The sequence below is a fragment of the Cerasicoccus arenae genome (assembly GCF_014651635.1).
GTDB classification, from domain to species: Bacteria; Verrucomicrobiota; Verrucomicrobiia; order Opitutales; family Cerasicoccaceae; genus Cerasicoccus; species Cerasicoccus arenae.
Genome location: NZ_BMXG01000003.1, coordinates 1 through 115,343, shown reverse-complemented (window position 1 = coordinate 115,343; position 115,343 = coordinate 1). Strand labels below are relative to the sequence as shown.

The following is a 115,343-nucleotide window of genomic DNA, read 5'->3' as shown; positions in this document are numbered from 1 at the left end:
GCTGCGCAAAAAACTCCCTTGAACCTGTGGTTGGGTGTTGCCGATTTTTGAAAGCCTGTTCTGTTGATTGAGTGAACGCTAATCCCTCGATGACGCCCGCCACGTTTCATTCAAACAGCGAAATCCCCGCCGAAACACGCAAGGGGCTCGCCTATTCCCGCGCTGCTGGAGTTGCCGTGGGGCTGTTCTTGATCGCTCTGGTTCCGTTCAACGCCGCGCGCTGGGGAGGGCATCAGCCGCCCGCCGCCCTGCTCAACGCCGAGGCCATTTACTTCTTGGTCTACGGTGTGCTGCTCATTCTGCCGTGGCGCAAAATCACGGGAAAAATGCTCTGGCGCACGCTCTTTACGCTGCTAGCCGTGCTCTCGGCGGGCTTTGCCTTTTTGATGGTGATCGACCTGATGTTTCAGAACCTTTACGCCTCGGAAGCGGGCCTGAAACCAGCTCCGCCAGCCTGCCAAAGCCTGATGATTTTCACGGCGCTCATCCAGGCCCCAACCGTGCTGTTTTTACGTCATCCACACGCACTTCGCTAGAAAATAGCGCGTAAACCATTGCAGGTCAAAGAATTGCAAATAATGTGAACAATAAGTCACAATGAACTTGCGTCCCCGTTAAAATCTGGGAAAATTGCTCAATAATCTACTTTAATAAATAACCAATTACATAACGAACCATGGCCGCAGCAAAGAAAACCACCACGACAAAATTCACCTCTGACAAGCGCGACAACAAGGCGCTCGATTTCGCGATTTCCGCTATCAACAAGCAATTTGGTGACGGGGCCATCATGAAGATGGGTGAGGCGGCCAAGAAGAACATCGAAGTCATTTCCACCGGCTCGGTCGCACTCGACTTGGCGCTCGGCGTAGGCGGTCTGCCCAAGGGGCGTATCTGCGAAATTTATGGCCCAGAGTCTTCAGGTAAAACTACTTTCTGTTTGAGCATCATCGCCCAAGCCCAACGTGAAGGCGGTAATGCGGTGTTTGTAGACGTGGAGCACGCGCTCGACCCCCGTTATGCGAAAATTGTTGGTGTGGATCTCGAAAATCTGATGGTCGCCCAGCCCGAATCCGGCGAAGACGCCCTTAACATCACTGAGACGCTGATCCGCTCCGGCGCAGTCGATATTATCGTGATCGACTCGGTCGCTGCCCTGGTTTCAAAGAACGAGCTCGACGGCCAATTTGGTGATTCAACCGTCGGCCTACAGGCCCGCATGATGAGCCAAGCCATGCGCCGCCTGACCGCCGCCATCAACCGCACGCAATGCATCTGCCTGTTTACCAATCAGATACGCGAAAAGATCGGGGTTATGTTTGGCAGCCCGGAAACCACCCCCGGTGGCCGTGCGCTGAAGTTTTTCTCCTCCGTCCGCATGGACATCCGTCGCATTGGCCAGATCAAGTCGACTGATGGCTCCGTCATCGGCAACCGCACGCGCATGAAGGTCGTGAAGAACAAGGTAGCCCCCCCCTTCACCGAATGCGAATTCGACATCATGTATAATGAAGGCATCTCCCGCACAGGCTCCGTCCTCGACCTCGGCATTGAGCACAAAGTGCTCGAAAAGAAGGGTGCCTGGATCAGCTACAAGGGCGATTTGATCGGCCAAGGCCGTGAAAATGCCAAGGAATACCTCGCCCAACACCCGGAAGCGATGAAGGAAATTACCGAAATCATCCTCGGCAAAGTCGAAGTCCATGGCGGTGACTCAATTGCGAACCTCGACGACGAAGACAGTGCCGACAGCGAAAACGAGAAGAATTAGCCCCCCCCCCCCCGCGCTCATATTTAGCCACGACTCGCGCTATTGAAGTTGATCTCACCGAAAACTGAGTTATATTATCTATAACATGAGCGCCGTCGTCAGTAAGCATCCGTTTCCGATCACGACTCCCCAACGCCGTGACTGGCTTTTGCCAGTCATGCTCGCGCCAAGCCTCTATGTCATGCTCAGCTTCGCGGTTTATTGGGGGTCAGGAAGCGCCATGCTCTGCTCCCCCCCCCTCTTGCTCGTCATCGGGATACTCGCAATCATCTATGGTGCACGGTCCATTTACCGCGAAAATCACGAGTCTCGTCATCGCCAAGTCTGCCAGTACTGTGCGCTCCTGACCCTGATTTACCTACAACTGCTCCTCCCTCGCCTTTGGGGTTGGCCAGCTAATTAATCTTTAAGCGTGAACTTTCCGCAGGCGCTGCTTTAATGCGCCGCCATGCCTATGGGTGATACCATCGTGGCTTCAGCCACACCTTACGGAGAATCTGCGCTCGCTGTCGTGCGCATATCAGGACCACTTTGCCCGCAACTCGCGGCCGATTGCTTGGGCCCTGAATTGTCCGCCAATCCACGAAAAGCCTGCCTGGTTAATTACAAGTCGCTGACTGGCAATATTTTAGACAACTGCCTCGCTGTTTATTTCCCCGAAAAACGCAGCTATACTGGAGAGCCTTGTTTGGAATTATCCCTACACGGGAACCCGCTTATCGTACAAAACGTGACTGAAGACCTCTTGGCCCGCGGCTGCCGCATGGCTGAAGCAGGCGAATTCACACGCACGGCTTTCCTCAACGGCAAGCTGGATCTCAGCCAGGCAGAGGCGGTTGCAGATTTGATATCTGCGCGGAGCGATCAGGCATTACAGGTTGCCCGGCGACAACTTGACGGAGCAATTGGGCGGAAAATGCTGGAGCTGACCGATCGCCTCTTGTCGGTCATCGCAGCAATCGAAGCCTACATTGATTTCCCTGAAGAGGATTTACCACCCGAAGACCAGGCAGGGCCAACGTCCGCACTTGCTGCCCTCTCTTGCGAACTCGGAGAGCTCATCGAAACCAGCCATTACAAAACGTTGCTCCATGAAGGCATCCGCACGGTGATCATGGGGGAGCCCAATGCCGGCAAAAGCAGCCTGCTCAATGCTCTCATGGGCGAAGACCGAGCAATTGTCAGTGCAGAGCCCGGCACAACACGCGATTTTCTTACCGAGCGAATCATGATCGGCAGCTACGGTCTACAATTGGTCGATACCGCCGGCCTGCGTGAGACATCTGCTGACATTGAGCGCCAAGGCATTGCGAAAACACTCCAGCAGGTCCAGGACGCTGACTTCCTGCTCGTTGTTGTCGATCAGTCCTCCCCTGCCCCACACTTCCCCGATGTTGTCGAGAAACGCCTACTGGAGCATCGCGTGCTCGTCGTAGAGAACAAAATCGACCTACCTCCCCACCCCGCCTTCATCGACGTCCTGCCCGGCCATCCGCGTGTGCGCGTGTCTTTGACTGAGGGCGCTGGCCTGAGCGAATTGCGAACGCGCATCCAGCAAACACTGGAAAGTGACCGCATGGCACCCGGCCCAGACGAATTAATGGTCTCCACCCGCCATGCGAACGCCTTACGACAGGCACGCATTGCCATTGACGAGGCCCGCACTGGCTTACGGGATGATTGCCCCGCTGAATTAGCTGCCGCAGGGCTACGTGACGCACTAGCCTGCTTTGGCGAAGTGATTGGCAAGGTCGATAACGAAGACATGCTCGATAAGCTATTTGCTGCATTTTGTATAGGAAAATGAAACCACCGCTCAAATTTGGACCTAATTCACCTTACGAGGTGATCGTTTGTGGCGCAGGCCACGCTGGCTGTGAAGCCGCATTAGCGGCGGCGCGCCGCGGCGCAGATGTGCTCTTACTAACCGGAAACGTCGATACAATCGGCCAAATGAGCTGTAATCCAGCGATTGGCGGCCAGGCCAAAGGCCACATGGTGCGGGAAATCGACGCTCTGGGCGGCGAAATGGGCGTGAATGCCGATACGACTGCCATCCAATTTCGTTTGCTTAATTCATCCAAGGGACCAGCCGTCCAAGCCCCACGGGCACAATGCGACAAAAAGGCCTATCAATTCCGCCTAAAACACACCATCGAGCTACAGTCTGGGCTGACGCTGTTTCAAGCGATGGTCGAAGGCCTGATTTTCGAGGGCGACCGCGTCGTGGGTGTAAAAACGAGTTTTGGCACCGAGTTTTACGGAAAAACGGTCGTCGTGACAACTGGAACCTTCCTCCGAGGGCTAATGCACATCGGCGACAAGAAAAATGAAGGCGGCCGTTTAGGCGACTTTAGCGCCAAAGGGCTATCGGCGAGCTTTTTGGAGGCCGGAATTGAACTTCAACGCCTCAAAACGGGCACACCGCCGCGAATCATTGGTTCGAGCATCAATTTTGAGCAGTGCGAGCGCCAAGACGGTGATGCAGTGCCAACACTGTTCGCATTTTACGATACACGTTTAGGCCGGGAACTGTTCCACGTGGAACAATCGCAAGGTGGGGCAGGGGACATTGCCGAGGAATTGTTCCACGTGGAACAATTTGGCCAACGGAAGGTAGGCTGGCATCCAGGCAGCGATCAAGTTTCCTGCTGGTCCACACGCACGACAGCCCAGACTGCAGAGGTCGTTCGCTCCAATTTACACCGTTCAGCACTCTATGCAGGAGCGATCGAAGGGGTCGGTCCACGCTATTGCCCGAGCATCGAGGACAAATACGTCAAATTTGAGGACAAATTGTCCCACATGGTCTATTTGGAGCCTGAAGGGCGCTGTACGGACGAATGGTATGTAAATGGGGTCAGTACTAGCCTTCCTTTTGACGTTCAACTCGATATGCTTCGCAGTATCGAAGGTTTGGAAAATGTGGTCATGCTACGCCCGGCCTATGCGGTGGAATATGATTTTGCTCCACCCACACAGCTTTTTCCGTCCCTCGAATCGAAGAAAGTGGAAAACCTCTTCTTTGCCGGACAGATCAACGGCACCTCGGGTTACGAAGAAGCTGGGGCCCAAGGCCTAGTTGCTGGCGTTAATGCCGTCGCAAAAATACGTAACGAGGCCCCGCTCATCATTGGACGCGACGAGGCTTACATTGGCGTGCTCATTGATGATCTCGTCACCAAAGGAACCCGCGAGCCGTATCGCATGTTTACCAGCCGTGCCGAGCATCGATTACTTTTTAATCACGGCAGCGCAGAGATTCGCCTCCTAGATCAAGTCCGTGCCTTTGGGCTTGTCGATAATGTGCGTGCTGAGCGAATCGCGGAAAAATCACGGGCAGTACACCATTGGACAGAGGAGCTGGAGCGCATCCGAATCAAAGGCGGCCTGGCCGGTGACTTAGTCCGCAAGACAGACGATCTCGCGACCATCCAGCTACCACCCAACTTCCTGCTCTTAAGTCAGCCGATTCAGGCCGAGGTCATCTATCGCGTAAAATACCGTGGCTACTTGGAGCGTGAATCCAAGCACATTGCCCGGCTCCGAAATTTGGAGAAAATCAAACTTCCGCGTGATTTGGATTTCTTAAAAGTACGTGGCTTGCGCAAGGAAAGCGCGGTCAAGCTGAATGAGGTTCGTCCGCAGACACTAGCTCAGGCTGGCCGTATCAGCGGTGTCAATCCGGCAGACATAAGCCTCTTGCTCATTTCACTTCAAGCGTCAGCAGCAGAGTAGTGGAGGACAAATGCTCTTTTCTTCAATGAAATGTGACGTTGCCGGTGCCGCCGTAACACGAGCGTAACCCGGCCGTAACCGAGATTTTGCTAAACTGTATAATTCAACATAAACAACTTTCAAGCAACGACTTACGGATCGCCGTAACAATGTTTTATCGACAAGTTGTTGATCAGTCTTACTTTAGTAGTTGGCCCAGGTGAATTGATTCGCCTAATTCAGGCCGCATGATGAGCCAGGATGGTGAAAAGCGAATACTTGTAGTCGATGACGAACCCGATGTCACCGAGTTGGTGGAATATAAATTGCGCCAAGCGGGTTTCCGCGTGGCAACGATCAACGACCCGCTGCTCATTATGGGCAGGGCGCGTGAATTTCAGCCAGATTTGATTATCCTCGATATCATGATGCCCGAGTTGAGCGGCATTCAAATTTGCCGGATGCTTCGTGCGGACCCAAGCATGTGCGACATCCCCATCGTCTTTCTGACGGCGCGGGGCGAGGCAGAAGACCGCGTGAAGGGTCTGGAGACAGGCGCAGACGACTACATCGGCAAGCCCTTTGATTCGCGCGAACTATTGCTTCGTGTTTCCGCTGTACTTCGGCGCATGGAGCGGCCCAGCAGCGATGAGCCGGGCAACACCTTGTTGATCTCCAATGTCATGCTTGATGTGGAAAAACATCGACTCACGCTCTCGGGAACACCTGTTGAGCTGACCGCGACTGAATTTAAGCTCCTCCGCCTACTAATGGAGCGTAAGGGCAGGGTGCAGAGCCGCGAGCATCTGCTGGTCAATGTATGGAATTACGAGGCAGACATCGAAACGCGCACAGTTGACACGCACATCCGCCGCCTACGGGAAAAACTAGGTCCGGAAGCAGGAATTATTGAAACGGTCCGTGGTGTTGGCTATCGTGCGGTTGATGGGCATTAGTGCCTGCCGCCAATGACGACTTTCCTGAGCATATTATTTGCTGCGATTGCAGCGTTTTACTACTTCCGCCACCGACGGGTACGACGGCTGTTGCTAACAGTGGTGGACGCCATTGAGGACCGCCGCCCGTATCTATTTGAGGAAGATGGCAACTGGGCGAAGGGCATCGGGCTGGATCGCCTCGCCAAACTGGTTAATGAGCTTCTGGCCGAGCATGAACGCTCCTCGCGACAAGAGATCGGCTACCTGAGGCAAATCGAAACGACACTCAGTAATTTAACCGAGGCCGTACTGATCGTAGATGATCGGAGTGCCTTGGTCATGGCCAACCATGCCGCGCGCGAGCTGCTCGGGCTGGAGCCCAATTGCGAAGGGCGACGCCTTGAGGGCCTGCTCAAAAGCGCAGGCTTCCTAGAGTTCATGGAATTGGCCGAAGCCGGCTCTGCACCTGCTTGGCAGGAGATCGAAATCTCACGGGGTCGTGACAACTTGTTTGTGGAGGTCGCTGGAGCGCGCATTCCAGAGAGTGACTCCGAGGGCCGCCCATTAACCCTCTTCGTGCTCCACGACATTACCCGGCTCAAAAAGCTAGAAAACGTCCGCCGAGAGTTCGTTGCCAACGTCTCCCACGAATTACGCACGCCAGTGACTGTCATCAAGGGATTTACCGACACGCTCATTGAGGACCACGAACAGCTGCGCTCCGATGAGCAGCTGCGCTTCCTGAACAAAATCTCCAAGAACGTCGAGCGCCTGCACCTGCTACTTGAAGACTTGTTGACGCTCTCGCGCTTGGAAGGCGAGGCGATCACGCTCAACCGTCAATCCTGCTCGGTTCGCAAGCTCATCCACGACATTACGGAAAACTTCTTGCCGCGCCTCAATCTTGATGAGCAAACCCTCATCTGCGACCTCGATTCCGAACTCGACGAGGTCATCATCGATCCGATCAAATTCTCTCAGGTGCTACAAAACACCTTGGACAACGCGATGCGCTACGCCAAAGGCTTCTCCCGCATCATTGTCCGTACTGGACGAGACGGGGGCTACTTCCTACTGGAGGTTGAGGACGACGGCTGCGGCATCCCGGATAAGGACATGCCACACATCTTTGAGCGCTTCTACCGGGTCGACAAAGGGCGTTCGCGCGAGCTGGGCGGCACAGGCCTAGGCCTGAGCATCGTCAAGCACGTCATCCAGCTACACGGCGGCACGATTGCCGCGCAAAACGTAACCGGCGGTGGCCTACGCATTACCTGCCGTATTCCAATGAAGCCACCTCATCTCAAGGGCGACCTCAACCTGATGGCAGCAGACTTAATCGATTAAGATTACCTTGCGAAAAATAAAAGTGTAGACGGACTGCCTGTCCACAGCATGCTCGTCGCCCATCACCTAACCTATAATTTTCGCCCTTTAAATTCCCATGTCCGAAGGCTATCTGCAGGCTTTGAAATTGCGCGCCGAACGCGTGGAACGGCTCACGAGCTGGTGCACCGAGCACTTGGCCAGCGCAGAATCACGTGTCCTGGAGATCGGCTGCGGCCACGGCCACTTCCTCACAGCTTACGCCACGGCGAATCCCAAGCAGAACTGCGTGGGCATTGACCTCGTAACCAAACGCATTGAGAAGGCCACCACTAAAGCCGAGAAACGCAACCTCACGCAGTTGAAATTCCTCAAGGCCGAGCTGAGCGAATTCCTCGAAGCCTTGCCGCCGGAAATTCAGTTTGATCGTGTCTTCATGCTCTTTCCCGATCCGTGGCCCAAAAAGCGTCACCACAAAAACCGCATGATCCAACCCGCCTTCCTGCGTCGCCTCACGGAGATTACAACCCCCAAGGCAGACTTCTGTTTTCGCACTGACCACGAGGACCTCTTCGCCTGGACAGTAGAGCATCTAGAGCAAAGCCCAGGCTGGGCCATCAACGCCAATGCCGAATGGCCGCTCGAAGAAACTTCCTTCTTCCAAGAACTGATGGACTCATGGCGCTCGCTGGTGGCGGTGAAGGTGAAGCGATAAGAGCGCAGAGCTGACTTTTCAGATTTGGGAGCTGAGGAAAGGAACATTTACAGACGAAACCGTTCTTCACCTTGCAGCTAAGGCCAAGAAATTCATTGATTGGCTCGCCTCTGCCTCTTTTACTGAAACGTCTTATCCAGCTTATGCGAAATACTTTACTCCTGCTTGCGCTCTTTTCACCTCTGTGGACGATGGCCGATTGGACAGTCGTCGGCTCGGACTTGCTAGCACCCGCGGTGGAGCCGATTGTCGAAGCATTCGCCAAGCACAACAACTTGGAGATCAAGACAGACTTTATTGGCAGTGTGCCCGGGAAAGAGAAACTAAAGAACCAGCAAGCCACTCTCGCCCTGTTGGCTGCACCAGATGACAGCCATCTGCCCATTGGTGACTACCGCTCGATACCCATCGCTTACGAAGTCGCCTTTGTCGTGGTTGATAAGCTCAACCCGCTCACCGAAATATCCATGGATCAATTGGGGGCCATCTACGGCAGCAGTTCGGTAGCAAACTATAGCCGTTGGGGCGAGCTCGGCCTCCAAGGCCCAATTGCTTCGCGCTCAATCCAGCCGCTAGCGATCGATAATGACTCCACGGTTGTATTGGAACTCTTCAAGTTCAAGGTGCTCGACAGCGGCTCGCTCAAGCCCAACGTGATTCGCGTTAACAGTAACCTGCGGTTAATGGAGCTCATCTCCAGTGATTCCGGCTCCATTGCGTTGACGAACAAAGTTATTCTAAAAGACAAAATTCGCCCGCTCGCTGTCTCGGGCGAAGACCAGTTTGCCTTTGGCCCAACCCCGGAAAACGTTCACTATGGTGAATATCCGTTGCGCTTGAGCTATTACATCGTTTTTCCACGTGAGAAACAAGAAGAGCTAAAACCACTTTTGCGCACACTTTTGGGCCAAGATCAAGCGGAAGCCTTTGAAAGAGAAGGCTTTGTGCCACTTCCAGAAAATGTTCGAAAAAGAATGTTGGTAGAGCTTGACAAAGGAGCCTGATCTTCCACTATCTCATTTTCTTTTTTCAAATGCGAGCGTAGCTCAGTTGGTAGAGCACTACCTTGCCAAGGTAGATGTCGAGAGTTCGAACCTCTTCGCTCGCTCCAATTTCTAAGCCTCCGGTGGACTATTCCCCGGAGGCTTCTTTGTGCCCACACAAAACACCTTTGCACAGCCCCCCCGATGAATACACCGCGGTAAAAATAGCTCGAGCACAAGGCGTTGCATAAACACTGCGAACCGCCTCTGCGGACTATCCGCCGAGGATCTTTTTGCGATCGGGGACTAGTGAGGTGAAACCGCTTTGCGGCCTATCGTGCTCTCTAGACTGTTGCGCAACAGCCCGTCACACGCTCGAAAATATCGTCTATCGGCATTTCTGCGATGATGCGCGGCGAGAGGCGGTTTTCGTGAATCGCAGGCAAGCCGGTCAGCGGCGCTGAAAGCGTGAGCTGACGATTCGCGGCGACTTCGTCCACCCGGTCAACCGGCGTGAAGCGTGGTGCGCTGTTGAGAACGTCCGGGTGCTGCTCGATCACGTCCTTGATGCGGATGACGGCGTCAGCAAAGCGGTCCAGTTCGGCCTGGGTATAGCTTTCCGTTGGCTCGATCATTAAACCGAATTGCTCCGGCCAAGCGACTGTCGGCGCGTGGAACCCGAAGTCCAGGAAGAGCTTGCCCACACGGGTAATTGCCATTGCGCGCGGCACACCAGCCGCTTCTAGCCCCTTAAAGTCGTCCTCGCTTAGTGTAAGGATGAACTCGTGCATACGGGGCGCGTCCGGAGCACCAGCGGGCAGGGTAGGGTAGCGTTCGCGCAAGCGGCTGAGCAGGTAGCGGGCGGACAGCACCGACATCGCCGACATCCGGCGGACGCCTTCCTTGCCCAGACGTAGCAGGTAAGTATAGGCCCGCACCTTGTGCGCGAAATTCCCCCAGTGCCGATGGAACGAGCCGATGCTGTGCTTGGGTTTAACCGGCACAAACTCGCCACCTTGCTTCTCGATTTGATAGCCGGGCAAGAAATCGATGAGCGTTTGGCTGACGGCGACCATGGCGTCACCAGGCCCCCCCCCCCCCATGCGGGATGGTCCAGGTTTTGTGCAAATTGTTGTGCACCGCGTCAACGCCTAGCTTGTCGAGGTCGAGCCAGCCGGCGATAGCATTCATGTTGGCACCATCCATATAGACAAGGCCGCCAGCGGCGTGAACCTTGTCCGCGATCAGGCGGAAATCAGTCTCGAACAGGCCGCAGGTGTTGGGGTTGGTGATCATCACCCCGCAGAGGCGGTCGCCAAACTCGGCGAGTTTCTTTTCGAAATCAGCCAGATCGATGCGTCCATCTTCGCCGTCTTCGAGCAGGACAATGCCGCGCATTTTTCCGTCGACTTTGCCTGTGGCCAAGCCCGCCATCGAGGCGGTGGCAAAATTCGTTCCGTGAGCACTGCGCGGGATGAAGACCACATCGCGATGAGCTTCGCCACGTTTGCGGTGGTAGGCCTGGAAAAGCTTCAAACCGACCAGCTCACCTTGCGCACCAGCAACTGGCTGCGTGGTGACCGCCGGCAAACCAGTGATCGCCTTGAACCACTCCTGCACATCGTAAAGCACTTCTAGGCAGCCCTGCATATCGGCGGCAGGCGCTTGCGGGTGTGCGTCAGTGAAGCCGGGAAGGTCCGCCGCCCATTCGTTGAGCGCGGGGTTGTACTTCATCGTACAGGAGCCAAGCGGATAGCAGGCATCGTCCGGGGAAACATTGAGCTCCCCGAGGCGTTGGTAATACGTCTGCAGTTCTGCCTGCGAAAAGGCCGGGATCATCGGTGCCTTACCCCGTAAAAGCTCAATTGGAATCAGGGGCAACGATCCGCCCTTTGCTCCGTCAACGATCGTCGCCAGCTTGGCGACATCTTCCTCGCTCTGACGATCCGAAAAACTGATTTTAACGAGCTGACGGCCGTCTTTTACGCGATCGCTCACGTCCACTCCCGCCCAGAGACCGGCTGTGCGGCCCTTTTCTATAAAGGCCTTAGCGTCGTCCACGACAATCGTAACCTCGTTGAAGCAGGGTGCCTCTGGGAAGGCGAGTTTGGTGGCGCAGGCATCAGCAAATTGCTCGGCCCGTTGGCGTCCAGTCGCGATCATTGAGCCAAGCCCAGCGTCACCGCGGGCCAACAGAGATGCACCCGCCAACGTGGCGATGAAGGCTTGGTTGGAGCAAATGTTAGACGTGGCCTTGTCCTTGCGAATGTGTTGTTCGCGGGTGGACATCACCATTACGCAGCATTCGCGGCCAGCCTCGTCTTTGGCCAACCCAACGAAACGGCCTGGTGTTGCGCGGACGTTGTTCTTCGCCTTTTCATTTTGCCGCACACCAAAAAGGCCTAGGCCCGGCCCGCCAAAATTTGGCCCGATAGCCAAATGCTGCGCCTCGCCCACGAGGATATCTGCGCCCTCAGCGCCAAATTCACTCGGTGGCTTGAGCCCTCCTTCGGCCAACAGGATCGGATCAACAACTGCAATTGCCAGCGTACCAGCAGCATGCACGGCATCTGTCAACGCGTCAACATCTTCCAGCAAGCCGAGGTTGTTGACCTGAGGGAACGCCACCGCGGCGAGCTTGTCGCCAAGTGCAGTGGCGCGGGCTTGGACGACTCCTGCGTCGAGGAGGCCCGTCTTGGGATCCGCATCGATGATTTCCACCTTGATCTCGGTCTCGGCGATCAGGGTTTGCAGCACTTCGAGATCCCCGGGGTAGAGATTGCCCGCGACCAAGGCGGTGTCGGCCTTGCGCGCTAGGCGAATCGAACAGCAGATCGCCTCGAAAAGCGCTGTGGCCCGGTCATAGAGGGAGGAATTGATCGCCTCGAAGCCAGTCAGCTGCGTGAGCGCGCATTGGTAGATCCAGTGCGTGATAAGCGTGCCCTGACTGCGCTCGGGCTGGTACGGCGTGTAAGCTGTGGCAAGATTGCGGATGCCACAGACATAAGGCACAATCGGGTCCACTGAGTAGTCGGGGAGGCCATCACCAATGAAATTTGCCCGGATGATGTTCTTCGCCTCAATGCTCGACATCTTCTCCTGCGTCTCGGTGTAGCCCAATTCGGGGGGGAGCTTTAATTCGCCCTCATGGAAGGAGGGGGGGGGGATGTGTCGATAGAGGTCGCGGAGCGTGTTTAGGCCGAGTTTGGCCAGCATGGCGGCGGTATCGGCGTCCCCAGCAGGAATGTAGTGGCGGGCTGATTCGCGTGGATTATCGCTCAAATATGACATGAAACTACGGCTTTAGAAAATTGTCGGATTGTCTAACAATCTTACAATAACGACTTCAGCGGTATTTCAAGCGTTAACGGAAGTATTGCCTCAAAAAAGCATTTATTCGCGAAATAGAAATTTTCGAAAGATCGGCTTCGTTGCAATGACCTTCTACTCTCTACTCAGCTAGTAATTGACGACCCATCTTTTCTAGATTGCAATTAAGCTCGGGAATAAAAGTCATTAGTGATCATCTTTTAAACCGAAACATGACTATTTCAAAATCCACTATCTTGATTGGGGCCAGCTTGCTGTTGACGAATTTGGCGCACGCGGAACTGAACTTCAATTTCCAGTATGGGAGTAATCTGACGGCCTTACAGTCAACCGACCCTGCGCTCTATGCCAAATACACGGGTGCGATCCAAGAGGCGGCGAATAATTGGTCGGCGCAGTTCAACGATTCAATGACGGTTAATCTGTCCTACGACATCAAGCCTGGGACTAGCTCGCTGGCCTCGACCTACACCAACTACACCACCGCAGCGACGACCAACGTTCGCTATTGGATGCAGCAGGATGAAACCTCGGAACGCGATGCCATTGCGCTGCAAAATTTGCCCATCCAAGCGGGCTTCATGTTTACAAGCAACCTGAACGGCAATTCGGCAGTGCGCGGCCCGGTCAATATGGGCGTCACGGCGATTAATTCCTCAATGCTGGTTTCACGCGCCAATGCAAAGGCATTGGGGATGCTCGCTGGCGATGATGCCGCATCGGATGGGCGAATGGATGTTTCGACTGGGTTTGACTGGGACTTTGATCGCAGCGACGGTATCCAACCCGGCCTTTACGATATTGTGGGCACGCTCATGCACGAAATTGGGCACGCGTTGGGTTTCTTGAGTGGCGTGGTGAACGTGGACAGCGCCGGCGTAGTCGACCCCAGCAAAATTTGGGCTCGGCCCCTCGATTTCTTCCGACAATCACTTGCCAGCATGGCGCTGGCTCAGTCGACATCGGGTGTCTTCAAACCAGTGGCGGACTTCGCTTGGGGCAATCCCGTGGTCAACAATATCCAAAGGGATGTGTTCTTTTCCTATGATGGCGGGGCCACGCAACTTGCCCAGTTTGCTGTGGGGCCGATTCATGGCTTGGGCAGCGCCGATCATTGGTTCACCAGCTCTGAGGTCCGACTCATGAACTCTAATTTAGCCGCGGGCGTTCTAACGAACTTTACCCCCGACGACATCGCAGCCTTTGATGTCATTGGCTTCGACGTCGTTCCCGAGCCTGCGCACTTCGCGCTCCTGGCCGGTGGTCTCGCACTGGGGTTGATGGCTTGGCGTCGCCGCCGAACGAATCTGATTGTCTGACAATCATACGATATTGACTTAGACGAGCTTGTGGGTTCGTTATTAAGGGCACCCTTGATCGTTCATGTCCTTTAAGCCCGCAGCCTTATCCGACCAGCTCTATGCCGAGCTCAAGCGCCGCATTCTCCGCTGCGAGTTGCCGCCGGGCTCGCGCTTGATCGAAAAGGCGCTCTGCGAGGAGCTCGAAGTGTCGCGGACCTCATTGCGCGAGGCGCTCAATCGCTTGTCCGGCGAACGGCTCGTTATGTTAAAAACGAATTGCGGGTTCAGCGTCGCTCCGTTGACCGAGGAAAGCTTTAAAAACATCTGCGAGCTGCGCCGTGTGCTGGAATCCCAAGCCGCCGCCCTTGCCGCCGAGCGCGCCACCGCGCAGGACATCGACGACATGCGCCGCGCCGCCACGGTCAACGCTGAGCTGGATGACCCTGACGGCCATCGGATCTACTGCGAGGCCAATCGCGCCTTTCACGCCGCCGTTGCCGCCAGCATCGACAATTTACTGCTGGAAGAAGCGATCCTGTCAGCTTTGGACAAAGATCAGCAGCCCATCTATTACGGCATCGATCTAGGCATCTGCACCAGCCCGGCCGAAGTCTCCGCCGAGCACTTGGCCATCGTCGCCGCCATTGCTGCTCGCCAGTCTGAAACCGCGCGCCAGCTCATGTGGAACCACATTGGCCTGAAGGAAGACCGCATCCTCGAAGCTCTCCGTGCCGGACGCCAGGAATTGGCGAGTGTTGGGCCATGAGACGTGTAACAAGGTGGATGGGTTTCGTCGTCCTCCTTGCGGTGGTGGGGTATGGCTATGCCTTTTATTACAATTTGCGTCAGATGGATAATATGCCTCCCGAGCATTCCGCAATTCGCCAATTCTTGCTATCGGGCAGTATATATCTGAGCAAGAAAGGGCAATATCCACCAACGTTGGAGGATCTAATTAACTTCAATCCTCGGATATTGGAGAATGAATTGGTGAGAGAATTCATTAACTCCAATCGGCTAATCTACACGCCCTTATCGACTGAATACACGCCCACGAAATACGCCAAAATGCAGATTCCTCTCATCACTGTGCAATGGGATGAAGGCGTCCATTATGGATTCCCTGATGGCTCGGTCGCTTGGTATAGCTGGAAATGAGCACCGCGAGCACCAGCGTTCCCAATCTATCTCACACCTTGGCCAACAGACCGGCGCGTCGCAAGAGGGCGTCGGCATCGGGGTCACGGCCGAGGAAGTCGCGGAATAATTTTTCTGGCGGCTCGCTGTCGCCTTTTTCCAGAATTGCGGTGCGGAAGGCGCGGCCAGTTTCGCCGTTGAGCACGCCTTCTTTCTGGAAGCGGGTAAAGCAATCGGCCTCCAGCACCTCGGCCCACTTATAGGAATAGTATCCGCAGGCGTAGCCTACAGGATCGGAGAACAGGTGCGTGAAGCGGCGTATGATCGAGGGCGGCTTGGTCGCGTATTGGGCGGTGTAGCCGTCGAGGATTTCGTCGATCAAGGCATCGAGATCTTGATCGGCAGCATCCTTGGCGTGCTTGATGTGAAGCTCGAGGTCGAGCTTGCCAAAGGCCAACTGGCGCATGGTGGCAGCGCCCTGCATGTAATTGCGGGCGGCCATCATCTTGTCGTAAAGCTCATCGGGGATCACGTCTCCGTCGGCGTAGTGGCGGGCAAAGAGGTCCAGTGCGTTGCGCTCCCAGCACCAGTTTTCCATGATTTGCGAAGGTAGCTCGACAAAATCCCAGGCGACATTGGTGCCGTTGAGTGAGCGGATTTCCACGCGTCCCAGCAGGTGGTGGAGCAGGTGGCCGAACTCGTGAAAGATGGTTTCGACTTCGCGGTGGGTCATCAGCGCGGGCTTGTTACCCGTAGGCTTGCTCATGTTGCCAGCCATCAGGCCCAAGTGCGGGGCAAAGCCGTTCTTGCGCGGACCGCCGGTGCGCAAGGCGTTCATCCAGGCACCAGCGCGTTTGCTTTCGCGGGGGAACCAGTCGGCGTAAAATGAGCCGAGGTGCGTGCCGTCGTCGTCGAGCAAATCATAGAAACGCACATCGGAGTGCCAAACTTCGACGGGCTCCATGTCACCCGGTTCGTCAGCATGTTGCTCGGCCCCGGTCTCCGGGTTCACATAATAGGTGCTACGTTTGACAATCGTCACACCGAAGAGGCGCTCAGTCAGTGCGAACAAGCCGTCGATTACGTTATGTAGCGGGAAGTAGGGGCGCAGCTCTTCTTCATCAAAATCAAATTCCGCCTGTCGACGCTTCTCTGCCCAGTAAGAGGCATCCCACGGCTGGAGCAAGTCTTCGGCCGAACCGCCCGTGTGCTCAGCCTTAAAGGCTTGAAGCTCGGCGACTTCCTGCTGGAAAGCACCCTTAACCTTGTCATGCAAAGTTTCCACGAATTCCAGCGCGGCGGTTCCACTTTTGACCATGCGCGGGGCCAGCGTCAGCTCGGCGTAGTCCTTACGGTCGAGGAGCTCGGCCTTGCGCTGGCGCAAGCGAAGAATTTTGCCAACGAGCGGCGTGTTGTCGTTGGCCTCGGTCCGACCAATGGTCGTGCTGCCTTCCCACACTTTGCGGCGCAAAGATTCGCAGTCAGCGTATTGCATAACGGGAAACGCGGAGGGCGAGTGCAGCGTAAAACGCCACTTCGGCGCTTCTTCTGTACCATGGCCTTTGGCCAATGCATTTTCGCGCGCGCCTTCACGGGCACTCTCGGGGAGGCCCGCCAACTCGGCCTCGTCGTTGACGATCAGCTCCCAAGCGTTGGTCGAGTCGAGGACGTTCTCGGAATACTTCTGAGTCAGGCTGGAGAGTTCGCAGGAAATCGCTTCAAACTCCGCGCGGCGGTCGGCATGCAAGTCCGCGCCATGATCGACGAAGCTGCGCAAGGTGTCCTCGACTAAGCGCTGATGGATGCCAGTCAGGGCCTTGGTCGCGGGCTGCTCGGCGACGGCCTTAACGACGAGCCAGAGCTTTTCATTAAGATAAATGCGGGTGCTGAATTCCGTGACCTTCGGCAACATGGCGTTAAACGCCGCGCGGATGGCTGGCCCCTCACACACGCTGGTCAAGTGGTCGGCAAATCCCCAAGCGCGATAAAGCTCCTCGGCAGCGTCTTCCAGAGCCAAGATGGTCGTAGCGTAGGTCGCGACGGCGGGATCTTGGTTGGCGATCGCATCGATTCGCTCTTGGGCGTTGGCCAAGGCCAACGTGATGTCCCCCTCAATTGCCGCTGGATCCAAGCTACTCCAGGAAACGTGAAAGGTTGGATCAAGAAAAGGATGTGGCAGTGGCTCTGGCTGGCTCATGCCAATAAGGAGATGCACCCAGCGCCCGAAGTCAATTGTGGAAGCGACAGCGCAATCACGACATCATTGGTCGTTATGGAGACGACAGTAGTTAAACTATGATCGATATACGTCAAAATCTGACTGATTCGTTTGTATCGTGTCGTTGTCCATCGGATATCAGTCAGAAAAAGACCAGCCATCGGTCAGATATGACTATAGACTGAAGGGCGTGTTTAATGTATATTCAGGAGACATACCTGTCACTTGATTAACCCCCCCCTCAACTCAGTTGCATTATGCCTAACAAATTAATTAATCTCGCAGCCTTAGCTGTATTCGCCGTTTCTTTGCCCACAACAGCCTCTGCTGTTAATATCGTATGGAACGGTCTCGCTGGAGACGACCTATATGCCACAGATGGCAATTGGGTTGGTGGCGTTGCTCCTAGTAATAATGACTACGCTGACACCGCAGTGTTTAACTCAACCGCCACGCCGTCCGAGATTACTTACGGCAGTCGTAAAGTCGCCCACCTTCTTTTTGAGACTGCAGGTTGGACCCTAAGTGGTGGTCATTTCAATGGCCTCGGTAGTTTTGAGAGCCATGGAGCTGGTACAAATTCCATCATACAGGGTGCTTCGGGCAGTGCATTCACTGTTAACCAGAATTATAATCCCACTTGGACCATTGGAGATGGCAATACCCTCTTCGTGAGCGGCTATTATCAAAACAGCAAGATTGTAACTTTAACGGGGGGCGGCACACTTTCACTTGGTTCCGCCGTTAGTGGCTTTGGTTCGTTAGGTTTCATTCTCGAGGACGTGACTGTCCGCACCAGTGTTTCTCAGATTTTTTCAGCGAGCGGTGGTACGACTACGCTCACTAACATTGCGTCGGCCGTGCAATTGCAGACCACTATAGCCGCCGCAGAAGCAATGATTGGCTCGAAGATATTGGATGGCTTGGGCAACGGACTGGAAGTAACTGATATTGGTGGTGGTTATGTAGAGGTTTCTCCAACTTCAATCCCTGAGCCTAGCATGATAGCCCTAATGTTCGGTGTCACTGTCCTCGGCGTCACGCTAACACGTCGTCGGCTCTCTTGCCGACGCTAATCCGCCCTTGGCCAAACGGCGTTACGTTTATTGCTGCCTGAGCATTGCTTATTAAGATCCGGGGGCGGAATTTCACCTTTGCCAAGAGCCTATGTATGGCTTGGTTTGGATAGATGAAAATTTCGGCCCTGCGATATCATGAGCACGGCAACCCGTCCGACGTGCTCCGCCTGGATAACCTCGAACTGGCCAATCCTGGGCCGGGAGAGGCGCTTGTCGCGTTACGCGCGGCGGTGCTGCACCCGTCCGACCTAGGGCTAGTTGGCGGTACCTATGGAAATCTCCGCACCCTGCCTGCTGTAGCCGGACGTGAAGGTGTAGGCGAAGTGCTTGCAGTGGGTCCCGGCGTGAAGCGTCTAGCCTTGGGTGATCGTGTGCGATTACCCGAGGAAATCGTATTGGCCGACGCCTGTTTGGCCGACGCCGACTCTCTGGAGAAAGCTCCAGCTGATCTGCCTCTGGACCAAGCGGCGATGGCGTTCCTCAACCCGCCGACTGCCTATCGCCTACTACAAGATTTTGGCGAATTACAGCCCGGCGATTGGATTATCCAAAACGCGGCGAACTCTGCTGTTGGCCAATGTGTGATCGGCTTGGCAAAGCACCGCGGCCTCCACACGATCAACCTCGCCCGCGACGTGGCAAAATGGACTGACCCGCTCAAGGCGATGGGAGCCGATGCCGTGCTCGCCGATGGCGACGACTTCTTCAAGGTCGTTGACGAAATCACTGGAGGTCAAAAAGCATCCCTCGGCCTTAACTCCGTGGGCGGCGATAGCGTTATCAAGATGATTCGCTCGATGGCTGAAAGCGGAGTGGTGGTTACCTTTGGCGGAATGGTTGGCGACAAGGTACGGTTCCCCACCCGTAACCTGATTTTTGACGACATAGTATTGCGCGGTTTCTGGATGGACCGCTGGTCGCGTCAGGCGGATGCATCAGCACGTGGTTTCATGCAGCACGCGGTTAACGATCTGATCCGTCAGGGTGTCTTCAACATGAGTGTTTCAGAGCATTTCGCCCTCAAGGATGGGATCGCGGCATTTGAAGCAGCACAATCGGGTGGACGCGATGGCAAGGTGATTGTCACGGGCGACTTTTCCCTTTAACTTTGCACTGCAAAGCTAATCCATGGACGGACCCAACCTGCAAAGCATTAAAATCTCACCTGATGGTCAGCTGCTTCGTTGGCGTTTGCTGCTCCCACCAAATCTGCCCCAGTGTGCGCCGAAAGACCGCATTCCGGTGAAGTTGGAGGCGGAGACGGGCAACGAAATTTTTCCGCCAGAGCGTTTACCTGCTAAAGAATATTGGCTGGAACCTCCACACTTGTTTGCCGCGCTTTTGGTGGAGAATTGGAACGGTGGAAAAGCGCCTGGCATGATGCAGCTTACGCGCGATCAGTTGAGCCAACTGCTACTGCCATTGACGAATGAGACGGCGGTCTTTTCCTTTCGCTCGCCAAAGAACCCGATGACTTGGGTCGATGGCAAGTTGCCCGACATTCACACGCACCTAGCGGTAGCGAAGCCCGCACCAGCACCCGTTGTTTCAGCGCCATCACCGAGCAAAGAACAGGAGAAAAAGCGCGCAGACGAAAAAGGCCTCACACGAATGGTGGTAGACGGGTCCACGCATTTTCTAGCCATCAGCTTGCCTTCGCGCGAAAGCATTGTTTACGAGGAAGCACTTGAGTTGCTTAAAAGTCATAGCTTCAAACTCGAACCTTCGAATCGTCAATGGTGGCTGCGGGATCGACACAAGGCGCTGCAATTTTTGGCCGAGCATTGGGACCGACTAAAAACTCATTACCGCGCAAAGTTTACACCGAGTTTCATCAAGCGAACCAAAAAATTACGCTCCCTCGAAGCGCACGTGCGAGTGCGTGCAGATGGCGACGATTTTATTGCCGAGGCCGAGCTCTCGGCACCCGGAATTGATTCGGCTCAGGTCGCACAGGCTCTGACTAAAGGACAACCTTACTTGGAGACGCACAAGGGCGTATTCCTGCTAGATGCCGCGAAGTTGAAGGGATTGGAGGAGGCTCAACGTCGATTGACGGGCAAGGCAGATCGCTTACTAACTACTCGCGTGACGCAACGGATGTCCCGCGCTGAAGCCGCCTCGATTAGCACGCAGATGGAAGCGCTCGACTTGGCCATCGAAGCCCCCGAAGAATGGAAGCGTCGGAGCAATGCTTTGCATGACTTAACTGCACTTACGCCCCCACCAGCTTCCAAGGAATTGCTCAACATGCTGCGTCCTTATCAAACCATTGGGGCGGCTTGGCTTTGGCACCTATATTGCAACAAGCTGGGTGGTATCTTGGCCGACGAAATGGGTTTGGGCAAAACCGTCCAGGCGCTCACATTGTTGTCCGCCGTACATGCGCAGACAAAAAAGCCCTGCCTCGTCGTTTGCCCGGCCGGACTCGTTGAGAATTGGAAACGCGAAGCCCGTAAATTTACCCCGAGTTTGAGAGTGTTCGCACATCACCGTGAACACCGTTTAAATGACACCGAGCATGCAGCGGAATTCGGCATCATTGTAACGTCTTATAACACATTAGCGAGAGATTCGGATCTGTTCCATGCAGCGTCATTTGCAGTCGTGATTGGTGATGAAGCTCAACACGTGAAAAATCGGCAGACGCAAAATGCAAAGGCATTGCGAGGACTGATGACCCAGAGACGCTTTTTATTAACGGGCACGCCCGTGGAAAACTCACTCGACGACCTCGCTGCGCTGTTTGAATTCGTTTTACCTGGCTACGTGCAGCCACCACCCACGGGAGTTTCTCGCGAAGAACGAGATTGGCACGCACAGCGACTGCGAGACCGTGCGGCACCATATATTTTGCGCCGTTCCAAACGCGAAGTCGCACCAGAATTGCCGGAGAAAATTGAACAAGTATTCTACTGCGAATTCGATCCGACTCAAGAAGCTTTGTATCGCAAAGTTGAAGAGAAGGCACGACGCGAAGTATTCGAACTGGAGATGGCCAACGCTTCCGAAGGCCGCCTGCGCGTGGCTACTTTCCAGCAACTGCTTCGCTTGCGGCAGGCTTGTATTGATCCTCGTTTGATCGACGAAGAGGCGGCAGACGCCGTCGCTTCAGCCAAGCTGGATGCATTCCGTGAACTACTCGAGGAATCGCTTGATGGCGGGCATCGCATGTTGGTCTTTTCTCAATTCACCAAAGCATTGGCGTTACTTAAGGAAGAGCTGGAGTCGCAGGGCTTGCCGTATTACTACCTAGATGGTCAGACACCGAACCGCGCTTCGCTCTGCGAGCGGTTTAATGAAGATGATTCCATTCCTGTGTTTCTGATCTCGCTGAAGGCTGGCGGCACTGGCCTCAACTTGACCGGTGCCGATACTGTGGTGCATTACGACCCATGGTGGAACCCCGCCGTCGAAGCTCAAGCCACCGACCGAGCGCACCGTATTGGTCAGACACGTACGGTGACGAGCTATAAGCTGATTGTGAGCAACTCAGTGGAAGAACGCGTGCTCAGCATGCAGCGAGAAAAAGCGTCATTGCTCAAGGATTTATTCGAAGCAAGTGAAGCAGCAAATGCTAAGATCGGCTTCGCCGATATGAAGGCATTGCTAGACGAATAAAAGCAGACCTTGTTCAGATCCGACGTCTTTGAATGTTGGCAACTAACTCTAGTTTGGGCCATCTTGGCCCATGAAAGTAAGTGTTTCTGCGACGTAATTGAGAGCCCTACGGGCTTCAGTGAAGCGAGCTGCGAGGGCCTGATAGCAATCGGATAGGCAATACTCTTGCGCAAGATGATGCCCGCCTGCGGCGCGGTAATGTGCTTGCCCGATATTTTCGTAATAACGGAGGTTCGGCGCTCCACGATAAGTAGCGCGGTAATCCAAGTGTGGACGAAATAGTCCCGTTACGACCAAGGATTTTTCGGCAAGACAAACCGTTAGATAAAAACGCTCGCAGAAACCTGCTGATTGAATGCGCGACATGTCGTCGATTGCGTAGAATGGTGCTTGCCGGGCATTGCCTTGGCCAGTGTCGAATACGCGGGAAGTTGCCATAGAATTGGCCATGAGCGACGCCACATAATCGGCCAACTCTCGGTCTTCGAGACCAGATTCCACAAAACGATGCCGCACGAGCACAAAGAAATACAGCCGTGGAGAAATGGTAATTGGCAGTGGTTGCTCAAGAACAGCCTGAAAAACCTCAGGGAGATCCAGTAGCTCATCGCGCATGGCTGGATCAGCAATTAAAGTAAGAAGTGCCTCGGCGGCTGAGCCGTCGGGCGTCAAGACAGACTGCAAAAACGCAAGGTCTGCGTTTGTCAGCCCATCGCGACATATTGGTTGCACGAGCTTCATGGCCTTTGTTCCAGAGCATAGCTTATGCCAAGGATTAGCGCTTAGCAAGTGCGTATATTAAAACCGGTTGGGCCTTCTGACAGTTCTCACTCTAACTTCAACAAATAATCAGCTTGAATCTACTGAGCTTTCTTTGCCGCAGTCTTCTTCTTGACCGTTTTTTTAGCTACTTTCTTAACCGTTCTTTTAGTGGCTTTCTTTTTTACCGTAACCTTCTTGGCGGCTCGCTTGACTGCTTTCTTCACTATTTTTTTTGCAGCCTTCTTAGTGGCAATCTTCTTTTTAGGTGCAGCTTTCTTTGCCGTAGATTTTTTTCTTCCAACTTTTTTAGCGACCGGGATTGCTGGCTCCACGACGTCGGCTTTCTTGGCCTTTGCCTTACTTTTACCTTTCTTAACTTTGTTCTTTTTCGATTTTTTAGGTTGAGCGGCGGCATCAGCCTCAGCGGCAGCTTCTTCGGAGAACACAGTTTCGTGGATCCGGCTAAGGTTCTCCTCAATCGTTTCCACTACTGGCGAGGAAAGCTCATAAGCGGTATTGAAGATTCCCGTCAACGCGTCACATGTCTTTGACAATAAGTCCTCGTGGTAATCGCGGGTCTTCACCTTTTGATCACGGAGATACTTCTTTAACTTGCGTGCGAGCTGACCTTTTTTGAGCTTCTTCATAACCTTGCCTAGTAGAGATTTAGAAAATGGTAATTCCTAATTTTCGCTTTGGCAAGACTAAGCCTGCCATCTATTCGATTCATTCTAATAAGAAAAATCGAAACTTAATACTGGACCGTTCGGCCAAGGTAACTGATCAGCCAATGTTCTTTCCACAGGCGGTAACGCCCTTCAAAGGAGAGCCGACCATGCTCTTCCTGAAACTCACGTTTGAGTAAGTAGCCAGACTCCATGTTAGCGATTTCCAAATTCGTCTGCTGACGGTTTAGGTCATCCAGCGGCGCATCATCTTCCCACACTTGCACATTGACTCCTTCGCGGAGCAGACGACGTCGGTGGAATCGCAACAACTTATCAAGCGACCTCATGAGTGGCTTACGCACGATAAACCACTTGTCGGGATAATATCCGCCGAAAGGCATATTGAGATTCGACGTTATTACGCGCTCCCCCTCCTGCGTTTTCGTAATGAGCACGTAGTTGACCTCGTGTGAGCTCACGCCTTGCGGGAAAAAAATAACCTGCAAGCGAACCAGCCCTTGCTCATCCTGATAAATGCTCGAGCGAATAACGTAATCACTAATTAAATCTGCCTTCAGCGATTCCAGTTTTTTAAAACCGGTGCTACGAAGCCAATCACGGAGGAGAATGAAACGCTTATCAGCAGGCCATTCATCACCCTCAAAATTCTGTCGAAACCGAGGAAACAATGGAATCGGCCCACGACTCACGGCGCAAACCTTAAGCCAATTATAAAGCGTCTCGAATAAGAACCAACCGAGGAACGCGACCCCTGCCAGCACCCAGAACGGACGCTCAGATAACTCAAATTCACGGGCCGCGGCCGATATTGTAAACGCAAATAAAAGCCACCGTAGCCAACGGTTTAAAATAAACAGAAGAGGACTTTGAAAATGGCTGTTGGCGTAGCTGATCCCCAGAGAGAAGATTAACAAGCCAAGAACAATCTGAATGGCAATGGACATCAAAGGCTATAGACGTCGAAGATGGGTATTAAGTTCCATCACTCGACAACCGTACATATTCCTTAGTTCAGCCGAAGCGGCATGATAACGCACAGGAAACTGTCCAAGGTCTTAAAGACACCTGGGCTAAGCTCGTCCTTAAATTCAAAGTAAACTTCGTCCTGAGCCAGTGCCTTGAGCGGATCAAGGAGAAACTGTGGATTGAAGGCTACCGTGACTTCAGCCGCCTCATAGCTAATGGCCATTGATTCGTGTGAGTCGCCATATTCTGGCGAGGAACCCGTGATCTCCAGAAGATTATTTGTCAGCTTAAGTTTGACGGAGTTATTTTTATCGCTGGTGACAAGAGCGGCGCGTTGGACACATTCGGCCAAAAGCTCGCGTTCGATCTTGATGCGATTTTCCGTCTCCTTCGGGATGACCTGCTTATAGTCAGGATACTTACCTTCGACAATTTTCGAGACTAAGTAAATCGAGTCAACCAAGCCACTGTCGTCGTCCTTAGCGATTTGGATTTCGAAGGCAACTTGGCGGTCACTAAAGGTGATCTTCACCGTGTCGCCTTGGCCAAGCAGACGCTGGAGCTCATCCACGGTTTTTGCCGGTAAAATTAAATCACCCGCGTTACCTTCCGCAACTTCGACTTCCTTGCTGCAAAGAGCGAGGCGTCGACCATCGGTGGCGACCAAGGTTAGCTGGTTTTCTTTGAATTGGAAGAACACGCCGTTGAGGATGTAGCGGTTCTCGTCCTTGCTCTGGGCATAGGACACATTCTTGAGCATGCCAACGATCTCGTCCTGCTGAAGATTGAAAATATGTTGATCGGCGAAGGAGGGGAGGGGGGGGAACTCGTCCTCGCTGATACCCATCATGCGGAAGAGCGATCCACCGCTGGTGATCTTAGCCTGATTGCCGGAGGATGCGTCAAACTCGACCTCTGCGTTTGGCAGGGCACGAACGATGGTGGCCAGCTTACGGACAGGCAGCGTAATGCCGCCCGGCACCTCGACATCCGCTTGGATACGACAGCGGATTCCCAGGTCGAGATTCGTAGTGGTGAGAGAGAGTTGGTTCCCCTCGGCTTGAATCAGCACATTGCTCAGAATTGGCATTGTGGCCCGAGAGCCCACCACGTTGAGCACCTGCTGCAGGCCGGTGGCGAAATGATCACGGTGAATCTTGAACTTCATTGGGTAGCAAAAGTGGGTATTTTCGGACTTACTGGCAACGTTAGATTAATATGAATTTATTTTATAAATAACACTATTCCCTATTATAGGCGGTGAATGAGCGTAACAAGCTTGTAACTCCCTTGGGACTAACAGCTTGCGGGTCAATTTGACTGCGGATAACTCTGAGTGCAAGAAAGAACAAGAATCAACATGTCGGTAAGTAGTTGGTTATTCACGCTTATGCCCACAGTTACCAGCAAGTTGTTCCGAGGGTGTTTCGGACGTGTTTCCAGAAGATTTCTGTGGTGCTTTCAATCAATTTTCCAGCGTGCAAAATCGTGTGATTGAATGCTACGTATACCGCTTCAATCCGCAATACTGGAGTTGAGGCTACCATAAAGAGTACCGCAAAAAGGCGATTTGTTGGATGTTTTCCGGTTAGCGCGGTATCTGACTTGTGGCAAAAGCGTGTTCTTGCTCAGCTGCCTTTGTGTAGAGAAGCAGATATCGAGCGCCCAGCGCGATGCCGAGAAACCCGGAAACGAGCATCTGTGTTTGCCCTAAATCCCAGTTTGTAATCGAGCACCAACTGATGGTGAATCCGAGCGACAGGAAGATCAAAGCTTTGGCAAAGCACGTTGTGTCAGCTGATTCTTCGGTCTGTATGGAGCCCTTCATGATGGCATAGACTATAGCGGAATCTGAGCCAGATTGACAAGTTTTTGGCCGCCCTATTATCGTTCATGCAAAGGATAGACGGTTCTGTAAACAAGCTTAGTAGAACACCTTAGAAGCTTGCAGTTTATTAACCCACCATCAGCACTGACTACAGGCAGTTACTCGACGTCTCTACGGGCCTTTACGTAATATGGATCACTGGCAATCGGCTCTTTGTAAGGGCTTGCCTATCAGTTTTTCGAGCCACATGCTAATATTTCATCTTGCGTCCTCACACAATTTTTTCAGCTATACTTTAAACCCTATCTAAACTCTATTATGGAAATTGTTGCACTCGTATTCTTTCTAGTCGGATTTGTCATTGCGCTAATATACGGCATTAAGCTGCTTATTTTGGCTTTCCAGACGTCACTGCTCTGGGGCTTGGGCTACATATTTATCCCATTTGTGGCGCTGATTTTCGTAATTGTACATTGGGAAGACGCCAAGTCACCGTTCCTACGCGGTTTGTTGGCGATCCCTTTTTACATCATAGGGGCAGTGTTGATGCCGCAAAGTTCTGGAATGTACGCTAGCTAATCTAGAATGTGGTATCTTAGCTCTTGGCCGTGACGATCGATGCGGCCAAGAATGATACGGCAAGCATCAACAGCAGGCCGTAGTTCAGGTAAATTTGATCTGAACGGCGGCGGCTCTTTCTTAAAATGGGCAATATCGCGCCCACCCAGAAGGCTGTGCAAGCAATGACCACGACTGTATTCAGATAGCCGCCATCAAGGATGAACAAAGAGACGAAAACAAGAATCAGTGTGGCCCAAAGGCTTTGGCGGATTTCGTGGCGGTAAATGTGCTTAGGGCCACTGTTCATCGCTTAGGATATCCCTTTAACGGAAGAGCATCACGGGGATTTTGCAGCGGCGTATAAGATCCGTGGTCGTGCTGCCGATCAAAAGCTCGCGGATACGGCTGTGGCCGTAGGCACCCATGATGAGTAAATCAATGTCGTTACCTTCCACAAACTTCGCAATCTCGTCTTCGGTATCACCCGTGAGTAAATGAGCTTCCGCTGAAATACCAGCGTCTTCCAGACGGCCTTCTGCTACGCGCAGGGAGTGAGCAGATTCATTGTCGCCGTGGCCATCGCTGACAGTCACAACACTCAAGGCAATGTCGCGCAATGCGGTTTCGGCAATCAGCCAATCGACGGCCTTTTGAGCGCTGGCGCTGCCATCATAGGCCAAGGCGGCCTTTTTAATTTCCCGATATTCGAGGTTGGTGACGAGACAGGGTTGCCGTGCGGCGCGAACAACGCGTTCCAAGTTACCGCCCAAGTGGTCTTTCGCCTGTTCAGCACCTTCTCCGCGTTTGCCAAGCACTACCATGTCGACGGGGGAATCGCCGGTTTCGTAGGCGTCAACAGCGTCGACCAAAAGTCCGGTTTCATGCTGAATCGCAAGCTTATCCATTTCGACACCGGCATCGGCCATTTCGCGCCTGACTGCCTGCTCGACGAGTTTGGCCTTTTTGTTTTCAATTTCTTCCAGGGCATCGGTCATGCCATGATATGGGGAGGCACCGATACTGCCGCCCAAATCGAGCAGGAAAGGCAGCTCAAACTCCCATAGATTGGAAACATAGAGCGCGTCAACGCTAGCTCCGGTGAGTCCAGCTAGCCAGCCAGTGTAGCGGCAAACGGTGCGAGCGTAATCTGAAGCGTCGGTGCAGGCGAGTATCTTTTTCATGGGGTTGTCCTTTGTTTCGATACAGACTACGCCGCTTCCCGCGTAAAAACAAGCGGAACCGCCGAGAAAATGGTGAAATGGCTTGGGCGGTTAAGTTTGTAAGTTCCTTAGACTGACTAGGCTTACAACTTTGAACCAACTAATTTCCCCGTCGGGCCGCTTCGTTGTCGTCCGCTTCTTGATTGTTCGCATCGCTGTCTTCTTCGGGGATGTCCACCTTGGGAAATGGCGCTTGATCAGACTGCCAAAGTGAGGGCCCTGAGGAGGGGTGGTCAATGCTGGGAGGTGCGGGAAATGGCGCGTCGGCCGATTGCCAAAGATCTTCCGCGCTCCGGGTTTCTTCGACGGGAATAGGTTTCGCCGTAATAGGCGGTTCGGAAGCGATGGTCGGTGGCGTTATTGGCAATGGTGGGATCTGCACCTGCGCTTTATTCTCAGCGCTTTTTTCGGCCTTAATCGGCAGCGATACTGCGATGCCTGCCAAAATGACACCGAGGCCATAGAAACCGATATGACCGAGCCAACACAAATTGGAGATACTCCCAAGACTATCCGGCCAATCAAGATCTGGCAGAATGAAAATCTGCAGGAACCACTCCAGCACGCCACAAACCAGGCCGAACAGACCGAAAATTGCAGCAATAACGCCAAGAGTGGAACGAGTGGTCATAATGTGCGCTTAGCGCCTCAGGATTTTGCCCAGGAGTCTTCCTGACGCTTGAGATACTCAGAGTAAACGGCAAGCAAGGCGAGCAGCTTGACTGCGGTGGCGATAGCGCCCAGCACAATCAGCGGCCCGAGCAAGTTGTTGAACTCAAATGGTGGATACATAAGACTTAGTAAAAAGATTAACGCTCAAAGATTAAAGTAAAAAGAATCTGCTACGTGTGGATCAATTGGCCTTCATTATTCGACAAAATCAACGCCTTTGGCCGTGATTTTGCCCATTGAGTAACCACGGGGACAATCGGTGGTTACTCAGCGTAGGACGATACGATGGCTATGGCCGAACTTTCGTACCGCTCGGCACTACGCCGCTTTTCATGACCAAAATGATGCCGTCACGAACGTAGAGATCGCCTTCGCTCCAACCGTCGGGCTTACCTTCGGGAGATAGCTCAACATCATCGCCAATACGGGCGTTTTTATCAATAATGGCGCGGTTGATTTTGCAGTTTTTACCAACCCCTATGTTGGGTCGCTGGAGCTCGGCGTTTTCCTTGCGGTCTTCCGGCATTTCATATTCGTCGCCGCCCATCATCACCACATCCGTCAATTCCGAACCATCGCCGACAATACTGCGCACGCCGATGATGCAGTGCTTGATTTTTGCATGGGAGATAATGCTGCCGCCGCCGAAGAGGGCACGTTCGACTTGGGCACCGTTGACCTTGGTGGCCGGCAAATAGCGGGCGCGGGTGTAGATCGGTGCGCTGTCAAAGAAGTTGAATGGCGGTATGTCGTCGGTCAGGGCCAGATTTGCGTCGAAGAACGCCGCTACGGTTCCAATATCTTCCCAATAATCGTCAAAAATGTAGCTGTTGAGGCTGATTTTGCCGAGGAGACCGGGGATGATTTCCTTGCCGAAGTCGGTCTCGTCGCCGGAAAGGGCATCGATCATCACCTGAGCGGAGAAGACATAAATACCCATGGAGGCCAAAACGACGTCTTCCGGGTTGCCATCAAGAGTGGCGCGAAGCTTGTCGCCGATTACGAGACTGTCGATAACAGCTTGATCGGTCGGTTTTTCCACGAATTCTTGGATCGAATAGTCATCATCCACGCGCATCACGCCGAGGCCTTCGACTTCAGACTTGTGCATGGCCTTGGCTGCAATGGTCACATCGGAGCCAAGGGAGTTGTGGTGATCAATGATCTTCCGGAAGTCCATGCGGTAAAGCTGGTCACCAGAGAGAATCAGGAAGAGATCGTTCTTACCGAAATTAAAGTGGTGCAGGTTTTGCCGGACGGCATCCGCTGTGCCTTGATACCAGCCCTCGCCCTTATCGGTCTGCTCGGCCGACATGATGTCCACATAACCACCGCCAAAGGGGTCAAATTGATAGGTGGACTGAATGTGATTGTGCAGCGAAGCTGTGTTAAACTGCGAGAGCAGGTGAATACGGTTAATACCGGAATTGAGGCAATTACTGATCGGAATATCGACCAAGCGGTATTTGCCAGCCAGTGGCACTGCCGGCTTGCAACGTTCTTTAGTAAGCGGGTAAAGGCGCGTGCCGCGCCCGCCGCCCATGATGACACTGATAACGTTTTGATTCATGGCAGTAAGGGTAAGAGGTTTTACCCACGGTGGGCAATGCCCGTCGAAAAATCCAGACTCTTTTATGAGAAAGCGCCAGATTTGACGTGGTTGTCATTTTTGAAAACACGGACTTGCCCAAATTAAGGGAATACGGCACGCTTCGACTTCATGGAATTGAAAGTCATTCGTGCAGACGACGAAGTATCCCACATTGCGCTCATTGGCCGTATGGACCACAACGGTGTTTCAGTCGTTGAGCTCAAGTTTCTCGCCAGCACTGCCAGTCGGCATAAGCCCACAATCGTCGATATGAGCGAAGTGACCTTCGTGGTCTCGCTGGGCATTCGCATGCTTCTGGGCGCAGCCAAGAGCCTTCAGGCCCAAGGCTGTAAGATTGCCCTGGTCAAAACCCAGCCCCTCGTTGCGGAGACGCTTCGTTTGGCCAAGTTGGATCAGATCTTTGTCCTGGCTGACACCGAAGAAGAAGCGCTGGAAAAAATTTTGGCGAAGTAACCCCTTAGCGGGTGATTTAGGACAAGCTTTCCGGGAATAAATTAAGGGTACTATACTCCTATTCTGACGCATGACGTCTGCCACCCAGTAGACGGCTTATTAGCCACGAGCGACGTTGACTTTTAAACTGCTACGCGGACTGCATGCCAGTGCCCCGATTTTTCCCATTATAACCTATTGTAGAAAATTATGATGAAGCTTTTTTATCAAAAAACGGCCCGGACGTTTGCCGGATTATTTATCTTCCCGTTGCTTGCAGGCAGTCTGAGTGTCGCGCAAGCGGCAGAACTTGCTGGGACACTTGAATTAGGCGGTGCGACGAGCAGCCGTCTCATCTCAAACGTCAATGTAACGCTCTACGAAGCGACGGAGGCAGCCCCAATCAAGCGCGGGAGTGCGAAGACCAACGGCTCCGGGCAGTTTCTCATTGAGACGGACGTTGATGCGACCGACAGCATTTTCTTTGTGACGGCAGATCTGCGGCCACGTGTTAGATTCGTTACGGTTTTGGGCCCGGAATTACCCGCTGAAACGACCATCAACGAGCTGACCACCGTGGCTTCGTCTTATTCGATGGCTCAATTTTATCGGTCAGGCCAAATTTCCGGCGACCCCTTTGCCCTGACGATTGCCGCCATGATGAATGATAACATCGTGACGCCAGCAACGGGGGAATCTTCGCCCGTGCTGCTGAATTCTCCGAATGCCGATCAGACCAATTCGCTTCGCATGACGCGCTCCTTGGCGAGCCTGCTGCACCGTTGTGCGATCAATCCCTACATTGCTGCGTCGTTGATACGCTCGACTAAGGAATACGGCAAGCCTTCGCCCGCAAACACCGCGGTCGCCTTGGCCAATCTCGCCCGTGATCCCGGCAAGAATGTCTCTCATCTATATCGCTTATCCAAATTTCGTCCCGCCTTCACTCCAGCATTGGAAAAAATGCCTGACGCCTGGACGGTAACAGTGAAGGTTAACCACTCGGGTAATGACGACACTATGCAGTTCGGCGGCCCGGCTAATGTTGCCTTTGACGCCTGGGGTTACGCTTGGATTCCCAACAATGTGCCTCAGGGTTCGCCGAATTCCGGTGACTACCTCATCGTGCTGCAGCCCAATGGCCAACCGGCTGATGGGACCAACGGCAGCCCGGTCTCTCCGATTACTGGTGGTGGTATTTACGGCGGCGGCTGGGGCGTGGCGATTGATGCGCAAGACCAAGTATGGGTCGCTAATTTTGGCTGGGGCGGACCCGATTATTACCCGTCTCAAACCCCCGATAGCCCAATTGGCAACGGCACAGGGAGTGTTTCCCTCGTTAAGGCAGAGGACGGCGAAGTCCTTTCCAATCCAGATGGATTTTTCGGCGGCGTTTGGCGGGCACAGGCCATCGAGATAGACGCCGACGGCAATGTCTGGGTCTCCAGTTTCGAGAACGACAGTGTTGTGGTCTTTAAAGACGGCGATCCGGATAATGCCGTGAGCCTCAAGCAATACAATGGCAGCCGGCCCTTTGGCCTGTCGATTAACCCTGACGGCAGCGCATGGGTTGCCGATTCCGGCGGGTTGGACGGCCAGTTTACCAGCAGCTTGGCCAAAGTTAAACTGAATGCCTTTGGCGAACTGGAGCAAACGATTTTGTTACCAATTGGTGACACGCTGAAGGTTGTTGTCTCTGACTCTCAAGGTAACGCCTGGTTGGCCTCTCAAGGCAATGATACTGTTTATTGCATCAGCCCCGAAGGCGTTGTGCTAGGCGCTTTCTCGGGCGGCGGAATTAATGGCCCATGGGGATTGGCTATTGACGGCGAAGACAATGTCTGGATCTCGAATTTTGGCCCGCTCGAAAGCGGAAGCAACTTTACCGACGGTGGTATTAGCAAGATTTGTGGGGCCAATCCAGATTCTTGGCCACGCCGTAAAACGCTAGGTGATCCTTTGTCGCCTGACACCGGGTTCACCGTGCCTTCCGCGGGTGACCAAGTGTTACTAGCCAACAATGAACCACTTTATGGCCCCGATGGCCCACCCAGCTTCTCGCCGCTCATGCGCCAGACGAGCCTCCAGATTGACGCCGCGGGCAACATCTGGACGGTCAACAACTGGAAGCCCGACTTCGACATCGACAACGCAGGTGACAATCCAGGCGGAGATGGCATCGTGATTTTCGTTGGCCTAGCCCCCCCCCCTCCGGTGCTTTTCTAACGAAAAACGCCCAATTGCTTTATGCGTTTCTCCGCATCAGGCGATTGGCTCCAGCGAGGAGGAACACGAAGAACACCAAGGCGGCAAAAGCACCCAGGTTGGTCCAGAATTGGCCAAACTGTTGGCGATGCCCGGAAAAGCTGATCAGCAAATCGGCTTGATCGTCGACCTGCAAGGAGCGAAGAAAGCGAGCCGATTTACCTTGTTCGGGAATGGTGGTCAGTAGCGCCTGTGGTCGGATGAGGGCGGCTTCCTGCTGTTGCAGCAGTTCCTGAGCGACTTCGCGCAGAGCCGCGTTGTCATCAATGCTGTTGGCTTGGAGCAGTTGTTGGGCGTCTTTCTGGCGATAGTTCATGATGTCCACTTTGCTTTGTGCGGCGCTTTGCGACTCCATCTGACTGTCGGACCAGACATTGCGCCGTTGGGAAAGACCAACCACGGCCTGTTGCTCGCGCAGGGTTTGCAACTGGACGCGGGCGTCTTCGTTGAAGGCGGCGTCGTTGCTGGATAGCTTATAGGCACCCTCAAAGGCGCGGCGGGCGTCTTCTTGGCGACCCGATTCCAGCAACACGTTGCCGGCGGCGAGCATGGACTTGGCTTCCTCGGTTTTCTCGTCCGTGGATTTGCGGCTTCTTTCGGTGTAGGAGATCAGAGAAAATAGTTCGCTGCTGGGCGTCTCTGTTGCCTCTTGGGTCATGTTACCCGCCCATTCATTAACGCTCCAGGAGTCTGGATAATAGACTTCCCATTCGATGGCCTCCATCGGCAAGTCGACGCGCGGCCCGACGAGATTTTGGTTCAAGCGTCTCCCTGAAACTGGAAGCTTGCTGGAATAGAAAAACTCGACTTGCGAGGATTCGGGGTCCACGGCACTGGCCTCCAACTGCAAGATCAGGTCGTCGCCCTCACGCCAAGGCCAAGCGCTCTGATGATTCACAAATGCGTACCAGAATTCGCTTTGAGGCGGGAGCTTCAGCCGCAGCAAACGCTTGGAACCGGGGTCGAGATTGATCCGCATCCGTGTAAGCGCCGCGCCGCTGTCGCTGATCACGGTGAGCAGCTGTGCGCCATGGACTTGGGCGGGAAGGGTGTCGGCGGATTCGCGGCGAATGAGCTCTACTGGTAACGAAAAATCGGGACTGAGCACGCGGAAGACCTGTGCGACCCCTTGCTCGCTGACTGGGAACCGTAACTTGGCTGGAATCATCTGGCTCTCAGCATCTTGCAGGGACTCTGGAATCTGGGGGATTTTTAATTCCAGCCGCCCCTGGGCTGTGAGCGACAGGGCACCGGACTGTTGATCAATGCCCATCAGTTGGAAACCAGTGATGGTCTCATTCTCTGGTTGTTGAGGGGTGGAGCGTTGATACTCGACGTTGATCATGAATTTGCCGATTCGCTTGCGATCGAGATAGACGGCCCACTGCCCAGCCTGGCCTTCCACGGGCTCGAAGCGATCCACGGCTTCACCATTGAAGCGCACGCCGAGGCTGTCGGTGGGCATTTTAACGGTTAACTTACGGACGCCCGCGTTCTCCACGGAGAGCTCGATGCGCACATGATTCTCGATCATGCCCGAACGAAAAGACACAGCCTGATGTTGCGATGCCTCGATCCATGGCGGGATGACATCGACTTTAAATTGCAGCTCGGACTTCTCGCTCAAGTAGCGGAAAAACTGCGCCTGGGCGTCGCGGACGCCATAGTCCTTAGGGTCGAGTTGAGTCACCATGCTACGCACGGTGGGCGTCAGGCGATACCCTAGCTCAGTGGAAAACAGCACCGTGCCGGATTGGCGATTGGCCTCCCGCAATAGGATTCGTGGTGCAGTAACTTCGCTTTGGCCAGCCAAGCCGGGGCCGGAAAGCGTGATTGTGCATTGGGTGTTGCCGAGGAGTTTTTGTTTGAGCTGCATCGTGACGACTCGTCCGGCATCTTCGCTTGTGCTTTCGCTCCAGTGGCTAAGGAAGGGGCTGCTGATCGATTCGATATCAAAGTTTTCCGGCACATCAAAGCTGAGCTGGAACACGCCCGCACGATTCACTTCGATGTTGAGCACGGCGTTTAACAGCGTGCGGTCTTCGCCATAGGAGATGCGGCTCTCGCTCTTGACGCGGGTGTCGGGCTTAACCGCCAGTGCTTCAAATTTCAATTGCGATTCTGCCCCCCCCCCCCAGCGGTAGGCCCGGCGGATCACCGGCGTATTGCCGGGGTGCTTTAGCAGTTCCAAGGCGCTGAGCGGGAAGTCTTCCAGATTGATTGCGGAATTCTGCTTCAGGTTGATTTCTCCGATGTGGACTTCCGAGTCCGTGGCCAGTGCGACGAGTGAAATCTGACTGCTTGCCTCAGGCAAGGAAAGTGGTCGCACAGCTTGTTGGTAGGGTAGGGACTGGCTGGTGTACTGCGAGCGAATGGCGACATTGAAGTTAGACGAATGCCCGGGCTGAAAGAACAATTCCACCACTTGCTTTTCCGGGTCAAAGCGCCAGTTGTTGAGGTTCTTGCTGTCGACGGAGGTAATGGTTAGCGCATCGGGCGTGGCAATGGTCAACTGCTCGATCACACCTTGAGCGGGGCGCACTTCGATCTGGTGGGAGCCCTCGACGATCCCCGCCATGGGCTGATAAACTTCGTAGCTCTCGGCAAAGTAAACCCGCTCTTCCTTGCTCACATCCCGGGTTTCCGGCGACCAGCGCAGCGTAACTTTGGGCGATGGACGGAAAACCAGCTTGGTCTGCGTTTGGTCGCCCTGTGTGTCCGTAGTAAAGGAGACCGCCTCCTTGCATTCGACCACAACATTTTTTCCAGGAAAGGAGAAGGTGCCGCGACTCGTCAGCGCTGGGGTCAATGGCAGCTCGATGTATCGCTCGTTGCCTTGTTGGATGACGGGGACTCTGTATGACAAAATTAATGTGTAGCGCCCGGCCTTGTTGGCAAAAAGCTCCGCATTGTTTGCCTTATCGAGACGCAGCTCAATGTTTGCTGGCAGGTCGATATCTTGCAGGACAGCTGGGTGTGATAGCAGCGGAATCGTGGCATCGTCAGCGGCGTCCCATACAAGCGTGGCGCTGACGTTGGCTACATCGTTTTCCACTGCGATGCGCTGGCTTGCTTCCGCGACAACCGTTAGCTCGACGGGCGGCGCAATACTTTTGGCTTCAATCGTTTGTGGCGAGGCAAAGCCCAAAAGCGCGAGCGTAATGATAGTCACGGCAGCCGTCGCTCTGGACATGGAGCGCGCCGGAACATACAGGTAGCGAACCATGACGGCGAGGATGACCAGTCCAAAGAAAATCGGTGAGGCGCTTAGATGCAGCGCGCTCCAAAGCATGAGCAGCCAAGCCCCAATTTCGAGTAGCGGAATCGCCGACTCGGCGCGGTTGCGCCAAGTACAGAATCCGAGTGCGAGCACGCTGATTCCGAGGCCGATCCAGCCAATTGGATTACCACCGTGATCGTCTACGGGCCGATTGCTGATGCTGATCGTCATCGGAGTACTTGATTGCTCCAGCGGTGTTGTAAAGTCCAGCGTGGACACATGTGTAACCTCTCCCGAATACGTCATCAAGAGAATTACCCCCCCCACTATTGCCATCACAATCGCGAGTGTTGCGCAAAACTTGAGTAGCAGCGTTCGCTTATTGTGTTGCTTGAATCTGGTCAGGCAAATGACGCCCGTGATGAGGAACATGACACACGCTAGAGCGCCAATTTTGACCAGCCAAGAATCGCCGAACAGAATATCGCGAAACCATGACCACGCGCCGGTTGGCTGGATGACTTGGCTGGGTTGAAGATCGCCACCCTCAAAGCGCAAACTGAAACCAGGATCTACACTGACTGACCAGTTTACCATGAGAGCGGGAGTGGTTAGGTTGGGTGCCACGAGTTTTAGATACTGGGGATCGGCGGCGCGGGATGCCCATTGCAAGCGAACGGGAATCGGAGTGTCGGCTTCTCGCCCGGCTGGTAGTGGAATCAGAATCGCCTCGCCATCAGCGGCGGGGGTGACTTTTTGATCGGCCACGGTGACATTCCACAATTTTGAGTTGGCTGGTAGCGTCATTCGGAAATGCGGATGTCCCTTGGACTTTAGTTGATAAACCGCGGTGGTTAGCAGTTCGCCGTCGCCGGAAACTTGAGTGCTCAGCTCAGTGTAGTCGACGACTTGGTTGACCGTTTGGCCTTGTTGGAAAGGTGCCACTTCGAAGCTCAATGTAAAAGGCCGGCGGGTGTACTGATATGCGGCGAGGACTTGCGATTCGTAAAGCAGCCGGAACTCCGCCGGGATTTCGTTGGGTTCCAACATGAGCAAGCCGGTTGATTGTTCAATCGACGAGATGTCGAAGGGGAAATCGCTGGTAACCACCACATAGCCTTGTTCGGATTCTACGCCGAGCGGCTCTACGCCACCAAAACTCAACCGTGCGCCTTGCGGGGTGAACTTGGATTCGAAGGTGACGAGGAGCGTGTAGGGCCCGGTTTGGGCGCGTTGCAGGTCGATGAGATACTCGTTGTTTTCCAGCACTTTCCACGACCGGACATTTGGCCCAGAGAAATTTATGTTTTGATATTCGGCGGGAATACGGATGCGAAAGGACTCCACTGGGGCATCACCAATGGCGTAGTTGATAACCGTGCTGCCGTAGAGCGCGCCCTCTGCCAACGTGATCAAGTGCAGGGATTCTGCTTGCACGCTTTGGCTGAGTTTTTCGATGCCGAGTTGGCCGGACCAATCTGGCTGCCGCAAGCGTAAGGCGAGCCGCAGGTCGTTAATGCGTTGCGGGAAATAAGTGGTCACTTGTTCGGCAAGGCCCGTCAAGTTATCGACTGACAGGCGTAAGCCGGGTCCCGCCGCCACGCCGATGTGACCCCGCACACTCTTGACGCCCAAGGGTGCGAGATAGGGCAACGCCCAGCCTGTTTCCGGTAGTGGATCATTACGCTCAAGCTGTAGGCGGATGACACGTTTTCCCTCAAGCGGTTGACTGAAAACGAGGCGCAGTTCGCTCTGGCCTTGCACTTCGTCCGCCACGAAATAATCGGCTAAGGCTGGAGCGTCGACTTGCGCCAGCGAGTAGCCAGCTGGCAGTGAAATATGGAAATCGCGCACGGGTGCCCGGCGAATGTCGCACTCGAACTCGGCGCTGATGCTTTGGTCGTTTTCTTCCAGTCGATAAAGCAGTATTTCTGACACGGCGATTTCTGGAAGGATATTGTCCACGAGCAAACCCAAGCTGTATTGGTTACCGGCAAAACGATAGGCGAGGACCTGTTTGGCAGATTCTCGCTGGGGGGAGGGGGGGAGGAATTCCGGGGCGATCTGGGCGAGGTTCTGCACCGACTGAGGTGACAGCTCGACGGCACCAGCGTTGCGCAAACTCCAGAAACCGCCGGTGCGTATCGCTTCGTCGACGGTCAACCGGGCTGGGGCCACGGTAAATGGAAACTCGCCCAAGGCAGTTTGCAGGGCGACTTCAACTTGCGTTGTTTCGGTTTGCGGACGGTTGAAGCGAATGGTGATGGCGCGTTGCCCGGAATGCTGTGGCTCGGGCTGCCCGATCTCCCAGTTTAATACCGCTGGCCCGGTGACGCTGGTTATCTCGCCATCGCCATCGAGCCATAGCTTGAGGGACGACATCGCGCCCTGCAGGACGTTGATTTTAACCGTTTGCGATTGGCGTAGAAGCCCAACGCTCAAGACGGTGTCGATCACGTTTTCTGCGGTGAAAAATAACTTGGCCTGATCTGCTGGATCGTCCTGCCAGGCGGGGTCAGTCCATTGGAGATTGAATGCCCCCGTAGGTGGCAGATAGCCGAGGTAGGCATTGTCCTTGGCCTCAACGGGCGCGCTGCCGAGTTCGACGCGCTGAGGCGATGCGGGCATGTCAAGCAGTCGAACGGGCCGCAAGGCGCTGGATGCTAGGCCAAACTTCACGGATCGCTTGCCGGGTTGTTTGTTTACACTGGCCACGAAGTTGCTATCGATGGGGAAACGTCCAGCCTTCTTTGAGACGAATCGGTACGCGCCATTGCGATAAACAATTTCGGTGGCATCAATATTGGGTAACTTGGTAAAGGCGGCATCGCCGGATAGCAGCAGCAGATCGGCACCATCGGGATCGTCGACGACTATTTCTCCAGTCAGCTTGAACTCAATAGCGTTTGGCTGCCACTGTCCCGTGAGTTGAAAATCAATGAGGCGGCTTGGCGAATTCGTGGGCGGTGCCACGGTGAATGTTAGCGAATACGTTTGGCCATCAGTGATAAAGTCCCGCCCTTGCTCGGGCTTTTCCGAATTTGAATCGATAGTTTTGAGGCCAGAGCTTTGCCAGTCGCGGAGGCTGACGTTTGCACTGGGCTTCACGCTTAGTTGCCCATGCAGGAGACCAGGGTCGGCTAGGTTAAAGGCAATCGGTGACGCTGTAGCCGGAAGCTTTTCCCAGCGCTGCTCATGGGTGACCTTGAAGGGAATTCCGCCAGACTTCATTGGCTCCTTGAGCTTGATGACGAGTTGCCTGCTTGAGCTGTTGGCTAACTGGCGCTGGCTCCAGCTTTCGATTCCATCACCGGTCACATCGAGAAGCTCGGCGTTGCCCGCCACGTCGATGACGAGTTCTTCGAGCTTGCCGCTTTTTACGTCGGCGCGGAACTCCGTGATCTGCGTAAGCCGATCAGCTTCGACGGTGACGTTGGAGTCCATCGAAAAGGTGTAAATAATTGGCTGCTTATCTTCGCTACCGGGGGGGGGGAGTAAGCGTGCGATGAACTGCAAGACGCCTTGTCCGTCTTTGGCTTCACCATTGATTGCCATGGACTCGATGGGGAAGTCATTCGCCTGCGCGGCGTGAGCGATATTAACGTTAATTATTAAGTATATTAATGAAAATATACGATAAACGAGTGTGCGTGTTCTCATGGCAGGTCTTTGGCTCTAGTTGTTTATTCCGAAAGGATTTGACGGGCTTGGCGTATCATTGTGCGCAGCCGCTGGGTTACGTTGTTCTGACTGTAGCTGGGTGGCAGATTGGCAGTTAAGGCTTCGACTTCGCGTAGCTCGTAGGCTTCAGCGTTCGGCGTTTGGGCAAGTTTGTCCGCGAGCAGGGCACCCGCTGTGGCCAAACGATGTGAGGCCGATGCGGTTTCCAGCGCGGTGATATTTGCGGGGTATTCGAGCGGCCAGGCAAGCTCCTCATACTGGCCGGAATGCGGGTCCAAATAGCGAACGCGTAGCGTGCCAAGGCCGCCAATAGCGTCGGGTCGCAGCTGCACGACATAGAGCGCTTGGCCTGCTTCGGCGGCGGAAAGCTCAGCGGCGTCGACCGCATTATTGCGAAAATCTTCCGTCTTGAGCTGATGCTTTTCGTAGCCGAGTTGCCGATAGCTGATCACGCGGCTTGGGTTCCATTCGATCTGCACCTTGACGTCAGCGGCGGCAAGATTGAGCGCGCCGACGAGCTTGTTCGCAAATTCTTCCCCTGCGGATTCCGGGGAATTCAGAAACGCGTAACGCCCGTTGCTGTTGCGGGTGAGCGCTTCGAGTAGGGTGTCGTTGTAGCCATCCCAACCGATGCCAAAGGCGTCCAAGGCAATGTCGCGTTGGCGGTTGGTTGTGACGAGTTTGTTGAGGGCGTTGGCGTTGACTTCTCCTAGGTTGGCCGCGCCATCCGTTAGCAGCACCACGCGGTTGATCCCGCCAGCGACCTGATTCCGCTGAGCCAGTGCGTAAGCTTCTTGTAAGGCCAATTCCAGATTGGTGCCGCCTTCGGGGCGCTGCGTCAGGATGCGGTTAATGACATCGGCCACCGCCGCTCCATTGGTGCCATCTGCAACCACTCGAGCGGTGCTCGCAAAAACCACGGCGCTGAGCCGGTCCTGTGGCCCCAGTTTCTCCGCGAGTGCTGACAAGGAATCGCGCAATATCTCCTGTCGGTCAGTGCGCTGCATCGAGCCGGAGCAATCCACGACGAGCACGAGGTTTGCGGGCTGCGATGGCAGGCGCCCCGTGGAGGCCGCTTGCACCGCGAAGCGCAGCAACTGTCGGTTATGGGCAAAAGGATAGTCCGACAGTTCCCAGTCAAAGCGAACATCCTGAGCAGCAGCGGTGGTAGGCATCTCGGGAGGAAGCGCATTGATGAATTCCTCCGCACGAATTTCGCTGGCAGATGGCAAGGTGTGTCTTTCCAGCGCTGCTTCTGCGAGGCGGAAGGATACATCGCTGACGTTCAGCGAGAAGGTAGAGAAGGGGGCATCGACAGCAGTTTTCTCCGGCAGAGGTACCCCCGTTTGTACGCTGGTGCGGCTTGGAATGACTCTATTGCGCCGTTTAGTGTTTTCGAGAAGTTTCATTGCCTCACCAGCGACTAGTATCGATTGGTCAGCACCGATTTTTTGCTTCTTAGGTTCCGATTCTTCCAGAACGAGCGTTCCCGTGAGCACCGGCGCTGGTATTGTTCGTGGAGCTGCTGGCGCTGTGGTAACGGTTGGTGCGCTTGCCATATCGTTGAGCGTGGAAGCGGAACTGGAATCCTTAGGGGAATAATAGTCGTAACCATCGCGCTTTTTTTCGGTAGAATCTGCGTACAATCCATAGGTGGATTCTTTGGCTAATGCTAACCCGCTGGAGACATGTGCATCTTTTTCGGCCAATTTTTCGCCACTCCAACCCCGTGCGGGTTGTTCGGCAGGCTTGGCTTCAGAAATTAGGTAATCCTGATTGCCCGCTATTAAAGCATCACCATCAGTCCGGTCCCCGAAAAACACGCCGTTCAGCGATTTATCATCTGCTATGTAGCCTAACTCGATTTCCGCAGACGGTGAAAGCTTATCAGTAACGAGGCCTTTGCTACGATATACATATTCCGTTTCATAATCGAATCTACCAGATCTGTTAAGGTTACCGATAAAGCCATCGCGCACCTCAGAAGCACTGGACGCGACGGACTGACCTTGACCTTCAGGTTTGAAACCACCGATAGCTGAAGCTTCTGTTTCTTTGCCTGCCAACTGACGTGTAGGCCCCGACTGTGGCGTTACAATCTCATCGTTTTGGAATAGGGCGTTGTAGTCCTTGAATTGATTTAAGGCCCCGCCTGGCTTGTTATCCTCTCGAGGGGATGGCGGTGTTGAAGCCTTAGGCGGCATTCTCAAAGCCGGGGCAGACGGACGCTCAGTTTCGGAATCCATCGAAAAGTAAATTTGTTCCGCTTCTTCCGCAGCTCGATGGGCTGATTTACGGGCACCGCCAACAGTGGGAATGAGGATAGCCGCGAGAATCCCGATCAAGACGATCAAGACAGCGGCGTGAGTCAGCAAACGTCGCGCGTTCCATTCTTCTCGAACAATCGGTGAATGGAATCGAAGGCTGCGTCTCTTTTTGCTTTCTGCTGGTTCATTTTCCGAAATCAAAGCGTGTACATGCGCCCGGCGTTCTTTGCTTAGACGGCTCGGTGCATTAGCCTCATTTTCGTCTGACAGTTCAAAAAATTCCGCTTCCTCGCCAATGCTTCCAATCAGGCTGCGCATACGTTCGCGAAACTGTTGAAGTTCGGTATCGTGGGCGACAACTGCCTCCAGTTCCTCGCTTTCAGCGGAGGTAAGCTCACCGCTGAGCTGGGCGATGATCCGGCTTTCGAGTTCCTCGCGTAACGGTTTTTGGTCGCTCATGATGCGATGCCCTCCTGGCGCAGTTCGATTTCCAACGACTTCAGCGCGTGATGCAGCGAGTAACCGACATTACTCACGGTTATGCCCATTTGCTGAGCGATTTCCCGATAAGAACAATTTTGATGATACTTGAGCTGAATCAGCACCCGCTCGCGCTCTGGCAGGCGTTTCAGACAAACGCGGATCTGCCCCATGCGCTCACGTTGTTCGAGAACATCGATGGGAAGCAGTTGGGAGTCAGGGGTGGTGGTATCCTCGCCGCCAACAGTACTTTGCAGGGAGACGACCTTGCTTTGGCCCCTGAGTTGGTTCATTGCCAAATTGTGCACCGTTGTGTAAAGCCAGGCGCGGGGTTTCTTCACTTCGGTCTGGTGGGGAACCAAGCGAATAAAGGCTTCCTGGACCAGATCCTGTGCGTTTTCGGCATTCATCACGAGTTTATAGGCGAAGCGCAATAAAGGCGCTTCGAGTTGATCGAAGAGGTCCCCTAAGTTCAGCCTTGGCTCTGGCTCACTGGCGAGGTCGCGTTTCATTCAGGTGGGTAAAGCGTGGGCGTTAGAGGATCATATAAGATTGGTTTAAATTACTCCTTTTAAATTAAGACACTCTCGCGAAGACATCCTTAGAAATATCACCAAAAAAACTTTCGCGCCGGGCCGTTAACTTGGATTTTGGCGCGATTATACATTATACCACAGGAGGGATTGTCATGAACCTGTCAGGATATTGTCAGGCTTTGAGGCAATGCATGAAAAACAATGCTAGCCAACTTTCAGGCGTGATTCACGGTCTACTTTGAGCGTAACCAGACGCCTTCTTCAGCTTAAGACTGTGGTGGCAACGACGTCTGATTGGCTTTAAAAAAGAACCGTCACACGGAAGCTAAGGGCCCAGGCGTCGCTGTAGCTGGGGGAGGCACCGGGATCTTTAATGTAGGTGACGACCGGCTGGACGAATAAGTTGTCGAACACCTGCGCCTGATAATAGGTCTGGAGCATGAGTTCGTGGTCGCGCTGGAAGTTGTTTGGGTTGAGCCAACCGTAAGCTGCCCCGACGCCGATCGTGTCGTTCGGGCGGCTTGGAATGACGCCAAAGGCTGTGGCCCCTGCGCCCATAAAGCCGTTAAAAGGCATGGTTTCGGAGTCGTTAATACCCCACTGGAAAAAGCCGATAATGCCTTGGCCAGACTCATCGGCATGACCTGTCTCTTGCCAAATGGTCTGCGCGGCGAAGCCGTAAAATCCGTAAGTGCCGTCTTCAGTGATTGTGCCGTTCGTAAGGTTGCCTGTTTGCTGCCAGCCACCGAAGCCCGCGCGGCCTAGGAGTTCGTCCTCGCCCAATTTCCATGTGCCCCCCATTTCAGCAATCATGAAGTAGGTGCCATTGAAGTGCGGAAACGCGTGGTCACCCGTCGTGAAGCCCGACGCAAGCGAGCCGTCATATATGCCCCAGTTGACATAAAATTGTTCGATGGGCGTGATGTTTAAAGTGACGCCCCAAGCGCTGTCGTAGTAGCCCGGCATAGCACCTTCAGTGGTTGGGTTGACAAAGGCCGGGGTGTAAATCAGCCCGCTTAGCGAGGGCACGGGAAATGGTTCGTTTTCCACTGGGATCGGGGCCAGTACATTAGTGAAGTCGATCGTGGGCACACTCTTGCCCACGCGAATGGTAAGCCTGTCGTCCAGCAGCGCCTGTCGCCACCAGAGTTGGTAAAGCTCAGTGCGACCGAGGGGGGGGGAGGCCTCTAGGCTGTTATAACCGAGCACGGAGCCGGCCTGGCCATTTACATCGTAGCCCTTGTAGAGCAGAAACTGCGAACCGACCTCCGCGCCCGGAAGGCCGATGGTTTTATCCAAGTCGACATTACCACCAAGGATGAAGAGGAAATTCCAGCCAGTTTTGCCCGGCTCTTTGCCGCCCGTAACCAACCAATTGAAGTCCGCCAAGAGGACACCGCCGAGGCGAAAACCAGTGTCGGGCGTCAGGCCGATTAATTCACCGAGCTGCCCCGTGCCAGCGTCGATATTGACTGCCGCGGGGTTACCGCTAACGACATTGATCGCGGGCGTCTGCTCCGGTGTATCTTCGGTTTGGGCGAACGTCGGCCCAGCAGCCAGCATGAGTAAGGCGAGTAAGTGACGCATGGCGTTTATTTACCTCGGGGGTCGACCATAAGTTTGGCTGGAGAAAAGAGCGCTCGTAAGCGCCAGAATAAAGTAGAGTCTGAGAGAAAATCTTACTGCTGGGTAAGTCAGTCGCACGTTGACTATGATTACGGTTTCTTTTATACCTACAATTGCAAATTTGTCCGATGAAACATTTATCAAGCCTCACTTTTTTCCTGCTCCTGTTCATCAGTCCTATCGCAGTAAATGCGCAAAGCGGCTTTAACGGCTATTGGGTGACGAACACCTTTTCGCCGGTTACGATCAACGGGCGGACTCAGCATCAGAAGATGCTCATGTTCATCCAGCCTCTAGACGGGAGCAACACCACTTACCGCCTTTTCTACTACCTATGGAACAAGGATTTTAACCCCGTCGTTGGTCCGCAGTTTGAAAACGGTTTCTTGGACCGCGAAACGGGCTGGATCTACCTCGGATCTAGTGGCAGAGGCAAAGGCCGCGACGTGATCAAGCTAGAGAATGGCCGGCTGTTTTATTTTCTTTCTAACAACGCTGCGGCGGCTGGTGCCAAGACAACCATTCTGAATTTGACGAAAGTGGACGATCAGACGGGGCTGCAGCTACAGGCTATTCTTAAGAAAAAGCAGAAGCCGTAGAGTCTTGCTCAGCGCTTTTCATTTCACGAAGTCATTCAAGAACTGTTGCTCAGTTAACTTGTCTGCATACGCGCCCAGATTCAGCGCTCACGTTTAAGGATACTACTTCGGTTGTCCGATTTCGCGCAGTGGTTTGCCAGCATAGATGTTGGCCTCGATTTCTTCCAGCGGCACACCTTTGGTCTCTGGGAGAAATTTCACTGCGAGTGCTAACCCCAAGAGCGTAAAGCCCGCGTAGATAAGGCAGGTCGTGGGCATGCCCAAGCCGTCTTTCATGACGGGAAATAGTTGGCTGACGAAGTAGTCGACCAGCCAGTTTGCCGCCACGGCAATCGACATACCAATGCCGCGGAATTTAATCGGAAACACCTCGGATATCATGAGCCAGCAGAGTGGGCCGGCGCTGATCGCAAAGAATATAATGTAGAGCAGAATCGAGCCAAAGATGAGGTAGGTCGTTGTCGAAGTTCCATGAGTGACGGCTTGGCTCTGGTCGGTAGCCACATCACGTGCGTCAGCAATCGATTCGTGCGCCACGGAGACACCGGCATTAGGGAGCACATGGCGTTGGTTGGATGGATCACTGATGATATGGCTTGTCGATGATTGGGTGATGGCTGCTTTGGCCGCGACTTCGTTGTTGTAGCGATGGAATAGAAAGGACTGCACACCGAGCATGACGACGATGCCGGATACACCGATGAACATCAGCTTTCGGCGGCCAAGTTTATCGACCATGAAGATCGAAGCGATTGTCGCAATGAGGTTCGTCAGCCCCATACCGACTTGAGCCCACATGCTCGCGGTTTTGCTGAACCCGCCTTCACGAAATATTTCCGGCCCAAAATACATGTCGGCATTGATGCCGGTGGACTGCTGGAAAAACTGTAAAAAGAAACCCAGTGCAATGACCGGGAGGATTGTTTTCCCGAAAATCGCTGACAGCCCAACATCGGTTTTGCGAGATGCCGCGGTTTCGATTTCCTTCATCGTCTCATCGGCCTTTTTACTACCAACCATACGGTGGAGAATCTGTCGTGCTTCGTCGTGCCGGTTTTGCTCAACCAGCCAGCGTGGGCTGCGTGGCATGTTGAGCATGCCAATGAAAAACAGGGCCGCCGGTACTAGGCCGCATGCGATCATGACCCGCCAACTCATATCGGTATCCTTGATAAGCGCGTCCACCGTCACCCCGACAAGGAAGCTGACGAGGATGCCGATCACGATCGAAAGTTGGTAAAGAAAAAGAATGCGACCACGAGATTCCGGCGGTGCCACCTCAGCCATATACATGGGCGTAATCACGGCGCTATTACCAATAGCTAGCCCCATGAGCAGGCGGGAAAAGACATACACCGTAAAGCTTGGTGAAAGGAAGCTTAGGACAATTCCGACAATGAACAATGTGGCATTAAACAGTAAACCGTTGCGCCGGCCAAAGCGGCTGGAAACAAAACCACCGAACAATGCACCAAATAAGGCACCCAAGGGCACAGCTCCGACCCAGAGACCCTGCAGAAAAGGCTGTTCGGTGAGTCCGAAGTGCACGTTTACCGCACTACCGACTGATGCGGCAATGGATGCGTCGAAGCCAAAAAGAACGCCGGAGAGCGCAGCAACGCCGCCCACAAAAGCGGCATTCAATGGTTTCGCGGAAGTAGGAGGGGGGGAGGGGGTTTCACGACTCATAGTGGGGTTGTTTAACCATAAGAATGTCAGCGATTTGCCAATGTTCCAAGTAAATTTAGAGCGTCCGAAAATAAAGCTCAGTATCCTACCCCGTCATTGCTTGTCTTGCTCTAACGTGACGAATCGCTCCGGTGGGAGCACCGCACTTCGCCTTTCCCCCCCCTCTAGTCGCGGATGAGTTCTTTGCGGTTGAGTTCGGCGGCGTAGAAGGCGTGGCGGATTTCGTCGACCTCGTCGAATTGGATTAGCGCGGGCTCACCGTAAAGGTGGACTGTGCGGCCGTCTTTCCAGGCCCATTCGCCGCGTTTGCATTTCTCGGCCTTCACGAAGCCGTTGATGTACAGGCGGCGGTCGAGATATTTTGTCGTGTTGAAGCCGCCGCCGTGGACGGTGTAAGCGCTCCACAGACCAACGTCGCCGGGTTCGAGGACCATGTCTTTGATGCGGTTGTCGTTGGCGTATTGGGTGGCCTGCCAGGAGGACTTGTCGTCCGGGTCGTGTGGGATGTCTTTGTGGCTGCCAGGGACGAGCTGCATTGCGCCGTTGTCCTTCATGTGCGGGTCAATTCCGATACCGGTCTGTACCCAGGATTCGTAGAGGTCGAAAAAATCGCTGCTGGGTTGGCGCGAACGCACGTCGCGGTGGAGCGGCCAACTGGTGCGTGAGCCGGGGCGCTTCCAGTGTACTTGGTTGATGATCTGCTTGATGTTGTTGCCGATGAGTGGCTCGATGAGCATGAGCATGCGCGGATCGGTGCGGTATTTATCCATCACGGCATCGTGATAGGATGGCCATTGCATGCCGCGTACGGTGGTGCCGACATCTTGGTCTTCATCTACCCAGATGACGGTGTTTTGCTTACGCCAAGTGCGGCCCAGGAGGTCGCCCATGAATTTCCAGTGGTCACACGCGGTTCGCATTTGGTTGAGCTCGGCTTCGTTAAAGACGCCCTTCACAATGGTGTAACCTTCTTCCCAGTATTGGCGGATATGCGCCTCGGTCATCAGGTCGTTGGCTTTGGATTCAGTCGCGGTGATCATGGGTTTTCCTCTTTGATGGTGGATTCAATGCGTTGAACGGATTCGAGTAAAATGGGGGCCAGTTCGGCTATGCGTTTTAGGCTGAGTTCGTTGGCCTGAGCTGAAGCGCCGAGGGCGGCAAAGACTTTGCCATCTTGGTTGTGAATGGGGACGGCGAAGCTGTTCATATTCGCCCCGCTTTCCAGGTTGTTAATGCTGTAACCTCGCGCCCGGATCTGTGGTAATTCGGCTTTCAAGCTCTCAGCGTTGCGGTGGGCATTTGGTCCGCCGCCGCTGTAGTCCAATTGAGCGAGCACTTCGCCCACTTCGTCCTCGGGCAGATAAGCCAGGAAAAGTTTGCCGCTGGCTGAGGCATGTGCGCTGAGCACTGAGCCGAGTGATTCCATTGAGCCGCGCAGATTGCCGTCAGGCGTGATGTGGGCAATGGATATCGCTTCGTGTCCGAATGGCGCAGCAAGGGACAGGGCGGCTTTTACTTCACCGACGAGCTGCATCATTTCCGGTAGTGCCATCCGGCGGACTGGGATATTGCGCAAGAGCTCGCGTCCAAGGCGCAGCGCGCCTACGCTGATGCTGTAACGGCTCTGGTGATCCTTTTCCAGATAGCGTGCTTCAACCAACGACTGTAGCAGGCGGTGCACGTGGCTTTTGGGCAGTTCTGCCATATTTGCCAGCTCCGTCACCCCGTGGGCCCGTCCGGTGTTCGCCACCAGCGATAAGAGTCCCAAGCCATTGGTTAACGTGTTGTTCATGCCTCAATGTTCTAGCATGTAGAACGAATTGGTCAAGTGTTTATGTTCTATATACTAGAACATTGAGGCGATCCGTGTTGAAAGGCCTTGATTGGACAGCGCGAAAAAGCCCGGTCGCAATAACGGGGCCGGGCTAGGGCCTGTTCAGGTAAAATGGTGCAGCCATTGAGGCGATCTATAGGTATTGCTGTAATTGCTTCACTTCGTATGTGGCACAAATTAGCAGATTTCGGCGTCACCAGAAAGTAGCCCCAGGAATCGAAGAAAGCTGAAACGGTCCAGAATCTGAAACTCCGTAGCCTCGTCACTCAGACCGAACAAGCGTTGAAGCACCAGAACCTTGAACATCAAAACAGGGCACAAAGGAAGTCGAACACGGCAGTCGGTCTAGGCTCGTGGGACGAGAGGACGAGGCTTCCGCGTGAGATATGTTCTCTGATCACTGTCAGTCTTTACGTCACAGAAAGTGATCAGCACAGCAAGGTTAATCGAAGTCGCCTTATGTGATTGATTGTGCGAACTGAGCTGGGCTGAGCAAGCTCAGAGAACGGTGCGGTCTGATGTTGTTATAAAAGTTCATCCATTCCTTAAAGATGAACCGTGCCTCCGAGAGCGTGTAGATGAGTTCCCGGTTGAACGCCCTTGGGACGATAGTGATAAGTCGATCGGTGCATGCTCAGCCAACGGCAAACGGCTCTCCCGAAACACCGAAGCGCAGCAACCACCTTAGCGGCAGTGCTGCGCTGGCGATCCGGGCTCAGACGTTTTTTTCCAAAGCAATCTCCAAGGTCCTAGCCTTCAAAAGTTGATCTGCAAGCAGCTTCTTCAACTCGGCGTTCTCCTTCTCCAACTCACGCAGGCGTTGGGCTTCCTTCACGCTCATACCGCCAAACTGCTTCTTGTAGCGATTAAATGTTGCTTGGCTAATGCCGTGCTTGCGGCAAGCTTCATCAACGCTCAAGCCTTCGCTGTCGCGTAAAATACGGATGATGTCTTCGGTTTTTCGGCGTCCTCGTTTCATGATATCTGTCCTTTCATAAAGGCCAAATACAGTCAGTTCAAGTGGTCGCGTTCAAAGGGGCCCAAGCACGTCAGTCGGTTGTTACACTTAGCCGATAGAAACGTGTCTCGGTCCCCTGCGTGAGTGGGCTAATGGATACTTCAATTGGATCATCCCCGGATTCTTGGAGGTTGAACGGTGCCGAGTTGACGAGCTCGCTGGGCGCGCCGTCGACACTGCGTGTGATGACGACCCAGCTGTCTTCAGCCAGTGTCGTGCTCATTTCAATTTCGTAGGTCAGATCCACTCGGGATGGGTCGCGAGAAAAACTAAACATCAACTCGTCGTCGACATTTTGTATGTGTCCACCGCGTTGGCTTGGCGTATTGCCAAAGCCGTATTCCAACAAGTTTACCCAGCCATTGCCATCGGGGTCGGCGTCGTTGCCACTGATCGACAAATCAGCAAGCTCCTGCTGTGTGAACCGCGCCTCACGCCAGGTTTGGTATGTATTCTTGGGAGTGACCGGTATTTCGTCAAACGTATCGGAAATATTGATGTCATCGAAGCCATAAACCGCATCGAATGAGGTATCAACACGCACGCGAAAATCATTAATGACCAGCGCGTTTCCAGTCGTGCGCGGCGAGTCGTTGATTGCGAGCGTATTTCCAATCCACACGTCATTGGAGAGATTTGCGAGAGTTTGAGACTGGCCGTCCAGGCCGGTATAGCTAGTCGCTGATCCGCTGTTGTTTACATACCAAGTGATGGTCTGATACGAGCCGTCAGCGGGAAGGGGGGAGGAGGCTGCACCTCCGACATTGATGATCCAGCCACTTGATCCCGAGCCTTTCACCTGAAGGCGTTCGAAGAGGTTAGCGTAGCTGCCCCCATCGTTGTAATCACTGATGGAAGTCCACTTGCCTAATTCAATCGCATAGAGCGTTGACCACGTCGTCGACATTTCATCGATGGACAAATTCAAGGTGACTTTGACGAAGTCTGGGTCAGTGACGATGTCTGTGATTCTTGCAAAACCCGCTCCATTGTTGGCGCTTGAAGACCCGGTGCGGTCGAGTACCAGTGCGCCTGAAGTAATGCTCCACGTACCACCATCGGCTTCGGTACTGATGTCATCAAAGATATTGGCAGCGGGTGCTGCGTTGGCATAATCACTGACAAGGTCTGAGGATGAGAAATCCTGACTGAACAACGTGCCGCCTGATGGCGGTTCGATGACGCCGTTGACGGTGACATTCACCGTGGCGGTGTTTTCATCGGTTCCATCGCTGATGGTATAGGTGAAGGAGTCATTGCCAAAGTAGCCACTGCCCGGGGTGTAGAGGATTTCTCCGTTAAGGATCTGAGCGGTCCCGTTTGAAGGGGTGCTCACGCCTGTAATGGAAAGCGGTTGTGGGCTGGCATCTGCATCACTGTCATTTGCGAGCACGTCGATACTCACGTCAACGTCTTCATCGGTGATGGCGGTGTCGTTGATGGCTAGTGGCGGAATATTGCCACTACCCCCACTCGAAATTCTGGTGACTTCGATCATACCTAAGTGAGCTTGTGGAGATCCAGAATCAGGGACGACGCTGGTCGAAATGCTTATCTCGCCGTCGGAATTAGCGACGACGTTCGGAAACAAAGCCGTGCTGGACACGTTGTTTCTCGCATTGAGGTCCAGGCTAATGCCGTTGATCGAGTAGCGACTCCAGTAGCTGCTGGCACCATTTTCACGGGACGCAAACAGCTTAATCCGGTAATTCCCGTTAGGAGTTAGACCGGCTAATTTGACTACCGCGGTGCTGCCAGCGTTAACATACCATGTGTCGCGAGCGGCATCATTTGCGTATAAAGCGGTGGAATGAACGCCGGAAGCAGCTGCGTTCGTGAATCCTTGAGGTATACTCAATTCCATATCAATGCGCTCTCCATCCGTGGTTACAAAACCACCGGAAATTGAGAAGTCAGGCGTGCTGATAAATGTGTCCCGGAGTTCGGGGCTGTTGTAATAGCGTCCAGAGCTATCGGGAGTTGTGACCATTGTGTAGGTCTCCCCGAGGTCAATCAGGACGGTCTTGCCCAACGAAAGGGGCTGCTTATGCACCGGGCTGGCATTGTCATGTGCCCAGAGCCAGTCATAGAAGCCTGTAGTCGAATCGTAGGCGGGATCGCCACCTTCATAGAAGCCCGTATAAGCCGGCTCATCATTATAAATATGGTTCCAACCACCATGCCCCATGCCCGGGATCAGAGTAAGTCTTGGAGTTCCGCCAGCATCGACGATCTGGTTATAGAGTCCATCCGATATGCCCTTAAAACTGTCGCTGTTACCACACATCAACCAAGTTGGAGTTGAGACCATGGCGGCTGGATCGCTTGATCCGTTGGCACCGGACAGTGGTGCTGCTGCGGCATACAAACCGGGCGAATCGGTGATGCACTTAATGGCCTGGCCGCCTCCAGCGGAAAGCCCGGTGATATAGATTTTCGTCGGATCAATATGATAGCGGCGCATCATGGCGTAGATCATTGCTTCAATTACGTCTGCTTCAGCATCACCACCGTACCATTCCTGAGGGCAGAGGAGGTAGGCATTGTGTAGTGACGTATCTAGCTCACTGATGAGGTCCTGAATATGATATTTGACCTGCAGCGTATTGACCGTTCCATCTCGCTGAAGCTCTGTTCCCGTTCTCTCACCTTGACCGTGGAGAAAGATCACTAGCGGCTTGGGACTACTCGCTGTTGCCTCGCTTGCCTCAAAAATCCGGTAATACATGGATTTCACTTCCCCGTTCGCAGCAAATCCAGAAAAGAAACCCGGGACGGAATCCGCAACAGGGTCAGCTCTAAGTTTAGGGCAAGCCACCGAGAAAATGGAAAAAGCGATGAGCGAGGCAAACAGACAAGTTCGTCTTTGGAGCATTGAGCTGGGAATCACTATATTACGCATAGCTAGGGAGTTTTTGTGTGTTGTATTCAAGGGCGTATGTGGATGCAAATCAGGTGACCACCTGTTAAGGTGATCACCCAATTTGAATTTATCTTCTGGCTAGTCTCCAGGAGGGAGAAGTAGCCATCGATTCGTTACTGTGGATGGACTATTTTCCATAGAGTACTACTTCGGAAAAGTTTGCTTGGCCGTCGGCTCGCGTGAATCGCAAATAGCGTGTGTCGAGATCGACGACATGCATTTTCCAACTCTCGAAACGCTCGAGCTCGTCGACTTTCAAGACTGTCCAGCTGCCTGGTGTACCTGTGGATATTGTAAGATCTCCAATGCCATTCATGTCTCGTATGAAGATTCGGTCTAGTGACTTCACGGAACCCAGATCAATATAAGCGCTAGCAGTTCCGCTGCCTGGAGCCCAAATGGTCGTGGGAGAGCCAGCTCCACCCTCTTCTCGTGGGTCGCCGGCGAGAGTCTGCTCGTCCACAAGCATCTCCGCATCACCGTATCCAGACTCGTTGGTAACCATTGCTGTTGTAAGCGTCAGCTTTTCAGTTAGTTCGAAGTCTGGGTCTGTGTGATCCAGAAGCACAAACACCGGGCGCTCGCTAACATCTATAGACACTGTATCTCCGGTTATAGTAAGTCCGCTCTTTACTCCATCAGGATCTCCGTCGGTTAGTGTGACGAGTGAGGCGGTTGATATGCCACTTGGCACCGCTAGTGAGTAGCTGGAGACAGTCGTTTCGTCACTCGTAGGGCACCAGACTGCATACGCTTTCACCTCGTCTTGGTCGTCCTGGAAACGGTAGATTTTGACATCGGAGTTTCCGGATGCTTGCTCGGATTCAAATCGTAGCCCCTTCAACCGATTCTTAAGTGAATAGAGATACCACCAGCTTATTTTGGTCTCATAATTATCGGCCTTTCTCTTGAGCATGCCGGATGTGGTGTACAAACCCGAGCTAGATCCGAAGTCGACTAAATGATAGGCGAAAGCCCGATCAACGCCTGCTGCGGCTAGCTCCAGATAGCTACGTACCAGCCACTGAGCTTGTACTTCTTCTGCACTGAACGCTCCAATTATCGGGGCATGTTGTGATGAGCCTGGATTGGTATCATATCCAAATTCTGAAATCCATACTTCGACACCAGGGAGGTATTGATCGCGGTACTCGCGGATAAGCTCCATATGCTCGCGCAAATTACCCTCTTCTGGACTGATGCCCGATCCGCCACTGAATTGGCCGCCGCCATCGTTGCAGTAGTGATGGACATTGATCACATCCCAAGGGAAATCACCAGCGCGGTTATAGTCGCACCAAAATTTCATGGCCTTGATATAGTCGACGCTGGGACTCGTGATGCCAGCCATCACAAGTAATGCTCCAGGGTCTGCATTCCGAATACCCACGGTGCTGCCCATGGTACCCATGTGTCCATCAGCGTCTGCACTAGACATAGCTGCATACTCATAAGGGGTGAAATAGCCGTCTCTGCCTTTCCACCACTTGTCTGGTTCATTCCAGTTCTCGTAGTAGTCGAGTAGGCCCAAACCTGACAGCCGCTCATTGTCCGAGCGTAGCTTGAGAAGGGAATCACTAACAGAGACCATGCCGTATCGTGCTACATGCTGGAACAGGTGATCTGCGTGCTCAATGTAGGATGCAGGATCGACCGGGTCGCGGCCTGAACCAATCGGGATGGGCTTGTTGTTCAAGAGGGAACCATCGTTTCCAGTAAGCCAAAGCACGTTCCCTTGGATGTCTGGGCAAACGGTTAGACCCAAGAATGCGAGATCTGAGTAAAACTTGTCATTCTTATTACCTGTCCATGCAGGGTCGAAGCCGTTTTCATTGTCAGGATAGCCTGGGTAGGTTGTTTGAGTATGGCCTTCATCCCATGCCCAGTCGTGATATTCGCGGAGGCATCCGAAGGCTTCCTGACGGTGCAGGGGCTCTCCGTAAAACGTATTAACGCCCATGAACTTATCAATCTCGGGACGCACGTGTGACGTCGGCGTAGGTGCTGGATCTGGGTAATCGAGTGGATATCCGTAGATGACCAGCTCATTTGGAGCCGCGGCACTGGATGCGATGCTCACCTGTAAATAGCGAGTCACGACCGACACAGAGTGCAACTTCCATTGATTAAAGGAGGACTGTGGGTCCGTAAATAATACATCCCAATCGAAGGGTGTCCCTGCCGAAACAGTCACATCGGAAATGCCATTGCTGTCATGCAATGCAATATCGGTTATGACGTGTGGTGCCCCTAGATCAATGACGGTATTGAGCGGATACTTCCATGCGGCGGATGCACCGAGTGGCGGGGCGAATTTGGTTACCGGTAAACCGCCAGGAGGCGAGTTAAGCGGATCGCCGGCAAGGGTTTGTTCGTCAAATAGCAATCCAGCGTCCCCTGATGCTAGCTCGTTCAGAAGCATATCCGGTGTGATAACCAGTTTGGCAGACGTTGTTGGTAATGTCGGCGGTAAGGTATCTTTGATTACTAGGTTATCAAAGAACCAAGTTCCCGATTCACCGGTAGAAAAGCGAACTCGGAAATCGCTGAGTGTCGAATTGGCCCCATTGTTCGCAGTGAGGTTATCGTGCACGCAGGTAGTTCCCACCCAGAATGCATACTTACTATCGTCGAGAGTTTTTACTGTGCCGTCAGGCCCTGTATAGGTAGTAGAACTCCCGGATTTGTTGAGGAAAAACTCAAGATGATAGAGTGAACCATCGGATGCGTAGGTCGAACTACTGACGGAGTTTGACTCGAATCGCATCAAATCAGAACCAGCACCATCTACATTGAACTGTAGAAAAATGTCGTTCGATGTGGGCCAGTTATTGTAGTCGCTGAAAGCGGTGAATTTACCGATTTCGATAGAGAGAGAATTGTTCTGATAGCTGTCGAGCGTAGCGCCAAAGTCAACTGCGACATGCAGTTTGCTAGGTGCTCCGTCAAGATCTGTCCAACGCATGAATCCTGCGCCATTGGTGGACGCGTAGCTGCCAGCGCGATCGATCTTTAATTGTCCATAAGTGATGGACCAATTACCGCCGTCAGCCTCGGCGCTAATGTCGTTGAATTCACCGGAATTTGGGGCCGTAATGTGAACGTATGAGCCGACTGATGTAAAAGTACTGAAGTCTTGTTGTAAGACAATACTTGCGTGCATTGCATTCGTCCCGAGTAGGGCGAGTGCGCACGTGAATAGATGCTTATGCATGATACTCTTTTTGGGGTTGGGGTTGGACTTTCGGTAACAGAGGGTCAATGCGCCGAAACTAGAAGGCGTATGCCCCTCGCGGGACTTGAAATTGTTAGAATGGATCCGATGCCTTGTCAATGGGAATGTTCCCATTTAATTGTGGTCAAGTTCTTATCTGATCTAAGATATGGAGCTATGGTTGGTTGCGATGGATGTGGTTTTGTTTGTTCGATGAAGATGGAGTTTATTTGGATTTACAGAGTTTTTATAAGTCCTTGATGTGTATAAGTGTTTGATAATCAATAGATATATTGAATTGATGGAGGGCTGGATTGATTGAGGCTAGGCGTGGCTAAGTTTTTGATTGAAAGATTGTCGTGTATGACTAATTTGGAGGTATGTTGGAAATATTCCCATTTTTGTTAGGTCCAAATTTGTGCGTTGTGGCTTTATTGGCGCAATTGTGTGGTTTTAAGTTAGATAGGGCTGCTTCTGGCCGAGATGTAATGGCTTGCACAAACTTGAAAATATTTGCCCTGCTTCGGACTTTTTCAGCACAGTATTTTAATGCCTAGCGTTCTGGTCGTTTTATATGATTTTAGTGATGTTAAATGTTTAAATTCGGAATCTTCATACCAGTTAGAAAACGCTGGGTTTTGATAAGGTTTGCGCGGATAGGTATTTCAGATATTCTTTATGTTTAGTTTTTTTTATTAAACTTGCACTTTGCTTGCCCCAGATATGTTTCATAATAACAACCGTTGGTTTGATCGTGCCCCGAAAAAAAGGGGCTCGTCACATCAATTCCGTGAAGGCTTTGCGCTCGTTGTAGCATTGAGCTTGATGGCTCTGATCGTACTGTTGTTGCTGAGTTTATCTACAACAATCAAGTTGCAGCTATCAACGGTGAGTCATCAGCGGGACAAGGTTCAAGCTCGTCAAAATGCTCTGCTTGGTCTGTCTGTAGCTTTGGGCCAATTGCAAAAGCAAATGGGTCCTGATCAACGCGTTTCAGCCTCGGCGATTTTTATTCGCGAAAATGGTGATCCGCAGATTTCAGCAATAGCTGCTGATGATCCCCGTCGTTTTTGGCAGGGCGTATGGGACTCATCAAGTAAGGGATTGAATCCCGGAGAGGCCACGCCCAATCAGTCAGCTCTTGGCTGGGTGCGTGATCCGAATGTCGAGCATCTGGGTTGGCTAGTGTCTGGTGTTGAAACCATGCAGGGTGACTTGTCTGGTACCGATTTTACTCCAGAGCCAAATGGGGAAGCGCCCACAGGTTTTGTTCGCTTGGTTGCTGGGGATTCTGTGGGTGATACCAACATAACGGATTTCGTTTATGCTCCAAAAGTTGATGTTGAAAATGGGACATCTACGACGCTTGGTAAATACGCCTATTGGATTTCGGATGAGTCGCAAAAAGCGCCTGTTAATCTGGTCGATGGCCGTTATTTGGGGGCAGCAACGAGTCTACAAGAGCAGGAGTTCCGCAAAGAATATTCCAGTAGTCGCTACAGCTTAATGGCTCCAGAGAAGGTGGGGCTTCAGGTATTAAATGGTTTGGCGAGTTACGATCTGGAGCAAGAGTCACTCGCAAGCGCCTTGGAGCGTATTAGCCTTTTCTCAGATATTGTTCTTGCCGACCCTCAGGTCGATCAGTGGAAAACTATATTGCCTCAATACTATCACGATTTGGGCATTAAGACAAATATGCTTCAGGTAGACGTATCCAACGGCGGACTGAAGAAAGATTTAAGCCTGCTTTTTGAGCTTTCAGATGAAGACTTCAGCAATAGCCCATTTGCTGGAAATCCTAGGACCGATCGCTCGGATAACCCACCTTATGACGATGTTTCGGTTTATCGAGATGAGTTTACTGAGGGCCCTGTCAGTTATCTATATAAATACAACATACCGGAAATTAGCAATGAGGCCTATTTGCGAGGGCCGTCGTGGGATTACTTGCGGGATTACTATCAGCTTTATAAGCACTACTCGGTCGGTGAGTCCTATCGTGCAAGACCATATCGCCCCAATACTGTCGATCATAACAATACTGGTGATAGCAAGCTTCAAGGGATCAAGCGGACCTTCGTCAGCATGTTTGAGACAAAGGGCGGTAATGTGGGCATTAACAATAACACGGTTAGTACAAAATCAAAACTCGGGGATGAATACTTAAATGGTGGTCAGCAGGTTCAAATTCCTCGGCTGACTCGCCATCAGGTTGCTCCTGTAGTTGTCCGTTTTTACTACATCTTCAGCCTCGCTCAGGTCACCCCTTCAGAAGGATTGGGGAAAATTGCACGCGATGATTCGGGTGCCCCGATCAAGATTGAAGGTAATGACTGGAATTACGTAATTGAAAATTTTGGGCAAACGACAGCCATGACCATGATGGTTCAGCCAGTAGCTGTTTTATGGAATCCGTATAATGTTCCGATTGAATTTAGCGGGTACAAAATAGCCTTAGAAAAGCCAGAAATTACATTTGGTCTTTCTTGGAGTGAAATGTCAGGAGGGGTCGCTGTTGATCGAGGATACGAAGCAAGTCTGGGCAATTTATTGAATGACGCTAGTCCAGCAAAAGATTCGAATGGGAATACTCTTGGCTCCTTCAGAGATAATCTAGAATTTGTAATTGGCAATCCACCAGATGGTGATGAACCCATCGTTCTGAAGCCAGGAGAATTGCAGTTGTTCAGCATGCAGCAGGCAGATCCAATACAAGTCGGAGACATCATAATCCACGAGGAAACGCTTTTTCTAGAGCCGGGCTGGAGCACTACAGGCGGGTTGGTTTTTTATAGAGCACTGGACTCGGTGCATCGTTCAAATGTTAAGGTCAATGGTGTAAATGTGCCTATCGTAACGGATAACATCCCTATTGGTAGCGCTGTCACTATTCATGACATTTATTGGGGCAAGCCAAATGCCGCCGATAATAGCGGTGTCTTTAGTTTTAAGTGGTACGATTTTTTGCTGGATGACTCCTTGCTCGGTTTTGATAGCATTGAGCACGGAGGCGACATCAACACTGAGGATTTCCTGCTTAGAGGGCAAGCTGGCACTTATAAAAGACCATCCGGCCTTAGCCCTCAGGGTGAGTTTAATTCAATTCGAGGCCAAGTCATTAGCCCGATTCAGGTCACGGGTTCTTTTAGCAAAAAATATCCATTCATGGCGTTGGAAATTCGTCTTAACCCCGCCTACTCAACGCCATCAAGCAGCGTGGATGATGGCATCCCGCTGGAGATGCTGGGAAGTATGAATCCGTTTGGTCTTTTGGGCACAACCGAGCATAGTGGCAACACTGTCCCGGGCCGCTACCAACTATTTGTGCATCCCCTGAATGGAGAGCCTAGTCTCAATTTTCTGAAGCCGGAACTTTCAGTTGGGACTGATGCCAATACCTTGTTCGGGTATAGTTACTCCAATAGTTCTGTCGGAGGAAATCCAGGATCTAATACCGTTGTACTGCAGGAGGTGCCCACTGCGCCTTTGTGGTCGTTAGGCTCCCTTCAGCATGCCAATACTTCGTTGAGCAGCTATGAGCCAAGGAATGCGATTGCTAACTCCCAAGCATCTCTTTTTGTGGCCAATAATGATTTTGATCTTAGCGAGACATGGAGCGAAGGAAGTTGGTCGAACCATGCTACTATTGCAGATGTTTCCTTTTTGAGCAATCATGCGCTATTTGACACGTATTTCTTCTCCAGCTTGGCACCGGGTCCAAGTGAAACATCCGTTGGGGATCGCATTGATGGTCTGGCTGCTGCCGCGATAGTTGATGGAAAACCAAGCCTGCCAAACAAGCGCTTTGATTACATGGGTGATAGTGACATGAATGCATTGGCAGAGGAGCTCAAGGCGGAGGACGGCTACTTGAAGACGGCAGCGAACTGGTCAGTTGAAGGTGGTTTCAACGTTAATTCAACTTCAGTGGATGCTTGGAAGGCTTTTCTGGCTTCCAATCTTGGCCGTGACTTTCAATACATTGATGAAGAAGGTTTAGAGCAAGCGAGCACCAATGGTACGTTGTTCTCTCGGTTTGGCATTCCCAACTCGACAGTGCGTGATGAGAATAATCCTCGTGATGACTGGTATGCTCCCCATGCGTTGACTGTTAACCAGATTAGCCGTTTAGCTGAAGAGATTGTGGAGCAGGTCAAGGAACGTGGGCCTTTCCTGAGTTTAGCAGACTTTGTGAATCGCCGCCCGGGATCTCTTGAGGAAGATCATCGCAAGCAAGGTGCGCTTGCCGCAGCTATCGAAGCATCCGGTATAAACGATAGGATCCGCAGTCGTGGGACTGATGCGTATGGCGATTATGTAGACTCAGGATTGTACCAGGAGAATACCTTGGACACAACTTCAGCGGGTGCCCCGGGCTGGTTAACCCAAGCTGATGTGCTGACCCCGTTGGCCCCATACTTGTCTGCACGATCTGATACCTTTATTATTCGTGCCTATGGCGAATCCGGGGGAGGTTTTGATGGTGTCCCAAGTGCGGGAGTCTGGTGCGAGGCAATTGTTCAACGTCTACCTGATTATATCGGACCTGAGGATAATGACGCTTGGGACGAGATTAACGGCCTATCCAGTACTAACCAAAAATTTGGACGCCGCTTTGTTGTTGTTGGCTTTCATTGGCTTAGTGAGGATGAAATATAGTTCAAGTATGCTTCGTGTCTTCATTATTGCCCTGTGCCTGCAAGGAATCTTTGCAGCAAAATTATTTGCACAGCCAACACCTGAAACTATTCGTGTGACATTCAGCTGCATCAGTTGGAATAAGCCTATCGGAGGCAATCTCTACGTAAATGCTGGTGAAGGAATGGAGCCTGTTAGTATCCATACAATGCAACGCTCCAAGCCAATTGAATATGAGGGGCCAAATCCGATTGTTTTTTATCGAGAGCCCAGTGATAAGGCCGATGGAATGGCTTACGTGCCAGTCGCTCGGGTAACGGTGAAGCCAGGGATTCACGAACCACTTTTCCTGTTCTTCGGCTCAGGTGATGAGTATAAGATTTTCGAAATCGAAGATAGTTTTGATACGTTTCCCGTGGGCAGTTATCGTTTTCTTAATCTCACGAATAGGAATATGTTAGCCCAGTTAGGCTCAAATAAGCTTGAGCTGAATTCGCGAAGTTTGGAAAAACTGATGAATCCATTTGAAAGCACGCATGAGTATCAGGTCGCATTTATTGTGCGCGAGAAGGACGAGTTAACTCCAGCCTATTACAATCGCTGGATGCACTTCGACAACTATCGATATCTGATTCTAATTTCCGAGTCTAAGTCTCAGGATGCCGGACCGATGGAGTTTAGGATCTTATCTGACATGAATCTTAATCAGTAATGGCCGGAAAGCGAAGTCAACGCATACAAGACATTAAAGAAGAACTAGTTGAGCGCGTTAAAACTGGTCGTCGCCGCCCTGGTAATTGGTTTTTTTCCAATCGTGAGCTGGCGGGCCAATACCAAATTAGCTACCAGACAGCACATCGATTGATTACCGAGCTTTGTCAGGAGGGTTATATTCATCGGACTCCAGCTTCTGGAACTTACGTTGCATCGGAGCAACGACCACCAGAGGGCGTCACGCTATATTTGCATCCAGAGTCAACTGAGGAGAAAAGCTACGGCGGCATCCTCAAGCAAAGGATGATTGATCGGTTAGAACAGGAGAACATCTCCTATGATATTCGCATAAGCAGCAGCTTTACGGAATATATGCCGAATCGATTCGCCATAATCTGGGCCAATCGTTTTGATTTAAGAAAATTTTATTCTGACCTGCATTACAGCCTGCTAATTGACCAAGTAGCTGACTCGGGCTTATGCTCCGTTTTTACTGACAGTTTGAGACTCGATTTTGTATCGGCAGGCCGGACAGCCGGTGAGCTGATGAACTTACGTAAAGACATTAGCAAACCACTTATTCTATGCGGTCCATTGTCCTGCGATAGCATGCGTAGTATCCTAGAGGGGTTTCAGGGCGTCTGCCCGGAGTGTCAGGTTTTCCAGTTGGATTCGTGGGATCGCTTTGATCATGTTAAGGCTTTGGATGAAATTCGTAAGCTGGACTTTGACGGCATCTTTTCCACGCACAATACAGCTACCATCGTTATGGGAAGGGAATTAGGTGAGCACCTACCGCACATTGGTTTTTGTTATACAACAGAGTCCCTGGATTCGAATACGACTAATTTAGTTTATCCTTGGGATCATCTTATCGACGAAGCAATCCGCATATACCGTAAGCGTAGTATGGGTGACGCCTCAGTTGCCACACAGCATATGCTGAATGTTTATCTAACCGGAGTGCGTAGTTGGCTAAATGAATCACCTGCTTAGCTCTAATTGGGCATGGTTGTCTGCGACTCATGCTCATACCAGTTTGACCTTCGAACGGTTGGTGAGCCTTGATTTGTGTCGAGCTGACCATCTATAAATAATCTTTCGGCTAGCCGTCCGAGTGGACGCGTGTGCTGCCTAAATAAACCAAATGCAGATCATTCATGAGGTATATAAAACTACGGTTATTAGCATTTAATTTAATTTCGATTGCGTCGGTGTCTATTGGATATGGGTCTCAGGCTGTTTTTCTCAGTGGGCTTAATCAGAAAAACGACATCAAAATATCTGCCTGGCAGATTAACCATATACAGGCGATTACCTCGGCTGGGAGGTATCGGGATTATGAGGGTGACGTCTTGCAACTGACGGGGCAGGCGAATTGTAAGGGGGCGAAGGGTGATTTATCCGTACGTGCAGCTTTGCCTGAAAGCCTGATGGCTCTTAGCTTTTATGCCAATGCGCAGGAGAATGTTAATCGGATAGGCGTGCAGGTTGTGGACTCCGAGGGCGAGTCTTTGTCATCGACGATACCTTACACAGATAGTGGTTGGAAGGAACTGCGATTCGATTTTGCGGAAGCTGAGTTCATTCAGGCTTATAAACAGGGCGATAAAAATGGTGAAATGGATTTTCCGCTTAAGCGCGTCAATGTTGTGTGGTTTACCAATGGGCCAGGGGAGACTGCATTGCAGATCAATTCGCTCATCGGCTGGGTAGATCAAGCGCAGGTAACTAATCCATTGCAATTTAGTCTCGCTATTTCCCCGGCCATTGAATCCGGGGAGAGGTCACTGGGGAATGTTGTGGTGACTAATTATACGTCAGAACCGCAAAATCTCACCCTGAATTATCTACTACAACTCGACAGTCAATTAGTTGCGCCGCCTTCGCCAACCGCTCTCGGCACCGACGAAGCTAGGGACAAATTATCTTGGACAGAGCGAAACGGCGAGGAAGTAGGAGTCGGGACATTAACCGACGGAAATGACGCAACCTGCTACCGCTTCAATTGGGGGACCAATGTCGATGAGGCTAAGCAGTACATTGATTTTGGAGAAATCATTGAACTCAGGCTGCTTCGAGTAAAAGCGAGTGACGCCAATTGGGTGTACAAAGTAGATATTGAAGCATCACTTGACGGCTCAACATATGAGGCTGTGCCCGGACTGACCAATCTCGATTGGAATGGAAAATGGGGAGAGTTCTTTGTACCAGTAGAGATTCCTACTAAGGCGCGTCGGATACGTTTGCGCTATCACAACAATGGCGATTCAATGAAAGCATTAAAATTGCCGAATGAGATTTCGGTGTATGATGGTGCTTCTGACGAGCCACTTGAATTTCCCGTAACTGGGCAGAGTGTCGATGCTGGTTTGCTGAACGTAACGATACCGGCCAACAGTTATAAGGTCATCCCGTTTTCCACGAAGGAGGCGCTTGATACTGGTTGCTACCTCTTCTCGATCATGAACGAGAGCAAAAACCCTAATATGGGTTGGATTAGTTGGAGCACGTTGCTAGTTCTGCCGCCTCGAGATATTTCAATTTCACCGGATTCACACTTCGGTATGAACGCCTCATGGACGGAATTGGCGGCGATGAATGGCCTGTTGGGTGTTGGTTGGATTCGTTTTGAGAACCTCAAGTGGCCAATGATGTCTCCCAAGCCAGGCGAATTCAACTTCACGGGAGAAGTTGCTCCGTGGCGAGTGAATGTTGATGAATACGTGGAAACTTACCATGATCTTGGCATTTCGGTTTTACCCTATTTATTTGAGACGCCAGAGTTTGAGTCCATCGGACCAGAGGATGCGGGAAATATGATTTTTCATTACCCGCCCCGAAATTATGAAGACTATGCTGAGTTCGTTTTTCAAACAGTTGCCCGATATGGCAGCCAAACGCATCCGGCCGATGTTCTGATGACGGAAGACAAGGTTTCCGGGCTCAACTTGATGACGACCTACGAACTCTGGAATGAACCCAATTTGGATGCGCCGTCATGGGGGCATTGGATCGGTCCCTATGATGAGTATTTAAAAATGTTTAGGTTGGGTGCTATTGCCGTGAAGCGTGCTGATCCGACCGCGCAGGTTTCTAATGGAGGATTGGCCGGAACTGAACTTAGTCTTGTAGACCGCTTTCGCACCTACGTCTATGAGGATGGCACAACACCTTTGGACTACATTGATGTACTAAGCGTGCATCATTATACGGGGCCGATCGCACCGGAGATTGCTACTGTTAATACCAATATTGAGCGGAATGGTGGTTCAGCAGGTCAGATGTCTTTTGAAGATAACTTGACCGAACTGATTGAGTGGAAGCAGCGCTATAAGCCGGAGATGAAGGTATGGATGACGGAAACTGGCTTTGATACTGGCGGTCGCATGGCCGTAGGCTATCGTGAACATGCTGCCTATACTCCGCGCAATATCCTGACAATCTTGGGGCATGGAGTGGACAAGGTATTTGTTTACCGCGAAAAAGGATCGACGCCAACGCAGCATTCCTCAAGCGGAATGTTGGACAACGATTTGCAGCCTCGCCCGGCTTTCCTGACTTACGCGACCTTAATTCGAGTGATGGACGGTGTGGAGCACTTTTTCCAAGTGCCGCATGCTGACGAGAATGTGCGTGTCTATGGGGCTGTTAAGAATGGTCAACTAATTCTTGCGGCTTGGGCAATTGAAGATACTGCTCCATTGGGGATTAATTTGGGCGAGGGGCAAGTCACCGACTCATTTGGCCACACCGGTATGAAGCAAGTTGGTACAAGCTTTCCATTGAATATTTTCCCGACCTACTTCAGTGATTTCAATGGAGATGTAGCGTCAAAAATTCTTTCTGAGGCTCACGACGGAGCTGCGGAGTGAGCACGCGTAAGGATGGCCACCCAGTTAGAGATTTGCTGTGTCGGTCATCCTGATTCTTCAGGGCTAGGGAAGCGATAATGTCAGCTTTTGAGCGAATGGGGCGTTCTTACTGCCCGTAATTAGTGTCCATTACTGAGTCAGAATTCTCATTCATTTTGGGATTAATACCAAATTATTTCTTTGGGAAATTATTGTAGCGATTTTTCAGTATGTTGATGGGCGGAGTTGGCTTATTGTCGTAAGAAATCGGGCTATTCTGGCTGGAGATGATGAAGCATTAATGGTCATTCTAATATCTTGATTCGTTAAAAAATCTATTGACTTTGAGCATTAATTTGTAGATTTTTGGAACTGTTCTCATTTAGATGGAGCCACAGGCGGTAGACGCTCAAGGCAATAATTCAACCCCAAACTCATTCAACCTCATGACGGTAAAATTATTAATACTTAGTTCATCGCTTGCATTCGCAGCATCAGTCAGTGCGCAGCAGGTCTTTACGCCAGCTGATTATGGCACAGCAACCGGTGGTGCTGCATACAACTTTCTGGGTGCATTTGATGATCAACCAGTTATCGGCGACCTTGTTGCCCCCATTAGCACGGTTCCTGGAAGCGAACTAGGTGCGAATATCGACAGTTTTGCCGGTCCTCGCCAAGCCTATATCGATTTCGGCGCGGACTACAGCACAATACAGATTGAGGAACTTTGGACCGCGTATCGATTTTTCTCAAATATTTCGACTCCTACTCCTTTTGAGGAGCTATGGTGGTCAGATACTCCTAACAATCTCCGTGGCGGTGTTGGTACTTTTACGGATATCGATTCAAATGATTTTAATTTTGGAACGACAGCAGTCGCTAGCACCGGCTCTGTTTCGTGGCATCAGGACTTTGACTTTTCAACGTCTGTCACCCCTGCACATCGTTATTTGATTCTTACAATGGGCTCTAATGGCTTTGCTGCTGGACGTGCAACTGAATTGGCAATTGTTACCACTACGATTCCGGAGCCTTCAATTTATGCAATGGCTTTAGGGTCGCTGGCTCTCGGATTGCTTTGCCTGCGTCGTAAGCGAAATGCGTAATTGAACAGCATTTCTGCATAGTTTGGGCCGAGATGCATTCCCGTTCCTTGAAATTGACGGTCAACTAATTTGACGGCAAAGGTAGAGCTTTACCCAAGGGGCTCTACCTTTTATTTATGAGGATTTTATCACACTGAAACGCGATTCTTTGCTTGGAGTTGGGCTGACTCTTATTCATCTTCTTCTCAGTTTTAATGCCTAAATCTACAAAGTCCGAATTATCTAATGCTCGACATCTTGCCCCCCATGTCCAGCGGCCGACGATCACTGATTTGGAAAGCCTCACCGGCTTTTCCAGAAGCACTATATCTCGCGCATTCAATCCCAAAGCATCGGTCAAAAAGGGTACGCGTGATAAGATAATTAAGGCGGCCGGCGAAATCGGTTTTTCACCACACCCTGGCGCGCGTATGATACGCTCGCAAAGGAGCTTTCGATGGGGGCTCTTATTGCCTCACCTAGAAAATTCCGAGTACGCACAATTAGTTGAGACCCTTGACGCTGAAGCTCATCGGCAAGGTACTAATTTTGTATTGGGCCTGACGCACTACGATGCGAAGGTTGAATCTTCGTTTCTCCGCCATTGGGCTGCTGGAGAGGCTGATGGCGTTATTTGCGATGCTGTATCCTGGACTGAAAACGGAGATCTGTATCGACAGCTGGTCGATCGTGGCTATCCATTCATGGCCCTCTACTATGCACCTGATGGATATTCACAGGCCAGAAGAGATGACTACGAATCCTTTTGCATTGGACTTCGCAACTTGATCGGCATGGGACATCGACGCATTGCTTATGTGGGAGTGGATCATCCACAGGCCAAATTTACTAATTCATTTTGCGCCTATAAGGAGGTCCTGAAGTCGCATAAGATTGAGTATGATGAGTCCTTGGTGATCATGAATGCCAATAACCGTGAGTCGGGGGTTAAGGCTTGGCAGTTGATTAGGGAAATGTCCAATGCTCCTACAGCCGTCATGGCCTTTAATGACACTTTGGCCAGTGGTATTTGGATTGGTGTTCATGCTGATGGTCTTTCCGTGCCAAAAGATTTGTCCATTATCGGAAGTGACGATATTCCAGAGTCTCGACTCATGGGCCTGACAACTATTCGATATGATCGCGCAGAATTGGCGCGCCGGGTCCTGAATACCTTAGAAAAAATGCGCATTGAACCTATGGGGCCACAGATTGTTACGATGGACACATATGTGGTTATGGGCAACTCGGTATCCCCCCCCAGAAATCAGAGCAAGAACGGAAATCGCAAAAACCGAAACAATTAGCATATCAGTTTTGCTATGGTTGAGGAGTGGAGGCCTTAACTGGCATTGTGTGCGTCAAGAGGTTTCGCTTTAAAAGAATGCTCACGTAAAAACTCCCACTATTATTCTGCTCAAACTAAGGGATATATAATGCGCTTAGTCTTGATATGCAGATAGCGATTCTATTCAGAGCAACACTATATGAAGCCCCTCGAACTTGTTAATGTTCTTCAAGGAACGGATTCGACTTACGACTATTCGCGAGGTAACACATTGCCAATCGCATCAGTGCCTTGGGGCATGCATCATTGGACTCTACAGACTGCGCGTGGGCCTTGGTATTTCAACCCCAAGCACCCAAAATTGCAGGGCATACGATTAACGCATCAACCAAGCCCATGGATTGGAGACTATGCGAGTATGCTAATAACTCCATTTCACGGGAATTCATTGGGGAGTATTGAGCAACTTTCTTCCTGTTGGAGCGTGAGTCAATCAACGCTCAAGCCGAACCATATTAAAACGGAGCTTTTGCGCTATGGTATCGAGCTTGATGTTGTCCCATCGCGGCGCGGTGCTCGTTTTAAGGTAAAACGGAAGAGCGGGGAGCCTATTAAAATTCGATTTTGGCTCGATCGCGATCATGATCTCAGTTTGACGAAATCTTCGAGCGGGGGAACGCTTAACATGGAAATTAACGAATCCCACGAAACGTTGCCGCAGAATTATACCCTCTATATTCACGGGCAGTTTGACCCAAGCCCTGTGGAATTCAACCGTCTTGGTGATGGTGGTTATTTAGTCTTTGGCGGCGAGGTGGAGAGTGTGGAGTTTTCTCTAGCTGGTTCATTTATTGATCACAACCAGGCTGCGATTACCCATGAAAGAGAAGTGGCACATCGCTCCATGGATGCCTTGGCGCAGGAATGTGCGCAGGAGTGGAATAATCTACTGAGTCGAATTGAGATTGATCCGATTGACGAGCGTCAGGCAGTTACTTTCTACTCCTGTCTGTATCGTGCTTTGCTTTTTCCTCGTATGCTTGATGAATACGATAAGCATAATGCACGCGTGCATTTCAGCCCCTTCAGTGGCAACGTTGGCAACGGACCACTGTGCACTGATAGCGGATTTTGGGATGTCTTCCGTACCGTTTATCCGCTTCTAGCTCTTGTCTACCCGGATATACTGTCTGACATACTTGAAGGGTGGCTAACTATTTGCCGGGATACTAAATGGGCTCCACGGTGGCCAACATATCGGCTCCGGGATTGCATGATCGGGACGCATTTTGACGCCGTAGTTGCCGATGCGGTGTGCAAGGGCGTGACTAATTGGTCTGTCGAAGAAGCTTTCGACTACATATGGAAAGACGCTAGCACTGAGAGTGACTCAGGCCTTTATGGGCGGAAGGGATTGCGAGATTACGAACGGTTGGGGTACTTGCCAGCCGATAGATACCCTCACTCAGTCGCTAGCACATTAGATTTTTGCTATAATGATTTTTGCGTTTTGCAGGTTGCTAAGCATCTCAAACAGCAATCCATAGTTGAGAAACTGCTTCCGCGGACTCAATTTTATAAAAACGTCTTTGATTCCTCAGTCGGATTTATGCGAGGTCGCAATACTGATGGTTCGTGGGACCCAGCGTTTAATGAACGCCTTTGGGGGGGGGGCTATGTCGAGGGTGGACCGTGGCAATGGTCATTTCATGTGCCCCATGATCCATCGGGGTTGGCAGATTTATTTGGTGGACCGAAGGCACTTTGCGCGAAGTTGGATACTATGTTGAGCACAGATCCCGATTTCCTGGTTGGCACATATGAATCTGAAATTCACGAAATGACGGAAATGGCCATGGCGGGATTTGGCCAATATGCCCAATCGAACCAGCCGGTACACGCTTATCTCTATTTGTATGCGCTCATGGGCAGGCCAGAAAAATCTAGGTACTGGGTGCAGCGCGTTGCCACTGAGCTTTATGGCCCTGATTGCTTTCCGGGCGATGAGGATAACGGAGAGATGGCGTCTTGGTATATACTTTCCAGCCTAGGACTCTTTCCACATTGCCCGGGAAGGGCTGAATATATACAGATTAAGCCATTGGTAAAAAGCGCAAAGATTCATATTCCAAATGTTGAGAATTCAATACTTCTAGAGAATGATCATCAGTACGGCGATGAATGCATAATTCAGCATGAAGCATTGACCCGCTCCCAATCTTCATGCCATAGGCAGTGCTAGGATTTTCCGCTTCGATTGGGTTGTTGTTGTCTTGGCTACAGCTTGCTGGGCGTATTCGGCCGGAGGCCGATAGCCCAGCGAGCTGTGTGGTCTATAGGTATTATAATCGAGGCGGTATTCTTCAAGCTTTTCCCTGGCCTCCGGTATTCGGTGACTGATTCAGTTGTTGGCTCGAAGCCTCCCTCAAAATAAAGCGTCTCTCCTTGTTGGTTCTCTGAATATAGCAGGATCTGTCCCTCCGGCGAAAGGCCTAGCTGAAATTGGCGCTGTTCCCTATCGGCATAGTCAAAATGCGCCACCGTTTTTGCTTTCAAAAGTGTTCCTGACTGCGCCATTTGTACCACATCATCCTTCCATTCGACCGAAACTCGAAGTGAATGAGATTTCATTGCTTCAACCTCCGTAATCCACTGATTCAACTCGGTTTCAATGCTACTTAGAAAACTCTCTACCCGCTTGATTAATGCATCAAGATTTTCTGGCAATTGTGGTGAATCCATATCAACAATTGGCTTTCTCATATCACTCAGTGGAACTCCCGGAAAAATTAGCCTCGAATCTTCTTTTTGCTTTTGAGCTCTCTTTGAAAGTCTTTGCATTGACATTCCAGTTAAGGAGTAACCCCTCGATGCGCTCAAAACAGCGCCGAGCTCCAAGTCGGGATTTAATTCTCGGACACTTGCTAACTTGATCAGTCGCCAGTTGTCATTGGAAAGTTGCGCCATACGGCTTAATTCGATTGGGAGCGAATCACCACCATGAGTCGTTCGTTTGACGAGAGTGACCTTCAATGGATCTTTTAACTCAGACAATCCAGGATTCAAATCATTGCCTCTAACTAACTGCATCACTCGCCTGGCGGCTTCGATTCGACGAAGATCGACACTACGTGCATCTGCCAAAAAAAGTTCTGTTTTCGCCTCACAAAATAAATCTTCTTTAGCCGTTAGCGCGCCACGCAACTGATAGTTGAGAGTTGGGCGATTGCTCTCATCATACACAATCTTAGTGGTCACTGTCCCTTGAAACTCCATGTAGGATGGAATTACCTGCTGAATGATTTCCTCGTCAGAGGGAATTTCAAAATTCTGATTGGGATAAGCGGCAAGAATAATCAAAAGCACGATGATCCACACCAATACGATGTAAATTCGCTCTGAACGTGCGTATGGCTTGGATTCCATGAGCAGTGGGTGTGCCAGCTAAAAAAGTGCCAGAATGCCCATTCTTAAGAATTAAAATCATTACAATGTGAATAATGTGAAATAAGAATGTAATATCAATCGAGCGAATGGGATTATATGAATCCTCATTTCCTTTTTCATTAACAGATTGAATTTGTTCTTCGCCCCATAAACATTAGGTGCTTATAACTCTATGGCGCAGCGTTGGGGTGGTCGGAGAATCGTAACTTTCCACCGATACCTCTCTTTGAACTTTCTCTGTAGTTGGCGTTAATCAGGGCAACGTTTGGTCGCTGGCTACGGCTTCGGCGGTGTAGGGGTATCAAGTCGATCTAAATGACCGTAACAGTAAGCAGGTATCCGCCAGTTTACCTGCAATAATAGCTGGATTGGATTCCGAGGCGGCCTTTTTGGCCTGCATGAGCTATTAAAGGCTATCCAATCAATCAATATTATGCTAATTTTGAGTTATAGAATGAAAGGTTATAGCTCATGAAATGGAATTGGCAGCAGGTTGATTGGCCGAATTTCACCTACCGGACCAAGGTATTGGAGACACTGGAGAAACAGTTCCTCCAGGAATCCGGTGTTGTAATTGGCGCGTTCAAGCATTTGCGGGATGATGACAAAGATACGCTAAAAATCGATTTGCTCAGCACCGAGGCACTGAAAACCTCCGAGATTGAAGGGGAACTGCTCAACCGCGAAAGTGTGCAGTCCTCCATCCGTCGTCAATTTGGCCTGCAAGCGGACGGCAGGAAAGTGCCGGCAGCTGAGCAGGGGATTGCGGAGATGATGGTTCACTTATATCGCAGCTTCGATAAACACCTGTCACATGATATGCTGTTTGAGTGGCATCGGCAACTAACTAACGGACGACGCGACCTGAAGGAAATTGGCTGTTATCGCACTCATGCTGACCCAATGCAGGTAGTCTCCGGTTCTATGCATGATCCCAAGGTGCACTACGAAGCACCGCCCTCCAAGCAGATGCAGAAGGAAATGAACGCTTTCATCAAGTGGTTCAATGCGACTGCTCCCGGATCAAAGAACGCATTGCCCGCGCTCGTCCGCAGCGGAATTGCCCATTTGTATTTCGTGAGTATTCACCCTTTTGAGGATGGGAATGGGCGAATTGGGCGGGCAATTTCAGAAAAGGCGATTGCTCAAAGTATTGGGCAACCGTCGCTAACGGCGCTGGCCCATCAGATTGAGCGTGGTCGAAAGAATTATTATGACCAGCTCGCGTCGGCTAGTCGTGATAACGAGCTAACAGACTGGCTGACGTACTTTGCTAACTTAGTCTTATCGGCACAGAAGAGGACAGAGGTTCATATTCAATTTCTGATTGATAAAACGAAACTCTACGACAGGTTGCGTGATCAAATAAACGCGCGCCAGGAAAAGGCACTGGAACGGATGTTCCGTGAAGGCCCGGATGGGTTTATCGGAGGTCTCAGCGCCGAAAACTATATTGCCATTGCCAAGACATCGAGGGCTACCGCTACCCGTGACTTGGCTGAATTGGTGGAACTTAGTGCGCTCAAAAAAACCGGCAAACTACGCCACACCCGCTATTGGCTGCACCTGCCAGCATACGACTAAAGTGATGTTCACGCCAATGCGATTTAGATTTCCTCTGAACGCGTATTTGCCTTGGATTTCTTGTCCTTCTGGTTCCTGAAGTTATCCACAAGCGACAAAATCTTCGCTACACAGCCGTCACACGGCCTGCTACACTAAGATCAGTAATTCGGCTCATAGCTCTAGGCTAAGCTACTGATTTCACTGGATTTCCTTCAACGGCGTCGAATCCTCCCGGGTGCGCCATGATTGTCGAAATTCCCTTTGAAATCAACGGATTAGCCAGTTGGAGCCGGTAGCAACATAAAAGTTGCTACACATAACGGTTAATAATGCTACACAAGGGAGTTGCCTATGCGCTTGGCCAGCTATGTTCAAAAACGTTCATCCGGGTACTATTATAGACAGCGCGTGCCTGCTGCGCTAAAACCCCTACTCGGTCAAACCGAGCTCTGTCTTTCGCTGAAAACGAGACGGATCGCCAGCGCCAATCGACGTGCCGCATTGGTCATGGCATCCGTAAATCAAATGCTTGAGGATGTATATCGCTTAATGGATCAGTTTGGACACGCCGAAGCCAAAGCTCTGGCTGAAAATTGGAAACGACAGGCGCTTAATCAGGACTTTGAGAATCGCCTGGCAGGAACCGTTACTCCACCCGATGACTCTCCTGAAACCTTACGGCAATCACTTGCGCAAATGGACTTTCGCTCACGGAAAGATTTCATAAACTCAGTGACTCGGGAACGTGCGCCATTTTTAGAACCCGAGACTCAATCGTGGCGACGCGCTGGCTACTATCTTCTCCAAGCCCGATTGGAATACCTAGAAGAAATAATGCGACGATCATCAGGTGATAATCAGCACCTTGAGTATTTGGAAGAACCCGCCCACTCCATATCCAACGTTCACGCTTCGACATCTCCTAGCGTCAATCGAATCAGTGAGATGCTTATCAAGTGGGAGCGTGATGGACAGCGCCCTGACATAACCATTCAAGAATGGAGATTGGCTATACGGCGATTCATTGATCTCAAGGGTGACAAGACAGTCGAGACCATCACTCCTGCCGATATTAGGGAGTTTAAAGAAGCCCTTTTGCAAGTTCCCAAGCGCGTTGCGCGCAATGATCGTTCATTACCCATGCCTCAATTAATCGCAAAATATCGCAAGAATAATTGTGCGCGACTACACCCAGCCTCCATTAACAAAATCCTCGCTGCAGTCCGTTCTGTGCTTAGTTGGTGCATCAAAAATGGCTACATTGATCGGAACCCGGCCTTAGGCATCGCTGCTCCCTTGCCCAAAGTATCCGCGAAATCTCGATTGCCATTCGATAGTGAGGACCTAAAGGCTATATTCGAAAAGTCCCCAGTATATTTAGGACAAGCGCGACATCCAAAGTGTGGAATAGCAACCGCATATTGGCTTCCGCTAATGGCTCTATACACCGGTGCGAGACTCGAGGAATTGGGCCAACTACGGCTAACCGACGTTAAACAGCAGGATGACCTTTGGTATTTGGACATCAATGTTGATGGCGAAGGCAAATCATTGAAAACATCGGGTAGCATGCGCCAAATCCCCCTTCACCCAAAGTTGCTGGAATTGGGATTTATCAGCTACATCGCCTCAATCCAAAGACTAAAGCACACCCACTTGTTTCCTCATCTCAATCACCATCAGGAAAAGTGTACGCGTCAGTTCTCCAAGTGGATCAATAAATACATCTCACAGGACTGTGGGGTCGAAGACACCCGTAAAGTATTCCATAGCTTCCGGCATACATTCAAAGACGCTTGCCGTAACGCGGGAATACCCCGGGATAAGCATGATGCACTCACCGGGCACGCCGATTCAGCGGTGAGTTCACGCTACGGTGTTGGATTTCAAATTACAGTTCTCTACGAGGAGATCAAAAATATCGACTATCCAATATCGGTTACACCTTGGACGACACCTGCAAATTCAACGATAAGATTAGCTAAACAAAAGCTGCGATAAGAGCCCACTCACAAGAACCGAAAAACTGCCTAATTCTTGCAAAATAAATTTTGCTACGAGTTTATCATTCTTTCGTTGTCAAAATTCTCCGCGTATTCTCGCTCTTAAAAACCACCACGACCTTTTGCGAAGCCCGGGTAATTGCCACGAAGACACGCTTAGTATTCTTTCGCACGAGTTCTTCGCGATCTATTTCATCCATGCCGAGCGCTTTTTCCTGCTCGAACAATCGATCCAGGCCGATGATCACCACAATCGGTGATTCAATGCCCGTGCAAGCGTTGATCGTGCTGACGCGCATTTGGCTCCGGTTCTTAGCGTCAGCAGCCGAGACAATCTTATCGCCAAAGTGTATCCCCAGGTGATCCAGTTCGCTTTGCTCACTGTATCCTGACGCATCGATCAGTAGGACATTACCTGGGTTGAGCCCGCTATCGAAGAGCTGCTTCAATTGTTCCACCAAGACATTCTGCATCGATCGGCTGCCCGCGTTGACCAAGTTAGCTGCCTCGCCACTGGGCATCGATTCGATGTAGGCCTGATCTGGCAGATTCACTTCGTCCTCCTCGCTGCGGATACGGCTCACGTAGAATCGCTTAGCCAATGCCATGATCTCACGGGTATTCCGATAGGGTTTAGTTAGGCGCTGCGAACGCCCGCGCATGTCGCCACCCAAGACTTGCACCCAGGACTGTCCACTGCGTAAAAAGCCTTGGGTTGGGTCCGCCGCCATAAAGAGCCGACCATATTCGGGGTGAAGCGCAGCCTTCACGCACTCAAACCAGATCGGTGCAAAAAACTGGGCTTCATCGATGTAAATGGTGTGGTAAGTCTTTCCCGCAATTGCGCCATCGCGCAGCTTCTTGAGAAAAAGTCGGGGAGCCACTGGCCAATCAACTTGGTCCTGCGAATCGAGCATCTTCCGGTATAGGGAGTATAGCTGGTAGACGCCTTGGCGCTGCGTGGGTTGCAGGGCTCGCTTGCGGCCGGTCCGCGCGCTTTCCAGATACCAGTCGAGTGACGGGCTATCCAGAGCGTTATCCGAAATCCATTCAAACTCATCCAGCAGGAACTCGCGTGTGAACTGCCCTTCAAGCTCTTCGTCTTTCAATGCTTGGTTGATAAACGCATTGCGGGTCGCTGGCTCGATCATGTTAAACTTCATCATCGAATGTAGCCAACTGAAGAACGTTCGCCATTCCACGTTGCGCGACATACCCAGCTCCTTCGCCCGCGTCTGTAGATCCGCCCGCAGCGGTTTGTTGTGCATCAGCACGAGCACACGCTGATTATCATTCAGTGTGGCGGAGAGACGCGCGCGGAAAAGCAGGATCAACGTTTTGCCGCAGCCCGCCGTGCCCGTCACGAGGCGCACATGCCCCGAGCTGGCCGCCTTAAATGCTTCACTGGACAACTCCAAGTCACGCTTCATGGCCGCCTCCTGGTCATAATCCAGGAGGAAGTCCATTTGTTTGGGAGCTTCCTTAGTCGACAATCGCTCGGCGCGCGTCACCCAGCTTGCGGGAATCGCCGCCTCTGGCGCAAAACGCCCGACGATCAAGTTCAATACCTGTTGGTCCAGCTCAAGGTCCGCCGCCGCTTGAAAATGCCGCAGCAACGATTCCTCGCGACACTCCTGTTTGCCGAGGAACAATCGTGGCGCACCCTGCCAACTGCGCGCGAGTCGTTCCACCGATTCATCGGATGCCTTGGGAAAGAGCACCCAATGCTGCAAGCTCAGATCCGCGCCAGCACCCAGTTCTTCAAGCACCACTTGGGTGAAGGCACTTAGGCTATGCGCCTGCTTCAGGTCCTCAGGCGCTTCGCCATCGCCGTCCAGCAATTCGCATTGGAAATATCGATCCACAGCCTCCGTATCTGCGCTATTCACGGCCAGCAAGAACGCGGCGCGGTTGCGGTAGATCACCAGAAAATCTGGGTGATTTGGATTGGCGATCTGGTAACTGATACGGCAAACTAGATCATCGTCATCGATCGCACGCAGTTGCCGCCACACCTTCACCAAGTGGTCGGGCAGCTTTTGCGGCAAGCGATCTGGAAGCATGCGGGCCATGGCTATACGTCAACGACGTGACTTGCCTCCCTCAAGCTTCGCCAGTGCTCAATCGCTTCCCGCACTTCATCCATCGCGCTCACTGTTTGCAAAAAATTCTCCGCCGCTAGCACGATAACCTTCACTTTAGCGCGACTCACGATCACATTCAGGCGCGACGGAAAATATACAAATTCCTCGACGGCGCTGAGAAACCGCCGATCCGCCGCCGCCGTGCTCAGGATGATCACGCTGCGTTCCTGACCCTGCATACGCTCTACGGTGTCTACGACGACGCCCTGCAAATCCGCTCGATCCCAGGTGCGATTCTGGCGCAATCGTTGGCGGATCACTCGCGCTTGCCGACGAAAGGGGGTAATCACACCCACGTCGCTCAGGGGATGCCCCCGCCGATGCAACTCAGCTATTAGTTGGTTCACGAGGTCAGCTTCCTCCATCGAGTAGTGCCGGGTATTTTCAACCTGCGTGGGTATCCACACCAGACTATGCTCACTACTCAGGGCTTCGTTGAGCCAGGGTTGGCTCGCCTCGCCGCTCAGTGGCAGCACATTATCCCTGCACCCTTCATGCGGCTCCAGTTCACCCGAGTAAAATTCCGAGCTCACCCAGCGGCATATTTCATGATTCATGCGGTAGGTCGTCGTCAGCATTTCACGCTCCGCAACATGACGCAGACGTTGAAACAGCCCAAAATTTTTAGCCTCAAAGGCACACTTGGAAAGCAAGACTGGCGGCAACTGCTTTTCGTCGCCAATGACCACATAGCAATCTGCGCTGAGCATCGCCATGATCGCCAAGGGCAAGGTCATCTGGCTGGCCTCATCGATAATCACGCAGTCAAACTCTGCCCGATTCAACCGACTGCTGAACGCAGTGAAGGGCGTCGCGCCGATCACGTAGCCCTCGGTGCTCTCGTCGAAACCACACTCGGCATAGTTATCGTAAACCGGGACTTCCAAACTCTGATCAATGCTATAAACCCCTACTTTAGCCACGCGCTCCAGCTCCGGATTTAGTCCATGGATTTTATTCAGCGCTTCATGAATCGCCCGGTGCGTGCACGCCGTTACCAAAATGCGTTCGCCACAAGCCAAACGCTGCCGAACGATTTGCGCTAGCACTCGTGTTTTACCCGTTCCTGGAGGTCCTTGAATCAGGGCGCACCAGTCAGTCGTGCTGCCAATGGCGACCCCGTCTTGTTGCGAATCGTTAAAGTTGTTGGTTGCTGCTTCGGTCGCTGCGTTGTCGTATTCTTCAGGATCAACGCCATCCGTTTGCACTTTGCCTTCGATCAGCGGCAAGATACGCGACTGCCCACGCTTCGACGCTCCCATTTCGTCCAAAGCTCGATTGAGCTGCGGCGCTGGATCAAAGATGCCAGCGTCGATCATCAAGGAGTCACCACAGGCGGCAATCGCCTGGGTACCTACATCAGAGACGGCAATCTCGACAAACTCTCGTCCGCTGAAGGTTTCACCATCACGCACCCAGTTGCCATAGCTTACCGGCTCAAAGGGATTTCCTGTGTGCAGGACGATCGGGTCGCCTTCACGAAACTCGGATAGATTCTCATCACACTCAAAGCGCAGCACGTTGTTGTCCTGCTTCTGCCGATAGGTAACCCGCTCCAAACATTTCCCTTGAAACACCCGCTTGCCCACTGGCATGCGCAGCAGTTTCTCGTGGCTGGCTTGCAAGGCTCGGGACTCTTCGGCCACGAGCTGCTTGAGCTCCTGGTAGAGGGCTAGCTGGTTATTCGTCGGCATCGGAGCGCTTGACTTCCTTCAGCGTTTGGCCGGATTTGTTTTTCCATTCGATCCAGCCATTGGAATGTCTGGCGCGTACGATTGCTGCTGCGCCACTGGGCGACTTGAATGGGTAGTCTTCAGTGAATAGGTAGCCGCCATCTTTCTCGATCAGGATTCCATCTTGAATCATGCGCTCTCGCCGTTTGTCAAAGAAGCTGTTTTCCGCACTACGAGACATCTTTAATCTAGCAATCGATCCCTTGTGCACGACGATGCCATCAGTTGTAAAGGTTGCAGTCGCACTAACACCAGTCGCATTGATATGCCACAAGTCCTGCTCTTTTTGCCTCATTGAAAGCCGCTCGATCAGTGGGTCAAATAGTGGAAAACTCAAGCTTTCCAGCAGCAGTGACGCTGTCTCAAAGATCTCCTCCAAGTCCGCGCGAATAGGCTCCGTCACGAATGGCTCCGAACCGGCATTGCCATTATCCAGGCGAAAACGCTTTGCTTCATTTGCCAATCGAATAGAATGCCACTCCAGCCATCGGATGTGGGCTTGGGTGAAGGAGTGGGTTCGCGAAATGACAATGATTGCCAGATTCCAAAACTCCTTATTGCTGTCATGATTCTTTAGACGCTGTTTCAAGTCTTCCGTTTGCCCGATATAGGCGATCGGTTTGGTCGACTCGTCGTCACCACCAAATAAGTAATAAACGCCAATATGCCTGGATTCCGCTCGCTCAAAAAACTCTTTCAGGCGAGTGCGAGGAACCGCGACGGCTTGCACAATGCGTGTTGTCAACTCTGCCACACGTATGCCGGCTGCATCTCCTTCAGGTAGAAATATTTGGAGGGTTTTAGGGCTCGTTTTCATGGTTTCAAGAGGCTGACTTCAGCAGGATTTCTTTACGGTGGTAGTCGAGGAAATGTTTTTGGTCGGTGTTAAATTGGCCAACATGGATCACTTCATCGGTTGCGACACCCATCTGCTTCAGCGATGCTTTGTCGGCGATTGGAGAGGCGATCAGTTCTCCGTCATCAGCGAAGGAGATGAACCCACGATCAAACAGGTGGTCGATGGAAGGCGTGAGGAGTAGGCCATTGCCAGCAGAGAGACGCTCTTCGTCGTCCGACTCACGCCAGGGTTTAATGTGGCTGGCTATCAGGTGCGTTGGATTATCTACCTTGGTAATTCGGCAAGCACGTTCGAAGCGACCAACGCGTTGCTTGAAGAGCCCCTGGCCGATTCGAGATTGTATCAGTGCCTCACGGGTAGTTAGCGGTAGTTCATTCCTAGCAGCAATAATTTGCTGCTGTCGGTCTTCCCACTCTTGCAAAGAGGGTAGCGCAATCTCGATTAAATTCTCTCGTTCGCCCACGCTTGTTAATCCCATGGCCAGCATAGGGTCGGCTAGCTCAGCGACTTTCATTGCCATTGCTTCGGGGACCATCGCAAAATAAGCCACCTGGTTGCCGAAGCCATCGGCACGTATCGGCGAATACTTGTTGGGCAGCAATGGTGCAATTTCACTGGCGTAATCGGCCGTCCGCAGCGGATTGGAAAATGCTTGGAATTCGACATCCACTCGCCAGCCGCGCGTGTTCCAGACGTCGCCCACTTTGCCGAAGTCATCGGGCTTCGGACAAGAGTAGCAATGCGTCCGAGCAAAGCCAAATCCCTGCACCGCCGCATAGGCATATGAAAATAATAAATCGCCTGGCTGTACCTCGCGCATCGACTCATAGTAATGGCTTTGCTGTCCGTTCGACTTCAGCTTTGGGCACCAAACATACTTCCCGCTAAATTCTTGGCGAAATGTTTGCTTATGGTTTACCCACCAGTAGTTCATCGCGCCTGATACTTCTTAAAATTCTCCGCCTGCTCGAAGATCTCCTTGTAAACCTCATCCCTATCCACCGGTGGATAACCGTTCTCCGCCAGCAGGATGATCAGATCCACTTTCAGCTCGGCCTTGATGTCGGCGCGTTGGCTCCAGTCTGTGTATTTCGCTTTATCATCCACCACCGTCTTCACCTCCTTGGCCAGCTTGATCAGCTTGTCCTCGGGATACTCGAAATCGTACTTATGGGCGAGTGTCTTGAGGATGTCGTAAAATGACTTCTCCTCCAGATCGATCCCCATCTCGCCGAAGGATTCCTTCTCCTTCTGCAGCGCTTGGATCAGGGCGATCATTTCATCGGAGAATCCCTCCAGCACCTCGCTGCGCAGGATATCCTTCTCATCCCGCTCGTTGTATTTGTTCACCAGCGCCTGGAACTGCTTAGTGAAATCCACCCCCTTGACCTTGTTGACCTTCTTGAAGTCATCGATCGCCCGCTTGAGCAATTGCTGCAGCAGCTTGATCTTCGTATTCGGCAGTTTGATCTTCTCGATCTTGGCGAGGTAGTCGTCGCCGAAGATATCGATCTCCTTCGCTCCGTCTTCGCCCAGCTTGAAGATCTCCTCGATCCCGTCACTCTGCAGCGCATCTGAGATCATTTTCCGCACCTTCGCATTCATCTGCGCGCTGTCGGGTGCTTCGCCCTTGGTCAGCTTCGCCACGATAGCCCGCACCGCCAGATAGAAGTGGATGTGGTCGCGCTCAGTTTCCGTGAAGGCATCGCTCCCGCTGCAGATGTCGTAGGCGGCTTTCAACCGCTTCACCAGGAACATCACCCGCTTCTCGATCTTCTCCGTGAGCTGCACGAACTCCGCCGCCAGATTCAGGCAGTGCAGCTGCTCCATCGGCAATCCGCTGAAATAGGGCTTCGTATCGAACTGGTGGAAGATCCGTCCCAGCAGATCCAGATGATCCTTCACCACGGTGATCGATGCCGCGATCTCCTCGATGTTGCTGCTGTCCGCCTTGGAGTAATGCGCCAGCGCCAAGTTCATCTGCTTTTTGATGCCGATGTAGTCCACCACCAGCCCCTTCTGCTTGTTCTCGAATCTCCGGTTCACCCGCGAGATCGTCTGGATCAGGTTGTGGCGCTGCACCGGCTTGTCGATGTAGATGATATCGAGGAAAGGCACGTCGAATCCCGTCAGCCACATGTCCACCACGATGGCGATCTTGAAATTGGATTCCGCCTTCTTGAACTGGGTATCGAACTTCTTCCGCTCGTCCTTGTTGCCGAGCAGATCGTAGAGCGCCTTCTCATCATCCTGCCCCCGTGTCATCACCATCTTGATGTATTCCATCGGCAGAATCTCCTTCCTCTGCTTCTCGCTCAGCTCCACGCCTTCCGCACAGATCCGCACCTCACCCCACTGCGGGCGCAGCGCGATCACCTGCTTGTAGAAATCATAGGCAATCTGCCGGCTGCTGCTCACGAAGATCGCCTTCCCCGCCACCGTCGAGCCCTCGCTCACGCGCTTCTCGTAGTGCGCCACGAAATCCTCCGCCAGCGCCGCGATGCGTTTCGGATCGCCCAGGATCGCGCCCATGTTCGCCATCGTCTTCTTGCTATCCTCTATCGCGTAATCGCTCGCCCCCGCCTCGGCGCACTCGTCGTAGTATTTCTCGATCTCCTCCAGCTTGCTGTTGTCCAGGATCACCTTGGCCGCCCGGCCTTCGTAAACGATGGGCACCGTGATCTCGTCCGCCACCGATTCCGTCATCGTGTAGGCATCCACCACCTCGCCGAAGACATCCAGCGTCGCATCGATGGGCGTTCCGGTGAATCCCACATAGGTCGCGTTCGGCAGGGAGTCGTGCAGATACTTGGCGAAGCCATACGTCCGCTTCACCCCGTCTTCCGTGATCCTGAGCTTCTGGTCGAGGTTCACCTGGCTGCGGTGCGCCTCATCCGAGATGACAATCACGTTCGTGCGATCCGTCAGCAGCTCCGTATCCTCGGTGAACTTGTGGATCGTCGTGAGAAAGACTCCCCCGCTGTTCCGCCCTTTCAGTTGCCTGCGCAGGTCAGCGCGGCTCTCCACGCTGATCACAGCTTCATCGCCGATGTAGCCCTTGCCGTTGGTGAAAAGTCCCGAGAGCTGGTCATCCAGATCCGTGCGGTCGGTGATCAGGACAATGGTCGGGCTCGCGAGATCCACGCTCTTCATCAGCAGCCGCGCCAGGAAGAGCATCGTGTAGCTCTTGCCGCAACCCGTCGCGCCGAAGTAGGTGCCGCCCTTGCCATCGCCCGTGAAGCCGCCTTCACCGTCGGGACGCTTCATGTGCTCCAGGATGTTCCGGTAGAGCTTCGTCGCCGCGTAGTATTGCGGATAGCGGCAGAGGATCTTCTCTTCCTTGCGGGAAACGTCCGGCAGGTAAACGAAGTTCCGTATCACATCGATCAACCGCCTCTGCTGGAACATCCCCTTGATCATCGAGTAGAGCGAGTTGATCCCATCCACCTCTACCAACTCACTGCCATCCGTCTTCCGCCACGCGTAGTAGAACTCATAGGGCGCGAAGAACGAACCCGCCTTGTTGTTCACCCCGTCGCTGATCACGCAGAACGCATTGTATTTGAAAAGCTCCGGGATATCCCGCTTGTAGCGCACCGTCAGTTGTTCGTAGGCGTTGTGAATCCCGACCTCCTCGCGTATCGCGCTCTTGAACTCAAACACCACCAAGGGCAGCCCGTTGATGTAGAGAATCCCATCCGGGATGCGCTTCTCGTAGCCGATAATCTCCTGTTGGTTGACGATCTTGAAAATGTTCCCACCCGTTTGATAGACAGGCTCCTCCTCCGCCAGAATCGACGGCACCTCGCCCGCCTTCGGTTCGCGGAAAGCCACCAGCTCCGAGTAATCAATCAACTGGATATACAGATCCTTCTGGGATCGATCCTCCCGTTTCAGCAGAAAGCCATCCGAGACCAGCTTCATGATCTGCTTGTTGCTCTCGTAGAGATCCGCCGCGGAGTAGGCTTCGAGCTGCTTGATCACCGCCTCGATTTCCTGCGGCGTGATGAAATCCGCCGCATACTGAGTTGCCAGGAAATGCCGCAGATCTTCCTTGATCAGCACCTCCTGCGGAGACCGCAGTATCGTCTCCCCCAGCACATGCGGGTAGCCCTCCGCTGATAGGAGTTCAATGATCGCTGATTCGAGTTGGGCTTCGGTGAATTTCATTCGGTATCTTAAAACGGAATGTCGTCATCATCCGATGTGTCTGACTCGGCGCAGGCGCTTAGTTCAGCTACCTCAAGGCTAGCATTATACGCTTCCGTAATGTTCTTTATCGTCGCTAATACCAACGAGGTCTTTTCGTCACTTTCTTCAGCGGGCATCTCGAGGGTTAATGGTTCCCCCTTATCGATCAGTTTGGCCAAACTCAATACTAGTTCAGTGAAATCGATGTCGCTTTCGCATCCTATTGTCAGATCCTCTGACGAAAGACCTGATATCGAAATCTCCTCAGCAGTCGAATCAACAACTATTTTACAGGTTCTATTTTTCTCGCTCATGTTCTCTTAGGATTCTCTCAATGTTGTATTTCTTAGATCTCTTGTCGAAGATGTATTCGCCCCCATCGAGAATCTTGCAGATCACTTTTTGTGAAGACTTATCCTCGATGACCACTTGTGAGTATGTGACAATACCGTTTTCATTCGTAGCGATAATGATATTTTCGGCATCACCATGTACAACAATAGACGGGTTGTGGGTCACCAAAAATACCTGCTTCTGAAACTTAATCTCTCGAATCAGTTCAACCAAACGCTCGGCTATAAATGCATTTCCTAAATTGTCTTCCGGTTGATCGATGACGATCAACTCCGTCTCAGCACTTCTTAAGACGATTTCTAGATACTTCTCAGAATTGTAGCCGGGACTTTTGCTCTTAGATGTTTCGCCGTCCGCATAATTGAGATGATCGCTCGGGCTATTGAGATGATCGTATATTGGCTCTAACTGCGATAGAATCTTCTTTTCCAGCGATTCAGCACTATTGCCTCCGTGATGTTTGATCAGGCAGTTTCCCGCCAAAACATCCAGAAGAACAAGGAACAGGGATTTCGAGTTATCCGCATCCTTGATGCCATCTGTTATCAAACTTTGAACAGTAGTGCCGGGAATTGGCTCCACCTCAAGAACTAGATTTATACCGTTATTAAGGCCTATTTCCTCCGCTTTGCTGTAATTGAACGATGAAACTTCGCGAGAGGTAGAATTTAGATCACTAAGATTCTGAAAGCGTTCCGCAACTCTGCTCTTTAGCTCCCGAACCTCTATCCGTGCTTCGGCTTTCAATCTAGCTCCTTCGTCGAGCTCAGCGTTTCTAGAAGAAACAATTTGGTCGACACTTTGGAGAAACACCAAAGTGCTGGCATTATCACTCGACACCTTCTCCAGCCCAGTCTTCTTTCGCTCGACGAGCTCGATGAAGGATTGGATCAGATCTTCCTCTTGACTAGTGAAACCAAACAGCGGGTCATCTCTAAACGCTTCAGTCTGAATCAATAAATCAGAAATATTCTCTCCCGCATCATTAATGGGATCAGTAAAATCACATTTCTCCCGAACCTTCTCATCATCCCATGTGAATGTGAAGCTATCTCCAAATAGATGATCTAAAGTTGACTTGTGCAGGATGAACTTTTCACCAGAGAGCAAAGTACTCTTTTTGTATGCACTAAGCAGATCTTCAACCTTGGAGTCCAAGTCTTGCCTGTGTTCGGCAAACGCTTTTTTTGAAGTTTCATAATCGGAACTTGCTCCGGTCGAATTGGCAAGTCGACTGAGATTGCCATGCTCGAAATAATTGACGATCTCTCCCTGTCCAATGTATGTTAATCGTCTCGCTTCAATTGATGTCTGTAAAGTCAGCCCCCCGTCCTGGACTGCTCTAATTTTCACACGATCCGTTTTGATTGGGTAATTCGTGTTTGCCCTGTTCTGGATTGAATCAATCTTCTGGCCAAGCATGGAAAGGAAAAGGCTTTTTCCGCTCGATCTACCGCCAATGACAACATTTAGGTGAGGACTAAAGGTGACTGTTTGACCCGCTAAAATTCCATGGGGATCAATCTCTAGAGCTTGAAGATGCCGCTGTGAGGGGCGGATTGAACTAAACTGCTGACTAGACCTTATTCTGGATTGGGGATCAATGAACGCTTGCCTCAAGGTTTCAAAACTCTTTCTGCCCTTGAGATAGTAGAAGGAATGCTCTACCGCGTCTTCACCTAGACCCGTACAAGGATACGCTTCGATGCAGTGGTTGTCAGAAAACTCAATATAAGCGTGGTCATTTCGATTCTTGAACGCTTCAGTCAGAATATCGTTAAATCTTAGATTGTATTCGTGGCGTCGTTGCTCCTTAACCTTTTCCATAGCGCTCTGCATTAGAATAATCATTTGCTGAGCTGCCCGGATATTTTCTCGGTAAGGCGTAATGATACTCTTATTGCTTCCTGCGTGAGGGATAAAGAAGAAGTCATCATCTGGAAAGATTTCGATGACTTCGGTCATCGTCAGGACGCGTTCTGTGGCCTCTAATCCTCTTTCCGAGTATTTCTGCTCGAGTGCATCATGCACGCGTTGTGCTCCATCTGCTGAACACAAATTGAAGATTATCAGGGTGTGATACGTCACCGTAGAGCTGGATTCTAAGATGATGTCGAGTTCAACACCAACAAGAAGCAAAGGGTTTTGCTCCTCTGAGTACGCTGAGTAGTATTCTTTGTAAGCATCAATGTTTATGATGTTGTGGTCAGTAAGGGAGAATACCGCGACCTGATTTCCGGTAAGCTTTTCGTGTAACTTCGCAACAGTAAACGTCCCGTTGTAGTCGCCAATTTTGGTCTTCTTGCTCCAGTCAGTGTGAATATGTAGGTCGACGCGGAACCAGTTTGAATATGAAGTGCTCATGCTGTTAGTTCGTAGGCTTTGACTGCTGTATCGGAAAGGCGCAACTCTCCGGAGATAAGTTTCGGGAGGAGAGTGTCGCGTAGGTTGATGAGCGTTACATTTTCTTCGCTGAGCAGCTTGATGCGTTCATACAGTCGAGTGACCGCTTCGGAAAATTGTAAGTTGACCGAATCACGAGCTTTCAAGAATGGAATGCTGTTCATGTTTTTCTGGTTGATTTTCAGTTGAACAGCCCCAGTGACGTAACCCGCTAAATTCTGTGACTGCATGAATAACATCAGGTGCTCTGTCGATATCCCGTCCTTCCCTTGCAGAACATGTGCGTGGTTATTCACCCATGATTTCCCCCAGATGTATTGCACGAATGGCGTTCCGTCATCTTTAATGACAGATCCATCTTCACCGATCAGAAGATAGGTATCATCAAAGATCCACTCGTTCACGTAATCCATTATCGAGGTAGCTCCGTAGTAAGGAATCTTTCCGGGCTTTTTCACTTCGCGTTGCGGCTTTGAAAGAGGAATTCTTTTTCTGTCGAAACAGGTTGAGACTTCCCCGAAACAACTGATTTCCCACCCCTCCGGGATCCAGCCCATGGATTCGGTTTGTTGGAAGGCGGCGGGGAAGGGTTTGGCGGCTTCGCGGTTGGCGGTGCCGTTGGCGAGGGCTTGGCGGCGGACTTCGGCGCGGTCGGCGAGTTCGTCGGGGATGGGATTGCCGGCGGCGAGGGCATTGTCGATCACCGGGTCAAAGTCCACAAACCAGCTTTTGAAGAGCGCCTGCGCCATCCCTTCCAGCGTCGCATTCATCCGCCGATTTAACTCAATCTTGTCATCCAAACTACCCAAGATGTGAGAAATCGCTCTTTGTTCGGGGAGGGGCGGGTGGCAAATATGAAAGGCTTTTACCTCTGGAAAGTAAATCGTCTGGTGGGTTGTGCCGCTGGCGAAGCGAAGGAAACTCCGGTTCTCTGAAAGCAGGATGTATTTCAGAAACTGATGATCCAGTTCTTCGGAGCATACCCAGTTCACAAAATCCTGACTGGTCGCCATCTCCTTTCCCATGACGATCACGTAGCCAACCGAAGCAGTCCTGGAAAGGCAGACAGTGTTCTTCGGCAACAACCTTGCGGAGGAGTTTTTTATCCCCAGTTCTGAAGCGTGTTGGTTCGTGTCGTAGATGGTTTGGCCGTGATTTGCGGTCGCATCACGAATCCCGACCCAGCAAACCCCGCCGTCCCAGTATTCATGATACTTGCGACTTGGTGTGTGGCCGGATTCCAAACGAGCGAGATCAGTTAGCTTAGACCATTTCCAGCCTTTGGGTGGCGGCGTTGCTGGCATCCCGACTGCCAGTGAATAGTCGCCGGGAATAAAACCGGTTGATGCCTCACGCCCACCAGTTTTTGTTTCTGCTCTCTCACCCACCATACCCCAAGCCCTCTAAGTTTTTCCGGATCACCTCATCCAGCTTTGCCGACTCCTCCATCTGAGCGTAAAGCGTCTGGCTCATCTCGGACATCTTGGTTTCGAAGGGTATGCCGTCGTCTTCGATATCGGCCGCGCCGACGTAACGCCCAGGGGTGAGCACGTAGTCATGCTTGCGGATGTCTTCGAGGGTGGCGGATTTGCAGTAGCCGGGCGTATCCAAATAGATGGATGAACTATCGCGATCAACCAGCACGATGGAACCGTCTTCACGCATCCCTCCCCCATCATCCAAACGCCAGTTGTGATAGGTGGCGGCGATTTTTGCGATGTCCTCAGGTAGCAGCTCCTTTTGCGTGCGGCTGATCATGGAACCCATCTTGCGGGCATCGATGAAGAGGGTCTCGCCCTCGCGGTTGCGGTAGCCGCGTTCACTGTCGGCCTTTTTGTTTTTCGTCAGGAACCAGAGACAGACGGGGATCTGGGTGGTGTAGAAGAGTTGGCCGGGCAGGGCGATCATGCAGTCCACGAGGTCGTTCTCGACCATCTTCTGGCGGATCGCGCCTTCGCCGCTGGTGTTGGTGGACATGGAGCCGTTGGCGAGGACGAAGCCGGCTACGCCGTTTTCCGAAAGCTTGGAGACCATGTGGAGAATCCAGGCGTAGTTGGCATTTCCCGTGGGCGGGGTGTCGTAGCCGTTCCAGCGTCCGTCGTGGACGAGCTCGTCAGGGCCGCGCCAGTCCTTCAGGTTGAAGGGCGGATTGGCCATGATGTAGTCGGCCTTGAGGTCGGGGTGCTGGTCCTTGAAGAAGGTATCGGCGGGGACTTCGCCGAGGTTGGCCGAGAGCCCCCGCACGGCGAGGTTCATCTTGGCCAGCTTGTAGGTCGTGGCGGTCATTTCCTGCCCGTACACGGAGATGTCCTTGGTATTGCCATGGTGGCTTTCCACGAACTTGAGCGACTGGACGAACATGCCGCCCGAGCCGCAGCAGGGATCGTAGATCTTGCCCTTGTAAGGCTCGATCATCTCAGCGATGAGATTGACCACGCACTTGGGCGTGTAGAACTCGCCCCCCAGCTTGCCCTCGGAGGCGGCGAATTTCCCCAGGAAGTATTCATAGACACGCCCGACGGTGTCCTCCTCCTTGTCGCCGACAGTGTCGATGTTGTTGATGGCATCGATGAGTGCGGAGAGCTTGCTGCCATCCAGCCCGAGGCGGGAGAAGTAGTTGTCCGGCAAGGCGCCCTTGAGCGAGGCATTGCTCTTCTCGACGGCGGTGAGGGCGGAGTCGATCTTGATCGCGATGTCGCCCTGCTTGGCATGCTGCTGGATATAAGACCAGCGGGAGGTCTCCGGCAGGTAGAAGACATTCCGCATAGTGTAGAACTCCACCATATCCGCATAGTCCCCCTTCCCCTCCGCAACCAGCTCCGCCCGGCGCTCCTCGAACTTGTCCGAGACGAACTTGAGGAAGATCAGCGACAGCACGACGTGCTTGTATTCCGAGGACTCAACGCTCCCCCGCAGCTTGGTCGCGGTTTCCCAGAGGGATTCCTCGAAGGATTTCGTGGTCTTCGGGGCGGAGGGTAATTTCTTGGCGGGGCGTGAATTCGTTTTAGGCATACAGCTTAATGGACTGTAGGTATTATTGCCTACTTGAGAAGCCTCAATTCATATCAACTTAAAAATGCATTCTTCCCGTACTGTATATTCATGACAGCAGGTTGCTTAGGTTCGTGTAGAAGCAACGAGATCCTCAGGATCACGGCAAGTATCAGATCATCAAAAGTAGATAGATGAGCTTAACGGCTTGATTCCCTGAACCTCTATCGATAGGCCACTCTCATTATGGCAAAAAAGAAGACCGCTAAACGCGCCACTAAAAAGGGCGCAAAGAAAACATCACCAGCTCGCGCAACCGGGAAGACGCAAATATCCATAAGTCTTCCGGAGGATTTAGTGGAGAAGATTGATCGGATGGCTGCCTTGGAGAACCGCAATCGCTCGAACTATATTGCAACTGCTTTGGAAAATCTGGCGGAATAGAGTTACTGAGACATCTTGCGCTTGGTCTCTTCCAAAAACTCGCGAAAATCCCCGGAGTAATATTGCGACACCTCTTTCCAATTTGTTTGGAAGCGAGGTAGCGAGGTAAAATCGCCAATGTCCTTTTGCAGACTTGGCCATGAGGTTCTTGGCAGGAAACGGCTACGCCATCCCAAGTGTATCAATTTGATCTGATTAATCCATAGCTGAAAATATCGCTTCTCCTTGGAAGCGTCGGCGATTTGCTCTCCGTCCAATACTTTGCGAAGATCAGGGTCGTCCAGTGCCCGGCCAATGAGATCACGGTTAATGTCGTAAATGTGTAGGACGGCATTGAAGCGCAGTTGGCGCAGTAACATCCCAATTTGCCATAGCAGCACAAGCAATGTCGCTAAACTCGCGACTCCCTCAAGTGCCGAAAACCATTCCAATATCATAAAAAAACCTCCCGTAGGCATGTATAGCGCCATCGGGAGGATTTGTAAACGTGCGCAGACAATGATGTGCGCTAGAGGTGAGCAGTTAGCTTCTCGAATATCTCACGGGGAATGGATACGAAGTCCTCGTGGGCCGGAGCAGTGAGCTTGGCTTTCTCAGATTCTGACAATATCGCGCCTTGAATCAGCACACGGTTATCGTCCGTAAAGAGAAAGGCCGGACAGCCGCCGTTCGCGCAAAAACCGGTTTGAGGGCCTTGCTCGCCAATGATTTGTTGTATTTTCATGATCTCGAATATTTGAGTTTTCGGTGAATGAGGAAGAAGAACACCGCCCCGCCAAAGATGAGGGCGTAGGTGGACGGCTCTGGCACAATCGTAAATGATGTTGCCGAAAGATGGATGTCGGTGAATCCATCCCCCACATTGCCACTGTAGAGCGTGAGTTGCATTTGATCGACATCTCCCAAAATGGACGGCGAGAAATCTTCAAAATTCCAGTTGATGGCGGAAATGTTGGTATTTGCTATAGTCTTCACCGATTCCTCGTTAATGATCGGCCCTCCGGTGGGATATGACCAAAGGGTCAAACCAATACGGACCTCGCCCGTTACTGCGCCGGTGGCCGTAAACTCCCCTACGTCGAGATTGAAATAACCGGCACTGAGAGCCTGTCCGCCTAAGAAGGCTATGAGGTCAAGGTTGAGTCCAGTCGTAAAACCCGTCGAACCATAGCGAATGGCCGCCGAAGAATGATATGTATCATTGGCCAAGGTTTCCTTGGAAACACTGAGTTGGAGTCCAGGATTGGCTCCATAACCCAGCACCGCCGCACTACTGGCCATATCACCGAGATACCCACCTGACCCCGTTACTGTGCTGACTCGCAGATTGCGAATGCCCCCAATCGCCGCCGTTGTTGATTGATCAACCAGCTCTGCATTAGAAATGCCATTGGCGGAAATATTGTCAGACGCTGCATAAGGCATGAATGGCTCATTCAAATCGACAGCGGACGGAACGCCATCGACCAAGTAGTTATCAATTTGAATGAGGCCGAAGGTGGTAGGTGCGAGTGTGGCAGTTAAGGCAATGACCGAGAATTGGCCTGCCCGACGAATGCGTAAAAATTGCATATGAATGTATGTGTTGGTTAGTATGATTTTGAAGGAAGGCCCCAAAATTACCAATTCTGGGGCATGGAAAGCCCATGGATTATGCCCCTAATGCGATGTCCGTTGTCGATCGCTGCGGTCGGCGCAAGTATCTCACAGTCAATGAGCTCTTGCGTTTTACAAACGCAGCTCTGCAAGAGCCACCAGAGCGACGCATGTTTGCGCTCATGCTGGTTTTAACGGGTTGCCGTATCTCGGAGGCACTGGCGTTGACAACCGACAGCTTTGATCTGGAAGCGGGTTTTGTGATCTTCCGTACGCTGAAGCAGAGGCGACAAAATAAGGCTAATTTTGCCCCTACACTTCTACAAACACTTGGGAATTGGCTCAGCTTAACAAGGCCGCCTCCAAAAGTGGGCAAGCCGGTCTATCGATATCGTTCAGTTCGCCTGACCGATCACTTTATGGAGTCTCTGCATTTATACTTTAACCTCCTCCAATCAGGTGCTTCATCGGCTCCGCCTCGCCGATTGTGGCCCATCAACCGTAAAACAGCCTACCGCTGGATTAAGGAAATCATGGCAAATGCAAAAATACAAGGTCCCCATGCAACTCCCCATGGACTTCGCCATACCTTTGGGATGAACCATGCCGACGACCACACCCCAAATCCATTAGTTCAACGCCTGATGGGGCATGCAGACTCCAAAACCACTGAAATCTATCAGCAGTTTTATGGTGAGGAGGAACTGAAATACATGGAGACCATGTGGAAAAAACTAAAAATCGATAAGCAGCGAAATTTTCACTTGTGATAATGCCCCAGAATTGGTAATTTTGGGGCATATTGTGATTCTATCGAGATGAAGGGTGACGGCAATAAAAATCCGCACTCATTATGGGTGATAGAACTTCTGGCCAGGAGCAGAATTAATTTTTGATCCGAGACTATCGACGAAATCTCGTGAGTATGGTCTAATGCCTTAGAATGATAGCCCAGTCAGAAGATAAACACGCGTAGATCGCATAACAAACGGGGACGAAGACATGAACGAAACGATTGCTGCGCGCACTGGAAATGTAGACCAGCGGCTAGGTAGAAAATTGCGAACCTTGCGGCTATCGAAACATTACACGCAGGAGCAGATGGCTCAAATTTTGGGCGTAACTTTCCAGCAAATTCAAAAATATGAAAAGGGAGCTAATCGAATCTCCGCAGGAAGCCTTTTTCTGGTGTGCGAGCACTTCAAAATTTCATCCGCCTACTTCTTTGAAGATCCACCTTGGGCAAATGACATTTCACTAACTGATCGTGAACTTTCCGTTGTGATCGCCTTAGCCCAAATCTCACCCAACTTACGTTCGGCCATTGAGCAATGTATTAGCGCTGCCGCCAAGATAACCAAAGAGGCAGCATAATTTCAGAAAGCCGACCCAATCAGTTCAACTTTCTACGACTGGGAAATGTCGTTTGATCTCAATAATAAACTTATCAGCAATCTTCTCGAAGCCGCCCTTAGTAGGGTGAATTTCATCGCCCCATTCATTATCTGCCAAGGTTCCCGGCGTATCGATCAGGTGAAAATGGGGATATTCTCCGGCAATTTTTTTGAGGACTTCACGGTGCTGGCCAATTAACCACCGCGCAAAAGACCGCTGCCCCGCACTGTCGATCAATCCACGCGCTGCTAAAGCCGGATAAATCCACGGCCCCAATAGCCCCTGATTCAAACATTTAACTTTGCCGTTCACGTTGGGAATCGGGTAGTCATAGCAATGGGTAATGATGTCGCATTCAGGGCGTAGGTCGTCCCTAATCTGAATCAAATCTCGGTAATAAAATTCAATAAGGGTGAACGCAGCGTGCATTGCTTCTTTGTTGATGACCGCCTCCCAAGGATCATTGGAAGACACGGTGTTTAGCAGCGGAAAAAGCCGGTCCCCAACGATGTCATTTCCTCCTCCGCTAAATAGCAATAAATTGAAATCCCATTTGCCCAAATAGTACTGCAAGCGGCGACGTTGTTTTCCCGATAGCATCGCGCTGAGTTCGTCCCCATTGGTCTCCAATCGCATCAAAATCATATCCAGTTTCCGGTCCAGAATATCCATAGTGCTTGGACGTAATTCTTTGGGGAAAGCAAACCAAGAATCACCTTCGGACAGCACGAGAGGGCGGCCTTTTCCATCACGTTTTTCCCGGCGGAGTTTTTCCAAAAAACGCTGATAACGCGTTTTAGGCTTAGGTCTTTTTCGGGATGATGGCATGGCAGTGTTTTTTGAGATGTAAGCGTATCGCTAAGAACAGAGATTTATCTCAATCAAAGCCTCCAACGATTGTCAATATTCATCACATGTAATGTTCAAATATTTCAGATCAATGTCTTAGATAAATACCCTCACCAATAAGTCGTCCCAGTCCCCAATCGACTTGTCCCCATGCTGTTATCGGCCACCATCTTTCCCTAAGGAGAGACGTCTGCGGATAAATCTGATCGGGGTAATGGCAACACATCGGAGTTCAGTTGGGATACTGATGGGAACAAAATGGGGACATGGGTGCAGCAAGCTAATAACTGAATACGGGAATGCTGTGGGAACAAATCGGGGACAATGGTAATGCTAGATCATGGCTAGAACTTGGGAACCTTGCGCTTGCAAGAGCGATTCAAGGCGGGTGCATACTTCACTCTTTTACAGGTACATTGCGCGCGGGAGAACCACTCTCATCCGACGGTCAATCGGCAAAAAGAAACCCGGATCACTCCGGGCTTTTTGATGTGGAATTAAACTCTGCCAAAGTTTTTTTAAATTGTAGTTTAAGCTTCCGATCTGGCATACCCGCTTTCACCTACGGCTGACGATCGTTTCAATGAGGCCATATAAGCTCTTAATCACTACGATTCCTACCACCTACCGCCGCCCCAAAGTTCGCTACATATGACCGCAAAGAAATGGCGAGCGAGATAAGTCTTTATATCAACTGATCCTGGGATCACTAACTCTCCAGCGTATTCATGGTATTCAAGAATTTCCTCATAATGGTCGTCGAAAAAATGCTGCGCTGCATCGACTTCGGCTAATTGCTCAATAATGATAGTTCCGTCCTGATTAACGCCATTGTAAGTCACGCTCTTGCAGACTTTCATGGGATCAAATTGTTGAAGTAGTATTTCGGCAACTGCTCGACGCAGTTTTGATTCTTCTTCGTTCTCATAAATGGCACCACGCAGTCCATCGCAGAATTCTTTAAGATTCTGGCTGTATACAGCATGGCTTTCGGCGCGCTCGGCGGGGGCCTCATCATGCAGGTATTGTGACTCCGACTTATCCGATTGATTGTTCCAGATACGCTTGAGTTTTAGCTTGAACATAATTGTCATCCTTTCACTCGGTTGGGTTATCGATCCTCAGGTTACATCCTCAATAAGGGAAGAGGGTTCACCTGTGCGTGAACCCTTGCCCTTCGGCGAGAACGGGGTGGCAAGGCGCAATTAGCCTATGGGGGTATCTCCCGGCTTTGTCCCGCTATTCGACATCATTGAATGCCGCTTGAACACATTGAGCAAAGCGGGAGAAAGTTGGGGGAGGCTGGTTGCGCCGCGCCAGGGGCAGCGCCCCTTAGTTTTAAACATGGATTCCAACCGCAGCGACGGGGACAACTCTAGCGCCTAGAACTAAATTCCGCTAAAAGCATCGCCCCCCGGATAAACGGCTCAGCGCGACCGTATTTCTCAGTGAAAGGATAATGCAATGCTTAGAATTACTGTAAGCGACTCAGAGGCGGGCGCGAAAAAATACTTCCAAGAAGCCCTGACCCGGGGCGACTACTATCTGGACGGGCAGGAAGCCGCTGGCCAGTGGGGCGGCAAGGGCGCGGCGATGCTCGATCTTAAAGGCGGCGTAACCAAGGAAGCCTTCATGAGGCTACTGTCCAATCGCCAACCGGATGGTTCCCGGTTAACGCCACGCGACGCTCTTAATCGCCGCCCCGGTTACGACTTCACTTTCGACGTGCCTAAATCGGTATCCATTCTTCAAGCTTATTTCACGGATGAGGCGATCACAGCGGCCCTGCACCGGGCGGTTGACGAAACCATGATGGAAATCGAGCAAGACATGCATACGCGGGTGCGGCGAGACGGTGCTTTCGAAGACCGCCCGACTGGCAATATGATCTGGGGAACTTTCACTCACTACACCTCTCGTCCAGCCCCAGCTATGCATGGACTAGCCGAAGGATTACCGGACCCGCACCTGCACGTACACGCCTACTGCGTTAACGCCACCTATGACCCGGTCGAGAATCGATTCAAAGCGGGTGAATTCATGCGAATTAAACGAGATGCACACTACTATCAAGCCGCTTTCCACACGCGCTTAGCTGGCGAGCTCCAGAAACTTGGTTATGAGATCGCCCCCACGAAGCACGCCTTCGAAATAAAAGGTATTCCCGCTACATCGATAAAGCGCTTCTCGCGTCGCACAAAACAGATCGAAGATTTCGCGGAAGAGCACGATATTCACGACCCAGAACGACGGGGACAACTCGGAGCAAAACTGCGAAGCGGCAAAGATAAAGACCTAACCATGACTGAACTACGGACGGCATGGACTCAAGCCATGGAGGGAACCGAAATGCACGAATTAGAGGCCGCTCAGATCAGCGCACAGGAATCACCCGACAAAGACGTAGTCATTGACTCCCACGCCACGCAGGACGCCATGTCATTTAGTTTGCTCCATGAACTCGAGCGTGTGTCCGAAGTGGGCGAAAAGCGCTTACTCGGGACTGCACTGCAAAGCGCCATAGGACGCACGGACATCGCGACGATGGTTGGCTCATACAGCGCCCATCCCGATATCATTCGTGGCGCTTACGGCGATGAAACCCGCGTAACTACATTGGCGATTCTAGAAGAAGAGCAGCGAATGATAGACTTAGCGCTGGCAGGACGCGGCCAATTCCGTCCTCTGGTAGAAGAACCTTATCAGTTCAAGGAACCCCTCTTGCGTGATCCTCAGCGGGACACAGACGAGCAACAGCGGGCAGCTCGGCATATCCTCTATAGCTGCGACTGGATAACGGGCGTCGTCGGCAAAGCTGGCGCGGGCAAAACAACTCTGCTCAAGGAAATCCGTGCTGGTGCGCGAGAAACAGGTTATGACATGGTCGTTGTCGCCCCAACTGCCGAAGCTTCTCGCGAGGTCCTCAGAGCCGAAGGATTCCATCACGCTGATACGGTTAAGCGATTGCTCGCAGACGAGCAAATGCAAGCAGGCTTGCGTGATAAAGTCTTGCTCGTGGATGAAGCGGGCATGGTTGGTACCAAGGACATGCTAGCGCTTCTGGAAACGGCGCGTAAGCAGGGCGCGGTGAAAGTGGTCCTTTCGGGTGACCCCAAACAAATTCGCTCAGTGCCGCGCGGTGATGCCCTGCGAACTTTACAAGCGTTCGGGGGCGTGGACTTGGCTCATCTCGGCAAGATTCAGCGGCAGCGTGACCCCGCGCTCAAGCAGGCCGTGGAGGCCATTGCCGAAGGACGAGTCGCCAAAGGATTCCGCCTACTGGAGGATCACGGAGGGATCATTGCCAAAGATAGTGAAGACCGCATGCGAGCACTGGCGCAATCCTACGTCGAAACCGTCCAGGAAAAGCGTGGTCGCTTCCAGAAAACTGCTTTGGTCATTTCGCCGACACACCGCGAAGGCGAACAGGTCACCCGGCATATTCGCGAGCAGCTCAAGGAAGCCGGTCAAATCTCAGGTCAGGAGCGAACCTTTTCGCGGCTTGTTCCCTTGGCGACAACTGAAGCAGAACGTGCTGCACCAGAGACCTACCAGCCGGACATGTTGGTGCGATTTGGTCAACAGTGGGGTGACTTTAAGAAGGGACAGATCGCCGCAGTGGATATGAATGACCAAGGTAAGGCGCATTTGCGCTCCCCAGGTGGGTTTCTCTCGCCACTGCCGCTCAAGGCCGCCACTCACCTTGAACTCTACCGAAGAGATACAATTCGACTGGCCGCTGGCGATAAAGTCCGCGTCACCGCCGGGGCCAAGCTGGACCGGGGACCGGGGTTGCGGCCACTCGAAATGGCTCGTGGTGGGACCTACCAGATCGCTGATTTCGACTGGGCGGGTAATATTGTGCTCACCAACGGCGCGACCCTTTCACAGGATTTCGGGCATATCGCTCATGGTTACTGTATCACGGCGGATTCTGCTCAGGCCAAAACTGTCGACCGGGTATTCGCTTCTATCGGCGAAAACTCTCTCAGCGCAACGGATCTGCGCCGTTTTTATGTGGCAATCAGCCGAGCTAGAGAAGAAGCGCGCGTCTTCACCCATGATCGGCAAGAGCTGATGGAGGCGGTTATGCGCGATGCGCCACGGCGCAGCGCAATCGAATTGGCTGGAATCGACCGGCGTGAATCATTCACACGAGAGCAAGCCATTCGCCTCGCTCACGATCAATATCGTGATCGTGAGAATCATCGCACACGAGAACGCAATAACCGTAGCCGAGAAAGGGACATCGATGAATGATCGCCGCCATCTACTAGACCGAGACATTGAGCGCGAACGCCTGCGCAGGGCCGAATCCCGTGAATCTCGCAGCCCAGCGACCGGATGCTACGAAGAGGTCGGCGCAGACAGTCGCACGGTAATTCGCTTGGTCCTCAATCTTAAGAACGGGCTACAAGTCTCTTATCCCTATGCGAATATGAGCCTAGTCGAATTAATCAGTGCTGGTCGTCTGGCAATCCATGGAACTTGCCCTATCGTCGAGCGCATTGAGATTGAAGGTAAGAACCTCGAGCCGCTCGCCCGTCTGCTCGCACTCCAGCGTCTCTCTTCCGTATCTGTGCGCTCGCGGACCGCATTTTCCACGGATTATACGCAAATTACATGCATCCGCATTATTAAGGACTAAAGCGACTAACTTTTCCACAGCGGGGTCAAAATCGCCGGGTGCAACTATAGATTAGTAATCAAGGTTTGGCTACAACCCATGCCCATGGAATTAGCAACTTATCTCATCGAGAACCATCTCACCCCGGTTGAATTCGCTCGAGCTATCGGCGTCAAGAGCCGGTCCACTATTCCCCGTTACCTCTCAGGCGAACGCATGCCCACGGGCGCAATTGTGCGGCGTATTGAGACTGCTACCGGCGGCAAAGTCACTGCTCGCGACCTTCGTCACACCTATCTGGAAAGGCAGAATAGGCCACGCTTTACGCGGGAAATAGAAGATCCAACACCCTTTCCTTGGTCGCGGCACGAGTGGGAAGAGGACGAGGAGGCTGAAGCAGCACTGCGCACAATGATTGCCGAGGCGCGCGAGGGAGACTGCGCAAGTCCCCCGCTCCAACTAGCGATTGATGAGTTGGGAGATGCGGTGACCACCGACATTGAACAGCGTCACTTCCAATTGCATGGTCGACTCTCCGATGCCCAGAGTCTCGTTCAGTTCGCGAATGACGCACGCACAAAGCGCGGAGAACCGCCCATTGACTATCCAGGTGTCCGGCCAATTTACGTGAACAAGAAAAAGGACCGCCCGTATGGTTACGGGCGGCAAGTGGTTCAGGAGGATAGCTGATTAGACGGAGTCCGCTGTATCATGAACATTTTCGTCCTTAGGCTTTGGCGGTAGTAATACCAGACGGTCACCGAGTGGTTGCGCATCCAGCAAAACGGTAAAGCCTTTGCCTTCCTTGTTAGCGAACGCCACGCCCAGTCGGAACCAATTCGTCCGTCCCTGCTTCTCCGTCACTGAGTGCACTTCGAAGTCTGGGGCATTTTTGGTTTCAGTTGATTGAGTCATAAAAGAGTCTCCTTTTGTTGGTTCGGGCTCGCGACCATCGCGGCCTTCATGCCTGTCTTATCGGGCAGTAGGAATAGAGCCGACCTGTCAACCGAAACCCGGAAGGTTCACGCATGCGTGAAAGCCGGGTTGGCAGGTTGCGGGGTGGGTCGCCTCTGCCAGACAGGCGCATGACCAAGGCCGCAAGATCGCCGAGACTACCCATTAAAAGGGGCAAAGTTGACTCGAAAATGAAAACGCTCCGTTCTGTAAACTGGGGATGCACACATCGAGCCTATTGACCTGGATGGCCAAATGTTCTATAGTAAATGTAATGACATTTTGAGAAAGGGGATTGTCATGCTTCATCCTAATGAAGTTGTTACACTCAGTCATGAGGGACGGATCAAAGCTATCCTAGATATTTACGGAACTGAGCTTGATGGCATGATTCACGCCGCTCGCTTATGGGGGCTGCATCTGGATAGTCCTAAAATCGACAAGCACGGTATGTTCGTTAACGCCGAGACACTTCTGCATGTGGAGTGCGAAGGCGCAACGGCTTCCATCACCGTGGCCGAAGGCCAATTTCAACATTGGGCCATGAATTGGATGCTTACCTTTGACGGCGCTGAGCATACTGCAGTCGCACCGTCAATCTGGAATCCAGTGATGTATACCTCTCGCCCCAATGCGTACGCGATAGCACTGGGTGTCATTACAGAACGCCTGTACTTTCGCTACGGAGAACGTAAACAAGGAACCCTCAGTCAACAGGCTGCTGCTAGCGTGTTGTTGGATAAGCTTGGCGGATTGAACCCTGTAGCGCGAGACAATGCCCGCTATAACGCGAACGAACAACTCATTCAAGAGGAACCCCGGTTGGCCATTTATCGGCAGGTCGCTTAAATTTCCATTTCCGGTCCATCTCGATCACGCTCATCATCCCGATCTTGCTCAAAGGGTGGACGCAAATGTTCCCGGAGATGATCAGGACAATCCAAGTAACTGTAATCCCTTTCTTCTTGGCTAAGGGAGACGGTTTTTGCTTCACCCTCCCGCTTCAAGTGTGCGTGTCGCTCAGGTTTTGAAAAGCCTGACTCCCGTTCCTGGTCCGTCATCTTTAATTCGTGAATGGCGTCGGGATACTTTTCTGCATAGGCTTTCAGTCGGTCATCATCACGCAGCTTTTCACTCGCCAGAAAAACTTTGCCGAGCTTGTGGTCAGGCAGTTGGTCCGGCGTAATCGCGTAGGCGTAACTAAATTCCCCTCGGCCCAGCATTGCCTCTTTGGCTCCCATGTTCACGTCCGTGGTATCTGGAACCATACCATCCACCCTACTAATTTCATTTTGCCGAAACTCCACCCGGTCGAGACGATGATCTCTTCCTCCCGAAAGATAACTGTACGAGCTCGTGTTGCGCACATGCGTTGAATCCCGGTCAATACGCAACTGTTCGCCTTTGGCCACTGTAAGAGATTGTCGCTCGAATATTTCGAAAGAATCCGCACGATCCAGTGGCAACTCTCCGATAGTCTGATCTTCGCCCCGCAACAAGACGTCTTTTCCGTTACCCTCAACCTTAGGGGCGGGACCGATGATTTGCGCCCGTTCGCCTTCACGGAATTTATCAACATCCCGGGTGAACCGAACTTCCATACGCTTATCAACATCAGAGTACATTTCGGGATTGGATTTCTCGGCTGGGGTCCAAAGTTTCCGCTCATCCCAAGTTACCGTTTTTTCCTTGGTGTCCAAACCGCCGAGCATTTGCAGGTGCTCACGAACCTTCTCATTGATCTTCTTCGCCTCTTCGGCGTTTTCCACCACGATAGATCCTTTATTCGTTCGGCGGCCAATATCATTCTTCTGCTCTAAATACTCGGCCAATTCTCGAACCATTCGAGCCTCCGCCTTTTCCATAGCAGCTGGTTCCTCCGCATAATGACGGTAATCACGCTGCCCCCATCGTGACGCTGCCTCTTCGCCACGTTCCTCCTCTCGATCTTGATCACTTGCGCTCATCAAGCTTTCGATAATGGTTTTAGCCTGTCTCAGGCGGTTTTCCTGCTCAGGGTCATAATATGGATCATTCATATTATTAATTACGTGTAGTGAAAAGAAAATTTCCGGCCCAGACAAAAAAAGCCGGGATCCAACGATCCCGGCAGACATGAGAAGAAGTATAGTCTATCGTTCTCTGGCTGGAAAGGCGACCAATTGACCGTCGAATTTACGAATCGGAAGTGCATCGAGTTTAATACTCAACCCGTTCCCATTAACGTGATTCCAAGCAGCGCCTAGCTGAATTAAGCGGGTCTTATCCGGCGCGAGTTCTTCACTCTGATAAATATAATAGTCGGGTTGACGCCCATTGCCGTTTTTATCTGGGGCGGTGGTTTTGTCGGTCGTTTTAGGAGTGGATTTCTTGGCAGGCATAGTGCGTTCCTTTCGTTTCAAGTGAAACCTAGCCTATAGCCGGTTTTACTGGGGACAGAAACCTCTCCCATACTATCGTCATCCAATAAAAGCCCGGCCACCGAAGCGGGTGACCGGGCGTAGTGACTAATTTATGGATTCCGCACCGGTAATCATGGCGGCAGCCTTGCTGGCCTGTGCGGCGGCAATAACCACCAGACGGGAATCAGACTTAATCGCCCGCGTCCATCCCTCCAGATAAGCGGCTTGGTTCTCGATAACACTGTTATCGATTCCACACTCGGCGCAGAGAAACGCTGAGGCCATTTCAGCCACCAACTCCTCACGCCCATATGACTGTGAACCAAAGAAACCGGTCAAATCCCGATTAAGCCGCTTTTGAATGCCAGTCGCATGCCCCAGTTCATGGAACAAAGTGGAGTAATATTCCTCAGCACCATGAAAGGACTCCGGACGCGGCATGGTCACCCGGTCACTGGTTGGGCAATATGCAGCGGCTCGAAATCCATGTTCGATGGCCGGGCCGGTTCGCCATCCTTCAATAATGGCAGTCGCCTTTTCAATCGGCGAGAATTCCACTGACTCAGGAATTGCCTGTGCCGGAAATTCTATCCCGTCAATTTGTCGGGCATTAAAGACCGTGTAGGAACGCAAAAAGCGAATGCGCTTGGTCTCTGCATCGGGGTCATTTTCGTTCTCCATCTGCTTCTGTCCCCAATAGACAACTGGCAAGCCCTTTTCGCCTTTCTTGACGGTTCCCCCCAATTCCTTGGACTGTTTGAAGGTCAAGAAATACGGGCTTTCAAAGGCCATAGCCTCTAGTAGAAACAGATTGATGCCGCGATACTCGTTGCGACTCAGAAAATTCTGAGCCCTGAGGCAACTCCGGTTCCAGGGGCGTTTCCATGGGCAAACGCCCTCTTCCATTAGTTTAAGAATGCGTTCAGTCACTTTTTCATAAGGTGTCGATTTCATCATTTCTCGCTTGTTGGGTTTGGTTCTGCGGTCCTCCCCCCTCAGTTTGAGGAGGGTTCGCCGCTGCGAACCTTGCCCTTCGGCGAGAACGGGGAGGCAAGATGCCAGGGAGGGGGATCACCCGGCTTGCACAAGCGGGAGTGAAACGGAAGCGCGGAAAGTTGGGGACACCCTTGCATCGCGCTAGGGGCAGCGCCCCTTAGTCGAATCCCTTCTACTCGCTATAGTATTCACCCATTGCAGTCCCCGAATGATCCCGCTATAAATGGCGGGTGAAGCACCCGATCAATAAGCCACTGCTATCCCTACGTACCGAAGCCGCCTTTGAGCGGCTATTCCCTGATGTATCGACTAGGAATCCCCGAGTATGCCTCTACTGGGCCGCCGCCGCAATGCATGCGCTCCATGACGCTGGCCTAAATCCTACGCTTCAAGCCGGAACGCTGAATTGGCCCATCACGCCAACTCACCTTGACGATGGTATCAGCCCCACCCATTTTTCCTACGAATTTGAGCCCGAACACCCGCTGAGCTTATTAGCCATGGCAACGGGAAACCTCCCCGAAATGCATGTATGGGTAAAGCTCCAGGACACGGGCGAAACCATCGATTTCACTACTCGATTTCTGAAAGAGCAATTTTCCCAGATGACTTGTGGCCTCAAATGGCGCACTCCCGAGCCACCAAATACACTCTGGAGCAAGAAGCTACCTCTCAACGTATTTTACCGCCCTGATCCACGCGCCATTGAGATTGCTCATCAGGCACTTAAATTGATGAAGATTTCCTTACCCCAACATCCCAGAATCCAGACCAGTCGATCCCGGTAACCAATTACTCGAAATCCATTCGGATTATTCCAAGGCGACATACGTAGTTGATAGTGAAACAGATGCATTAAGTTGCTCACTTGAGCAATGCGGAATTGCATCACGGCCAACAAAACATCATCATCAATCCAAACGCTTAACTCACATGATTTCCCACGTTTACAAACCCAAACGCAAGAAGAACGGCAAAACAATTGTCAGCCGCAACTACCGGGGGCGCTACCGACTCGATGGCGACTTCGCCGTCACCGAAATCGCTCTCAGGACAACTGATAAGCAGGTCGCCGAAAAGAGGCTCGCCGAGATCATCAAAGAATTGGAACAAGAGCGCGTCGGCATCATTGCGCCCAAACTCCAGCGTGATTCAGCCGAGAAATCATTAGAATCCCACGTTAAAGATTTCCTAGCCGATTTGCGGGCCATTGGGCGAACCGATAAGCACATCGACTTACTTCGGCGGCGTTTTAAACGCTTAATCAGCGACGAAGGATGGACAAGGCTCAGCGATGTCACTGCTAATAACTTCACGCAATGGCGTAGCGCCCAAGCCGATTTAAAGCCCAAAACACTCAACGACTACCTGAGCGCCGCTCATTCGCTGATGAATTGGCTGAAGGATCAAGGCCGCATCACCGACAATCCCCTCGATACGATCAAGAAAGTCGATACACGGGGGAAACAGGCCAAGCGCCGCGCCTTTACCGACGATGAGTTACAGAAGCTTTTGGCCATAGCGGGCAGCAACCGTCTCCTCTACTTGACAGCCGCTTACACCGGACTCCGTTTAGGGGAACTGCGTCAAGTGTTACGCGCCGATGTGGTCTTTGATCGCGAGCGCCCCCACATCAAGGCCAGAGCGATCACGACCAAAAACCGCAAGGACGCCTTGGTCCCCCTCCATCCCTTACTCGTCGAGGAATTCAATAAAGTCTGGCCAAAAAATCCCCAGATGGATGAACCGGTCTTTACCATTATCAAGCAGCCAGACGCGCAATTTCGCCGTCATCTAGAGAGGGCCGGAATCGCCCGCATCGACGCGTTGGGACGTAAAGTTGATTTCCACGCTTTGCGCTACACCTTCGCCACCAAGCTCGCAAAAAGTCAGGTGTCTCAACGATTGGCTCAAGAACTCATGCGCCACAGTGACCCCAAGCTGACTGCCATGATCTATACAGATGCCACGCAACTGCCCACTTTTGATGCGGTTGCCTCGATTGGCTGGCACCAAAACGATTGCAAACCAACCGTGGAAGATGACCCACAAATAGACCCACAAAACACAGACTTTTGGGGTCTTTCTCTGTCACAGTTTGACAAAGAATACGAGGACATTTCAATTCCTGAAATCCTTGTTTATCATCCACTTAGTCCCGCTTTGGCACCTGTTGGCACGGGGGGACAAATGGTACTCAGGGCGGGAGTCGAACCCGCACACCCGAAGGCACTGCCACCTGAAGACAGCGTGTCTGCCAATTCCACCACCTGAGCAAGAGTGAAGAGATGTATTCAAAGCCACGAATGGGCCGTGTCAAGTGCGGTTTCGTAAATATCGTAGCCTTACAAGGGGGGGGGGGGCGAATTGGACTCAGGGAGAAATCTAGCAATGTCGACTAAATGCCGCTCGCGCTGACCACTGGGTAAACGAACAAACCAAGGGTCCAATGGGCGTGTCAAATCAATGGTTTCTTCAGGTAAATCATCTTCGTCAAAATCGATTAGGTCAACTGGGTCAATATCGTCATCAAAAGCCAGTGAAAGGCGGCGGGGCTGGGGCTCAAGGATCAAGGCTGGGTTGGCAACTCGGCCTTTTTTTACGAGTTCAAAAAGACAAGGAAAGCGTTCCTGTTCGTAGGCAAGGCGGAAGTCGCTGAGCCACTTATTGGGCACATCAAGCCGGCGATTGAGTAATACCGCATCGGAGAAATGAATGCATGCCCGATGCCAGAGTTCGAGCTTCGGGTTCGCGGAAACAAGCATACAATGGACCACCGTAACAATACGCGCCAGCGTGTGACCAGTGCGGCTCAACCACTCGCTAAAGTCCTCCACTGCATCAATTGGGTTACCGCGACCGGGGGCGATGAGAAAGGCCGTCTCCGCATCTTCAGGAATGCTGGACTGCGCAAGCGTGGCGTAGGCAAAGATCCGGTTGGTGGCGCGGGCAGCCAATTGTTCATCGGCGGGGGAATCCGGTTCCGTTTCACAGTGGCCCACGGCGACGATTTCGTCATCCGCGAACCCACCTTCAATTAAATCGCGTACGACTTCACGGCGACCAGCACCTTCCGCCCCGAGAATTAAATAAACGTCGGCCATGGAATTACTTTTAAGCGAGGTGCTGAATTTACCAAGAATTATTCGCGTGGTTCGCTGTAGAATTTCCTAAATTGAGCGGCCACATCCGTATTTATTTTATGCGAAGGAAAAAGTGCCACATTGCGCTTCCTGGCGCATCCAGTGATCGACGAGGACCAGCGCAGTCATGGACTCGACAATCGGCACTGCACGCGGGACAACGCAAGGATCATGTCGCCCGCGGCCCATTAGTTCGGTTTCTTGGCCTTGCAGATCAACCGTTGCCTGATTTTGGATAATCGTAGCGGTCGGCTTGAAGGCGATGCGGAAATAAAGTTCCTCGCCATTGCTGATGCCGCCTTGGACGCCACCAGAGCGATTAGTTTCCGTGTGAATCTCCCCTCCCCGATTGATAAATCGATCGTTGTGCTCACGGCCAGTCAAACCGACGCTGCCAAAGCCGCTACCAACCTCGAAGCCTTTCGTCGCTGGGAGCGAGAGCATTGCCTTAGCCAAATCTGCCTCCAGGCGGTCGAAAACCGGGACGCCCAGACCGGGGGGGAGTCCTCGCACGCGACAGCAAATAACGCCGCCAACACTGTCGCCTTCGTTACGTGCTTCCTTAATGCGTGCGATCATTTTTTCCGCCGTATCAGAGTCGGGGCAACGCACAGCAGTGGCCTCGACTTCTTCTAGTGTCGGAAATGCCAAATTAGGACCGTTGGGGCCGTCTTGGCCGGGAATGGTAATGTTGTGGACGCGCTCAATGTAAGCGCAAATCTCAACCGGGCTTTTCGATCCAAGCCGAAGGATTTTCTTGGCGATTGCTCCTGCAGCGACGCGACCAATGGTCTCTCGAGCAGAAGAGCGGCCACCGCCTTCGTGGTTACGAATGCCGTATTTTGACTGATAGGTGTAATCCGCGTGGGAGGGGCGGAACTTCGACTTCATCTCGGCGTAAGCCTCTGGGCGATGGTCGGCATTTGGCACGGTGATCGCAATTGGGGTGCCTAAGGTGAGGCCTTCGTAGACGCCAGACACGATGGTCGCGGTATCCGTTTCCTTACGTGGCGTGGTAATATCACTCTGGCCGGGGCGACGACGATCCAGTTCGAACTGGATATCTGCCTCACTAAGAGGCAGCCGGGGGGGGCATCCGTCGACAACGACGCCAATGCCGCCGCCGTGGCTTTCGCCCCAAGTCGCAATGCGGAAGAGAGAGCCGAAGACGCTTCCCATTAGTCTATCACTTTCGCTTGGTCCGCGTCGCCGGTTTCGGAGAAATCCATACCAAAGCCGTCGTTGACCGACGTCGTCGTGGATTCACACCCGACTAGCATGCTAGCGAGTAAAATAAGAAGAACTGCCAATGGCTTCATAGGCCAATTGGATTGCAGAATGTCCACGTAATCAAGCGCTTATTGCGTCTTGATGCTGCGTTGGAGCATCTTGTAGTCGATCGTTCCAGCGCCAGGCTCAGGCATGCTCTTAGGAACTGGTGCCGACTTAGTCGCGGGGACAGATGTCGATCCAGGCTTGGCGACTGGCTCTGGTGCGGTGTATTCTACCATGCTCTCAACCTTGGCTGGATCGGGCTCTGGATCGGCTACCGTCTTACAAGGCGGGTAGAACGGAACTTCGCCATTGGCCATTTCTTCCGTTGGGTACCAAGTTTCACCAGCATTCAGGCCCATGTCCTTCTGGACATGATCATGGAACTGGATGCCGTCGTTCACAAAGAACTGATTGGTGTTGTATAGAAAACGCTGCATCGCGTCCGTCTTGTTCACGTCACCATTCCATGTGGCATCAAGATGCTCATCTGGTCGGAGGATACCCCGATCATTCATGGCGCAACCTGATAAAAGCACAACGCCAGCTATGGCGCCGGCAACAATCTTATAGTTTCCCAGCATAGTGTGTAATATACAAAAGCGAGTCGCGACACGGCGCAAGCTAATATTCAGCCTGTCATCAGGTGAAGAAAAGTGTTGAAATTGGGGCGCTGCTACCGTGGTCTTGTCGATGGCCGGGTCCTGTGCAACGTCGAACCGGTGAATCCCCCCAGATCCGGAAGGAAGCAAGGGCAGCTAGGATTCACGTGTGCCGCAGGGTGCCTGGCCACTTTTTATTTTCCTCTTCCCACTGCTAGTGGGAAGAACCTCCCGTCCAATGAGTTTACAAATTGTCCTAGTCGGATCCGAATCCTGGCTTAGCAGCTTACGGCGTTGCGGGAATTTTTTTCGGGTCCGCATTGGTCGAAGAAAGCACAATCAAGCCCTGACAATAGAGATTAATTTGTTGCGAGGCGTGTTTTTCGCGGGGTTTGCATTTCTGGCTCTCTATTTTTTGGGCGGGCTGGGGCTGTATCTCTGGCGGTCGAAGATGCCTCATAATCAAATCACTTATGCGGATATCCTTCTGGCACCGGTCGACATGCGGGGTCTCGTCAAAAAGCAAGGAAAGACGCAAATCCTACAGGCCCGCGACAATTTGAAGAATGGTCAGGTCATGGATGCCTTCTATAAATACCGTTCAGGTATAAGGCGCCTGCCCGACGATCTCCAAGCACGCTTGGAGCTTTCGCAATTCTTCGTGGCCGCTGGTTTTATGGTCGAGGCCACTGACTTGCTGGTTGAAGGGCTGGATTACGGGTTCCCCAATGATCCGAATTACATCAACCAGTTACTAGCGTTAACCCAGCATACGGATAACAACCCAGCCTTGCTGAAGGCCATTCCCACAATTTTAAGGTACCCTGAAGTTGCTAGCAATAAAGCTTCACGGGTGGCTTTGATGAATTTGCTCCTCCGTGCTCAAATCGTCGAGCGAGACTACGCCGGGGTCATTGAAACGTCTGAGCGGCTCAACGAAGAAGAGCTCAGCCAGCAGTATCATGACTCGATCCTCTTCGCCTACTTGAGGATGGGTTCTTACGACGACGCCACTCAATATATGGAAAGCCTACCGGAAGAGGTAGCGGCAGCGCCCAATTTGGTCCTTATCAAAGGCTACTTACTACAAGCTCAAGATGATGATGCCGGTGCCCGACGTATCTTTCATCGCTTATTCCGCGACCACCCCAACGCCTGGCGCTCTCATTTGGACGCAGTTATGCTGCTCCTGAATCAAGGTGATGAAGCGGCAGCAGATTCCCTGATCGACCTTTACTTGGCAGTTCATCGACGCAACGGCTCGGCCCTCACAGGCCTAGCGGGCCAGCTGACGGATCTGCCGGACTCTACCCGAGTAATGCGGGTGATTGGTAGCGCCCGCACGGATGCGCCTGAGCTAGTAGGCTCCATCTGGTTCTATTACGTCCAGGCACTGATGACCGAAGGCAAATTTGCAAAGGCCAAAGCTGAGATGGATAAGCTAAGCCCTGCGGCACCGAAAGATCCTGCTGCCGCGAGCATCTTTAAAGCCTATGACCACATACTCAATGCAGCCATTGCGCGCAGCGCTGGTGAATACGCCACCTTGGTCAAATACCTTGAAACGAACCGATTGAATATGGAAATCTATTGGGAAGCTGGGGAAGCGATGCGTAAGATTGGTGCTTACGACACAGCGGAATTGGCCCTCAATGCGGGACTCACCGAATTTCCCTTCAGCCAATCACTCTCCGAGCTGCGTAAAACGGTCCTCAAGGAACAATCGGAATCCGACATGCATTCTCGCCAAACAATTGCATCAGTTAAATCTGACGGATACCAAAATCAGCGTATTCATAGCGATCCGCTGCAAAGTCGCCTAGTTGGCGACAAGCCTGAGACCAATGACCTCCAAAGTCTGATCGGTGACGAAAAACTTCAGGGCATCAAATTGACCGACGAAGATCTGCGTAAATCAGACCGCTAACGAACGGCTTTCAACGGTAGGGCGAGGAGTGCGCCATCGGTCAAATTGCACAAACTGAAAAGATGAGCCAATTGTGGTTTACACCACCACCCGGGGGGGGGGGGCGTTAGGTGCATAGAGTAGCTTACTGCTGGATTTAGATTCGCTTTGCACGGAGGCAAGATGATGCTTACACCAACCTATTTCAGTCTGATTGATTCACTGACATCACGTATATCGCCATGCTCCGCTATCTCATCGGCCATCTCCTACTGATCACGCTGACCGCCCCATGGATATTTCTCGCCGTTGGCCAGGAAACCATGGTTGCCGGGCTGCCGCTGTGGGTCATTTACAGCGTGGCTGCATCGGTGGTTTACGCAATCTTCGTCGCCATCAGCTACGGACGGTTATGGAATCGAGCGGGTGGCCAGGAGGGCGTTGAATGACGTACCTCGCCATAACCACTGAGGCTGACTCCCCCTTTGGCGCGGGCGGCATTATCGTGGTCGCAATTTACTTGGGCCTCATGATTGCCTTTGGTCTGGCCGGACGCTTTGCGCGCAAGGAAAATTCCCTCGGAGACTTCTTCCTCGGCGGGCGCAGCCTTGGTTTTTTCGTTTTGCTGATGACTCTCTATGCGACTCAATACAGCGGTAACACCCTAATCGGCTACGCAGGAAAAGCCTATCGATCCGGCTTCGAAGTCCTCGTGAGCCTGCCCTTCATGATGGCGGGCATCGGCTTCTACCTGCTCTATGCGCCCAAGCTGCAACGCCTTTCCCGTGAGGGGGATTTCATCACGCTGGGTGACTACATCCAGCGGCGCTACAATCACCGATGGCTGACCAGCCTGATCGCGCTTTCGGGAATCGTCGCGCTGGGCAATTTCATGATCACCAACCTCAAGGCCATGGGGGAAATGACGGCCGTCGTGGCGGGCGATTACCTGACGCCAACGCAAGGCATCCTAATTCTAGTGGTGATCATTCTGATTTACGAAACACTGGGCGGCTTACGCAGTGTCGCCTGGACGGATGTCTTGCAGGGGCTACTGTTGCTGATCGGTTGCACGATCATCTTCACCGCCACGTTATCAAACCTTGGTGGAGTGTCCGGCGCGGCGGATAAATTACACGACGTGCGACCTGATTTCTGGGAACCGCTTTCCACGATGAGCTGTGTTGGCTGGGTCTCGTCGGCGCTGATCATTTCTTTGGGATTCTCACTTTATCCGCAGGCGATCCAACGCATCTACGCGGCGAAAAGCCCCAAGGTACTGCGACGTTCCTTGCAGGTCATGGTCTTCATGCCGCTCGTCACCACGTTGCTTATGGTCACGATTGGCGTGCTGGGCAACATCGCCCACCCTGGCCTCGACACCCAATCCAGCGGGGGTATCACGATGCTGGTGCTCGGTGATTACGCAGCTTCTCACCCGGCGGCCAAATGGGTCGTGTTCGTATTCGTTGCCGCAGTGATTGCCGCCATAATGTCAACCGCCGACAGCATCCTCCTCGCAATTGCTTCATCGGCCACGCAGGATTTCTTCCGCCCACTGTTTAAAACCGACGATCAGAAAAAACTTACTTTGCTTGGCAAAGTAATCTCAACCGGGGTCATGATCATCTGCGTCTTGTTGGCCACCGAGCTGCCGCAAAGCATTTGGAAACTGATTGAGATCAAGACCGAGCTCCTCGCCCAAACCGCACCCGCGCTCATCTGCGGCCTGCATTTTAAAAAGCTACGCGCGGGCCCAGTGTTGGCGGGCTTTTTGGCGGGAACGATTTTTACGCTGATCTTCCAAGTTGGCAGCATTGTGACCGACAACGCCATCCCCGGAAAACCGTTTCACATCCATGCAGGCCTCTGGGGCGTGTTGCTAAACTTTGCGTTGGTCTGGATCGGCAATTGCTTAGCGGCGCGAAACAGCAACCCAGTAAAGCAAGTTAGCCAAGGTTAAAACGAAGGCGGCAACGTAGGTGAAGCCAGCAGCATTGAGCGTCTTGACGACGCCAGGCAACTCATCCTGCCCAACAATGCCTAAGTTCGCAAGTTGCACACGCGCACGCTTGCTGGCGTCAAACTCTACGGGCAGCGTGATGAATTGAAACAACGCGATTATCGCATAGCAAATGATGGCGACTTTGATGCCAACCATGTTCGCGGCGAGAAACGGTAGGAAGAGGCTGCCAAAAATCATGAAGGGCAACACTTTGGAGGCAATGCCAGTGATCCCGTTGAGGCTCATCCGCATTTCCAACGCCTTATAGCCAACTTTGTGCTGGATCGCGTGGCCAGCCTCGTGCGCGGCAACGCCCACTGCCGCAAGACTGTTGCCACGATAGTTCTCACTTGAGAGCGCCAAGCGCTTATGAGCGGGGTCATAGTGGTCAGTCAAGTGGCCACTGATCTCAACGATATCTACATCATAAATGCCGGCATTGCGCATGACGGCAGACGCGGCTTCCGCACCCGTAATACGACTGCGTGTCGGCACGCGCTTCCATTTGTTGTAAGTGCTACTGACGCGATGCTGTGCCCATAGGCCGAGGAGCATCGTCGGCACGATCAAAAGTATAAATAGTCCCATGGTATTGTCTGATTGGAAAATGATAAATTGTTTGGAAATGAATCAGCAGGTGCAGTTCCAATTCAAGCCGACCAAACCATTACCCTACCAGGCCAGATAGCAAGCGGACAGCGCGGTTTCTCGTCGAAGCGGCAGCGCGATTCATGCCCGGCCGTTCTGTCTCATTGAGACGTGCGAGTGGGACATTTTGTTCCAATCATAAGCTTAGTCTGCCAGCACAATTTTACCATCGTCCATGCTGAGAATGCTCGCCAACGACTCAACGGAGACCTCGGCAAAGCCGTTTGCGTGTAAATAGGCGCGGCCACCCTCGAAGGCTTTCTCCACCACGCAACCCAAGCCCACTGGCGTCGCGCCCGCCTCACGCACCAGATTCAATAGCGCGGCTGACGTTTGCCCACGGGCCAGAAAATCATCGATCACCAACACACGATCGCCTGCCAATAGAAACTCCGCTGACACGACTAGCTCATTAGTCCCCCCTTTGGTGCGACTCGCGGCTTCAGCCAAGTAAACAGGCCCCGACATGGTTACCGGGCGTTTCTTGCGCGCATAGACTACGGGCACATTCAGCGCCAGACCAGTCATCACTGCTGGTGCGATGCCGGAGATTTCTGCCGTGAGGATTCGGGTGACGCGTTGCGATGCAAAACGACGCGCGAATTCTTGACCGAAGGCCTGCATAACCTCGGGCAGGATCTGGTGGTTGAGCAAAGCGTCGACCTTCAAAATGCCATTACCGAGGTTGCGACCCTCGGCGGAAATGAAGTGGCGAATATATTCTACGGCGTTTATCATTAATGTTGTATATTGAACTCATTAGTAGCAGATTATTTTTATGCCTACTCACAAAAGTTCTTTATCTCGTTGGATGTGTCACGCATCTATTTTAGTACTAGCTGCATTGTCCGTTAGTGCCCAAACCCGTCGTGAAACCACCCTGACAAACATTGACGGTGCCGCTGCCCTCAAGCAGTTGATGGACGGCAATGAACGCTTTACCAAGGGTGAAGAAAAAAATCCCGACCGCGATAAAGCCGCCCGTGCCAAGACCGCAACCAGTCAACGCCCAATGGCGATTGTCTTGAGCTGCTCGGACTCCCGCGTTGCCCCAGAAATTTTGTTTGATGCGGGTGTGGGCGATTTGTTTGTTGTCCGCGTAGCGGGCAATACACTGACTCTCGAAGGTCAGGCCAGCATGGAATACGCCGTGGCAGTTCTCGGCTGTCCTTTAGTCATCGTACTCGGCCATGAAAGCTGTGGTGCGGTAGACGCAGGCATTCAGGCTTATAAAGACAACGCCACATTCCCAGGCCGTATCGACTCCCTGCTCGATAGCATTGAACCAGCCGTCGCCATTGCGAGCGCCAAAGGCCCAGTGACAATGGAACATGCCATTGACGAAAACGTCGCCTACGCCACTCAGTCGGTAAAGATGGCTGGCACAATTCTCTCCAAGGCTGTGGCTGAAGGTAAGTTGACCGTCGTTGGCGGCGTCTACCACCTAGACTCTGGCAAGGTCGAGATCCTCGACGCAAACTAAGCAGGCAACACTTAAGACTTTTACTAGGGCGTGTTCAGGTAAATGGGCGCATCGAAGATTAGCGCAACGAGAATAACACGGTGAACATGAGTGTCCAGTTTTTCGAAACGAGAGAAGATCCTGCGGAATCCTTTGAGTCTTCGGAAGAATCGCTCAACCTCGTTGCGTCGTTTGTATAGTTCACGATCATACTCCCATTTATTGAGCCGATTCATTTTGGGCGGCACGACTGACTCCAGTCTCAAATCGAAGACGAGTTGGCGAGTCTCGTCCCCCTTGTAAGCGCGATCCATGAATAATGGCTTTCAGAGATTGAGGACGCCCTGTGGCCCACTGTTTGAGCAGGTTTCGTCCTTCTGTTTTATCTCGGCGAGAGGCACAAGCCATCGGACAGCACTTTGATCGAAGTGCTGTCCAGCGAACCCACCGTGATCTTGAAATGGATAAGTTGCTTTTGTTGCAACGCCTCAAAAACACGTGCCAGAACACCGCTGTCAGCCCAGGCGCGCATCCGCGAATAGATCGTGTGCCAACCGACCAAAGCGCTCTGGAAGTCGACGCCACTTCGCTACGTTTTCGGCTATGTAAAGGATTGCGTTAATTACTTCCAAATTGCTGTAGCGCAAGCTCCCACGCGGCTTCGGAAATCAATCAGACATTAGTTCGTAGTGTTCTTCGCTTAATTCCACTACAGTAGTTATCATCTCAATGGCTAAACTAATTTAACTGAACAGGCCCTAGCTCAGTCCCAAAATAAAACAAGAATCGATGGGGAAACGTGTGGGTAACACCGAAATTAGCCAGTTTGTGCCAGATATGAAGTGAAGTAGTTACCGCGAAACCTATCGACTAGAAACACCCCGTTAATCGAAGTCACCTTATTATACATTTTAGCGAATGAGAGCATGCGCGAAGAACGTCTTCGCGCCCCCTCCTTTAGAGACTGCGCAGCGATACGGATCACCGCATGTGAGCCAGTCTCAAGTCCCAGAGGAGCAACCAACAGTTCACAACCGGAGGAATCTTCCGTCCTCACTAGCTCCACGGAGAAATCCTCGGAATCACACCGCACCACCTCAATGACCACTGAGTCATCTTCTGGATCGAGCTTGACCGTTTTAGTTGTCAGCCCGTCTTCCTGGTTCCAGACGAGCAAACTCGGTTTGATAGCAAGAAATTTGGGGATTTCAACTTCCAGCCCCAGCTTGATGTCCGGTTGCCCTGAATTGTCAGTATGTACCGTCACCCAAATGTTCTTTCGACGATCCAACGCTTGGGCAGTATCTCGAACCTGCCGGCGGTATCTGAGCGTTTGACGATGTGCAGATTTATTTTGCGGTGACGTTTTATTTGCGCGGCCCAATCAATGAGCTTTCCTGCATAGCCACCATCGGCCCAAATGATTTTGAGCCATCCAAAGCGCTTGGCCAAGAGACCGAGCAAAAGCTTTGCGCCATCACGGTCCTGAATGTTCGCTGGGTGGACGACCGCCAACAACACCAGCCCTAGCGTGTCCACGAG

91 protein-coding genes, 2 tRNA genes, 1 other RNA gene and 4 pseudogenes are annotated in these 115,343 nt (G+C 52.2%); 44 read left to right on the top strand and 54 right to left on the bottom strand.

Annotation, left to right across the window (positions count from 1 at the left end; translation table 11 throughout):
- The first annotated feature begins 89 nt into the window (after window positions 1–89).
- The 10 genes from IE065_RS03350 (at window position 90) to IE065_RS03305 (ending at window position 9,578) form a co-directional block, all read left to right on the top strand.
- On the top strand, window positions 90–536 hold the full coding sequence (locus IE065_RS03350; protein ID WP_200163431.1) for a hypothetical protein: 447 nt from the start codon (window positions 90–92) through the stop codon (window positions 534–536).
- Between the two features lie 140 nt (window positions 537–676).
- Entirely contained in the window at window positions 677–1,771 is a 1,095-nt protein-coding gene (gene recA / locus IE065_RS03345) for a recombinase RecA (protein ID WP_189511817.1), read from the top strand.
- Window positions 1,772–1,856: 85 nt separating this feature from the next.
- On the top strand, window positions 1,857–2,174 hold the full coding sequence (locus IE065_RS03340) for a hypothetical protein (RefSeq protein ID WP_189511815.1): 318 nt from the start codon (window positions 1,857–1,859) through the stop codon (window positions 2,172–2,174).
- Window positions 2,175–2,219: 45 nt separating this feature from the next.
- The gene (gene mnmE, locus IE065_RS03335; protein WP_189511813.1) at window positions 2,220–3,578 is read left to right on the top strand and encodes a tRNA uridine-5-carboxymethylaminomethyl(34) synthesis GTPase MnmE; all 1,359 of its coding nucleotides are present in this window, start codon (window positions 2,220–2,222) and stop codon (window positions 3,576–3,578) included.
- Entirely contained in the window at window positions 3,575–5,509 is a 1,935-nt protein-coding gene (locus IE065_RS03330; protein WP_189511811.1) for a tRNA uridine-5-carboxymethylaminomethyl modification enzyme MnmG/GidA, read from the top strand. The genes mnmE and IE065_RS03330 overlap by 4 nt, the downstream gene beginning before the upstream one ends.
- 227 nt (window positions 5,510–5,736) lie before the next feature.
- On the top strand, window positions 5,737–6,444 hold the full coding sequence (locus IE065_RS03325; RefSeq protein ID WP_189511809.1) for a response regulator: 708 nt from the start codon (window positions 5,737–5,739) through the stop codon (window positions 6,442–6,444).
- 12 nt (window positions 6,445–6,456) lie between these two features.
- Window positions 6,457–7,773 (top strand): sensor histidine kinase, encoded by a 1,317-nt coding sequence (locus IE065_RS03320; RefSeq protein ID WP_189511807.1) that lies wholly within the window; start codon window positions 6,457–6,459, stop codon window positions 7,771–7,773.
- Window positions 7,774–7,870: 97 nt separating this feature from the next.
- Entirely contained in the window at window positions 7,871–8,467 is a 597-nt protein-coding gene (trmB, locus tag IE065_RS03315; protein ID WP_189511805.1) for a tRNA (guanosine(46)-N7)-methyltransferase TrmB, read from the top strand.
- A gap of 143 nt (window positions 8,468–8,610) precedes the next feature.
- Complete coding sequence (locus IE065_RS03310) at window positions 8,611–9,471, top strand: PstS family phosphate ABC transporter substrate-binding protein (protein ID WP_189511804.1); 861 nt, start codon at window positions 8,611–8,613, stop codon at window positions 9,469–9,471.
- Between the two features lie 31 nt (window positions 9,472–9,502).
- Window positions 9,503–9,578 (top strand) — tRNA-Gly (locus IE065_RS03305).
- 216 nt (window positions 9,579–9,794) lie between these two features.
- On the opposite strand, the gene IE065_RS03300 is transcribed toward IE065_RS03305, so the two are convergent.
- Both IE065_RS03300 and IE065_RS03295 read right to left on the bottom strand, forming a co-directional pair.
- Window positions 9,795–10,553: a PLP-dependent aminotransferase family protein gene (locus IE065_RS03300; protein ID WP_189511802.1), complete on the bottom strand. Its 759-nt coding sequence runs from the start codon at window positions 10,551–10,553 to the stop codon at window positions 9,795–9,797.
- Window positions 10,531–12,741 carry an aminomethyl-transferring glycine dehydrogenase gene (locus tag IE065_RS03295; RefSeq protein WP_189511800.1) on the bottom strand — a complete coding sequence of 737 codons (2,211 nt, stop codon included), beginning with the start codon at window positions 12,739–12,741 and terminating at the stop codon, window positions 10,531–10,533. Before IE065_RS03295 ends, IE065_RS03300 begins: the two co-directional genes overlap by 23 nt.
- Before the next feature lie 251 nt (window positions 12,742–12,992).
- Here IE065_RS03295 and IE065_RS03290 point away from each other — a divergent pair, with 251 nt between their 5' ends.
- The 3 genes from IE065_RS03290 (at window position 12,993) to IE065_RS03280 (ending at window position 15,239) form a co-directional block, all read left to right on the top strand.
- Window positions 12,993–14,099, top strand: coding sequence for an NF038122 family metalloprotease (locus tag IE065_RS03290; RefSeq protein ID WP_189511798.1), 1,107 nt, complete (start codon window positions 12,993–12,995; stop codon window positions 14,097–14,099).
- A gap of 64 nt (window positions 14,100–14,163) precedes the next feature.
- Window positions 14,164–14,847, top strand: coding sequence for a GntR family transcriptional regulator (locus tag IE065_RS03285; RefSeq protein ID WP_189511796.1), 684 nt, complete (start codon window positions 14,164–14,166; stop codon window positions 14,845–14,847).
- A complete protein-coding gene (locus tag IE065_RS03280) occupies window positions 14,844–15,239 on the top strand; it encodes a hypothetical protein (RefSeq protein ID WP_189511794.1) in 396 nt (131 codons plus the stop codon). The genes IE065_RS03285 and IE065_RS03280 overlap by 4 nt, the downstream gene beginning before the upstream one ends.
- A 31-nt stretch (window positions 15,240–15,270) precedes the next feature.
- On the opposite strand, the gene IE065_RS03275 is transcribed toward IE065_RS03280, so the two are convergent.
- Window positions 15,271–17,415 carry a M3 family metallopeptidase gene (locus IE065_RS03275; RefSeq protein WP_189511792.1) on the bottom strand — a complete coding sequence of 715 codons (2,145 nt, stop codon included), beginning with the start codon at window positions 17,413–17,415 and terminating at the stop codon, window positions 15,271–15,273.
- Between the two features lie 278 nt (window positions 17,416–17,693).
- Between IE065_RS03275 and IE065_RS03270 the strand changes: the two genes are divergently transcribed.
- From IE065_RS03270 to IE065_RS03260, 3 genes are all read left to right on the top strand, one after another.
- Entirely contained in the window at window positions 17,694–18,512 is an 819-nt protein-coding gene (locus IE065_RS03270; protein WP_189511790.1) for a PEP-CTERM sorting domain-containing protein, read from the top strand.
- 113 nt (window positions 18,513–18,625) lie between these two features.
- The gene (locus IE065_RS03265; protein ID WP_189511788.1) at window positions 18,626–19,621 is read left to right on the top strand and encodes an MDR family NADPH-dependent oxidoreductase; all 996 of its coding nucleotides are present in this window, start codon (window positions 18,626–18,628) and stop codon (window positions 19,619–19,621) included.
- 22 nt (window positions 19,622–19,643) lie between these two features.
- Window positions 19,644–22,136: a DEAD/DEAH box helicase gene (locus IE065_RS03260; RefSeq protein ID WP_189511786.1), complete on the top strand. Its 2,493-nt coding sequence runs from the start codon at window positions 19,644–19,646 to the stop codon at window positions 22,134–22,136.
- A gap of 48 nt (window positions 22,137–22,184) precedes the next feature.
- On the opposite strand, the gene IE065_RS03255 is transcribed toward IE065_RS03260, so the two are convergent.
- The 5 genes from IE065_RS03255 to IE065_RS03235 form a co-directional block, all read right to left on the bottom strand.
- Window positions 22,185–22,877: a hypothetical protein gene (locus IE065_RS03255; protein ID WP_189511784.1), complete on the bottom strand. Its 693-nt coding sequence runs from the start codon at window positions 22,875–22,877 to the stop codon at window positions 22,185–22,187.
- A gap of 119 nt (window positions 22,878–22,996) precedes the next feature.
- On the bottom strand, window positions 22,997–23,545 hold the full coding sequence (locus tag IE065_RS03250) for a hypothetical protein (RefSeq protein ID WP_189511782.1): 549 nt from the start codon (window positions 23,543–23,545) through the stop codon (window positions 22,997–22,999).
- Between the two features lie 104 nt (window positions 23,546–23,649).
- The gene (locus IE065_RS03245; RefSeq protein WP_189511780.1) at window positions 23,650–24,531 is read right to left on the bottom strand and encodes a hypothetical protein; all 882 of its coding nucleotides are present in this window, start codon (window positions 24,529–24,531) and stop codon (window positions 23,650–23,652) included.
- Window positions 24,532–24,593: 62 nt separating this feature from the next.
- Window positions 24,594–25,721, bottom strand: a complete 1,128-nt coding sequence (dnaN, locus tag IE065_RS03240) for a DNA polymerase III subunit beta (RefSeq protein ID WP_189511778.1) — start codon at window positions 25,719–25,721, stop codon at window positions 24,594–24,596.
- Between the two features lie 420 nt (window positions 25,722–26,141).
- Window positions 26,142–26,381 carry a hypothetical protein gene (locus IE065_RS03235; protein ID WP_189511776.1) on the bottom strand — a complete coding sequence of 80 codons (240 nt, stop codon included), beginning with the start codon at window positions 26,379–26,381 and terminating at the stop codon, window positions 26,142–26,144.
- A gap of 318 nt (window positions 26,382–26,699) precedes the next feature.
- Between IE065_RS03235 and IE065_RS03230 the strand changes: the two genes are divergently transcribed.
- A complete protein-coding gene (locus tag IE065_RS03230; RefSeq protein WP_189511774.1) occupies window positions 26,700–26,960 on the top strand; it encodes a hypothetical protein in 261 nt (86 codons plus the stop codon).
- A 16-nt stretch (window positions 26,961–26,976) separates the two neighbouring features.
- On the opposite strand, the gene IE065_RS03225 is transcribed toward IE065_RS03230, so the two are convergent.
- The 5 genes from IE065_RS03225 to IE065_RS03205 form a co-directional block, all read right to left on the bottom strand.
- Window positions 26,977–27,249 (bottom strand): hypothetical protein, encoded by a 273-nt coding sequence (locus IE065_RS03225; protein ID WP_189511773.1) that lies wholly within the window; start codon window positions 27,247–27,249, stop codon window positions 26,977–26,979.
- Window positions 27,250–27,265: 16 nt separating this feature from the next.
- A complete protein-coding gene (locus IE065_RS03220; RefSeq protein ID WP_189511771.1) occupies window positions 27,266–28,123 on the bottom strand; it encodes a universal stress protein in 858 nt (285 codons plus the stop codon).
- 139 nt (window positions 28,124–28,262) lie between these two features.
- A complete protein-coding gene (locus tag IE065_RS03215; protein WP_189511769.1) occupies window positions 28,263–28,793 on the bottom strand; it encodes a hypothetical protein in 531 nt (176 codons plus the stop codon).
- A gap of 17 nt (window positions 28,794–28,810) precedes the next feature.
- Window positions 28,811–28,954: a hypothetical protein gene (locus tag IE065_RS03210; RefSeq protein ID WP_189511767.1), complete on the bottom strand. Its 144-nt coding sequence runs from the start codon at window positions 28,952–28,954 to the stop codon at window positions 28,811–28,813.
- Window positions 28,955–29,123: 169 nt separating this feature from the next.
- A complete protein-coding gene (locus IE065_RS03205) occupies window positions 29,124–30,404 on the bottom strand; it encodes a glucose-1-phosphate adenylyltransferase (protein WP_189511765.1) in 1,281 nt (426 codons plus the stop codon).
- Window positions 30,405–30,554: 150 nt separating this feature from the next.
- On the opposite strand from IE065_RS03205, the gene IE065_RS03200 reads away from it, so the two are divergent.
- Window positions 30,555–30,899, top strand: a complete 345-nt coding sequence (locus tag IE065_RS03200) for an STAS domain-containing protein (RefSeq protein WP_189511763.1) — start codon at window positions 30,555–30,557, stop codon at window positions 30,897–30,899.
- Between the two features lie 189 nt (window positions 30,900–31,088).
- On the top strand, window positions 31,089–33,104 hold the full coding sequence (locus IE065_RS03195; RefSeq protein ID WP_189511761.1) for a Vgb family protein: 2,016 nt from the start codon (window positions 31,089–31,091) through the stop codon (window positions 33,102–33,104).
- A 19-nt stretch (window positions 33,105–33,123) separates the two neighbouring features.
- Here the strand turns inward: IE065_RS03195 and IE065_RS03190 are convergent, their stop codons facing one another.
- From IE065_RS03190 to IE065_RS03175, 4 genes are all read right to left on the bottom strand, one after another.
- The gene (locus tag IE065_RS03190) at window positions 33,124–40,023 is read right to left on the bottom strand and encodes a hypothetical protein (RefSeq protein WP_189511759.1); all 6,900 of its coding nucleotides are present in this window, start codon (window positions 40,021–40,023) and stop codon (window positions 33,124–33,126) included.
- A gap of 23 nt (window positions 40,024–40,046) precedes the next feature.
- Window positions 40,047–42,770: a vWA domain-containing protein gene (locus IE065_RS03185; protein WP_189511757.1), complete on the bottom strand. Its 2,724-nt coding sequence runs from the start codon at window positions 42,768–42,770 to the stop codon at window positions 40,047–40,049.
- Window positions 42,767–43,303 (bottom strand): RNA polymerase sigma factor, encoded by a 537-nt coding sequence (locus IE065_RS03180; RefSeq protein ID WP_189511755.1) that lies wholly within the window; start codon window positions 43,301–43,303, stop codon window positions 42,767–42,769. Before IE065_RS03180 ends, IE065_RS03185 begins: the two co-directional genes overlap by 4 nt.
- 324 nt (window positions 43,304–43,627) lie before the next feature.
- On the bottom strand, window positions 43,628–44,914 hold the full coding sequence (locus IE065_RS03175; protein ID WP_189511753.1) for a carbohydrate porin: 1,287 nt from the start codon (window positions 44,912–44,914) through the stop codon (window positions 43,628–43,630).
- 167 nt (window positions 44,915–45,081) lie between these two features.
- On the opposite strand from IE065_RS03175, the gene IE065_RS03170 reads away from it, so the two are divergent.
- Window positions 45,082–45,552, top strand: coding sequence for a hypothetical protein (locus tag IE065_RS03170; protein ID WP_189511751.1), 471 nt, complete (start codon window positions 45,082–45,084; stop codon window positions 45,550–45,552).
- A gap of 102 nt (window positions 45,553–45,654) precedes the next feature.
- Here IE065_RS03170 and IE065_RS03165 read toward each other — a convergent pair whose 3' ends face one another.
- The 8 genes from IE065_RS03165 to IE065_RS03130 all read right to left on the bottom strand — a co-directional run bounded on the left by IE065_RS03165 (window position 45,655) and on the right by IE065_RS03130 (window position 56,230).
- Complete coding sequence (locus tag IE065_RS03165) at window positions 45,655–47,241, bottom strand: sugar porter family MFS transporter (protein WP_189511749.1); 1,587 nt, start codon at window positions 47,239–47,241, stop codon at window positions 45,655–45,657.
- 164 nt (window positions 47,242–47,405) lie between these two features.
- Entirely contained in the window at window positions 47,406–48,281 is an 876-nt protein-coding gene (locus tag IE065_RS03160) for a phytanoyl-CoA dioxygenase family protein (protein WP_189511747.1), read from the bottom strand.
- On the bottom strand, window positions 48,278–49,033 hold the full coding sequence (locus tag IE065_RS03155; protein WP_189511745.1) for an IclR family transcriptional regulator: 756 nt from the start codon (window positions 49,031–49,033) through the stop codon (window positions 48,278–48,280). Before IE065_RS03155 ends, IE065_RS03160 begins: the two co-directional genes overlap by 4 nt.
- 219 nt (window positions 49,034–49,252) lie before the next feature.
- Window positions 49,253–49,396 (bottom strand): transposase, encoded by a 144-nt coding sequence (locus IE065_RS03150; protein WP_378080090.1) that lies wholly within the window; start codon window positions 49,394–49,396, stop codon window positions 49,253–49,255.
- A gap of 136 nt (window positions 49,397–49,532) precedes the next feature.
- Window positions 49,533–49,655 (bottom strand): integrase core domain-containing protein, encoded by a 123-nt coding sequence (locus tag IE065_RS18345; RefSeq protein WP_378080166.1) that lies wholly within the window; start codon window positions 49,653–49,655, stop codon window positions 49,533–49,535.
- 135 nt (window positions 49,656–49,790) lie between these two features.
- Entirely contained in the window at window positions 49,791–50,054 is a 264-nt protein-coding gene (locus IE065_RS03140) for a transposase (RefSeq protein ID WP_189511743.1), read from the bottom strand.
- Window positions 50,055–50,124: 70 nt separating this feature from the next.
- On the bottom strand, window positions 50,125–52,821 hold the full coding sequence (locus IE065_RS03135; RefSeq protein WP_189511741.1) for an Ig-like domain-containing protein: 2,697 nt from the start codon (window positions 52,819–52,821) through the stop codon (window positions 50,125–50,127).
- Window positions 52,822–53,143: 322 nt separating this feature from the next.
- Window positions 53,144–56,230 (bottom strand): hypothetical protein, encoded by a 3,087-nt coding sequence (locus IE065_RS03130; protein WP_189511739.1) that lies wholly within the window; start codon window positions 56,228–56,230, stop codon window positions 53,144–53,146.
- Window positions 56,231–56,938: 708 nt separating this feature from the next.
- Between IE065_RS03130 and IE065_RS03125 the strand changes: the two genes are divergently transcribed.
- From IE065_RS03125 to IE065_RS03095, 8 genes and pseudogenes are all read left to right on the top strand, one after another.
- Complete coding sequence (locus tag IE065_RS03125; protein ID WP_189511737.1) at window positions 56,939–60,889, top strand: hypothetical protein; 3,951 nt, start codon at window positions 56,939–56,941, stop codon at window positions 60,887–60,889.
- Between the two features lie 7 nt (window positions 60,890–60,896).
- Window positions 60,897–61,580 (top strand): hypothetical protein, encoded by a 684-nt coding sequence (locus IE065_RS03120; RefSeq protein WP_189511735.1) that lies wholly within the window; start codon window positions 60,897–60,899, stop codon window positions 61,578–61,580.
- Window positions 61,580–62,578: a GntR family transcriptional regulator gene (locus tag IE065_RS03115; protein WP_189511733.1), complete on the top strand. Its 999-nt coding sequence runs from the start codon at window positions 61,580–61,582 to the stop codon at window positions 62,576–62,578. The genes IE065_RS03120 and IE065_RS03115 overlap by 1 nt, the downstream gene beginning before the upstream one ends.
- Before the next feature lie 218 nt (window positions 62,579–62,796).
- A complete protein-coding gene (locus tag IE065_RS03110) occupies window positions 62,797–65,457 on the top strand; it encodes a GH39 family glycosyl hydrolase (RefSeq protein ID WP_189511731.1) in 2,661 nt (886 codons plus the stop codon).
- A gap of 425 nt (window positions 65,458–65,882) precedes the next feature.
- Window positions 65,883–66,542, top strand: coding sequence for a hypothetical protein (locus IE065_RS03105; protein WP_189511729.1), 660 nt, complete (start codon window positions 65,883–65,885; stop codon window positions 66,540–66,542).
- Window positions 66,543–66,736: 194 nt separating this feature from the next.
- Window positions 66,737–66,925 (top strand): annotated as a pseudogene (locus tag IE065_RS18340) (hypothetical protein); the annotation flags it as partial.
- Window positions 66,926–66,991: 66 nt separating this feature from the next.
- The gene (locus IE065_RS03100; RefSeq protein WP_229792048.1) at window positions 66,992–67,828 is read left to right on the top strand and encodes a LacI family DNA-binding transcriptional regulator; all 837 of its coding nucleotides are present in this window, start codon (window positions 66,992–66,994) and stop codon (window positions 67,826–67,828) included.
- 180 nt (window positions 67,829–68,008) lie between these two features.
- Window positions 68,009–70,051, top strand: coding sequence for a GH92 family glycosyl hydrolase (locus tag IE065_RS03095; protein WP_189511724.1), 2,043 nt, complete (start codon window positions 68,009–68,011; stop codon window positions 70,049–70,051).
- A gap of 57 nt (window positions 70,052–70,108) precedes the next feature.
- On the opposite strand, the pseudogene IE065_RS17970 reads toward IE065_RS03095, so the two are convergent.
- A pseudogene (locus IE065_RS17970) lies at window positions 70,109–70,210 on the bottom strand (integrase core domain-containing protein); the annotation flags it as partial.
- Window positions 70,211–71,727: 1,517 nt separating this feature from the next.
- On the opposite strand from IE065_RS17970, the gene IE065_RS03085 reads away from it, so the two are divergent.
- Complete coding sequence (locus IE065_RS03085; protein WP_189511723.1) at window positions 71,728–72,840, top strand: Fic family protein; 1,113 nt, start codon at window positions 71,728–71,730, stop codon at window positions 72,838–72,840.
- Between the two features lie 333 nt (window positions 72,841–73,173).
- Window positions 73,174–74,823, top strand: coding sequence for a tyrosine-type recombinase/integrase (locus tag IE065_RS03080; RefSeq protein WP_308437493.1), 1,650 nt, complete (start codon window positions 73,174–73,176; stop codon window positions 74,821–74,823).
- Between the two features lie 64 nt (window positions 74,824–74,887).
- Here the strand turns inward: IE065_RS03080 and IE065_RS03075 are convergent, their stop codons facing one another.
- From IE065_RS03075 to IE065_RS03035, 9 genes are all read right to left on the bottom strand, one after another.
- On the bottom strand, window positions 74,888–76,897 hold the full coding sequence (locus tag IE065_RS03075; protein WP_189511718.1) for a UvrD-helicase domain-containing protein: 2,010 nt from the start codon (window positions 76,895–76,897) through the stop codon (window positions 74,888–74,890).
- Window positions 76,898–76,899: 2 nt separating this feature from the next.
- Entirely contained in the window at window positions 76,900–78,663 is a 1,764-nt protein-coding gene (locus IE065_RS03070; RefSeq protein ID WP_189511716.1) for a DEAD/DEAH box helicase, read from the bottom strand.
- Window positions 78,650–79,519 carry a GIY-YIG nuclease family protein gene (locus IE065_RS03065; RefSeq protein WP_189511714.1) on the bottom strand — a complete coding sequence of 290 codons (870 nt, stop codon included), beginning with the start codon at window positions 79,517–79,519 and terminating at the stop codon, window positions 78,650–78,652. Before IE065_RS03065 ends, IE065_RS03070 begins: the two co-directional genes overlap by 14 nt.
- A gap of 4 nt (window positions 79,520–79,523) precedes the next feature.
- Window positions 79,524–80,495, bottom strand: a complete 972-nt coding sequence (locus IE065_RS03060; protein WP_189511712.1) for an HNH endonuclease — start codon at window positions 80,493–80,495, stop codon at window positions 79,524–79,526.
- A complete protein-coding gene (locus IE065_RS03055; RefSeq protein WP_189511710.1) occupies window positions 80,492–83,731 on the bottom strand; it encodes a type I restriction endonuclease subunit R in 3,240 nt (1,079 codons plus the stop codon). Before IE065_RS03055 ends, IE065_RS03060 begins: the two co-directional genes overlap by 4 nt.
- 8 nt (window positions 83,732–83,739) lie before the next feature.
- Window positions 83,740–84,066: a hypothetical protein gene (locus IE065_RS03050; RefSeq protein WP_189511707.1), complete on the bottom strand. Its 327-nt coding sequence runs from the start codon at window positions 84,064–84,066 to the stop codon at window positions 83,740–83,742.
- The gene (locus tag IE065_RS03045) at window positions 84,050–86,470 is read right to left on the bottom strand and encodes a hypothetical protein (RefSeq protein WP_189511705.1); all 2,421 of its coding nucleotides are present in this window, start codon (window positions 86,468–86,470) and stop codon (window positions 84,050–84,052) included. Before IE065_RS03045 ends, IE065_RS03050 begins: the two co-directional genes overlap by 17 nt.
- On the bottom strand, window positions 86,467–87,753 hold the full coding sequence (locus tag IE065_RS03040; protein WP_229792047.1) for a restriction endonuclease subunit S: 1,287 nt from the start codon (window positions 87,751–87,753) through the stop codon (window positions 86,467–86,469). The genes IE065_RS03045 and IE065_RS03040 overlap by 4 nt, the downstream gene beginning before the upstream one ends.
- A 136-nt stretch (window positions 87,754–87,889) precedes the next feature.
- A complete protein-coding gene (locus IE065_RS03035; protein WP_189511701.1) occupies window positions 87,890–89,521 on the bottom strand; it encodes a type I restriction-modification system subunit M in 1,632 nt (543 codons plus the stop codon).
- 225 nt (window positions 89,522–89,746) lie between these two features.
- Between IE065_RS03035 and IE065_RS03030 the strand changes: the two genes are divergently transcribed.
- Window positions 89,747–89,944, top strand: a complete 198-nt coding sequence (locus tag IE065_RS03030) for a CopG family ribbon-helix-helix protein (protein ID WP_189511699.1) — start codon at window positions 89,747–89,749, stop codon at window positions 89,942–89,944.
- A gap of 2 nt (window positions 89,945–89,946) precedes the next feature.
- Here the strand turns inward: IE065_RS03030 and IE065_RS03025 are convergent, their stop codons facing one another.
- From IE065_RS03025 to IE065_RS03015, 3 genes are all read right to left on the bottom strand, one after another.
- Window positions 89,947–90,381 (bottom strand): DUF6082 family protein, encoded by a 435-nt coding sequence (locus tag IE065_RS03025; RefSeq protein WP_189511697.1) that lies wholly within the window; start codon window positions 90,379–90,381, stop codon window positions 89,947–89,949.
- 71 nt (window positions 90,382–90,452) lie between these two features.
- Window positions 90,453–90,668 carry a hypothetical protein gene (locus IE065_RS03020; protein WP_189511695.1) on the bottom strand — a complete coding sequence of 72 codons (216 nt, stop codon included), beginning with the start codon at window positions 90,666–90,668 and terminating at the stop codon, window positions 90,453–90,455.
- Window positions 90,665–91,516, bottom strand: coding sequence for a PEP-CTERM sorting domain-containing protein (locus IE065_RS03015; RefSeq protein WP_189511693.1), 852 nt, complete (start codon window positions 91,514–91,516; stop codon window positions 90,665–90,667). The genes IE065_RS03020 and IE065_RS03015 overlap by 4 nt, the downstream gene beginning before the upstream one ends.
- 74 nt (window positions 91,517–91,590) lie before the next feature.
- Here IE065_RS03015 and IE065_RS03010 point away from each other — a divergent pair, with 74 nt between their 5' ends.
- Complete coding sequence (locus IE065_RS03010) at window positions 91,591–92,310, top strand: tyrosine-type recombinase/integrase (protein WP_189511691.1); 720 nt, start codon at window positions 91,591–91,593, stop codon at window positions 92,308–92,310.
- Between the two features lie 232 nt (window positions 92,311–92,542).
- Window positions 92,543–92,914, top strand: a complete 372-nt coding sequence (locus IE065_RS03005; protein ID WP_189511689.1) for a helix-turn-helix domain-containing protein — start codon at window positions 92,543–92,545, stop codon at window positions 92,912–92,914.
- Between the two features lie 24 nt (window positions 92,915–92,938).
- Here IE065_RS03005 and IE065_RS03000 read toward each other — a convergent pair whose 3' ends face one another.
- Window positions 92,939–93,763, bottom strand: coding sequence for an SGNH/GDSL hydrolase family protein (locus IE065_RS03000; RefSeq protein ID WP_189511687.1), 825 nt, complete (start codon window positions 93,761–93,763; stop codon window positions 92,939–92,941).
- A gap of 638 nt (window positions 93,764–94,401) precedes the next feature.
- Window positions 94,402–94,869, bottom strand: coding sequence for a hypothetical protein (locus IE065_RS02995; RefSeq protein ID WP_189511685.1), 468 nt, complete (start codon window positions 94,867–94,869; stop codon window positions 94,402–94,404).
- Window positions 94,870–95,248: 379 nt separating this feature from the next.
- Between IE065_RS02995 and mobF the strand changes: the two genes are divergently transcribed.
- The 3 genes from mobF (at window position 95,249) to IE065_RS02980 (ending at window position 99,101) form a co-directional block, all read left to right on the top strand.
- On the top strand, window positions 95,249–98,044 hold the full coding sequence (gene mobF / locus IE065_RS02990; RefSeq protein WP_189511683.1) for a MobF family relaxase: 2,796 nt from the start codon (window positions 95,249–95,251) through the stop codon (window positions 98,042–98,044).
- Window positions 98,037–98,432: a hypothetical protein gene (locus IE065_RS02985; protein WP_189511681.1), complete on the top strand. Its 396-nt coding sequence runs from the start codon at window positions 98,037–98,039 to the stop codon at window positions 98,430–98,432. Before mobF ends, IE065_RS02985 begins: the two co-directional genes overlap by 8 nt.
- A 78-nt stretch (window positions 98,433–98,510) precedes the next feature.
- Entirely contained in the window at window positions 98,511–99,101 is a 591-nt protein-coding gene (locus tag IE065_RS02980; RefSeq protein ID WP_229792046.1) for a helix-turn-helix domain-containing protein, read from the top strand.
- Here IE065_RS02980 and IE065_RS02975 read toward each other — a convergent pair whose 3' ends face one another.
- Window positions 99,102–99,326 carry a hypothetical protein gene (locus IE065_RS02975; RefSeq protein WP_189511677.1) on the bottom strand — a complete coding sequence of 75 codons (225 nt, stop codon included), beginning with the start codon at window positions 99,324–99,326 and terminating at the stop codon, window positions 99,102–99,104.
- A 339-nt stretch (window positions 99,327–99,665) separates the two neighbouring features.
- Between IE065_RS02975 and IE065_RS02970 the strand changes: the two genes are divergently transcribed.
- Window positions 99,666–100,214, top strand: coding sequence for a hypothetical protein (locus tag IE065_RS02970; protein WP_189511675.1), 549 nt, complete (start codon window positions 99,666–99,668; stop codon window positions 100,212–100,214).
- Here IE065_RS02970 and IE065_RS02965 read toward each other — a convergent pair.
- From IE065_RS02965 to IE065_RS02955, 3 genes are all read right to left on the bottom strand, one after another.
- On the bottom strand, window positions 100,211–101,404 hold the full coding sequence (locus tag IE065_RS02965) for a hypothetical protein (protein WP_189511674.1): 1,194 nt from the start codon (window positions 101,402–101,404) through the stop codon (window positions 100,211–100,213). The genes IE065_RS02970 and IE065_RS02965 overlap by 4 nt on opposite strands.
- 93 nt (window positions 101,405–101,497) lie before the next feature.
- On the bottom strand, window positions 101,498–101,746 hold the full coding sequence (locus IE065_RS02960; RefSeq protein WP_200163381.1) for a hypothetical protein: 249 nt from the start codon (window positions 101,744–101,746) through the stop codon (window positions 101,498–101,500).
- A 126-nt stretch (window positions 101,747–101,872) separates the two neighbouring features.
- Window positions 101,873–102,724 (bottom strand): ArdC family protein, encoded by an 852-nt coding sequence (locus IE065_RS02955; RefSeq protein ID WP_189511670.1) that lies wholly within the window; start codon window positions 102,722–102,724, stop codon window positions 101,873–101,875.
- Between the two features lie 269 nt (window positions 102,725–102,993).
- Here IE065_RS02955 and IE065_RS02950 point away from each other — a divergent pair, with 269 nt between their 5' ends.
- Window positions 102,994–103,551 carry a hypothetical protein gene (locus IE065_RS02950; RefSeq protein ID WP_189511668.1) on the top strand — a complete coding sequence of 186 codons (558 nt, stop codon included), beginning with the start codon at window positions 102,994–102,996 and terminating at the stop codon, window positions 103,549–103,551.
- 145 nt (window positions 103,552–103,696) lie between these two features.
- Window positions 103,697–104,674: pseudogene (locus IE065_RS18335) on the top strand (tyrosine-type recombinase/integrase); the annotation flags it as partial.
- A gap of 280 nt (window positions 104,675–104,954) precedes the next feature.
- Here the strand turns inward: IE065_RS18335 and IE065_RS02940 are convergent.
- The 5 genes from IE065_RS02940 to IE065_RS02920 all read right to left on the bottom strand — a co-directional run bounded on the left by IE065_RS02940 (window position 104,955) and on the right by IE065_RS02920 (window position 107,696).
- Window positions 104,955–105,039, bottom strand: a tRNA-Leu gene (locus IE065_RS02940).
- A 69-nt stretch (window positions 105,040–105,108) separates the two neighbouring features.
- A complete protein-coding gene (locus IE065_RS02935; RefSeq protein ID WP_189511666.1) occupies window positions 105,109–105,867 on the bottom strand; it encodes a hypothetical protein in 759 nt (252 codons plus the stop codon).
- 96 nt (window positions 105,868–105,963) lie between these two features.
- On the bottom strand, window positions 105,964–107,085 hold the full coding sequence (gene aroC, locus IE065_RS02930) for a chorismate synthase (RefSeq protein ID WP_189511664.1): 1,122 nt from the start codon (window positions 107,083–107,085) through the stop codon (window positions 105,964–105,966).
- Window positions 107,085–107,225 (bottom strand): hypothetical protein, encoded by a 141-nt coding sequence (locus IE065_RS02925; RefSeq protein ID WP_189511662.1) that lies wholly within the window; start codon window positions 107,223–107,225, stop codon window positions 107,085–107,087. Before IE065_RS02925 ends, aroC begins: the two co-directional genes overlap by 1 nt.
- A gap of 39 nt (window positions 107,226–107,264) precedes the next feature.
- Entirely contained in the window at window positions 107,265–107,696 is a 432-nt protein-coding gene (locus IE065_RS02920; RefSeq protein ID WP_189511660.1) for a hypothetical protein, read from the bottom strand.
- A 177-nt stretch (window positions 107,697–107,873) separates the two neighbouring features.
- Between IE065_RS02920 and ffs the strand changes: the two genes are divergently transcribed.
- The 4 genes from ffs (at window position 107,874) to IE065_RS02900 (ending at window position 111,649) form a co-directional block, all read left to right on the top strand.
- An RNA gene (gene ffs / locus IE065_RS02915) (signal recognition particle sRNA small type) lies at window positions 107,874–107,972 on the top strand.
- A 46-nt stretch (window positions 107,973–108,018) separates the two neighbouring features.
- Window positions 108,019–109,707 (top strand): tetratricopeptide repeat protein, encoded by a 1,689-nt coding sequence (locus IE065_RS02910; protein ID WP_189511658.1) that lies wholly within the window; start codon window positions 108,019–108,021, stop codon window positions 109,705–109,707.
- 221 nt (window positions 109,708–109,928) lie between these two features.
- On the top strand, window positions 109,929–110,135 hold the full coding sequence (locus IE065_RS02905; protein ID WP_189511656.1) for a hypothetical protein: 207 nt from the start codon (window positions 109,929–109,931) through the stop codon (window positions 110,133–110,135).
- Window positions 110,132–111,649 carry a sodium:solute symporter family protein gene (locus tag IE065_RS02900; RefSeq protein WP_189511654.1) on the top strand — a complete coding sequence of 506 codons (1,518 nt, stop codon included), beginning with the start codon at window positions 110,132–110,134 and terminating at the stop codon, window positions 111,647–111,649. Before IE065_RS02905 ends, IE065_RS02900 begins: the two co-directional genes overlap by 4 nt.
- Here the strand turns inward: IE065_RS02900 and IE065_RS02895 are convergent.
- Entirely contained in the window at window positions 111,602–112,279 is a 678-nt protein-coding gene (locus tag IE065_RS02895; protein WP_189511650.1) for a zinc metallopeptidase, read from the bottom strand. The two genes, IE065_RS02900 and IE065_RS02895, sit on opposite strands and share 48 nt — an antisense overlap.
- Before the next feature lie 204 nt (window positions 112,280–112,483).
- Window positions 112,484–113,077, bottom strand: a complete 594-nt coding sequence (gene xpt, locus IE065_RS02890; protein WP_189511648.1) for a xanthine phosphoribosyltransferase — start codon at window positions 113,075–113,077, stop codon at window positions 112,484–112,486.
- Between the two features lie 73 nt (window positions 113,078–113,150).
- On the opposite strand from xpt, the gene IE065_RS02885 reads away from it, so the two are divergent.
- Window positions 113,151–113,822 (top strand): carbonic anhydrase, encoded by a 672-nt coding sequence (locus IE065_RS02885; protein ID WP_189511646.1) that lies wholly within the window; start codon window positions 113,151–113,153, stop codon window positions 113,820–113,822.
- A gap of 23 nt (window positions 113,823–113,845) precedes the next feature.
- On the opposite strand, the pseudogene IE065_RS02880 reads toward IE065_RS02885, so the two are convergent.
- The 3 genes and pseudogenes from IE065_RS02880 to IE065_RS02870 form a co-directional block, all read right to left on the bottom strand.
- Window positions 113,846–114,511 (bottom strand): annotated as a pseudogene (locus IE065_RS02880) (transposase).
- A gap of 107 nt (window positions 114,512–114,618) precedes the next feature.
- Entirely contained in the window at window positions 114,619–115,068 is a 450-nt protein-coding gene (locus tag IE065_RS02875) for a hypothetical protein (RefSeq protein WP_189511644.1), read from the bottom strand.
- Window positions 115,065–115,343: transposase (locus IE065_RS02870; RefSeq protein ID WP_189511642.1), on the bottom strand; the 279-nt coding region annotated here is incomplete at its 5' end. The genes IE065_RS02875 and IE065_RS02870, both read right to left, overlap by 4 nt.

Excerpts from the sequence above, each read along its gene's own strand:
- IE065_RS03350 (WP_200163431.1), top strand. The coding sequence starts at position 90 with ATGACGCCCGCCACGTTTCATTCAAACAGCGAAATCCCCGCCGAAACA.
- recA (WP_189511817.1), top strand. The coding sequence starts at position 677 with ATGGCCGCAGCAAAGAAAACCACCACGACAAAATTCACCTCTGACAAG.
- IE065_RS03340 (WP_189511815.1), top strand. The coding sequence starts at position 1,857 with ATGAGCGCCGTCGTCAGTAAGCATCCGTTTCCGATCACGACTCCCCAA.
- mnmE (WP_189511813.1), top strand. The coding sequence starts at position 2,220 with ATGCCTATGGGTGATACCATCGTGGCTTCAGCCACACCTTACGGAGAA.
- IE065_RS03330 (WP_189511811.1), top strand. The coding sequence starts at position 3,575 with ATGAAACCACCGCTCAAATTTGGACCTAATTCACCTTACGAGGTGATC.
- IE065_RS03325 (WP_189511809.1), top strand. The coding sequence starts at position 5,737 with ATGATGAGCCAGGATGGTGAAAAGCGAATACTTGTAGTCGATGACGAA.
- IE065_RS03320 (WP_189511807.1), top strand. The coding sequence starts at position 6,457 with ATGACGACTTTCCTGAGCATATTATTTGCTGCGATTGCAGCGTTTTAC.
- trmB (WP_189511805.1), top strand. The coding sequence starts at position 7,871 with ATGTCCGAAGGCTATCTGCAGGCTTTGAAATTGCGCGCCGAACGCGTG.
- IE065_RS03310 (WP_189511804.1), top strand. The coding sequence starts at position 8,611 with ATGCGAAATACTTTACTCCTGCTTGCGCTCTTTTCACCTCTGTGGACG.
- IE065_RS03300 (WP_189511802.1), bottom strand. The coding sequence starts at position 10,553 with ATGGGGGGGGGGGGGCCTGGTGACGCCATGGTCGCCGTCAGCCAAACG.
- IE065_RS03295 (WP_189511800.1), bottom strand. The coding sequence starts at position 12,741 with ATGTCATATTTGAGCGATAATCCACGCGAATCAGCCCGCCACTACATT.
- IE065_RS03290 (WP_189511798.1), top strand. The coding sequence starts at position 12,993 with ATGACTATTTCAAAATCCACTATCTTGATTGGGGCCAGCTTGCTGTTG.
- IE065_RS03285 (WP_189511796.1), top strand. The coding sequence starts at position 14,164 with ATGTCCTTTAAGCCCGCAGCCTTATCCGACCAGCTCTATGCCGAGCTC.
- IE065_RS03280 (WP_189511794.1), top strand. The coding sequence starts at position 14,844 with ATGAGACGTGTAACAAGGTGGATGGGTTTCGTCGTCCTCCTTGCGGTG.
- IE065_RS03275 (WP_189511792.1), bottom strand. The coding sequence starts at position 17,415 with ATGAGCCAGCCAGAGCCACTGCCACATCCTTTTCTTGATCCAACCTTT.
- IE065_RS03270 (WP_189511790.1), top strand. The coding sequence starts at position 17,694 with ATGCCTAACAAATTAATTAATCTCGCAGCCTTAGCTGTATTCGCCGTT.
- IE065_RS03265 (WP_189511788.1), top strand. The coding sequence starts at position 18,626 with ATGAAAATTTCGGCCCTGCGATATCATGAGCACGGCAACCCGTCCGAC.
- IE065_RS03260 (WP_189511786.1), top strand. The coding sequence starts at position 19,644 with ATGGACGGACCCAACCTGCAAAGCATTAAAATCTCACCTGATGGTCAG.
- IE065_RS03255 (WP_189511784.1), bottom strand. The coding sequence starts at position 22,877 with ATGAAGCTCGTGCAACCAATATGTCGCGATGGGCTGACAAACGCAGAC.
- IE065_RS03250 (WP_189511782.1), bottom strand. The coding sequence starts at position 23,545 with ATGAAGAAGCTCAAAAAAGGTCAGCTCGCACGCAAGTTAAAGAAGTAT.
- IE065_RS03245 (WP_189511780.1), bottom strand. The coding sequence starts at position 24,531 with ATGTCCATTGCCATTCAGATTGTTCTTGGCTTGTTAATCTTCTCTCTG.
- dnaN (WP_189511778.1), bottom strand. The coding sequence starts at position 25,721 with ATGAAGTTCAAGATTCACCGTGATCATTTCGCCACCGGCCTGCAGCAG.
- IE065_RS03235 (WP_189511776.1), bottom strand. The coding sequence starts at position 26,381 with ATGAAGGGCTCCATACAGACCGAAGAATCAGCTGACACAACGTGCTTT.
- IE065_RS03230 (WP_189511774.1), top strand. The coding sequence starts at position 26,700 with ATGGAAATTGTTGCACTCGTATTCTTTCTAGTCGGATTTGTCATTGCG.
- IE065_RS03225 (WP_189511773.1), bottom strand. The coding sequence starts at position 27,249 with ATGAACAGTGGCCCTAAGCACATTTACCGCCACGAAATCCGCCAAAGC.
- IE065_RS03220 (WP_189511771.1), bottom strand. The coding sequence starts at position 28,123 with ATGAAAAAGATACTCGCCTGCACCGACGCTTCAGATTACGCTCGCACC.
- IE065_RS03215 (WP_189511769.1), bottom strand. The coding sequence starts at position 28,793 with ATGACCACTCGTTCCACTCTTGGCGTTATTGCTGCAATTTTCGGTCTG.
- IE065_RS03210 (WP_189511767.1), bottom strand. The coding sequence starts at position 28,954 with ATGTATCCACCATTTGAGTTCAACAACTTGCTCGGGCCGCTGATTGTG.
- IE065_RS03205 (WP_189511765.1), bottom strand. The coding sequence starts at position 30,404 with ATGAATCAAAACGTTATCAGTGTCATCATGGGCGGCGGGCGCGGCACG.
- IE065_RS03200 (WP_189511763.1), top strand. The coding sequence starts at position 30,555 with ATGGAATTGAAAGTCATTCGTGCAGACGACGAAGTATCCCACATTGCG.
- IE065_RS03195 (WP_189511761.1), top strand. The coding sequence starts at position 31,089 with ATGATGAAGCTTTTTTATCAAAAAACGGCCCGGACGTTTGCCGGATTA.
- IE065_RS03190 (WP_189511759.1), bottom strand. The coding sequence starts at position 40,023 with ATGAGAACACGCACACTCGTTTATCGTATATTTTCATTAATATACTTA.
- IE065_RS03185 (WP_189511757.1), bottom strand. The coding sequence starts at position 42,770 with ATGAGCGACCAAAAACCGTTACGCGAGGAACTCGAAAGCCGGATCATC.
- IE065_RS03180 (WP_189511755.1), bottom strand. The coding sequence starts at position 43,303 with ATGAAACGCGACCTCGCCAGTGAGCCAGAGCCAAGGCTGAACTTAGGG.
- IE065_RS03175 (WP_189511753.1), bottom strand. The coding sequence starts at position 44,914 with ATGCGTCACTTACTCGCCTTACTCATGCTGGCTGCTGGGCCGACGTTC.
- IE065_RS03170 (WP_189511751.1), top strand. The coding sequence starts at position 45,082 with ATGAAACATTTATCAAGCCTCACTTTTTTCCTGCTCCTGTTCATCAGT.
- IE065_RS03165 (WP_189511749.1), bottom strand. The coding sequence starts at position 47,241 with ATGAGTCGTGAAACCCCCTCCCCCCCTCCTACTTCCGCGAAACCATTG.
- IE065_RS03160 (WP_189511747.1), bottom strand. The coding sequence starts at position 48,281 with ATGATCACCGCGACTGAATCCAAAGCCAACGACCTGATGACCGAGGCG.
- IE065_RS03155 (WP_189511745.1), bottom strand. The coding sequence starts at position 49,033 with ATGAACAACACGTTAACCAATGGCTTGGGACTCTTATCGCTGGTGGCG.
- IE065_RS03140 (WP_189511743.1), bottom strand. The coding sequence starts at position 50,054 with ATGAAACGAGGACGCCGAAAAACCGAAGACATCATCCGTATTTTACGC.
- IE065_RS03135 (WP_189511741.1), bottom strand. The coding sequence starts at position 52,821 with ATGTATTACCGGATTTTTGAGGCAAGCGAGGCAACAGCGAGTAGTCCC.
- IE065_RS03130 (WP_189511739.1), bottom strand. The coding sequence starts at position 56,230 with ATGCATAAGCATCTATTCACGTGCGCACTCGCCCTACTCGGGACGAAT.
- IE065_RS03120 (WP_189511735.1), top strand. The coding sequence starts at position 60,897 with ATGCTTCGTGTCTTCATTATTGCCCTGTGCCTGCAAGGAATCTTTGCA.
- IE065_RS03115 (WP_189511733.1), top strand. The coding sequence starts at position 61,580 with ATGGCCGGAAAGCGAAGTCAACGCATACAAGACATTAAAGAAGAACTA.
- IE065_RS03105 (WP_189511729.1), top strand. The coding sequence starts at position 65,883 with ATGACGGTAAAATTATTAATACTTAGTTCATCGCTTGCATTCGCAGCA.
- IE065_RS03095 (WP_189511724.1), top strand. The coding sequence starts at position 68,009 with ATGAAGCCCCTCGAACTTGTTAATGTTCTTCAAGGAACGGATTCGACT.
- IE065_RS03085 (WP_189511723.1), top strand. The coding sequence starts at position 71,728 with ATGAAATGGAATTGGCAGCAGGTTGATTGGCCGAATTTCACCTACCGG.
- IE065_RS03080 (WP_308437493.1), top strand. The coding sequence starts at position 73,174 with ATGCGCTTGGCCAGCTATGTTCAAAAACGTTCATCCGGGTACTATTAT.
- IE065_RS03075 (WP_189511718.1), bottom strand. The coding sequence starts at position 76,897 with ATGGCCCGCATGCTTCCAGATCGCTTGCCGCAAAAGCTGCCCGACCAC.
- IE065_RS03070 (WP_189511716.1), bottom strand. The coding sequence starts at position 78,663 with ATGCCGACGAATAACCAGCTAGCCCTCTACCAGGAGCTCAAGCAGCTC.
- IE065_RS03065 (WP_189511714.1), bottom strand. The coding sequence starts at position 79,519 with ATGAAAACGAGCCCTAAAACCCTCCAAATATTTCTACCTGAAGGAGAT.
- IE065_RS03060 (WP_189511712.1), bottom strand. The coding sequence starts at position 80,495 with ATGAACTACTGGTGGGTAAACCATAAGCAAACATTTCGCCAAGAATTT.
- IE065_RS03055 (WP_189511710.1), bottom strand. The coding sequence starts at position 83,731 with ATGAAATTCACCGAAGCCCAACTCGAATCAGCGATCATTGAACTCCTA.
- IE065_RS03050 (WP_189511707.1), bottom strand. The coding sequence starts at position 84,066 with ATGAGCGAGAAAAATAGAACCTGTAAAATAGTTGTTGATTCGACTGCT.
- IE065_RS03045 (WP_189511705.1), bottom strand. The coding sequence starts at position 86,470 with ATGAGCACTTCATATTCAAACTGGTTCCGCGTCGACCTACATATTCAC.
- IE065_RS03035 (WP_189511701.1), bottom strand. The coding sequence starts at position 89,521 with ATGCCTAAAACGAATTCACGCCCCGCCAAGAAATTACCCTCCGCCCCG.
- IE065_RS03030 (WP_189511699.1), top strand. The coding sequence starts at position 89,747 with ATGGCAAAAAAGAAGACCGCTAAACGCGCCACTAAAAAGGGCGCAAAG.
- IE065_RS03025 (WP_189511697.1), bottom strand. The coding sequence starts at position 90,381 with ATGATATTGGAATGGTTTTCGGCACTTGAGGGAGTCGCGAGTTTAGCG.
- IE065_RS03020 (WP_189511695.1), bottom strand. The coding sequence starts at position 90,668 with ATGAAAATACAACAAATCATTGGCGAGCAAGGCCCTCAAACCGGTTTT.
- IE065_RS03015 (WP_189511693.1), bottom strand. The coding sequence starts at position 91,516 with ATGCAATTTTTACGCATTCGTCGGGCAGGCCAATTCTCGGTCATTGCC.
- IE065_RS03010 (WP_189511691.1), top strand. The coding sequence starts at position 91,591 with ATGGATTATGCCCCTAATGCGATGTCCGTTGTCGATCGCTGCGGTCGG.
- IE065_RS03005 (WP_189511689.1), top strand. The coding sequence starts at position 92,543 with ATGAACGAAACGATTGCTGCGCGCACTGGAAATGTAGACCAGCGGCTA.
- IE065_RS03000 (WP_189511687.1), bottom strand. The coding sequence starts at position 93,763 with ATGCCATCATCCCGAAAAAGACCTAAGCCTAAAACGCGTTATCAGCGT.
- IE065_RS02995 (WP_189511685.1), bottom strand. The coding sequence starts at position 94,869 with ATGTTCAAGCTAAAACTCAAGCGTATCTGGAACAATCAATCGGATAAG.
- mobF (WP_189511683.1), top strand. The coding sequence starts at position 95,249 with ATGCTTAGAATTACTGTAAGCGACTCAGAGGCGGGCGCGAAAAAATAC.
- IE065_RS02985 (WP_189511681.1), top strand. The coding sequence starts at position 98,037 with ATGAATGATCGCCGCCATCTACTAGACCGAGACATTGAGCGCGAACGC.
- IE065_RS02980 (WP_229792046.1), top strand. The coding sequence starts at position 98,511 with ATGCCCATGGAATTAGCAACTTATCTCATCGAGAACCATCTCACCCCG.
- IE065_RS02975 (WP_189511677.1), bottom strand. The coding sequence starts at position 99,326 with ATGACTCAATCAACTGAAACCAAAAATGCCCCAGACTTCGAAGTGCAC.
- IE065_RS02970 (WP_189511675.1), top strand. The coding sequence starts at position 99,666 with ATGCTTCATCCTAATGAAGTTGTTACACTCAGTCATGAGGGACGGATC.
- IE065_RS02965 (WP_189511674.1), bottom strand. The coding sequence starts at position 101,404 with ATGAATGATCCATATTATGACCCTGAGCAGGAAAACCGCCTGAGACAG.
- IE065_RS02960 (WP_200163381.1), bottom strand. The coding sequence starts at position 101,746 with ATGCCTGCCAAGAAATCCACTCCTAAAACGACCGACAAAACCACCGCC.
- IE065_RS02955 (WP_189511670.1), bottom strand. The coding sequence starts at position 102,724 with ATGATGAAATCGACACCTTATGAAAAAGTGACTGAACGCATTCTTAAA.
- IE065_RS02935 (WP_189511666.1), bottom strand. The coding sequence starts at position 105,867 with ATGGCCGACGTTTATTTAATTCTCGGGGCGGAAGGTGCTGGTCGCCGT.
- aroC (WP_189511664.1), bottom strand. The coding sequence starts at position 107,085 with ATGGGAAGCGTCTTCGGCTCTCTCTTCCGCATTGCGACTTGGGGCGAA.
- IE065_RS02925 (WP_189511662.1), bottom strand. The coding sequence starts at position 107,225 with ATGAAGCCATTGGCAGTTCTTCTTATTTTACTCGCTAGCATGCTAGTC.
- IE065_RS02920 (WP_189511660.1), bottom strand. The coding sequence starts at position 107,696 with ATGAATGATCGGGGTATCCTCCGACCAGATGAGCATCTTGATGCCACA.
- IE065_RS02910 (WP_189511658.1), top strand. The coding sequence starts at position 108,019 with ATGAGTTTACAAATTGTCCTAGTCGGATCCGAATCCTGGCTTAGCAGC.
- IE065_RS02905 (WP_189511656.1), top strand. The coding sequence starts at position 109,929 with ATGCTCCGCTATCTCATCGGCCATCTCCTACTGATCACGCTGACCGCC.
- IE065_RS02900 (WP_189511654.1), top strand. The coding sequence starts at position 110,132 with ATGACGTACCTCGCCATAACCACTGAGGCTGACTCCCCCTTTGGCGCG.
- IE065_RS02895 (WP_189511650.1), bottom strand. The coding sequence starts at position 112,279 with ATGGGACTATTTATACTTTTGATCGTGCCGACGATGCTCCTCGGCCTA.
- xpt (WP_189511648.1), bottom strand. The coding sequence starts at position 113,077 with ATGATAAACGCCGTAGAATATATTCGCCACTTCATTTCCGCCGAGGGT.
- IE065_RS02885 (WP_189511646.1), top strand. The coding sequence starts at position 113,151 with ATGTGTCACGCATCTATTTTAGTACTAGCTGCATTGTCCGTTAGTGCC.